Annotated in this window: 72 protein-coding genes; 44 read left to right on the forward strand and 28 right to left on the reverse strand. The window is 62.2% G+C overall.

Going from position 1 to position 82,534, the window contains the following annotated elements; all coding sequences use genetic code 11:
• The 3 genes from RDL77_RS14075 to RDL77_RS14085 all read left to right on the forward strand — a co-directional run.
• Positions 1–370 (forward strand): DUF4143 domain-containing protein (locus RDL77_RS14075; RefSeq protein ID WP_288193394.1); only part of this gene is annotated, 370 nt, incomplete at its 5' end.
• 345 nt (positions 371–715) lie between these two features.
• Positions 716–2,008 carry an NCS2 family permease gene (locus RDL77_RS14080; RefSeq protein ID WP_223615447.1) on the forward strand — a complete coding sequence of 431 codons (1,293 nt, stop codon included), beginning with the start codon at positions 716–718 and terminating at the stop codon, positions 2,006–2,008.
• Between the two features lie 67 nt (positions 2,009–2,075).
• A complete protein-coding gene (locus RDL77_RS14085; RefSeq protein WP_223615446.1) occupies positions 2,076–2,681 on the forward strand; it encodes a deaminase in 606 nt (201 codons plus the stop codon).
• Between the two features lie 60 nt (positions 2,682–2,741).
• Here RDL77_RS14085 and RDL77_RS14090 read toward each other — a convergent pair whose 3' ends face one another.
• Entirely contained in the window at positions 2,742–3,620 is an 879-nt protein-coding gene (locus tag RDL77_RS14090; protein WP_288193396.1) for an arginase family protein, read from the reverse strand.
• A gap of 152 nt (positions 3,621–3,772) precedes the next feature.
• Here RDL77_RS14090 and RDL77_RS14095 point away from each other — a divergent pair, with 152 nt between their 5' ends.
• A complete protein-coding gene (locus RDL77_RS14095) occupies positions 3,773–4,696 on the forward strand; it encodes a LysR family transcriptional regulator (protein WP_288193398.1) in 924 nt (307 codons plus the stop codon).
• Here the strand turns inward: RDL77_RS14095 and RDL77_RS14100 are convergent.
• A complete protein-coding gene (locus tag RDL77_RS14100) occupies positions 4,683–5,186 on the reverse strand; it encodes an ureidoglycolate lyase (protein ID WP_288193399.1) in 504 nt (167 codons plus the stop codon). The genes RDL77_RS14095 and RDL77_RS14100 overlap by 14 nt on opposite strands.
• A gap of 9 nt (positions 5,187–5,195) precedes the next feature.
• Positions 5,196–6,614 (reverse strand): allantoinase PuuE, encoded by a 1,419-nt coding sequence (gene puuE, locus RDL77_RS14105; RefSeq protein ID WP_288193400.1) that lies wholly within the window; start codon positions 6,612–6,614, stop codon positions 5,196–5,198.
• A gap of 181 nt (positions 6,615–6,795) precedes the next feature.
• On the opposite strand from puuE, the gene uraH reads away from it, so the two are divergent.
• From uraH to xdhC, 4 genes are read left to right on the forward strand one after another with little or no spacing between them, the layout of a single operon-like run.
• Complete coding sequence (uraH, locus tag RDL77_RS14110; RefSeq protein ID WP_223615441.1) at positions 6,796–7,164, forward strand: hydroxyisourate hydrolase; 369 nt, start codon at positions 6,796–6,798, stop codon at positions 7,162–7,164.
• 6 nt (positions 7,165–7,170) lie between these two features.
• Positions 7,171–8,649 carry a xanthine dehydrogenase small subunit gene (xdhA, locus tag RDL77_RS14115; RefSeq protein WP_288193401.1) on the forward strand — a complete coding sequence of 493 codons (1,479 nt, stop codon included), beginning with the start codon at positions 7,171–7,173 and terminating at the stop codon, positions 8,647–8,649.
• Between the two features lie 9 nt (positions 8,650–8,658).
• Positions 8,659–10,995 (forward strand): xanthine dehydrogenase molybdopterin binding subunit, encoded by a 2,337-nt coding sequence (gene xdhB, locus RDL77_RS14120; RefSeq protein ID WP_288193402.1) that lies wholly within the window; start codon positions 8,659–8,661, stop codon positions 10,993–10,995.
• Positions 10,996–11,002: 7 nt separating this feature from the next.
• Positions 11,003–11,863, forward strand: coding sequence for a xanthine dehydrogenase accessory protein XdhC (gene xdhC / locus RDL77_RS14125; RefSeq protein WP_288193403.1), 861 nt, complete (start codon positions 11,003–11,005; stop codon positions 11,861–11,863).
• Positions 11,864–11,866: 3 nt separating this feature from the next.
• Here xdhC and RDL77_RS14130 read toward each other — a convergent pair whose 3' ends face one another.
• Positions 11,867–12,781, reverse strand: a complete 915-nt coding sequence (locus RDL77_RS14130) for a LysR family transcriptional regulator (protein WP_105735167.1) — start codon at positions 12,779–12,781, stop codon at positions 11,867–11,869.
• A gap of 134 nt (positions 12,782–12,915) precedes the next feature.
• On the opposite strand from RDL77_RS14130, the gene RDL77_RS14135 reads away from it, so the two are divergent.
• Both RDL77_RS14135 and guaD read left to right on the forward strand, forming a co-directional pair.
• Complete coding sequence (locus RDL77_RS14135; protein ID WP_223615437.1) at positions 12,916–14,157, forward strand: urate hydroxylase PuuD; 1,242 nt, start codon at positions 12,916–12,918, stop codon at positions 14,155–14,157.
• Complete coding sequence (gene guaD / locus RDL77_RS14140) at positions 14,154–15,509, forward strand: guanine deaminase (protein ID WP_288193407.1); 1,356 nt, start codon at positions 14,154–14,156, stop codon at positions 15,507–15,509. The genes RDL77_RS14135 and guaD overlap by 4 nt, the downstream gene beginning before the upstream one ends.
• A 44-nt stretch (positions 15,510–15,553) precedes the next feature.
• Here guaD and RDL77_RS14145 read toward each other — a convergent pair whose 3' ends face one another.
• On the reverse strand, positions 15,554–16,384 hold the full coding sequence (locus RDL77_RS14145) for an IclR family transcriptional regulator (protein ID WP_288193408.1): 831 nt from the start codon (positions 16,382–16,384) through the stop codon (positions 15,554–15,556).
• Between the two features lie 167 nt (positions 16,385–16,551).
• Here RDL77_RS14145 and gcl point away from each other — a divergent pair, with 167 nt between their 5' ends.
• From gcl to RDL77_RS14165, 4 genes are read left to right on the forward strand one after another with little or no spacing between them, the layout of a single operon-like run.
• Positions 16,552–18,336 (forward strand): glyoxylate carboligase, encoded by a 1,785-nt coding sequence (gene gcl / locus RDL77_RS14150; protein WP_288193410.1) that lies wholly within the window; start codon positions 16,552–16,554, stop codon positions 18,334–18,336.
• A gap of 25 nt (positions 18,337–18,361) precedes the next feature.
• A complete protein-coding gene (gene hyi / locus RDL77_RS14155) occupies positions 18,362–19,177 on the forward strand; it encodes a hydroxypyruvate isomerase (RefSeq protein WP_288193412.1) in 816 nt (271 codons plus the stop codon).
• A gap of 4 nt (positions 19,178–19,181) precedes the next feature.
• Positions 19,182–20,066, forward strand: coding sequence for a 2-hydroxy-3-oxopropionate reductase (locus RDL77_RS14160; protein WP_288193414.1), 885 nt, complete (start codon positions 19,182–19,184; stop codon positions 20,064–20,066).
• Positions 20,067–20,099: 33 nt separating this feature from the next.
• A complete protein-coding gene (locus RDL77_RS14165; RefSeq protein WP_288193415.1) occupies positions 20,100–21,377 on the forward strand; it encodes a glycerate kinase in 1,278 nt (425 codons plus the stop codon).
• Here RDL77_RS14165 and RDL77_RS14170 read toward each other — a convergent pair.
• Both RDL77_RS14170 and RDL77_RS14175 read right to left on the reverse strand, forming a co-directional pair.
• Positions 21,374–21,541 carry a DUF1127 domain-containing protein gene (locus RDL77_RS14170; protein WP_288193417.1) on the reverse strand — a complete coding sequence of 56 codons (168 nt, stop codon included), beginning with the start codon at positions 21,539–21,541 and terminating at the stop codon, positions 21,374–21,376. The genes RDL77_RS14165 and RDL77_RS14170 overlap by 4 nt on opposite strands.
• A gap of 130 nt (positions 21,542–21,671) precedes the next feature.
• A complete protein-coding gene (locus RDL77_RS14175; protein ID WP_223615429.1) occupies positions 21,672–22,124 on the reverse strand; it encodes an Lrp/AsnC family transcriptional regulator in 453 nt (150 codons plus the stop codon).
• 123 nt (positions 22,125–22,247) lie between these two features.
• Here RDL77_RS14175 and RDL77_RS14180 point away from each other — a divergent pair, with 123 nt between their 5' ends.
• Positions 22,248–25,301 (forward strand): aminotransferase class III-fold pyridoxal phosphate-dependent enzyme, encoded by a 3,054-nt coding sequence (locus RDL77_RS14180; RefSeq protein WP_288193423.1) that lies wholly within the window; start codon positions 22,248–22,250, stop codon positions 25,299–25,301.
• An 85-nt stretch (positions 25,302–25,386) separates the two neighbouring features.
• On the forward strand, positions 25,387–26,403 hold the full coding sequence (locus tag RDL77_RS14185) for an amino acid ABC transporter substrate-binding protein (RefSeq protein ID WP_288193425.1): 1,017 nt from the start codon (positions 25,387–25,389) through the stop codon (positions 26,401–26,403).
• A gap of 55 nt (positions 26,404–26,458) precedes the next feature.
• On the opposite strand, the gene RDL77_RS14190 is transcribed toward RDL77_RS14185, so the two are convergent.
• From RDL77_RS14190 to RDL77_RS14210, 5 genes are all read right to left on the reverse strand, one after another.
• Entirely contained in the window at positions 26,459–28,006 is a 1,548-nt protein-coding gene (locus RDL77_RS14190; RefSeq protein WP_223615426.1) for a DHA2 family efflux MFS transporter permease subunit, read from the reverse strand.
• Positions 27,999–29,219 (reverse strand): HlyD family secretion protein, encoded by a 1,221-nt coding sequence (locus RDL77_RS14195; RefSeq protein ID WP_288193427.1) that lies wholly within the window; start codon positions 29,217–29,219, stop codon positions 27,999–28,001. The genes RDL77_RS14190 and RDL77_RS14195 overlap by 8 nt, the downstream gene beginning before the upstream one ends.
• Positions 29,212–29,676, reverse strand: a complete 465-nt coding sequence (locus RDL77_RS14200) for a MarR family winged helix-turn-helix transcriptional regulator (protein WP_105735155.1) — start codon at positions 29,674–29,676, stop codon at positions 29,212–29,214. The genes RDL77_RS14195 and RDL77_RS14200 overlap by 8 nt, the downstream gene beginning before the upstream one ends.
• Positions 29,677–29,848: 172 nt before the next feature.
• Complete coding sequence (locus RDL77_RS14205) at positions 29,849–30,703, reverse strand: ferredoxin--NADP reductase (protein WP_288193429.1); 855 nt, start codon at positions 30,701–30,703, stop codon at positions 29,849–29,851.
• A gap of 250 nt (positions 30,704–30,953) precedes the next feature.
• Complete coding sequence (locus RDL77_RS14210) at positions 30,954–31,940, reverse strand: aldo/keto reductase (RefSeq protein ID WP_288193430.1); 987 nt, start codon at positions 31,938–31,940, stop codon at positions 30,954–30,956.
• 177 nt (positions 31,941–32,117) lie between these two features.
• On the opposite strand from RDL77_RS14210, the gene RDL77_RS14215 reads away from it, so the two are divergent.
• From RDL77_RS14215 to RDL77_RS14225, 3 genes are read left to right on the forward strand one after another with little or no spacing between them, the layout of a single operon-like run.
• The gene (locus RDL77_RS14215) at positions 32,118–32,978 is read left to right on the forward strand and encodes an ABC transporter substrate-binding protein (RefSeq protein ID WP_288193431.1); all 861 of its coding nucleotides are present in this window, start codon (positions 32,118–32,120) and stop codon (positions 32,976–32,978) included.
• Positions 32,975–33,970: an iron ABC transporter permease gene (locus RDL77_RS14220; protein ID WP_288193432.1), complete on the forward strand. Its 996-nt coding sequence runs from the start codon at positions 32,975–32,977 to the stop codon at positions 33,968–33,970. Before RDL77_RS14215 ends, RDL77_RS14220 begins: the two co-directional genes overlap by 4 nt.
• The gene (locus RDL77_RS14225) at positions 33,967–34,755 is read left to right on the forward strand and encodes an ABC transporter ATP-binding protein (RefSeq protein WP_288193433.1); all 789 of its coding nucleotides are present in this window, start codon (positions 33,967–33,969) and stop codon (positions 34,753–34,755) included. The genes RDL77_RS14220 and RDL77_RS14225 overlap by 4 nt, the downstream gene beginning before the upstream one ends.
• Positions 34,756–35,017: 262 nt before the next feature.
• Here the strand turns inward: RDL77_RS14225 and RDL77_RS14230 are convergent, their stop codons facing one another.
• Complete coding sequence (locus RDL77_RS14230) at positions 35,018–37,282, reverse strand: mechanosensitive ion channel family protein (protein ID WP_288193435.1); 2,265 nt, start codon at positions 37,280–37,282, stop codon at positions 35,018–35,020.
• Between the two features lie 207 nt (positions 37,283–37,489).
• Here RDL77_RS14230 and RDL77_RS14235 point away from each other — a divergent pair, with 207 nt between their 5' ends.
• Positions 37,490–38,734 carry an efflux RND transporter periplasmic adaptor subunit gene (locus tag RDL77_RS14235; RefSeq protein WP_223615418.1) on the forward strand — a complete coding sequence of 415 codons (1,245 nt, stop codon included), beginning with the start codon at positions 37,490–37,492 and terminating at the stop codon, positions 38,732–38,734.
• Positions 38,731–41,853, forward strand: coding sequence for an efflux RND transporter permease subunit (locus RDL77_RS14240; protein WP_288193436.1), 3,123 nt, complete (start codon positions 38,731–38,733; stop codon positions 41,851–41,853). Before RDL77_RS14235 ends, RDL77_RS14240 begins: the two co-directional genes overlap by 4 nt.
• A 12-nt stretch (positions 41,854–41,865) precedes the next feature.
• Here RDL77_RS14240 and RDL77_RS14245 read toward each other — a convergent pair whose 3' ends face one another.
• Complete coding sequence (locus tag RDL77_RS14245) at positions 41,866–43,554, reverse strand: AMP-binding protein (RefSeq protein WP_288193437.1); 1,689 nt, start codon at positions 43,552–43,554, stop codon at positions 41,866–41,868.
• Positions 43,555–43,616: 62 nt separating this feature from the next.
• Positions 43,617–45,374, reverse strand: coding sequence for an ABC transporter ATP-binding protein (locus RDL77_RS14250; protein ID WP_288193438.1), 1,758 nt, complete (start codon positions 45,372–45,374; stop codon positions 43,617–43,619).
• Positions 45,375–45,821: 447 nt separating this feature from the next.
• Between RDL77_RS14250 and RDL77_RS14255 the strand changes: the two genes are divergently transcribed.
• The 6 genes from RDL77_RS14255 to RDL77_RS14280 all read left to right on the forward strand — a co-directional run bounded on the left by RDL77_RS14255 (position 45,822) and on the right by RDL77_RS14280 (position 51,611).
• Positions 45,822–46,091 carry a hypothetical protein gene (locus tag RDL77_RS14255; RefSeq protein WP_223615414.1) on the forward strand — a complete coding sequence of 90 codons (270 nt, stop codon included), beginning with the start codon at positions 45,822–45,824 and terminating at the stop codon, positions 46,089–46,091.
• A 250-nt stretch (positions 46,092–46,341) separates the two neighbouring features.
• Positions 46,342–49,056, forward strand: coding sequence for a magnesium-translocating P-type ATPase (gene mgtA, locus RDL77_RS14260; protein WP_288193440.1), 2,715 nt, complete (start codon positions 46,342–46,344; stop codon positions 49,054–49,056).
• Positions 49,057–49,128: 72 nt separating this feature from the next.
• Positions 49,129–49,431: a hypothetical protein gene (locus RDL77_RS14265; RefSeq protein WP_223615412.1), complete on the forward strand. Its 303-nt coding sequence runs from the start codon at positions 49,129–49,131 to the stop codon at positions 49,429–49,431.
• Between the two features lie 39 nt (positions 49,432–49,470).
• Positions 49,471–49,962, forward strand: a complete 492-nt coding sequence (locus RDL77_RS14270) for a DUF2493 domain-containing protein (RefSeq protein WP_223615411.1) — start codon at positions 49,471–49,473, stop codon at positions 49,960–49,962.
• A gap of 21 nt (positions 49,963–49,983) precedes the next feature.
• Positions 49,984–50,703, forward strand: a complete 720-nt coding sequence (locus RDL77_RS14275) for an MgtC/SapB family protein (RefSeq protein ID WP_223615410.1) — start codon at positions 49,984–49,986, stop codon at positions 50,701–50,703.
• A 191-nt stretch (positions 50,704–50,894) separates the two neighbouring features.
• Entirely contained in the window at positions 50,895–51,611 is a 717-nt protein-coding gene (locus RDL77_RS14280; protein ID WP_288193442.1) for a L,D-transpeptidase, read from the forward strand.
• Between the two features lie 44 nt (positions 51,612–51,655).
• Here the strand turns inward: RDL77_RS14280 and RDL77_RS14285 are convergent, their stop codons facing one another.
• Positions 51,656–52,078 carry a helix-turn-helix domain-containing protein gene (locus tag RDL77_RS14285; protein ID WP_105735390.1) on the reverse strand — a complete coding sequence of 141 codons (423 nt, stop codon included), beginning with the start codon at positions 52,076–52,078 and terminating at the stop codon, positions 51,656–51,658.
• Positions 52,079–52,148: 70 nt separating this feature from the next.
• Here RDL77_RS14285 and RDL77_RS14290 point away from each other — a divergent pair, with 70 nt between their 5' ends.
• The gene (locus RDL77_RS14290) at positions 52,149–54,413 is read left to right on the forward strand and encodes a heavy metal translocating P-type ATPase (RefSeq protein ID WP_288193443.1); all 2,265 of its coding nucleotides are present in this window, start codon (positions 52,149–52,151) and stop codon (positions 54,411–54,413) included.
• A 34-nt stretch (positions 54,414–54,447) separates the two neighbouring features.
• Here RDL77_RS14290 and RDL77_RS14295 read toward each other — a convergent pair whose 3' ends face one another.
• The 7 genes from RDL77_RS14295 to RDL77_RS14325 form a co-directional block, all read right to left on the reverse strand.
• On the reverse strand, positions 54,448–55,134 hold the full coding sequence (locus RDL77_RS14295; protein WP_288193468.1) for an ABC transporter ATP-binding protein: 687 nt from the start codon (positions 55,132–55,134) through the stop codon (positions 54,448–54,450).
• The gene (locus RDL77_RS14300) at positions 55,131–55,880 is read right to left on the reverse strand and encodes an ABC transporter ATP-binding protein (RefSeq protein ID WP_288193444.1); all 750 of its coding nucleotides are present in this window, start codon (positions 55,878–55,880) and stop codon (positions 55,131–55,133) included. Before RDL77_RS14300 ends, RDL77_RS14295 begins: the two co-directional genes overlap by 4 nt.
• Positions 55,873–56,856, reverse strand: a complete 984-nt coding sequence (locus tag RDL77_RS14305; protein ID WP_288193445.1) for a branched-chain amino acid ABC transporter permease — start codon at positions 56,854–56,856, stop codon at positions 55,873–55,875. Before RDL77_RS14305 ends, RDL77_RS14300 begins: the two co-directional genes overlap by 8 nt.
• Before the next feature lie 8 nt (positions 56,857–56,864).
• Positions 56,865–57,785, reverse strand: a complete 921-nt coding sequence (locus RDL77_RS14310) for a branched-chain amino acid ABC transporter permease (RefSeq protein ID WP_288193446.1) — start codon at positions 57,783–57,785, stop codon at positions 56,865–56,867.
• A gap of 76 nt (positions 57,786–57,861) precedes the next feature.
• The gene (locus tag RDL77_RS14315; protein WP_288193447.1) at positions 57,862–58,998 is read right to left on the reverse strand and encodes an ABC transporter substrate-binding protein; all 1,137 of its coding nucleotides are present in this window, start codon (positions 58,996–58,998) and stop codon (positions 57,862–57,864) included.
• A gap of 70 nt (positions 58,999–59,068) precedes the next feature.
• Positions 59,069–60,487: a 3-hydroxyacyl-CoA dehydrogenase NAD-binding domain-containing protein gene (locus RDL77_RS14320; RefSeq protein ID WP_288193449.1), complete on the reverse strand. Its 1,419-nt coding sequence runs from the start codon at positions 60,485–60,487 to the stop codon at positions 59,069–59,071.
• Between the two features lies 1 nt (position 60,488).
• Complete coding sequence (locus tag RDL77_RS14325; RefSeq protein ID WP_223615403.1) at positions 60,489–61,253, reverse strand: enoyl-CoA hydratase-related protein; 765 nt, start codon at positions 61,251–61,253, stop codon at positions 60,489–60,491.
• Between the two features lie 137 nt (positions 61,254–61,390).
• Here RDL77_RS14325 and RDL77_RS14330 point away from each other — a divergent pair, with 137 nt between their 5' ends.
• Genes RDL77_RS14330 through RDL77_RS14360 form a run of 7 tightly spaced genes read left to right on the forward strand, consistent with a single transcriptional unit; the run spans position 61,391 to position 68,973 of the window.
• Complete coding sequence (locus RDL77_RS14330) at positions 61,391–63,688, forward strand: bifunctional salicylyl-CoA 5-hydroxylase/oxidoreductase (RefSeq protein ID WP_288193451.1); 2,298 nt, start codon at positions 61,391–61,393, stop codon at positions 63,686–63,688.
• Positions 63,689–64,453, forward strand: coding sequence for an SDR family NAD(P)-dependent oxidoreductase (locus RDL77_RS14335; RefSeq protein ID WP_288193452.1), 765 nt, complete (start codon positions 63,689–63,691; stop codon positions 64,451–64,453).
• On the forward strand, positions 64,450–64,953 hold the full coding sequence (locus tag RDL77_RS14340; protein ID WP_223615400.1) for a MarR family winged helix-turn-helix transcriptional regulator: 504 nt from the start codon (positions 64,450–64,452) through the stop codon (positions 64,951–64,953). Before RDL77_RS14335 ends, RDL77_RS14340 begins: the two co-directional genes overlap by 4 nt.
• On the forward strand, positions 64,946–65,758 hold the full coding sequence (locus RDL77_RS14345) for an enoyl-CoA hydratase family protein (RefSeq protein ID WP_223615399.1): 813 nt from the start codon (positions 64,946–64,948) through the stop codon (positions 65,756–65,758). Before RDL77_RS14340 ends, RDL77_RS14345 begins: the two co-directional genes overlap by 8 nt.
• Position 65,759: 1 nt before the next feature.
• Positions 65,760–66,914: an acyl-CoA dehydrogenase family protein gene (locus tag RDL77_RS14350; RefSeq protein WP_288193453.1), complete on the forward strand. Its 1,155-nt coding sequence runs from the start codon at positions 65,760–65,762 to the stop codon at positions 66,912–66,914.
• Positions 66,915–66,919: 5 nt separating this feature from the next.
• The gene (locus RDL77_RS14355) at positions 66,920–68,545 is read left to right on the forward strand and encodes an AMP-binding protein (RefSeq protein WP_288193454.1); all 1,626 of its coding nucleotides are present in this window, start codon (positions 66,920–66,922) and stop codon (positions 68,543–68,545) included.
• A gap of 29 nt (positions 68,546–68,574) precedes the next feature.
• Positions 68,575–68,973 carry a RidA family protein gene (locus RDL77_RS14360; protein ID WP_288193455.1) on the forward strand — a complete coding sequence of 133 codons (399 nt, stop codon included), beginning with the start codon at positions 68,575–68,577 and terminating at the stop codon, positions 68,971–68,973.
• Positions 68,974–68,996: 23 nt separating this feature from the next.
• On the opposite strand, the gene RDL77_RS14365 is transcribed toward RDL77_RS14360, so the two are convergent.
• The 5 genes from RDL77_RS14365 to RDL77_RS14385 are packed head-to-tail and all read right to left on the reverse strand — an operon-like array spanning position 68,997 to position 73,034.
• The gene (locus tag RDL77_RS14365; RefSeq protein WP_288193456.1) at positions 68,997–69,497 is read right to left on the reverse strand and encodes a GAF domain-containing protein; all 501 of its coding nucleotides are present in this window, start codon (positions 69,495–69,497) and stop codon (positions 68,997–68,999) included.
• Between the two features lie 23 nt (positions 69,498–69,520).
• Positions 69,521–70,261 (reverse strand): ABC transporter ATP-binding protein, encoded by a 741-nt coding sequence (locus RDL77_RS14370; RefSeq protein ID WP_288193457.1) that lies wholly within the window; start codon positions 70,259–70,261, stop codon positions 69,521–69,523.
• Positions 70,258–71,094, reverse strand: a complete 837-nt coding sequence (locus RDL77_RS14375; protein ID WP_288193458.1) for an ABC transporter ATP-binding protein — start codon at positions 71,092–71,094, stop codon at positions 70,258–70,260. The genes RDL77_RS14370 and RDL77_RS14375 overlap by 4 nt, the downstream gene beginning before the upstream one ends.
• Positions 71,091–71,996: an ABC transporter permease gene (locus RDL77_RS14380; protein WP_223615392.1), complete on the reverse strand. Its 906-nt coding sequence runs from the start codon at positions 71,994–71,996 to the stop codon at positions 71,091–71,093. The genes RDL77_RS14375 and RDL77_RS14380 overlap by 4 nt, the downstream gene beginning before the upstream one ends.
• Positions 71,997–72,005: 9 nt before the next feature.
• Positions 72,006–73,034 carry an ABC transporter permease gene (locus RDL77_RS14385; protein ID WP_374042719.1) on the reverse strand — a complete coding sequence of 343 codons (1,029 nt, stop codon included), beginning with the start codon at positions 73,032–73,034 and terminating at the stop codon, positions 72,006–72,008.
• 242 nt (positions 73,035–73,276) lie between these two features.
• Between RDL77_RS14385 and RDL77_RS14390 the strand changes: the two genes are divergently transcribed.
• The 9 genes from RDL77_RS14390 to RDL77_RS14430 all read left to right on the forward strand — a co-directional run.
• Complete coding sequence (locus RDL77_RS14390) at positions 73,277–73,858, forward strand: helix-turn-helix domain-containing protein (protein WP_288193459.1); 582 nt, start codon at positions 73,277–73,279, stop codon at positions 73,856–73,858.
• A gap of 51 nt (positions 73,859–73,909) precedes the next feature.
• A complete protein-coding gene (locus RDL77_RS14395) occupies positions 73,910–75,499 on the forward strand; it encodes an ABC transporter substrate-binding protein (protein WP_288193461.1) in 1,590 nt (529 codons plus the stop codon).
• Between the two features lie 72 nt (positions 75,500–75,571).
• Positions 75,572–76,660 (forward strand): Xaa-Pro peptidase family protein, encoded by a 1,089-nt coding sequence (locus RDL77_RS14400; RefSeq protein ID WP_288193463.1) that lies wholly within the window; start codon positions 75,572–75,574, stop codon positions 76,658–76,660.
• A 112-nt stretch (positions 76,661–76,772) separates the two neighbouring features.
• Positions 76,773–77,360 (forward strand): ANTAR domain-containing response regulator, encoded by a 588-nt coding sequence (locus RDL77_RS14405; RefSeq protein ID WP_223615388.1) that lies wholly within the window; start codon positions 76,773–76,775, stop codon positions 77,358–77,360.
• A 30-nt stretch (positions 77,361–77,390) separates the two neighbouring features.
• Positions 77,391–78,665: a CmpA/NrtA family ABC transporter substrate-binding protein gene (locus RDL77_RS14410; protein WP_374042720.1), complete on the forward strand. Its 1,275-nt coding sequence runs from the start codon at positions 77,391–77,393 to the stop codon at positions 78,663–78,665.
• A 348-nt stretch (positions 78,666–79,013) separates the two neighbouring features.
• On the forward strand, positions 79,014–80,312 hold the full coding sequence (locus RDL77_RS14415) for a CmpA/NrtA family ABC transporter substrate-binding protein (RefSeq protein ID WP_288193465.1): 1,299 nt from the start codon (positions 79,014–79,016) through the stop codon (positions 80,310–80,312).
• A 10-nt stretch (positions 80,313–80,322) separates the two neighbouring features.
• Positions 80,323–81,213 carry a nitrate ABC transporter permease gene (gene ntrB, locus RDL77_RS14420; RefSeq protein ID WP_374042718.1) on the forward strand — a complete coding sequence of 297 codons (891 nt, stop codon included), beginning with the start codon at positions 80,323–80,325 and terminating at the stop codon, positions 81,211–81,213.
• Between the two features lie 10 nt (positions 81,214–81,223).
• Complete coding sequence (locus RDL77_RS14425) at positions 81,224–82,021, forward strand: ABC transporter ATP-binding protein (protein ID WP_223615386.1); 798 nt, start codon at positions 81,224–81,226, stop codon at positions 82,019–82,021.
• Between the two features lies 1 nt (position 82,022).
• Positions 82,023–82,534: NAD(P)/FAD-dependent oxidoreductase (locus RDL77_RS14430; RefSeq protein WP_288193467.1), on the forward strand; the 512-nt coding region annotated here is incomplete at its 3' end.

Below are 82,534 nucleotides of genomic sequence, written 5' to 3' on the forward strand. Positions count from 1 at the left end.
GGGCGACACCGATGCCGACGATGTGCTGAACGACCGCACGCGGTTCGGCGCCATCCTGGAAAGCTTTGTCGTGTCGGAAATCTTCAAGCTGGCGGCCTGGTCGGAGCGCCGCCTGACCTTTTCGCATTACCGCACCAAGGATCAGGACGAGGTCGATCTGGTCATCGAGGACAGGCGCGGCCGGGTCATCGGCATCGAGGTCAAGGCGGCGGCCACCGTGCGCCAGCAGGATCTGCGCGGGCTGCGCCAGCTGCAGGAGGCGGTCGGCGACCGCTTCGTCCACGGCATCGTGCTGCACGATCACGACCGGATAACGCCCTTCGGTGAAAAGCTGCATGCAATGCCGCTGTCCAGCCTGTGGTTGAGTTAAGTCAGCGCAGGATGCTTGCGGGATGCGGCAAATGTTTCTATGGATGAGCGGGATAGCCGCAGCCGCTATCTGCCTCTTTTCCCATCCGAAACTTAGCTGGCATCAATAAAATATTGAAGCTGTTTCGCTCATGTCTGCGGAAATCATGGCCTAGCATCGCCGCGCCGGAAGACGCACTATCAGCCCCGCAGTGGAAGCACTGAGGAGAGGCTGGCCGTGGAGGAGCTGCGCCAGTTTTCTCTTGATTGAAGACGTTCGAAAACTCAAAACAGGCAGCCATGCGACTCGCCGATCCAGGGGGTCACGCAGCAACCGGAGACTCGGCGAGAGCCAGGGGGAGGAATCATGCTCGAAAAGCTTTTCAAGCTACGAGAACACAACACATCCGCACGCATTGAAATGCTCGCGGGACTGACGACGTTCCTGACGATGTCGTACATCATCTTCGTCAATCCGGAGATTTTGTCGTCCACGGGAATGGACCGCAATGCCATCTTTGTCGCCACCTGTATCGCCGCGGCGGTCGGATCGCTGGTCATGGCGCTTGTCGCCAACTGGCCCATCGGCATGGCGCCGGGTATGGGCCTCAATGCCTTCTTCGCCTTCACGGTCGTGGCGGCGATGGGCTTCAGCTGGCAGCAGGCGCTGGGTGCCGTTTTCATTTCCGGATGTATTTTCATCCTGCTCACCGTTACGGGCGTGCGCAGCTGGCTTGTTGCCGGCATTCCCAAATCGCTGCGCAGTTCCATTGCGGCGGGCATCGGCCTCTTCCTTGCCTTCATAGCGCTGAAGAATTCCGGGATCATCGTCGCCAACCCCGCCACCTTCATCGGTCTGGGCCACCTCGGCAGCACGCCCGCCCTGTTCGCCATGCTGGGCTTCTTCATCATCGCGGCGCTCGATGCCCTGAAGGTGCGCGGTGCGATCCTCATCGGCATTCTTGTGGTCACCGTCCTGTCGATGGCCGTGGGCGCCAGCGAGTTCAAGGGTGTGTTTTCCGCCCCGCCGAGCCTCGCGCCGACATTCCTGCAGCTCGATATCATGGGCGCCCTGCATACGGGCCTCCTGCAGGTGATCCTGGTGTTCGTGCTGGTCGAGGTGTTCGATGCCACGGGAACGCTGATCGGCGTGAGCAAGCGTGCCGGCCTGATCGAGGAGGGGAAACCCAACCGTCTCGGACGCGCCCTGTTTGCCGACAGCACCGCCATCGTGGCCGGTTCGCTGCTGGGCACCAGCAGCACCACCGCCTATGTCGAAAGCGCATCGGGCGTTCAGGCCGGCGGTCGGACCGGATTGACGGCACTCACCATTGCCGTCCTGTTCCTGGCGGCCCTGTTCATCTCGCCGCTGGCCGGTTCCGTTCCGGGTTATGCCACGGCACCCGCCTTGCTCTACGTCGCCGGCCTGATGATGCGTGAACTCACCGACATCGAATGGGGTGATGTGACCGAGGCAACCCCGGCGGCACTGACCGCGCTGATGATCCCGTTCACCTACTCGATCGCCAACGGTCTTGCCTTCGGCTTCATCAGCTACGTCGTGATCAAGACGTTCACCGGCCGGGTCAAGGACGTGCATCTGGCAACCTGGCTCGTGGCGATCCTGTTTGTCGTCCGGTACACCTTGTTTCCTGTGTGAAAAAGCGGCCCGGATGCATGCCGTATCCGGGCCAGACTGTTTGCAGGCTTAAGCGAAGGACACGTCAATGACTGTGGAAAGACCAACGACCGCGACGATCGATGCACTGCTCGACGCGATGGAGCATCACATCATTCCGATGACGGAAAAGGGTGTGGCGGCAGGCAACAAGATTTTCGGCGCCGCCTTGCTGCGCAAGTCGGATCTGTCGCTCGTTCTGGCGGAGACGAACAACGAGACGGAAAACCCGCTCTGGCACGGCGAGGTGCATACGCTCAAGCGCTTCTACGAAGTGAACCCGGACAAGCGCCCGGACCCCAGGGATCTCATCTTCCTGTCGACTCACGAACCCTGCTCGATGTGCCTTTCGGCCATCACCTGGGCCGGCTTCGACAATTTCTACTATTTCTTCAGCCATGAGGATTCCCGCGATGCCTTCGCCATCCCGCATGACCTGAAGATTCTGAAGGAAGTCTTCACGCTGGAGCCCGGCGGTTACAACACTGAAAATGCGTTCTGGAAAAGCTATGCCATCCACGCGCTGATTGCGGCGCTGCCGGAGCCGGACCGGGGCAGGCTGCATGCCCGTGCCGCCCGGATCGCCAAGAAATATGCGGATCTGTCGAACCAGTATCAGGCGGGCAAGGATCAGAATTCGATCCCGCTGAACTAGGGGATCGACCCATCGATACATGGACGGGACGGGGTTTGCGCCCCGTCTCGTCTGTTTTGGCTAGCTGCTGCCGAGAAGTGGCAGTGTCCGCAGCGATTTTGCCAGCCGGATAGCGCTCCACGGCATGTATTCGGCGATCGCCAGCCCGACGATATCGGCTTCGGCATCCACGGCCCGCAGAATTCCGGCCACGTCCTCGAAGCGCATCCGGCCTTTCGCGACGCCGTCAAAGGCATCCGGACTGGCAGCGGGGTCCTGCGAAAGAAGGAAATCGTAGAAAGCGGGATCGAGCACATCGAGGTCGAAATGCACCGCCACCTTCCTGGCGCCGGACGCGCGTAGCCAGGCGAGGACGGGCTCTGCCGAACCCGCCAGGTCTTCCGGGCTGAGCCGCGCGAGGCCGTGCTTCGGGATGAAATCGGTTTCGAACGGGGTGGTTTCGGTCAGGCCGACATAGAGGATCTGGCTGGCCTTCACCGGCTTGGGCACGGCGGCCACGAAATCCGGATCGCCCATGCCCATCAGCATGGCAAGGACATGCGCGTGGGCGTTGCGGAACTGCTGCGGTCCCATCACGTCGGGGTGGGCATCCACCCAGAGGATAGCGAGATCGTCGCCGTATCTTGCATTGAGATAGGCAATCGGCGCGAGGTCGATGAGGCAATCGCCCCCAAGGGTGACAATGGCCTCGGGATCGTGCCGGGCGATGGATGCGCTGGTTGCGGCGACGAGATCGAGCAGCGGCTGGCGGGAGACGATGCCCCGCTCGACCGGCCGCACGGCGTCATCGGCCTCCGGCACGGCCACCGTCTCTGCCGGCCCCGGCGCCTGCGGGGCCAAGGCAGCGAGCACGCGGGCGCCGATTGCATAGTCGGGATGATCGCCGCCCTGCCATTGCGGCAGGTTCAGGCGCAGAATATTCATCGGATCGATGGTCATGGGTTCACTCTTTCCTGTGGGAGACGTGCAGCCGGATGGGCTCCGGCGGCGCTGAAAGCAGGAAATAGGTGATTGAAATCGGAAACAAAATGCCGCATTCATGGCATCACCGTCCATAAGCATGGACAATCGTTCTCACGTGGAGAAACGCGGTGAATCAGCTGCTTGCGATGCGCGCCTTCATACGGGTCGTTGAATCCGGTTCCTTCCGGGGCGCCGCCAACCAGCTGCTGCTGCCGCGCTCGACGGTGAGCAAGCTCGTGACCGATCTGGAAAAGCATCTCGGCACCCGGCTGATGCACAGGACCACCCGCCACGTCGCGGTGACACCGGAGGGCGAGGAATATTACCGGCATGCGGCCCGTCTGGTGGCGGAGATCGACGAGGCCGACGGTGCGGTGCGCGGCAGCAAGCTGACACCGCGAGGGCATCTGCGTATCGAATCCACCGCCACGTTCGCGCAGAATATCCTGATCCCGCACCTGCCGGATTTCCATGCGCAATACCCGCACATCACCATTGCCTTGGGCACCAGCAACCGAACGGCGAACATCGTCGGCGAGGGCGTGGATTGTGCGATCAGGGCCGGGGACATCGGCGACCTGTCCCTCGTGGCACGGCACCTGTTCGATGCCGGGTTCGTGACATGCGCGTCGCCCGCCTATCTCGAGCGCATGGGGACGCCTGCGGCCCCGCAGGAGCTCGCGGGCCGCCACTGCAAGGTTGGCTTCTTCTCGCATGCGGATGGCAAGGCCAAGCCGATGCTGTTCGTGAAACCCGGTGACAGGTTCACCGTCAGCGAGCTGCAATTCTCCGCCAATGAGGACAATGGCCAGATCGCCATGATGCTGGCCGGGCTGGGTATCGGACAGAATCTCAGGCCGTTCGTCCAGCCTTACCTGGAGTCCGGGCAACTCGTTGAAATCCTCGGCGAATGGAGCCATCCGCCGCTGCCGTTCCATGTGGTGTATCCGCCCGGCAGGCATCAGAGCGCCCGGCTGAAGGCCTTCATCCAGTGGCTTATCGAGCGCTTCGGGAAAGGCGGCGTGCCGCCGGCCACGCTCAGCGGACGATGAACGGTTCGGGGTAAAAATGTTCCTCGAGATTGTTGCCGTCGCCGCCGCGATCCACGACGATAAAATCCGAGATGCCGCCGAGGGGCGTGAGGATGCCATGCCAGATATTGCGATGGATGTTCACACCCTGTCCCGGTCCCGTCAGGAAGGCGATGGGATCGCCCGCCCCGCCGGGCAGATCATGGGCAACCACGACCAGCAACGGATGGGCGGACAGCGGCATGAAGGCCTGGCTGCCGAGCGGATGCCGTTCCACCATCGTCAGCGTCAGCGGCAAATCATAGGGCTTGCCGCGCAGGAGGCTGATCAGCACGCGCGGGTTTTCCCCGGTTGTCTCGACCTTCGCCAGGTCGTGATAGCGCGTGCACATGCCGTGATTGATGGGAAAGCTGGATGATCCCTCCACCTCGATCACGTCGCCAAAGGGCTGGAACGCTTCGCGGGTAAGGGGCTGTATCCGAATCGCGCGCGTGGCTGTTGAACCTGACATGGTCATCCCTCAGTTTGGCAGCATGCCCTGCAGGCGGAGAAACGCGATCCGCTCCACCTGCCGGCAGGCGGTGTTGAATTCGGTTTCCCGGTCGTTCTTGACGCGTGCCCTGAAGGCTTCAAGGATGCCATCCTTGCTGTGGTCCTTGACCGCGATGATGAAGGGGAAGCCGAAGGTTTCGACGTAGAGGCCGTTGAGCGCTTCGAACTGCGCGCGCTCCGCGTCGGTCAGGGCATCGAGACCGGCGGATGCCTGTTCCTGCGTGGAACTTTCCGTCAGCCGCTTGGCCTGCGCCAGTTTTCCGGCCAGATCCGGGTGGGCGGTAAGCACGGCAAGCCGTTCCTCCGCCGACGCGCCGCGGAAAACGGTGGTCAGCAGGGCATGCAGCCCCGCTGCCGTGTCGTGCCCATGGGAAAGCTCACAGGCAAAGGCGCGCTGCGCGATCCATTCGGAATGTTCGAACACGCCGCCAAAGCGCGCCACGAATGCTGCTTCCGCCAGTCCCGACGGGCGCGGTTCGCCGGATGGCTGCGGATGGGTTTCTGCCCAGTGCCGGGCAATGTCGATGCGCCGCGCCAGCCAGACATGGCTGTGGCTCTGCACATAGTCGATGAACCTTGCGACGGCGGCCGCGCGCCCCGGCCTGCCGGCAAGGCGGCAATGCAGGCCGATGCTCATCATCTTGGGAGAACCCGCTTCGCCTTCGGCGTAGAGCGTGTCGAAACTGTCCTTCAAATAGGAGAAGAACTGCTCGCCGGAATTGAAGCCCTGCGGCGTGGCGAAGCGCATGTCATTGGCATCCAGCGTATAGGGGATGATCAGCTGCTGCCGGCCGGCGGCCTCGTGCCAGTAGGGCAGGTCGTCGGCATAGGAATCCGACACATAGTCGAAGCCGCCTTCCTCTGTTGCAAGGTCGACCGTGTTGACCGAGCAGCGGCCGGTGTACCAGCCCTTCGGCCGCTCGCCGGTGATATCCGTGTGGATGCGGATGGCCTCGCGCATATGCTCGCGCTCCGCCTCCCTGGTGTAATCCTTGTATTCGATCCACTTCAGCCCGTGCGAGGCGATCTCCCAGTCCGCATCCAGCATGGCGCGGACCTGTGCCGGCGAGCGCTGCAGGGCGGTTGCCACGCCATAGACCGTCACCGGCACGTTCTTGCCGGTGAACAGGCGGTGCAGACGCCAGAAACCGGCCCGCGCGCCATATTCGTAGATCGATTCCATGTTCCAGTGCCGCTGGCCCGGCCAGGCCTGCGCGCCGACGATTTCCGAGAGAAAGGCTTCCGACGCGGCATCCCCGTGCAGGACGCAGTTCTCGCCGCCTTCCTCGTAGTTCACAACGAACTGGACAGCGATTTTTGCGCCGTCCGGCCAATGGGCCTGCGGCGGGGTTTCTCCATATCCATGCAAGTCTCTGGGATATCTCATGGCAGCGATCCGTCCTCCACTCTGCTGGTCCGATCCCATGAATAATCAAATAAGCCGAGATGCATTCCCCCAGAAAATTTTGAAAGTCCTGTAAGGAAGCGCTGCCTACTGCGCCGCCGCGGCGCCGGGCAAACTGGGCGATGCAAAAGTGGAAAATCCGCCTTGGGAGGGAGGAACGCTCATGAGTTCTCAGAACGAAACGACAGGCCGTCTGACGACGCATGTGCTGGATACCGCCAGCGGCAAGCCTGCCGCCAACCTGCGGGTCGATCTTCTGCGTCTTGACGGCGAGCAGTTCTCGGCACTGCGCAGCACGCGCACCAATGAGGACGGACGCTGCGATGCACCGCTTCTGGCCGGCGCGGAGATGCGTGCCGGCACCTACGAGCTGCGTTTTCATGTGGGCGCCTATCTCGGCGGGCAGACCGATGGCGCCGTGCCGTTCCTCGATGTGGTGCCGATCCGCTTCGGCATCGGGGACGAGGCCGCGCACTACCACGTGCCGCTGCTCGTCGCGCCCTATGCCTACTCGACCTATCGCGGGAGCTGACCGGCCATGGATATCCAGACCCGCACCAGCCTCCGCTTCCTGCTCAATGACCGGCTTGTCGAACTGACCGATGTGGCGGCAACCCAGACGCTGCTCGATTTCCTGCGCCTCGATCGCCGGTTGCGCGGCACGAAAGAAGGCTGCGCCGAAGGTGATTGCGGCGCCTGCACCGTCCTGGTCGGCCGCCTGACCCATGGCCAGCTGACCTATGAATCGGTCAATGCCTGCATCCGTTTTGTCGGCTCGCTCGATGCCTGCCATGTCGTCACGGTCGAGGCGCTTGCCGCAGCCGACGGTACGCTGCATCCGGTGCAGCAGGCGATGGTCGACACCCATGCTTCCCAGTGCGGCTTCTGCACACCCGGTTTCGTCATGTCGCTCTACGGCCTGTGGATGCACAATCCGAGCCCGGCGGTGCGCGACATCGAGAAGGCGCTGCAGGGCAATCTGTGCCGCTGCACCGGCTATGCCGCCATCATCCGCGCGGCGCAAAGCGTGTCGGCGCGCAATGCCGGCCATGATCCGCTTGTCGCCGAGCGCGCACGGGTCATCGAACAGCTGCAGACGCTGAGGGACGGCAGGCGCGTCGATATCGGCGAAGGGAAGCAGCGTTTTATCCTGCCCGCCGATGTGGATGATTTCGCCGCTGTTCTCGACGCCAATCCCGGCGCAACCATCGTTGCCGGTTCGACCGATGTCGGGCTGTGGGTGACGAAATTCATGCGGGAGATCGGCCCCGTCATTTTCACCTCGCATCTGGACGGGCTGCGCCGGATCACGGCGGACGAGAACGGGCTGACGCTCGGTGCCGGTGTGAGCTACACCGATGCCTATCCGGTTATCTCGGAACATTTCCCGCAATTGTCGGAGTTGTGGAACCGCATCGGCGGCGAGCAGGTGCGCAATATGGGCACGATCGGCGGCAATGTCGCCAATGGTTCGCCCATCGGCGATACGCCGCCGGCGCTGATTGCGCTCGGCGCAAGCGTGCACCTGCGCAAGGGGCCGAACCGCCGAACCGTGCCGATGGAAAAATACTTCATCGACTATGGCAAACAGGACCGCGTGCCGGGAGAATTCGTCGAGGCGATCCACATTCCCGCGCTCAAGCCGGGCGAACTGTTCGCCGTCTACAAGATATCGAAACGGCTCGATGAGGACATTTCGTCGGTGTGCGGTGCGTTCAAGGTCATGCTTCACATGGACGGCAAAGTGCAGGCGGCCACGATTGCCTTTGGCGGTATGGCAGGGACGCCAAAGCGCGCGACCGCCGTCGAGGCGGTGCTGACCGGTTCTTCGTGGGATGACGCGACCATTGAGCGGGCAATGGCGGCCTTTACAGCGGATTTCACGCCGCTGACCGACTGGCGCGCCTCGGCGGACTACCGGCTTTTGACCGCCAGGAACCTGCTGCGCCGCTTCCATCTGGAGACCACGGGCGAAGACAATATCCGGCTGAACCGTTATGCCGCGGTTGCGGGCTAGGAGGATAGCATGAATTCGATCCAGCCGATGGCCCGCATCAAGGGCGGGGTGCACGAACAGCAGCCGCATGAATCCGGCCACAAGCACGTTTCCGGTTCCGCCGAATATATCGATGACATGCCCGAACCGGCCGACACGCTGCACGCCTATCTCGGCCTGTCGCAGCGTGCCCATGCAGACATCGTGTCGATTGATTTCGAAGCGGTCAGGGCGTGTGCGGGTGTCATCGGTGTCCTGACGGTGGACGATATCCCCGGCCACAATGATGTGAGCCCGGCCGGCAAGCATGACGATCCGGTCTTTGCGGTGGGCAAGGTGGAATTCCATGGCCAGCCGATGTTTGCCGTCATTGCCGAAACGCGGCAGATTGCCCGGAATGCGGCCGCGAAGGTCAGGGTGGAATACCGCGATCTCGACCACGCCATCGACGTGCTCGACGCCGAAAAAGCCGGCTATCCGCTGGTCATCGATCCGCTCAAGCTCGAGCGCGGAGATATTGCCGAGGGGCTTGCCAAGGCAACGAACCGGCTGAGCGGTGAAATGCGCATCGGCGGCCAGGATCATTTCTATCTCGAAGGCCACATCGCCTTTGCCATGCCGGGCGAGGATGACGAGGTGACGGTGTATTCTTCGACCCAGCACCCGAGCGAGACCCAGCACATGGTCGGCCATGTTCTCGGCGTGCCCGCCAATGCGGTCACGGTCAATGTGCGGCGCATGGGCGGCGGTTTCGGCGGCAAGGAAACGCAGGCCAATCTGTTTGCCGCTGTCGCAGCGGTTGCGGCGAAGAAATACAAGCGGGCGGTTAAAATCAGGCCGGACCGCGATGACGATATGGTTGCCACGGGCAAACGCCACGATTTCCATGTGGCCTATGAACTGGGCTTTGACGATGACGGCCGCATCGAAGCGGTGGACGCGACGTTTTCGGCGCGCTGCGGTTTCTCCGCCGATCTGTCCGGACCGGTCACCGACCGCGCGCTGTTCCACGCCGACAATTGCTATTTCTATCCCAATGTCCGCCTGCGTTCGCGGCCGCTCAAGACCAATACGGTGTCCAACACGGCGTTTCGCGGTTTCGGCGGGCCGCAGGGCATGGTCGGCGGCGAGCGGATGATCGAGGATATCGCCTATGCGCTGGGGAAGGACCCGCTGGAGATCCGCAAGGCCAATTTCTACGGCGATGCCGGCAGGAACGTCACGCCGTACCATCAGACCGTCGAAGACAATATCATTCCGCAGATCGTCGCCGAACTGGAGGCATCGTCGGACTACGCGGCGCGGCGCGCGGCGGTTCTTGCCTTCAACCGCGACAGCCGCATCATCAGGCGCGGCATCGCGCTGACGCCGGTCAAGTTCGGCATCTCCTTCACCAAGACCGAATACAACCAGGCGGGTGCGCTGGTGCATGTCTACAGCGACGGTTCGATCCATCTGAACCATGGCGGCACGGAGATGGGGCAGGGGCTCTACACCAAGGTGGCGCAGGTGGTGGCCGACGAGTTCCAGGTCGATCTCGACCGCGTCAAGGTGACCGCGACGACCACGGCGAAGGTGCCGAACACATCGGCGACGGCGGCATCGTCCGGGTCGGATCTCAACGGCATGGCCGCGGCCAATGCGGCGCAGCAGATCAAGGCGCGGCTGGTGGATTTTGCCGCCGAACATTATGCGGTTGCAAAGAGCGAAGTCTTCTTCGAACCCAACGCGGTCCGGGCCGGCAATCGCCTTATCCCGTTTCCCGATTTCATCCGGACGGCCTATGGCGCGCGCGTGCAGCTGTCGGCGGCGGGTTTCTACAAGACCCCGAAAATCCACTGGAACCGCGCGGAAGGCAGAGGCCGGCCGTTCTATTACTTCGCCTATGGCGCTTCGGTCTCGGAAGTCAGCATCGATACGCTGACCGGCGAATATCAGGTGGACCGGACAGATATCCTGCACGACGTCGGAAAATCGCTCAATCCGGCGCTCGATCTCGGGCAGGTTGAAGGCGCCTTCGTGCAGGGCATGGGTTGGCTGACCACCGAGGAGCTCTGGTGGGACGCCAAGGGACGCCTGCGCACCCATGCACCCTCCACCTACAAGATCCCGCTCGCCTCGGACCGTCCGCGCCAGTTCAACGTGGAACTGGCCACATGGTCCATCAATCGCGAGGAGACGATCCGCCGTTCCAAGGCGGTCGGCGAGCCGCCGTTCATGCTGGCCATCTCCGTGCTCGAGGCAATCTCCATGGCTGTCGCCAGCGTTGCCGACTACCGGGTCGCGCCGCGCCTCGATGCCCCGGCAACGCCGGAACGCGTGCTGATGGCGGTCGAACGGCTGCGCGCTGCGCGAAACGGGAAGTGAGCGTCCCATGCCGTCGAACCGCGATGATATCAGGGATTTTCTCAACCGGCGCAAACATGTGGTGCTGGTCGAGGTGAAATCCGCCAGCGGCTCGACGCCGCGCGAAGCGGGCGCCTGGATGCTGGTTGCGGTCGATTGCATTTTTGGAACCATCGGCGGCGGCCAGCTCGAATTCATGGCCATCGACCACGCGCGGCGGCTGCTCAATGAGGGCGGGGCGGATGCGGACGATATTTCCGTTCCGCTCGGACCGGAGATCGGACAATGCTGCGGCGGGCGGGTTGCCCTCGGCTTCAAGCGGGTGGACAGGCCCCTGCGCTCGGCACTGGTGGAAAAGGTCGACCTGGAAATCGCCCAGCGCCCGCATGTCTACATCTTCGGGGCGGGGCATGTCGGCGACGCGCTGGCCATGGCCCTGTCGCTGGTGCCGCTGCGCATCGTTCTCGTCGACGCGCGCGAGATCGAACTGTCCGCCACGCGGGTCCCCGGCATCGAAACCTGCCTGACGGCGATGCCGGAAATGGTGGTGCGCGATGCCCCGGCGGGCAGCGCCTTCGTTGTCCTCACCCATGACCATGCGCTGGATTTTCTCATTACCGCCGAAGCCCTGGCGCGGGGCGATGCCGCCTATGTCGGCATGATCGGTTCGAAGACCAAGAAGGCGACCTTCCGCAGCTGGCTCGAGCGGGAAGTCGGCCGCCCGGACATTTTTGACGGGCTTGTCTGCCCGGTGGGGGGAACCGCGGTCAAGGACAAGCGCCCCACCGTCATTGCGGCGCTGGCGGCAGCCGAGATCATGACCTCAGCCCTTAACCACAGGATCGGCGAGGAGCGCCTGCCCAAGCAGAAGGCACGCCTGCACGCCTGATGCCTATTCGAGCATGGCGCTGATCAGCCGCTGGCAGCGCTCGGTCATGAAATCGATCATCAGCCGCACCTTCGGGTCCTGGAACCGCTTGTGCGGATAGATCGCCGCAAGCTGGATGCTGACCGGCGGCGTATTCTCAAGGATCGGCTGCAATGTCCCGTCATTGATGTGGTTTTTGACCTCGAACAGCGGCTTGTTGATGATGCCGCGGCCATCGAGCGCCCAGCGGGTCAAAACGTCGCCGTCATCGGAATCATAGGGGCCGCTGACCTCCAGCTTGCGCGGGCCTTCCGGCGTCTGCAGCGTCCAGTAATATTCCTTGGAGCCGGGATAGCGCAGGAGCAGGCAATCGTGATGCCCGGTTATGAGCTCGTCCGGGCTGGCCGGGATGCCGCGCTTGGCAAGATAGTCCGGCGAGGCGCAGATCACCCGCTCGCAGTTCATGATGCCGCGCATGCGCAGGTTGGAGTCCTCGAGAATGCCGAGCTTGAAGGCGACGTCGACGCCCTCGCTCATGATGTCGATATTGTGGTCCGACAGTCGCAGCCGCACCTCGATATCCGGATATTTGTCGTGGAATTCCGGCACGCCGGAGGCGATCAGCCGACGGCCGATACCGAGCGGCGCGGTGATGCGGATGGCACCCTTCGGCTTTTGCGACAGGTCGGCAATCGCCGCTTCCGCCTCGTTGATCGCCTCGATGATCTTGACCGCCCCTTCATAGAAGACGCGGCCATGCTCGGTCGGCGTCAGCTTGCGCGTGGTGCGGTTGAAAAGGCGCACGCCGAGATAGCGCTCCAGCTCCTTGATGCGGTTGCTGGCGACAGCCGGCGACGCCCGCTGGTCCCGGCCGGCGGCAGAAAGGTTTCCCAGTTCGACGACGCGAACGAAAACACGAAGATTATCGAAATATGACATGGTTCCCACCCCTGTCTTACACCGTTCCATGATGTAGCATTTTATAGTTTTTTTTGAAAGAGATGGGCGATTTATGGCGTTTTCCTGCGGCTCAGGCTTTGGCACATACTCTTTCGCATAAAAGGGAGAGCCGCATGTATGAATATGCCATAGCCTGGGAATGGCTGAATTTTGCCGTCCGCTGGTTGCACGTGATCACCGGCATTGCGTGGATCGGCTCGTCATTCTATTTCGTGGCGCTTGATCTTGGCCTGCGGCAGCGTCCGGACCTTCCGGTTGGCGCCCATGGCGAGGAATGGCAGGTGCATGGCGGCGGCTTCTATCACATCCAGAAATATCTGGTCGCTCCGGCGCAGATGCCCGAACATCTCACCTGGTTCAAATGGGAATCCTATGCGACGTGGCTGTCCGGCTTCGCCATGCTGTGCATCGTCTATTACGCCGGCGCCGACCTCTACCTGATCGATCCGCATGTGCTCGACGTGTCGCGTCCGGTGGCCATCGCGATCTCGCTGGCCTCGATCTTCGGCGGCTGGGTGGTCTATGACACGATCTGCAAGTCGCCGCTGGGCCGCAACGATACGCGGCTGATGGTGCTGCTCTATTTCATTCTGGTGGGCATGGCCTGGGGCTATACCCAGCTGTTCACCGGACGTGCCGCCTTCCTGCATCTCGGCGCCTTCACGGCGACGATCATGTCGGCAAACGTGTTCATGATCATCATTCCCAACCAGAAGAAGGTGGTTGCGGACCTCATTGCCGGCAAGACGCCGGACCCGAAGCTGGGCAAGCAGGCCAAGCAGCGCTCCACCCACAACAATTACCTGACGCTGCCGGTGCTGTTCCTGATGCTGTCGAACCATTATCCGCTGGCATTCGGCACCCAGTACAACTGGATCATCGCGTCGCTGGTCTTCCTGATGGGCGTCACCATCCGCCACTGGTTCAACACGCGCCATGCCCGCAAGGGCGATCCGACCTGGACGTGGCTGGTCACCGCCATCCTGTTCATCGTCATCATGTGGCTGTCGACGGTGCCGAAAATCCTGTCGGGAGGCCCGGCCGCCGACAAGGTATCGGCCGTGCAGCAGCCCTTCATCGCCTCGGCCGAATTTCCCAAGGTGCGCGATACGGTCCTCGGCCGCTGCTCCATGTGCCATGCGAAGGAGCCGGGCTGGGAAGGGCTTATCGCCCCGCCCAAGGGTGTCATGCTGGAAACCGATGGCCAGATCGCCGCGCATGCCCGCGAGATTTATCTGCAGGCCGGGCGCTCGCACGCCATGCCGCCGGCCAACGTGACCGCCATCTCCAACGAGGAGCGGCAATTGCTGGCCAAATGGTACGAGAACACAGTCAAGGGAGGAACAATCCAATGAGCCAACTGCTGCTGCGCGGCCGGGTGCTGACCTTCACCGATGCGCCGAAGGCCATCGATGACACCGCGTCCTATTCCTATTTCGAAGATGGTGCCGTTCTCATCGAAAACGGCAGGGTTGCCCGCGTGGGTGACCATGCAACGCTTGCGCCTCTGGCCGGGCCGCAGGCGGAGATCGTCGATCACCGCCCGCATCTGATCCTGCCGGGCTTCATCGACACGCATCTGCACTTCCCGCAGACGCAGGCCATCGCCTCCTACGGGGCGCAGCTGCTGGAATGGCTCAACACCTATATTTTCGTCGAGGAGCAGAAGTTCGCGTCCTCCGCCCATGCCGATTTCATCGCCGGGCGCTTCATGGATGAGCTCCTGTGCAACGGCACCACTTCGGCGGTTGCCTATTGCTCGGTGCATCCGGAAAGCGTCGACGCCTATTTTGCGGCTGCGGAAAAGCGCAACATGCTGATGATCGGCGGCAAGGTCATGATGGACCGCAATGCGCCGGAAGGGCTGCGCGACACGGCGCAGACCGGCTACGACGAGACCAAGGCGCTGATCGCGAAATGGCACGGCCGGGGCCGGGCGCATTATGCCATCAGCCCGCGCTTTGCCATCACCTCGACGCCCGAGCAGATGGAGATGAGCCGGGTTCTGGTGCGCGAACATCCCGAATGCTATGTGCAGACACACCTGTCGGAAAACCGCGACGAGGTTGCCTATGCCACGTCGCTGTACCCCGGCGCCAAGGATTATACCGACATCTATGCCGGCTATGACCTCCTGGGCAAAAAGATGCTGCTCGGGCATTGCATCTACCTCTCCGACCGGGAAATTGCGGTGCTGGCCGAAACTGGGTCCGTGGCGGTCTTCTGCCCGACCTCCAATCTATTCCTCGGCAGCGGCCTGTTCGACCGCGACCGGTTCCAGACGCTGGGCGCGCGGTTTTCCGTGGCGACGGATGTCGGCGGCGGCACCAGCTTCTCCATGCTGGAGACGCTGGCCGAGGCGTACAAGGTGCTGCACGTGCAGGGCCAGCGCCTCTCGCCCTTCGCGTCCTATTACATGATGACGCTCGGCAATGCGCGGGCGCTCGGCCTTGAAGACCGGATCGGATCGCTGCATGCGGGCGCCGATGCGGATATCACGGTTCTCGACAGCCGCGCCAAGCCAGCGATGGAATTGCGCATGCGCACGGCAACCACGCTGGCCGAAGAGCTGTTCATCCTGCAGACCATGGGGGATGACCGTTCGGTGGCCGAGGTCTACGTGGCGGGCAAGCCGATGAAGAGCAGGCTCGACAAACATCCGGCGGCGGGGCCGGCCCGGTCGGCGGCCGATCTGCAGATCGCCTGAGGATGACGAAAAAGGGGGCCTGGGGCCCCCTTTTGCTTTTCCCGCTAGAGTTCGTGCGGTTTGCGGCCACCCATGGCCTGCGTCAGTTCATCGGCGGTCCGGCGGATGACCGGTCCAAACACATCCAGCTTGTTCCTGGGCAGGCGCACGGCCGGGCCTGAAATCGAAATCCCGGCGATGGCCTCGCCATGTTCGTTGAAGACGGGCGCTGCGATGCAGCGCATGCCGAGCGTGTGCTCCTCATCGTCGATCGACCAGCCGCGTGCGCGGATCTGCTGAATGTCCTTCAGGAGCGCGGGCAGCGTATCGAGCGTGCGGTCGGTGAAATGCGCCAGCGTCTTGCCGCTGAGCATCTGGCCGATATCGGTGTCGGACCAGGTCGACAGGATGGCCTTGCCGATGCCGGATGCATGGATGGGGCCGCGCCGTCCCGGCCGGAAGAAGGCGCGCATCGGCGCATGGCTCTCGATCTGTGAAATGAACACCACATCGCCTTCATCCTCGATGGCGACATTGGCGGTCTCGCCGCACGCGTCCATCAGCTTTTTCAGGAATGGCCGGCTGATGCTGCCGAGCTTGCGGTAGCGCAGGAAGGCATTGCCGATTTCAAAGGCGCGCACGCCGACCGTCCATTCGCCAGATTCCGGGTCATGCGCGAGCATGCCGTGATTGGCAAGCGAAGTCAGCAGCCGGTGAACGGTCGATGGCGCCATGCCCGTGTGGTCGGCGAGGTCCGTCAGCGTCGATCCGTCATTGTCAGCGACGATGCTGAGCAGATGGAGGCTGCGGTCAAGCACCTGAACCGAGGAAGGCACGGCATTCTCCCCCGCCTTGCGTCCCCGTCTGCCTTTTGGTGCCGTCGACTGTAAGGCCATGCTGCCGTCTTTCCCCTTGCATTGCGTTGCATTGGCATAATCCGGCGCGGTTGATTTTACCAGTTTTATTGAAAATCTTTATTTCCATATGATGAGAATGATTTCCAGAAATTCATTGTGCGATTCATGAAACGGATTATGATCCCACTAAATCTGGAGGAATGATCATGACCAAAATGCGTGCTGTCGATGCTGCGGTTCTTATCCTGGAAAAGGAGGGGATCGATTGCGCTTTCGGTGTGCCGGGCGCGGCCATCAACCCGTTCTATTCGGCGCTGCGCGCCCGCGGTTCGGTCCGCCATATCCTGGCGCGCCACGTGGAAGGCGCTTCGCACATGGCGGAGGGCTATACCCGCGCCAATCACGGCAATATCGGCGTGTGCATCGGCACATCGGGCCCGGCCGGCACCGATATGATCACCGGTCTTTACTCGGCCTCGGCCGATTCCATCCCCATTCTGTGCATCACCGGGCAGGCGCCGCGCGCCCGTCTCGACAAGGAGGATTTTCAGGCCGTCGATATCGCTTCCATCGCCAAGCCGGTGACCAAATGGGCGGTGACCGTGATGGAACCCGGCCTGGTGCCCTACGTCTTCCAGAAGGCCTTTCACATCATGCGCTCGGGCCGTCCGGGTCCGGTGCTCATCGACCTGCCGCTGGATGTGCAGCTGGCGGAAATCGAGTTCGACGCCGACACCTATGAACCGCTCGAGCCGTACAAGCCCGCCGCAACGCGCGCGCAGGTGGAAAAAGCGCTGGCCATGCTCAACGCAGCGGAACGGCCGTTGATCGTGGCGGGCGGCGGTATCATCAATGCCGATGCCTCCGATCTCCTGGTTGAATTTGCCGAAATCACCGGCGTTCCCGTCATCCCGACATTGATGGGCTGGGGAACGATCCCGGACGATCACCGGCTGATGGCGGGCATGTGCGGCCTGCAGACCTCGCACCGCTACGGCAATGCCACGCTGCTGGCTTCGGACTTCGTGCTGGGGATCGGCAACCGCTGGGCCAACCGCCATACGGGCAATGTCGCGACCTATACGGAAGGGCGCACATTCGTGCATGTCGACATCGAGCCGACCCAGATCGGCCGCGTTTTCGCGCCGGATTTCGGCATTGTCTCCGATGCGGGCAAGGCGCTGAAGCTGTTCCTCGACGTGGCCACCGAATGGAAGGCCGCAGGCAAACTGCGTGACTGGTCGGTATGGGCGCGGGAATGCCAGGAGCGCAAGCGCACCCTGCTGCGCAAGACGCATTTCGACCAGACGCCGCTCAAGCCGCAGCGCGTCTACGAGGAGATGAACAAGGCGTTCGGACGCGATACCTGCTATGTCACGACCATCGGCCTCAGTCAGATCGCCGGGGCGCAGTTCCTGCATGTCTACCGCCCGCGCAACTGGATCAATTGCGGTCAGGCCGGTCCTCTCGGCTGGACCTTGCCCGCCGCCCTCGGCGTGCGTGCCGCCGATCCGCACCGGCCGATCGTGGCGCTCTCCGGCGACTATGATTTCCAGTTCATGATCGAGGAACTGGCCGTCGGCGCCCAGCACAAGCTGCCCTATCTGCATGTCGTCGTGAACAATTCCTATCTCGGGCTGATCCGGCAGGCGCAGCGCGGCTTCAACATGGATTTCGAAGTGTCGCTTGCTTTCGACAACATCAATGCGTCTGATGATGCGGAGAAAGGCTACGGCGTCGACCACGTGGCGGTGGCCGAAGGTCTCGGCTGCAAGGCCATCCGCGTGCGCAGCCCCAACCAGTTTGCCGACGCCTTTGCGCAGGCGCAGGCGCTGATGGACGAACACCAGGTGCCGGTGGTCATCGAGTTCATCCTCGAGCGGGTGACCAATATCTCCATGGGCGCCGACATCAATACGGTGGTCGAGTTCGAGGAGCTGGCCGAGCAGAAACAGGATGCGCCGACCGCCGTCGCGGCATTCCTTGACTGACATTCACTGACTTTCCGGAGGTCTTATGCCCAAATTTGCAGCCAATCTGACGATGCTCTTCAACGAGGTTCCGTTTCTCGACCGCTTTGCACTGGCCCGCCAGGCGGGTTTCGATGCGGTGGAATATCTCTTCCCCTATGAATTCGATGCCGCCGTTCTCAAACAGAAACTCGGGCAGCACCGGCTGGTGCAGGTGCTGCACAATCTTCCGGCCGGCAACTGGGCGGGCGGCGAGCGCGGCATTGCGGTGCTGCCGGACCGTATCGACGAGTTCCGGCGCGGTGTTGCCACGGCCATCGACTATGCCACCGAGCTGGGATGCAGGCAGATCAACTGCCTTGCCGGCATCGCGCCGGTCGGGCTGGCGGCGGATGTGCTGCGCACGACATTCGTGCACAATCTGCGCCTGGCGGCGCAGGAACTTGCCAGGCACCAGATCCGCCTGCTGATCGAGCCGATCAACTCATACGATATTCCCGGTTTCTACCTGAATACCGTCGAACAGGCGGCATCGATCATCGATGAGGTCGGCAGCGACAATCTCTTCATCCAGTACGATCTCTATCACCAGCAGCGCACGCGCGGCGAACTGGTGGCGACCTACCAGCGCCACAAGGACCGCATTGCCCATATCCAGCTGGCTGATAATCCCGGCCGGAATGAGCCGGGCACGGGCGAAATCAACTATCCCTTCGTGTTCGAGGCACTGGACGAGGCCGGTTACACCGGCTGGATCGGCTGCGAATACAAACCAAAGACTGAAACGCAACGCGGACTGGGCTGGCTGAAGGACTTTTCCGACGCGCAGAAATCCGCCGACATCTTGAGAATGAGGAGCTGAGCACATGGCTGACATAGGTTTCATCGGACTGGGCATCATGGGCACGCCCATGGCACGTCACCTGCAGGATGCGGGGCATGACGTCTACACCTCGAAATTCTTCATCGAGCCGCGCCCGGAACTGGTCGAGAACGGCCTGAAGATCGTTGAAAGCCCCAAGGCTCTGGCCGAAAAGACGGATATCATCATCCTGATGCTGCCGGACACACCCGAGGTCAAGGACGTGCTCTTCGGCGAGAACGGCGTGGTCTTCGGCTTGAAGCCGGGCAAGCTCGTCATCGACATGAGCTCGATCTCGCCGATTGAAACGAAGGAATTCGCCAAAAGGGTTCGCGAGACAGGCAGCGAATATATCGATGCGCCGGTATCCGGCGGCGAAGTGGGCGCCAAGAATGCCACGCTCAGCATCATGGCGGGCGGCGAGCAGAGCGCCTTCGACCGGGCCCTGCCGCTGTTCAAGCTGATGGGCAAGAACATCACGCTCGTCGGCGATTGCGGCGACGGCCAGGTGACCAAGGTTGCCAACCAGATCATCGTTGCCCTGACCATCGAAGCCATTTCGGAAGCGCTGGTGCTGGCGTCGAAGGCGGGTGCCGATCCGGCCCGGGTGCGCGAGGCCTTGATGGGCGGCTTTGCCTCCTCGCGCATTCTCGAACTGCATGGCGAGCGGATGATCAAGCGGACATTCGAACCGGGTTTCCGCATCTCGCTGCACCAGAAGGACCTCAACCTTGCCTTGCAGAGCGCCAAGTCGCTGGGTGTCTCGCTGCCCAACACGGCATCGACGCAGGAACTGTTCAACAGCTGCGCGGCGAACGGCGACAGTGATCTCGACCATTCCGGACTGGTCAAGGCGCTGGAGCGCATCGCCAACCACGCGGTCGCCTGAGTTCGACAGACAAGGCCATGGGGGCGGACAACGATGATATTGAAAACCGCCCCCAGGGCATTGCTGACATCCCTGTTTGACGCCGCCGTGGCGGCGGCGCAGGCCGAGCGCACCGTTGCCGCCAACCTGCCGGACCGCCCGAAAGGGCGCACCATCGTCATCGGCGCCGGCAAGGGCTCGGCGCAGATGGCGCGTGCTTTCGAACAGGCCTGGGATGGCCCGCTGCAAGGGGTTGTCGTCACCCGTTACGGTTTCGGCGTGCCATGCGAGCGGATCGAGATCATCGAGGCGGCGCATCCGGTGCCCGATGCGGCGGGTCTGAAGGCCACGGCAAGACTGTTTGACGCGGTTGCCAATCTGACAGAGGACGATCTTGTGGTGGCGCTGATATCGGGCGGCGGTTCCGCGCTGTTGCCGTCACCGCCGGAAGGCATGACACTCGATGACGAGATTGCGGTCAATAAGGCATTGCTGGCATCCGGGGCACCCATCGCCGCGATGAACACGGTGCGCAAGCACCTTTCAACCGTCAAGGGCGGACGGCTGGCCGCCGCCGCCTTTCCGGCGCGGGTCGTTACCCTGGTCATATCCGATATTCCCGGCGACAATCCGGCTCTGGTCGCGTCGGGGCCGACCGTTCCGGATGAAGCATCGCTCGACGATGCGCGGGCGATCGTGCGCCAGTACAATCTTGCATTGCCGTCCGCGGCCTTGCGGCATCTGTCGCTGGATGCGGCCCGCGCACCCAATCCCGGCGATCCCGGTTTTGCCCGCAACACGGTCCGCATCATCGCGTCAGCGGCGGTCTCGCTCGACGCGGCCGCAGCGGAGGCGCGGCGCCAGGGCGTCGACGCCGTCATCCTGTCCGATGCCATCGAGGGCGAGGCGCGGGAAGTAGCGCATGTGCATGCGGCGCTTGCCCGTGAAGTTTTGACCAGAAACCGGCCGTTCACGGCGCCGGTGGTTCTCCTGTCCGGGGGAGAAACCACGGTCACCGTGCGCGGGAAGGGCAAGGGCGGGCGCAACACGGAGTTTCTTCTGTCTTTTGCGCTTGGCATTGCCGGGGCGGGGGGCATCTCGGCGCTGGCCGCCGATACGGACGGCATCGATGGTTCGGAGGACAATGCCGGGGCCTTTGCCGATGGCAGCACCGCCGCGCGGCTGGCGGGTCTTGGGAGGGACGCGCGCAGCCTGTTGAATGCCAATGATGCGTGGTCGGCGTTCGATGCTCTCGGTGATCTTTTCGTGCCGGGCCCGACGGGCACCAATGTCAATGATTTCCGGGCCATTTATATCGATGGCGGCAGCTAGTTTCTTTCGCGCTGGCTGCCCGAATAGGAGCGGACGGGAATGCCAAGGACATGGCTCAAGGGATCAATACCCAGGTCTGCCAATTGATCCAGCGGCAGGCTGTTGAGTTCGGCAATGGTGCGGCGCGCATTGCGCCAGGCAATATAGTTGCGGTAAACGTTCATTTTCATACCTCGTCTTTGTTCGTTAAATAGACCTGTGAACACGACGGAGTATGCGCGGCCACGTCAAAAACCGGTATCCCGTTTGGCCGAAGAGATTGCCTGATCCTCCGAGAGTGAGGCCGGCCGGCGGTTATTCTCCCGCGTCGCCGCCCATCCGGTCGATGTCGCGGCGCAGGATGATCGATGTGGTGACGTCATCGACTTCCTCCAGCAGCGCTACCGTGTTGCGGATGGTGTTGAGATGATTCATCGACGGCACCTCGACCTCGACAATCAGATCGAGCTGCCCGCTGACCGAGGAAACACGCCGGACTTCCGGACGGGCCGCAAGCTGGTCCAGCACGCCGAGCGCCGGGGTGCGCACCAGGCTGATCAGCAGGAAGGCGCAGATCACCCCCTCGTTCAGCTGTCCGATATCGGCCCGGTAGCCGCGGATGACCCCCGACCGTTCGAGAAAAAGAATGCGCTCGCTGGTTGCGCTGCGTGACAGACCGATCTTTCCGGCGAGCGTCTTCAGCGGAATCTTGGCATCGCGCGACAGGATGCTCAGAATGTTCCGGTCCTTTTCATCGAGTTCCTTCATTGCCCTCTTCTCTTCCCCCGACCAAATGCCGGTTCAGGCCGTCCTTCTGACGGTCAAACCGGCGGATTAACGGATGCCCCATTTTGAGGCCCGTGCCAAGCTCTGGCGAAAAGGAGTTGATGCATGATCAATCTGTCCCATCCGGCACCGGCATTTTCGAATGCGGAAGCCCTCGCCATCGCCAAGGAGCATTTTGGCGTCGAGGGCCGGATCAGTTCCCTGGCCAGCGAACGCGACCAGAATTTCCGGATCGATGCATCGGACGGCTCCATCTGGATTCTCAAAGCCGTCAATTCCAGCGAGCCGAAGGACCAGAGCGATTTCCAGACGGCGCTGCTGCATCATCTGGAAGCAAACGCATCCGATCTGCCGGTGCCAAGATTGCGCCGGTCACTGGACGGGCAGGTGCTGGTGCAGATCCAATCCTCGACCGGCGAACAGCATTGCATCCGCATGGTATCCTGGCAGGATGGCGATCCCCTGGCCGAACGCGAACGCACGCCGGCGGTCCTGCAAAGCCTCGGCGGGATGCTTGGGCGGCTGGACAGGGCCATGCAGGGCTTCATGCATCCCGGCGCGCTCAGGACATTCGACTGGGACATGCGGGCGGCGGGCCTGTCGCGCCAGCGCCTGAAATATATCGACAATGCCGAGGATCGTGCGCTGCTGGGCCGCTTCCTCGACCGGTTCGAGGCGCGGGTGGCACCGCGCCTGCCTCGCTTACGCGCCGCCGTCATCCACAATGACGCCAATGACTGGAACGTGCTGGTCGACGCGGACAATCCGGGGAAAATTGCCGGCCTTATCGATTTCGGCGATGCGCTGCACAGCATCCTGATCGCCGAAGTTGCGGTGGCCTGCGCCTATTCCATTCTCGATCTCGATGATCCCATTGGCGCGGCAGTCGCCATCGTTGCGGGTTTCCATGCGGAATATCCCTTGCAGGAACAGGAGCTGGACCTGCTGTTCGACCTGATCGCCATGCGGCTCGTCACCAGCGTCACGCTGTCGGCGCAGCGCAAGGACAAGACGGATGACAATCCCTATCTCGCCATCAGCGAGGCCCCCGCATGGGCATTGCTGCGGCGCCTCGATGCGATCAATCCGGGCTTTGCCACGGCGATTTTCCGCCATGCCTGCGGATATGATGCATCGGCCGGGGCCAAGGCGGTTGCCGGCTGGATCAAGCGCAACAACCGGACCTTTGCCCCGGTTCTCGCGCAGCATCCGGCCACCGCGGCCAAGGCGCTGGTTCCCTATGGCGATCCCGAAAATGCCATGACCGTCTGGTCCGCGACGCAGCAACCGGACAAGGCAACCGCATGGTGGGATGCCTATTGCGCGGAAAACGGTATTGCGCTCGGCATCGGGCCGTGGGGCGAGGAACGCTCCGTCTATACCGGCGCGATGTTCGAATCGCGTTTCATTGCCGGGGAGCGGCGCACCCGGCATCTCGGCATCGACCTCTTCATGGCTGCAGGCACGAAGCTGTTCACGCCCATCGCGGCAACTGTCGCAGAAGTCGTCATCGAACCCGATCCGCTCGGCTATGGCTGCCTCGTCAAGCTCGAACATGCGCCGGATGGCTGCCCGCCCTTTGCAACGCTGTGGGGGCATCTTGCGCATGAGGCCCTGACGCGGCTGCGTCCGGGCGACGTGCTTCAAGCGGGCGATCTCGTCGGCCAAATGGGCGCGCCTGCGGAAAATGGCGGCTGGGCACCGCATCTGCATCTGCAATTGTCGGTGGATACATCCCTGTCGGCAACCGCCATCCTCGGCGTCGGCGAAGCGCGCTATCTCCCGGTCTGGGGCGAACTCTTCCCGGACCCGGCCAATTTCATCGGCCTGCCGCGCGAGACATTCCAGCAGACGGGGCGCAGCAGGGAGGCCATTGTTGCCGCGCGCCGTACGTCGCTCCTGCCCAATCTCTCCATTTCCTATGCGGAGCCGATCAAGTTCGTGCGCGGCGAGGGCGTCTGGCTGATCGACGATCGCGGCCGGGCCTATCTCGACTGTTTCAACAATGTCTGCCATCTCGGCCATGCCCATCCGGATGTGGTGAGGGCCCTGTCGTGGCAGGCGGGCCTGCTCAACACCAACACGCGCTATCTGCACGACAACATCGTCACCTATGCGGAGCGGCTGACCGCGACGTTGCCCGGTGACCTGACGGTCGCGACCTTTGCCTGTTCGGGCAGCGAGGCCAACAGCCTGATGTTGCGGATGATGCGGGCGCATACGGGCCGCGAGGAGGCGATTGTGCTCGATTGGGCCTATCACGGCACGACGCAGGAACTGATCGAGCTCAGCCCCTACAAATACAAGCGTCGAGGCGGCAAGGGCCGCAAGCCGCATGTCTATGAGGCCGCCATTCCCGATCCTTACCGCGCGCCGTCCGACTGGCCGCAGGCGGAGATTGCCAGCCGCTATGCCCAGAGCGTTGCCGAACAGATCGAACAGATGCGCCGGGCAGGCAAGGCGCCGGGCCTGTTCCTTGCCGAGTCCATTCCCAGCGTTGCCGGTCAGGTGTTCCTGCCGGATGGTTACCTCAAAGAGGTCTACGCGATGGCGCGTGCCGCCGGTGGTATCTGTGCGGCGGATGAAGTGCAGGTCGGTTTCGGCCGCGTCGGCAGCCATTGGTGGGCGTTCGAGACGCAAGGCGTCGTGCCCGACATCGTCACCATGGGCAAGCCCATCGGCAATGGCCACCCCATGGCGGCGGTGGTGACGACGCGCGAGATCGCCGCCTCGTTCAACAACGGCATGGAATATTTCAACACATTCGGCGGCAATCCCGTTTCCTGTGCTGTGGGCCTTGCGGTGCTCGACGTGATCGAGCGCGACAATCTCCGGCAGAATGCGCTGGACACAGGCAATTACCTGCTGCAGCGCTTCGAGGAGATGAAGGCCCGCCATGCCGTCATCGGCGATGTGCGCGGACAGGGGCTCTTTCTCGGCGTCGAACTCGTCACGGACCGCAGGAGCAAGGAGCCTGCCACGGAGATTGCCCGCGCCATCAACAACGGTGCCAGGGAGCGCGGTGTCCTGATGGGAACGGAGGGACCGCACGACAACATCCTGAAGCTGCGCCCGCCGATGATTTTCAGCCGGGCCAATGCGGATTATCTGATCGACGTGTTGGAGGACACGTTCACGGCCGTCCTGGCGAACCAGTGATCCAAACACCGAAGAAAGAACGAACCGCCGGGCAGGTGTCCGGCGGGCGGGAAAGATTTATTCAATCACAATGAGGGAGAACATCATGAAACGGACTGCACTTCTGGCCCTGCTGCTGGCATCGGCAGCCTTTACCGCCACCCCCGCCAAGGCCGACACGCTGTCGGTGATCAAGGAACGCGGCCGCGTCAATTGCGGCGTCAGCCAGGGCGTCCTCGGCTTTTCCAATGCGGACAGCACGGGCAAATGGACCGGCTTCGACGTCGATTTCTGCCATGCGGTTTCCGCGGCAATCTTCGGCGACCCGGACAAGGTCAACTTCATTCCGCTTTCCACCAAGGACCGCTTCACCGCGCTGCAGTCCGGCGAAGCCGATCTGCTGTCGCGCCAGACCACATGGACCCTGTCGCGCGATACCACCATGGGCCTCAAATTCGTCGGCACCGCCTATTATGACGGGCAGGGCTTCATGGTGAAGAAGTCGCTGGGCGTGAAGAGCGCAAAGGAGCTCTCCGGCGCCTCGCTGTGCACGGAGACCGGCACGACGACGGAACTCAACGTTGCCGATTATTTCAAGGCGAACAACATCACCTACGAGATCGTCTCGTTCGAACGCCCGGATGAAACCATTGTCGCGCTGAACAATGGCCGCTGCGATGTCTACACGACGGATGCCTCCGCACTCTACGCGCAAAGGCTGACCCTGTCCGACCCCGAGGGGTTCATGGTGCTGCCCGAGATCATTTCCAAGGAGCCGCTGGGACCGGCGGTGCGCCAGGGCGATGACCGCTGGTTCAACATTGTCCGCTGGACCCTGTTCTCGATGATCGAGGCGGAAGAGCTGGGCATTACCAGGGAGAACATCGCCAAGCAGATGGAATCCGGCAATCCGTCGATCAAGCGCTTTCTGGGCGCCGAGGGGGATACGGGTGCGCCACTGGGCCTCGACAAGGGCTGGATCTACAACATCCTGTCGACAACCGGCAATTACGGCGAGATGTTCGACCGCAATCTCGGCAAGGGCAGCCCCTTGAAGATCGACCGGGGCATCAACGCCCTGTGGAATGCCGGCGGCCTGATGTATGCGCCGCCGGCGCGCTAGGACGGGTCTGTAAAAGAACAGGGGCGGGTGGTCCGATGGACCGCCCGCCCTTGTTTCATTCCATCACCGCATGTTCCGGCGGCGCGGCGCTGGGTGCCGGCTTGCGCAGCAGGAACACCAGCGGGATGGCCGCCAGCGACATCAGCATCAGCAGCTTGAAATCATCCATATAGGCGATGATCGTGGCCTGCAGGGTGATGATGCCGTCAAGCGAAGCGCGGCCCGCCGCCTTCAGCGGGTCGAGATGCTGCATCACGGCAGGCGCATTGAAGGCGTGGTTGAACGGCGTGACATAGGCGGCGATCGAGGCATGGTTGGTCTGCACATTCTCGGTGATCAGCGCCGTGACGATGGAAATGCCGACGCTGGAACCGATATTGCGCGAGAGATTGTAAAGGCCCGTGCCTTCGCCGCGCATGCTGGCGGGCAGGGTGGCAAAGGCAATCGTCGTCAGCGGCACGAAGAGGAAGCCGAGACCGGCACCCTGGATGAAGCCCACCGAAACGATGGTCCACTGCGATACGTCAGGCGTCCAGCCGGTCATGTCGTACATGGCCCAGGCGGTCAGCCCGAGGCCGAGCACCAGGAGGAAGCGCGTATCGACCTTGCCGATGAGGCGGCCAACGATGAACATGCATACCATGGTGCCGACGCCGCGCGGGCCCATGACGATCCCCGCCGTGGTGACGGGATAGCCCATGAGGGTCTGCAGGTAGGGCGTCATCAGGGCGAGCGAGGCGAGATAGGTTACGCCGACGATGAAGATGAAGAACATGCTGACGGCAAAGTTCCGGTCGAGGAACAGCCTTGGATTGACGAAGGACCGTTCGGCCGTGAAGGTGTGGCTGAGGAACAGGTAGAAGGCGCTGACGCAGACCAGCGCTTCCAGCTGGATTTCGCCGGAGGAAAACCAGTCGAGCTGTTCGCCGCGGTCGAGAAAAAGCTGAAGCGCGGCGATGGCGAGGCTGAGCGTGCCGAAGCCGAACCAGTCCAGCTTGGCCTTCAGCTCCCGCCCGGTTTCGGTGACGAAGGCAACGATGCCGGCAAAGGCGAGAAGGCCGATGGGAACGTTGATGTAGAACACCCAGCGCCAGCTGATATTGTCGGTCAGCCAGCCGCCGATGACGGGGCCGAGCACGGGACCGACCATGACGGAAACGCCGAACAGCGCCATGGCCGAGCCGCGCTCCTCGACGGAATAGATGTCGAGAAGGATGCCTTGCGACAGCGGGACGAGCGAGGCGCCGAACAGGCCCTGCAACAGCCGGAAAGCCACGATCTGCGGCAGCGACTGGGCAATGCCGCACAGCACCGACGCCACGACGAACCCGGCGATGGCGGTGAGCAGCACGCGCTTGCGGCCGAAGCGGGCGGCCAGAAAGCCCGACGGCGGCGTCATGATGGCGGCAGCGACGATATAGGAGGTCAGGACCCAGTTGATCTGGTCGGCGCTCGCCGCAACGCTGCCCTGGATATAGGGCAGCGCCACGTTGGCGATGGTCGTATCGAGCGCCTGCATGATCACGGCGAGGATGACACAGGCCGTGATCGCGCCGCGATTGGCAACCGGTGCGGTGCCCGGCAGTGCGACGGTGCTAGACATGATCCTTGCTGCCCAGGAGCGATTGCACGAACTGCGGCAGACCGCGTGCATGGCCGGTATCGACTTCGGCCGTCACGCTCATGCCGACGCGCAGCGGCGGCTTGCCGGCCATGTCGTTTATGCTGACGAGCATGGGAATGCGCTGCACAACCTTAACCCAATTGCCGGTTGTATTCTGTGCGGGCAGCAGCGAGAAGCTCGAGCCGGATGCCGGGCTGATGCTGGCAACCGTGCCCTTCCATTCGACGCCCGGATAGGTGTCGACGGTCACGGTCACCGGCTGGCCGGGCTTGACATAGGTCAGCTCGGTTTCCTTGGGGCTGGCGGCGACCCACATATGGGTTGTCGAGACCAGGCTGAAACCGGCCTGCGACGCCTGGAGATAGGCGCCGACCTGCAGCGAACTGACATTGGTCACGATCCCATCGAAGGGCGCGCGCACCGTGGTCGCGTCAAAATCGTGCTGGGCCTTGTCGACGGTTGCCTTTGCCGCGAGATAGGACGGGTTCTGCTCGACGGGCTGGTCGGCATTGTTGCCCAATTGGGCGAGCGTGGTGGCAGCCTGTGCCCTGGCGACATCGACCTTCTGCTGGGCGGCATCCAGATCATGCTTGGCCTGATCATAGGTGGCCTTGGAGACGGCGGCGGTGTTGGTCAGGTCCGCCTGGCGCTGCAGGGTCTTCTGGTAGAAGGGAATGTCGGATTCCGCCTGGGCGATTTCCGCCAGCGTCTGCTTGTAGCTCGCCTGCAGGTTGAGAATCTGGTTGCGAACGGTGCCGAGCTGCGCCTGCGCGCCCTCAAGAGCGATGCGGTAGACGTCGGGGTTGATGCGGAACAGGATCTGTCCCTGCTTGACGACCTCGTTGTCATGCACGTCGATGGCGCTGACCAGCCCCGATATATCGGTGGAAACGCCGACCATGTCCGCCTGCACATAGGCGTTGTCGGTGGACATGACCTGCCCGCCGGTCACGTAGAAATAGCCGCCGACCACGAGGGCAAGCGGCAGCGCGGCGAAGAGCACGGGGCGCAGACGGTTGCGGCGGGTTTTCGGCGGCGTGATATCGGGCAGCGGCACCGGTTCGTTGACGCGGGCGGCTACCGGCGCCTCGCCGGGTGCGTCAGTCTTTTCCAGAACAGGCGCGGCGTGCCCCGGTGCTGCGGGGAGATCGGAATTGGCGGGAATGCGGGAGTTGAGAGATCCGTCAGCCATGGTGTGTCTTCCTGTCATCGACCGGTGTCTGACAGGCATCGATCAAATTGGACTTCATAAGGGTTAGAGTGCGGATGAGATGTTCGCGGTCTTCCGCCGGCACATTTTCGAGGGCTTCGGACCGGGTGACTTCGCCGATGACGCGCATATCCGCCAGATGCGGGCGCGCTTCATCGCGCAGGAACAGCAGCCAGATGCGGCGGTCGGTCGGGTGCCGTCGCCGCTCGATCAGGTTGCGCTCCTGCAGCTTGTCGAGGATGCGCACCAGGGTGATCGGCTCGATTTCGAGGATTTCCGCCAGGCCAGCCTGATGAATCCCCTCATTCTTGGACAGATAGGCCAGCGTCTGCCACTGTGACCGGGTCAGGCCGAGGCATTTCGCCCGCTGTTCAAACCGCTTGCGCAGCAACCGCGCAACATCGTGCAGCAGAAAGCCAAGAGTGGGTGTGTCGTCCATGATGTGGGGTTTTGAAACTCATAAGGGTGCTTATAACATTCACACATATAGCATGTGGACTCATGTTTTAGAAGAGACAAGGTGTCACAAGTCAGTGAGGCAAGGCGCATAGCAAAATGCCCGGCCTCAAGGAGACCGGGCATGATATTCCAGATGTTTCTGCAGGCAGGTTTTAGCCGACGAACGCCCGCTCGACCACATAGGTCGCCGGTTTGTTGTTGGTGCCTTCGACCAGGCCGAAGGATTCCAGAATGGCCTTGGTGTCGTGGATCATGTGCATCGAGCCGCAGATCATGCCGCGGTCGGTTTCGGGATCGAGCGGCGGCAGGCCGAGATCGCTGAACAGCTTGCCGCTCTGCATCAGGTCGGTGATGCGGCCCATATGGGTGAATGGTTCGCGCGTGGTCGTCGTGTAGAGCCGCAGGCTGTCGGCGGCGAATTCACCGATCAGCGGGTCATCCTTGATGCCCTCGACCATTTCGGTGATGTATTTCAGCTCGGCGATATCCCGGCAAGTCTGGATCAGGATGACCTCTTCGAACTTTTCATAGGTCTCGGGGTCGCGGATCAGGCTGGCGAAGGGGGCAACGCCGGTTCCGGTCGACAGCATGTAGAGCCGCTTGCCCGGAAGAAGCGCATCGAGAACCAGTGTCCCCGTCGACTTCTTGCGCAGGAGCACCGTATCGCCGCGCTTGATCTTTTGCAGATGCTCGGTCAGCGGGCCGTTGTCGACCTTGATCGAGAAGAATTCGATTTCCTCGTCCCAGGACGGGCTGGCGATGGAATAGGCGCGATAGACAGGCTTTTCCGCGTTGGGCAGGCCGATCATGACGAATTCGCCGGAACGGAAGCGGAAGCTCGTGGGCCGCGTGATACGGAAACGGAACAGGCGATCGGTATAATGGCGCACGTCGGTGACCGTTTCCGCGAACACATTGTCGGGAATCGCAAATGCAACCGGTGCCGAAAGGTCATCGGTTGCATGAATGGGTGCCGCCGTGACGGTCGCTGACGAAGATGCAGTCATCCCTGGGTCTCTCGCTCAATACTTCGTGTCAACACATGAAAGAGAGCCGGGTGTTGCTCCATTCATTGCCTGATTTCCGGCCGCCGCATACGCCAGCCGGGCGCGCTGAACGCAGTCAGCGAGCCCTTATGTAATCAGATGAGCGGAATATGCAATGGCTGATATTGCAAGGCAGATCAGCAAATTAGCGGTTGCTGCCACCCGATGAAACCCATGCCGATACTAATCCGGAGCGATCTTTTAGAAGAATTTAGCGAAGGACGAAACGTTCGCAGTCGGTGTATACAGATTCCGGGACTTTCGTGGATAAAATTTCCAGATTGCGGGTCAGGCTTGAGGGCTTCGCGGTGCCGATCAAAACATTCGCCACGACCGGTTCGCGGAACGGAAACTGGATGGCGGCGGCTGCCAGCGGCACATTTTCGGCCTCCGCGATGGCCTGCATGGCGCGGACGCGCTCGAGAATATCCGGGGATGCCGGGCCATAATCAAAATGCGCGCCGGGGACGGGACCCGTCGCCAGAATGCCGGAATTGAACACGCCGCCAATGACGAGGGAGGTGTTCTGCGCCCGGCAGACGTTGAGCAGGCCGCGTTCGGCTGCGCGGTCGAGCAGGGAATAGCGCCCGGCGAGAAGAATGCAGTCGAGCGGATGGCGGGCCAGCACATCGAGGCAGACCTCGACTTCGTTCACCCCCAGCCCATAGGCGGCAATCGCCCCGGCCGACTTGAGTTCGTCCAGCGCCTTCAGGCCGCTGCCGAGCAGCTGGTCCATATAGAGGGCGTTTTGTCCGGCACCATGGGTGTAGGCACCGATGTCGTGGATGTAGAGGATGTCGATCCGATTCAGGCCGAGGCGCGCCAGGCTGAATTCGAAGGAACGCATGATGCCATCATAGCTGTAGTCATAGTCGACGGCGAAGGGCAGGGGATTGACGTAGGAATGATCGGGGACCTGATCCTCCGGCACCGGGCGCATGAGGCGGCCGACCTTTGTCGAAAGCACGTAGCTGTCGCGCGGCTTGTCGCGCAGGAAGTCGCCGGTCCGGCGCTCCGACAGGCCGAAACCGTAAAACGGTGCCGTGTCGAAATAACGTATGCCTGCATCCCACGCGGTCTGCAGGGTTTCCATTGCGGCGTCGCGCGTGCATTCACGATACAGCCCGCCAATCGCCGCCCCGCCGAAGCCGATTTCAGTGACGGCCAGCGGCGTTTTACCAATCTTGCGAATGTCCAATTGTCTCTCCCGGAATCTGTCCCATGGTGGAAGCGGCAAAACGGGATGTCAACCGGTCAGACGATGGATATGCCGCAGGAATGACTATACGCCGGACGATATTGATGGCAGCTATAGGCAGGTCGCCGCATGCCGCCAAGGTTTCGGCTGTATGAGGGGCAAGGGGAGTTTGCGGGCGTGAGCAGGGGATACAGACGGGCTGTCGGCGCAGGCGCGGCGTGGTTGGCATCCGCCATTGCGCTGCTTGCCACGGTCGATTCCGCGTTGGCCGAAGCACCGGGGCGCGTCGTCTCCATGAACCTTTGCACCGATCAGCTGGCGATGCTGCTGGCATCGGGCGGGCAACTCGTTTCCGTGTCCTATCTCGCCGGGGACGCGACCGTGTCGGTTCTGGCCGGGGAGGCGGGGGCGTTTGCGCTCAATCATGGTCAGGCGGAAGAGATATTCCTGATGCAGCCGGATCTCGTCCTGACCAGCACCTATACCACGCGGGCCACGACCGATATTCTCAGGCGGCTGGGATTTCGCGTCGAGGAATTCCCGCCGGAATCTTCCTTCGAGGATATCCGCGCCAATGTGCGGCGGATGGGTGCCCTGCTCGGGCGCGAAGCCAGGGCGGAAGAACTTCTGGGCGCCATGGACATGGCCCTGGCAAGCGTTCCGGCACGCAGCGCCGATGCGCCCACCGTCGCGCTCTATTATGCCAATCAGATTACCTCGGGCCGCAACACCCTGGCCGGTGAGGTCGTCGACCGGGCGGGACTGATCAATATGGGCGAAAAACTGGGCCTCGACGGCACGCAAAAACTGTCACTCGAACAACTGGTCATGGCCAAGCCGGACCTGATTGCCACCCACAACGCCTATCCGGCGCCCGCGCTTGCCTATGACGCGCAGCTCCATCCGGCGTTCCGGGCAGCGCTGCAGGGGCGGCAGCCCGTCGATATCCCCGACAAGTACTGGATATGCGGCGGACCTTTCACGGCAGAGGCCGTCAAGCTGCTGTCGGATGCGGCACGGCGGGAGGGCTCCAGATGAAGGATCATTACCGTCTTCTCCTGTCCGGGCTTGCGCTGTTGACCCTTGTCCTGTTCGTGCTGTCGCTGCTCGCCGGTCCGGCCGCACTGGGCATTTCGGACAGTATGCGCGCCCTGCTGACCGGGCAGGGCGATGCCATCGTCATCGTCATGCGGGAAATACGGCTGCCGCGCGCGCTGCTCGGCCTGATGATCGGGGCGACCCTCGGGCTCTCCGGCGCGGTGCTGCAGGGCTATCTGCGCAATCCGCTGGCGGAACCGGGCCTTCTCGGGGTGAGTGCGTCGGCATCCCTCGGCGCGGTGATCGCCATCTATACCGGCCTGTCCCTGGCTTTCCCGCTTGCCCTGCCGCTGATGGCGCTGGCAGGCGCTGTTCTCGCGGTCTTCCTGGTGCAGGCGCTGGCCGGCCGCGGCGCGGGTACGCTGACCATCATTCTCGCCGGCGTCGCGGTCTCGAGCTTAGCCGGGGCGATGACCACGCTGGCGCTGAACCTGTCGCCCAACCCGTTTGCCGCGATGGAGATCGTCTACTGGATGCTGGGATCCCTCACCGACCGCTCCATGCTGCATGTGCAGCTTGCCGCCCCGTTCATCCTTGCGGGCTGGGCGCTGCTGTTCAGCCTCGGCCGCGCGCTTGACGCCCTGACACTGGGCCCCGATGCCGCCGCCAGCTTGGGCATCAACATCCGGCGGGTGCAGTTCTTCGCCATTCTGGGCACAGCCGCATCCGTCGGGGCGGCCACCGCCGTTGCCGGTGCCATCGGCTTCGTCGGCCTGATCGTACCGCACGTGCTGCGGCCGCTGGTGGGTGCCCGGCCGTCGCGCCTGCTGCCGGCCAGTGCGCTTGGCGGCGCATCGATGCTGCTGGCAGCCGATATTCTCGTGCGCCTGATCGCGCCGGGCCGGGATTTGAAGCTCGGCGTGCTGACGGCCATGATCGGCGCGCCCTTCTTCCTCTGGCTGGTGTTCCGCACGCGGAGGACGCTGATATGACGATCCTCAGCCTGTCCCATGTCCACGCGTCGCTCGGCTCCAGGGCCGTCCTGCACGATGTATCGCTTGACGTTCGCGCCGGTGAATTTGTCGGGCTGATCGGCCCGAACGGTGCGGGCAAGTCAACCCTTCTGCGGAGTATCCTCGGCCTGGTGCCGTCGAGCGGCGACATCGGCATTGCCGGAAAACCGGCGAGGCGGATGAACGTCGAGGAACGGGCAATGCACGTCGCCTATCTGCCGCAGGACCGCGAAATCGCCTGGGCCGTGTCGGTGGAACATCTCGTCTCGCTCGGCCGCACGCCCTACCGCCGCGGATTTTCCCGGCCGAGCGCGCATGACGCGGCGCTGGTCGAACAGGCGATGCAGCGGATGGATGTTCAGCAGCTGCGCCATCGTTCGGCTCTCGACCTTTCCGGCGGCGAGCGGGCGCGGGTGCTGATCGCCCGTGCCCTGGCGCAGGATGCGGCGCTCCTGCTTGCGGACGAACCGGCCGCGGGGCTCGATCCGGCGCATCAGATCGGCCTGATGCAGTCGCTTGCCGATCTGGCCGGCAAGGGCTCGGCGGTGGTTGCATCCCTGCACGACCTCAGCCTTGCCGCGCACTGGTGCAGCCGGCTGGTTCTCATTCACGCAGGCGGGATCGTCGCCGACGGCAGGCCCGCGGAGGTGCTGACGGCCGATCACATGCGCCGGATCTATGGTGTCGAGGCCTATCTCCAGGCGACGGAGCAGGGGCTGATCGTCCAGCCTGTCGCGCTTGCCGGCACGCCGGAGTGGCACTAGGTCGTACACTCATAAATCTGATTGAAATGGTATGAGGCCATTTGTTTGGATACAAGGAGCAAAGACGAGGGAAATGTGGTTCATTTTTGAGGCTTTGCGACGATGTAGCCGGGCAAATGGACCATATCCTTTGGACGCCGAAACGGCTGCATGCTGCAGTGTCGAGCCGCTCGGCCGGGGAAAAGGCCCCGCCCTTCGCATCTCTCCTTGCATCTTCTTGCCGTTTCAGGCGCCATTTCGACCAGATTTATGAGTGCACGACCTAGCCCGGCTTGGCCGCCTGCGTCGACGCGAGTTCGGCGGCCTTCTCCAGGGCGATCTGGGTTGCCGCACCGGCACCGGCCGCATCGTTGGTCCCCGAGCGCACGGTCACCGCATTGGATGCCAGCAGGAGGCCGGCTTCGCGGAAGGCCACGAGCAGCCGCTTCATCGCCTCACGCTGGATAAGCGACGGGTTGCCCGGTTTGGCGGTGAATTTGAGCCGGACAATCATCGAATTCTCGGTGATGTCCTGAATGCCCTGGAATTTCAGCGGAACCAGAAATTCCGGGCCGAATTCCGGATCCTCGAGCATGTCCTGGCCGACCTTCTTGACCGTCTTGCGGATCTTTTCCGGATCGGTGTCGCGGTCGAAACGCAGCTCGAACTTGATCGTGCTCCAGTCCCGGCTGTAATTGGTCACCGACTGGATCTGTCCGAAGGGGATGGTGTGCACCGGGCCGTTCTGATGGCGCAGCTGCAGGGAGCGCAGCGTGATGCGCTCGACGGTGCCCTTGAGCTTGCCGGTGTCGATATATTCACCCGTGCGGAATGCATCGTCGGCAATGAAGAATATGCCTGAGACCACGTCCTTCACCAGCGTTTGCGAGCCGAAGGAAATGGCCAGCCCGAGAACGCCGAAGCCGGCAAGCAGCGGCCCGATATCCATGCCGAGGGATGAAAGCACCACGAGTGCCGTGATCGCAACGATGGCGCCAAAGGCGAGATCGCGCACCAGCGGCAGGATGGTCGAGAGGCGTCCGGCGGCGGTGCGCGCTGGACCGTCCGTGTCATCCTGTCCCGGCAGCAGCGGACGCGAGGAGGGAGAGAGGGCGGTGAAATAGTGCCGCAGGAAACTCCAGATGGCCCAGCCGATGACCACGGCAACGCTGATCCGCAGCAGGCCGGTGATGAGCGACAGCGCCATGGCGTAGGCGCTGTCCATGTAGCTGGTCCACAGACGGATAATGAGGAAGAGACCGAGAAGCCAGATGCCCCCGGTCGCCAGTGTCTGGATGGCCGCGATGAAAGCCTGCGCCAGCGGCGGCAGGGGCGTGTCGTTCTTGTGCCGCTCCTGCATGGCCGCAATCAGCGCATGCATGCCAAGGGCGATGATGGGTATCAGCAGGACGATGACCTGGGTTGCGCCCGCCGCTTCCCCCCAATGGGCGCGCTGCGGAGCACTGGCTGCCATGCAGCCGACAACCCAGATCAGGATGGCTACAAAAGACAGGAATGCCGGAAGCACGCTTGCGATGACCTGCCGGGTCATGCTCGGTGCCGGTCCGGCAAACACCGCGGTGATGTCCTTGCGCCCGCCAATGAACCACCAGAGTTTCAGAACCGTAACCACGGTCGCTGCAATCAGGAACCAGCCTTCGGTGACGCCGCGGCTGACACCGCTTTCCAGGGACAGGCGGACGAGCTGGCCGACCAGGGCGCCGGTGAGGCCATAGGCAACCAGCATGCGGAAGTGCCATTGCGGATTGTTGATGGGCAGGAGCCTTGCCTGGGGATCGCCGGGCGAAAGGAACAGCCGTCCGACCGCCGCATAGACCAGGGTCAGCGCCGCGGCGTGCAGCAGCCTCAACGTTAGGGTAGAGGCCATCGGCGCGTCGGCCGTCAGGACGTTGATGACGATGTGCCCGACGGCAATGAAGGCGCAAATGCCGGCGATGTCGCGCACCGTACGGGCAAGCGAGCCGCGGGCGCGATGGACGAGATCGGCGTCCTCGCCGAGCGGGCGGACGATCAGGGCCGTGCCAAGCCGGAAGACGATCCAGCCCGCGGCGGCGGCGGCAAGCAGTGCACCCAGCGTGACGAGGGTAACCTGACCCCAGTCGCCGCCCTGGCTTTGCAGCCCCTTGTCCATCATGAAGGGCAGTTCGACGATGTGGCCGATGCCCGTGAGCCCGACGGAGAGACCGGTGCCGAATGAATCCAGCGCATTCTCGGCCAGGGCTTCGGCCTGATCGAGCGGGCTATCGGCGGCCGGCGCGGCGGGCAAGGCCTTGGCTTTTGCCGGTGCGGGGGCCGGTGCCGGATCCTCCCAACGCACGACAACGTTGCGGCCGCTGGCATAGGCGGCCCGCAGCGTGTTGTTGATGTCGGCTTCGCTCTGGCCCCGCTGCAGCACGATGGTGACGGTTTCCGGCGCCGCGGTCTGCGCGCGGGCGGTTGTGGCCGCTGCGAAAACGCCGGGAAGTGCCATGCACAGACACAAAAGGACCACGCGCATTGCCGATGGAATGTTCAGGTGTTTCAGCATCGCGGTCCCCTTCGTTCTCCTGATAGGAGTACGCGCATTGCTTGGTCGGCTTCAAGTGCTGATTGCATTGCCCGATCCGGGCGATTACCGCCCTGTGCATTGCAGCAAACATGACAAAATGGTCATTCGACAAGATGCCGGGAAGGTGAGAGAGTCCATAGCCGATACATTGTTGGCTAACGGGCGGTGCCCTGGAGGTAGCGTGCAGTGAAACGTCTGGGTCTTTTGATCGCGTTCGTTGTATTGGCCGGACTCGGCTACATCTTTCTCTCTCCCCATCTGAACGCGCCGCCTGCCGGCAAGGGGCCGACGACGGTTGCCGCGACAGCGCCGGCCGCAGGGTCCGGCAAGGGACGGTCTGCCGCCGTTCCATCGATTGTTGCCGCCACGGCCAAGACCGAAGACGTGCCCATCACCAAGACGGTTGTCGGCAATATCGAGCCGATCAACACGGTTATCATCCGGCCGCAAGCCGATGGCGTGGTGATGGCGACCAATGTCAAGGACGGGCAGATGGTCAAGGCCGGGGACGTGCTTTTTCAACTGGATGACCGGACGATCCGAGCGACGATCGAGAAGGACAAGGCGGCACTGGCCAAGGACCAGGCCAATCTCGATTCCGCCAATCAGGACCTGATCGGAGCGCAGGCCCTGTCAAGCCAGAAAATCAATACGCAGCAGCAGACCTATCAGGCGCTTGCCGTTGTCAATGCGTTGAAAGCGTCGATTGCCATGGATACGGCGCAGATCCAGGCCGACGAGGTCCTCCTGTCCTACATGACCATCAAGGCACCCATCGATGGCCGTGTCGGTGTGGTCAATACATCCGTCGGCAATTTCGTGCGCACCGCGGATACCGGCGGCGGTCTTTTGACCATCACGCGCATGGCACCGCTGCGGGTGTCGTTTACTGTGGCGGAAAGCGATCTGCCGACATTGCGCGATGCGATGAAGGAACGTCAGCTCGACGTTCTGGTCAAGGTTCCCGGCAGCAAGGAAGTGATTGCGTCCGGCCCGCTCAACTTTGTCGATTCCAGCGTCGACACGGCCTCCGGGACGATTGTCCTGAAGGCGGATGTGGCCAATGATGACGGCGCGCTGTGGCCCGGCCAGTACATCAACGCAACGGTCGAAATCGGCACGCACAAGGACGCCGTGACCGTACCGCTGATCGCCATTCAGCAGGGCAATGACGGGACATTCGCCTTTGTCGTCGGCCCCGACAAGAAGGTGATCAAGCAGGCGGTGACCGTGGTTGAAACGGTCGGCGATACCGCCGTCACCACCGCGGGCCTCAAATCCGGCGACCATGTGGTCATCGACGGGCAGCTGCATCTGCAGGACGGCTCGAGCGTCATTGAAACGGTGGCCGATGTGGACACTGCGGCGCCCGCACTGTCGGCCGCCGATGCGGTTGCACCGGATCCGATCAAGACGGACACGGTGCAATGAACATCTCCGCCATATTCATCCGCCGGCCTATCGCAACAATCCTCCTCTCCGTCGCGCTGGCCGCATCGGGCCTGTTTGCCTATCAGTTCCTCCCTGTTGCCGCCCTACCGCAGGTCGATTTCCCCGTCATATCGGTTTCCGCCCAGCTGCCGGGTGCCGCGCCCGACACCATGGCCAATGCCGTGGCAACGCCGCTGATCAAGCAGTTCGCCACGATACCCTCCGTTTCGACGATCAGCGCCACGAGCACGCAGGGACAGACCCGCGTCACCATCGAATTCGAGCTCGACAGGAACATCGATCAGGCCGCCGCCGACGTCCAAGCGGCCATCGCACGGACGCTGCGGCAGCTGCCGGCGAACATGACGACGCCGCCGAGCTACCGCAAGACCAATCCAGCCGACGCTCCCATCCTGCTGATCGCACTGCAAAGCGATATGGCGCAATTGTCGAAGCTCGACGATTATGCCGAGCAGGTCATCTCGCCGTCGCTGTCGACCGTGGATGGCGTCGGCGAGGTCCAGGTGTTCGGCGCCAAGCAGTTCGCCGTGCGCATCGAGGTCGATCCCAATGCGATGAAGGCACGCGGCATCGGCATCGATGAACTGACGAGTGCCGTGGCCGACAACAATTCGATTGCGCCGGTGGGAACGCTCACCAGCCCCACCCAGCAGATGGCAATCGAGGCCGACACGCAGTCGAAGAATGCCGACACATTCCGCCAGATTCTGATCGCGTCGCCCAATGGCAAGCCGGTGCGCCTGGGCGACGTGGCGCGGGTGGTGGATTCCGTTGCCAATACCCAGACCGAGAGCCGCTATGACGGCAAGAAGGCGCTGGTGCTGGCCGTCTTCCGCCAGCCCGGCGCCAATACGGTCGATGTGGTGGACCGCGTGCGGACCATGCTGCCGAAATTCGCCGAAGAGCTCGGTGCGTCCACCAGCCTCAACGTGCTCAACGACCGCTCGACGTCGATCCGGCAGGCCGTATCGGATGTGCAATTTACGCTCATCCTGATCATCGCGCTGGTCGTGATGGTGATCTTCGTGTTCCTGCGGCGGATCGCGGCCACGCTTATCCCGACGATTGCCGTGCCGCTGTCGCTGATCGCCACGCTGGGCGTGATGTATGTCTTCGGCTTTTCCATCGACAATATCTCGCTGCTGGGCCTGACGCTTTCCGTCGGGCTGGTGGTGGACGATGCCATCGTCATGCTGGAGAACATATCCCGGCATATCGAGGAGGGCATGCCGCCGCGCGAGGCGGCGCTCAAGGGCAGCGAGGAAATCGGTTTCACCATCGTGTCCATCACCGCATCGCTCGTGGCGGTCTTCATCCCCGTCCTGCTGATGGGCGGCGTGGTCGGGCGCATCTTCAACGAATTTGCCGTCGTGGTGACCGTGGCGATCGTGGCGTCGGCGCTGATATCGCTGACCTTGACCCCGATGCTGTGCAGCCACATGCCGGCCATTCCGCATGACGATGGAAAGGGCCGCAAACCCCTGACGGAGCGGGTTTTCGATGCGGTCCTTGGCGGTTACCGCTGGATGCTCGATGTCTGCCTGCGCTTCCGTATCGTTGTCTTCGGAATCTTTCTCCTGACGGTTGTTGCAACGCTTTATCTCTTCTCGTCCATCGACAAGGGCTTTCTGCCCACCGAGGATATCGGCCAGCTTTCCATCTCGACCGAAGCGCGGCAGGACATTTCGTTCGATGCCATGGTGGCGCTGCAGAAGCAGGTGGCCGATGTCCTGAGGAGCAAGCCCTATGTGGCGCATGTGGCATCGACCATCGGCGGCGGCTTCAATTCATCGAGCCTCAACCAGGGCAGTTTCTTCGTCGAGCTCAAACCCAAATCCCAGCGACTGGCGCTCGACCCGCTGCTGACGGACCTGCGCCAGTCGCTGGCCAAGGTGCCCGGCATCAACAGCTATCCCATCGCCATCCAGAACCTGCGCATCGGCAGCACGTCGTCGCGCGCGCAGTACCAGTTCGTGCTGCAGGGCATCAATGCCGACGATCTCTATCCATGGTCGCAGAAATTCCTGCTGGCGCTGCAGCAGGACCGGCAATATTTTGCCGATGTGACCAGCGACCTGCAGAACAATGCGCTGCAGGCCAATCTGGTGATCGATGCGGACAAGGCGCGGCTCCTCGGCATTTCATCGACGCAGCTGCGCAATTCGCTCTACTACGCCTTCGGCACCAATCAGGCCTCGACCATCTTTTCCACCGGCGACAGCTACGAGGTGATCCTCGAGCTCGATCCGTCCATCCCCTGGACGACCGACAAGCTCGACCAGATGCAGATCCGCTCGACCACCACCAACAAGCTCATTCCGCTGTCTTCCTTCGCCCATGTGGAGCGGCGCGCCGGACTGCTGGCCGTCAGCCAGTTGAGCCAGCTGCCGGCGGTGACCATCTCCTTCAACCTGCCGCAGGGGATTGCCTTGGGCAGGGCGGTGGAAGAAATCAACAAGATCAAGGCGGAACTGAATGTCCCGGATTCGATTTCCTCGACATTCACCGGCACCGCCAAAGTGTTCCAGCAGGCGCTGTCCAATCAGGGCCTGCTGATCGGCGCGGCGATCCTGACGATCTATATCGTGCTCGGCATTCTCTATGAGAGCTTCATCCATCCGCTGACCATCCTGACCGGCCTGCCGGCGGCGGCGGCCGGGGCGCTGGCGACGCTGCAACTGTTCGGCTTTGACCTCAGCGTGATCGCCATCATCGGCATGCTGATGCTGATCGGCATCGTCAAGAAGAACGCCATCATGATGGTCGACTTTGCCCTTGTCCGGCAGCGGGCGGGTGACACGCCGCATGACGCGATCCGCGAAGCCTGCCTTGTGCGGTTCCGGCCGATCATGATGACGACGCTCGCCGCGCTGATGGGAACCCTGCCGATTGCCATCGGTGCCGGCGCCAGTTCGGAATTGCGCCAGCCGCTCGGCGTGGCCGTGGTCGGCGGCCTGTTCGCCTCGCAAATCCTCACGCTGTTCATCACGCCGGTTATCTTCCTCTACATGGAAGACATGTCGCGCGGATCGACGCAGCTATGGCGCAGGGTCTTCGGCAAACGCGGCACAGTTGCGGCGCCGCACGCGGCGGAATAGGCGTCCCCCCACTCAGGCGGTTTTTGCTTCCAGCAGGCCCAGCTCGTCGATCATGGCCTGCCGCATGATGAACTTCTGGATCTTGCCCGTCACGGTCATCGGATAGTCCTCGACGAAGCGGATATGGGCCGGCACCTTGTAGTGGGCGATCCTGCCCTTGCAGAACTGCAGCACGTCATGCTCGCTGAGGCTGGCGCCGGGCCGTACCTTGATCCAGGCGCAGAGGCACTCGCCATACTTGCTGTCCGGGATGCCGAACACCTGCACGTCGGCGATGCCGGGATGGGTATAGAGAAACTCCTCGATCTCGCGCGGATAGATGTTCTCGCCGCCCCGGATCACCAGGTCCTTGATGCGCCCGACAATGTTACAATAGCCCTCCGCATCGATGGTCGCGAGATCGCCGGTATGCATCCAGCGGGCAGCGTCGATGGTGGCTGCGGTATTGGCATCATCGCCCCAATAGCCGCGCATGACACTGTAGCCGCGCGTCAAAAGCTCACCGGTAACACCCGGCGCGACAATGGCGCCATCCGCATCGATGATCTTGACCTCGACATGCGGATGAATGCGCCCGACCGTCGAAACGCGCCGTTCCAGCGGGTCGGTGGCGGAACTCTGGAAGCTGACCGGACTGGTCTCCGTCATCCCGTAGGCGATGGTGATTTCGCCCTGGTGCATGTCGTGGATGACTTTGCGCATCACTTCGATGGGGCAGGGCGAGCCCGCCATGATGCCGGTGCGCAGGCTGCTGAGGTCGAAGGTCTTGAAATCGGCATGCCCGAGGATGGCGATGAACATGGTCGGCACGCCGTGCAGTCCGGTGCACTTCTCGGCCTCCACCGTCTGCAGCACCGCCAGCGGATCGAACGCCTCGCCCGGTATGACCATGCAGGCGCCGTGGGTCAGGCAGGCGAGGTTGCCGAGAACCATGCCGAAGCAATGGTAGAACGGCACCGGGATGCACAGGCGGTCGATTTCGGTGAGGCGCATCGCCTCGCCGATGAAGAAGCCGTTGTTGAGAATATTGTGGTGACTGAGTGTCGCGCCCTTGGGGCTGCCGGTGGTGCCGCTGGTGAACTGGATATTGATCGGGTCGTCGAACTGCAGCACGGCGGCCAGCGCCTGCAGCTGTTGCCTTGCTTCCGGGGTCGCTGCCTGTTCGAGACCGGCGAAGTTGAGCATGCCGGGTGTTCGGTCTGTCCCCAGACGAATGACGGTCCGCAGCGTCGGCAGCTTCGCCGACCGGAGTTCGCCGGGCGCGCAGGTGCCAAGTTCCGGGGCGATCTGGCGCAATATGTCGAGGTAATTGCTGGTCTTCAGCGCGGGCGACAGGATCAGCGCGGCACAGCCGACCTTGTTGACGGCATATTCAAGCTCGTGCGAGCGGTAGGCCGGATTGATGTTGACGAGGATGAGCCCGGCCTTGGCGGTGGCGAACTGGGTCAGCACCCATTCCAGATTGTTGGGTGACCAGATGCCGATGCGGTCACCGGGTTTCAGGCCAAGCGCGATGAGGCCCGCTGCGACGGCGTCAACGCGCTGCTTCAGTTCGGCATAGCTCAGGCGCACATTCTGGTGGCGGACCACAAGGGCGGGACGGTCGGGAAACCGCCCGGCGATATGGTCAAAATGCCGCCCGATCGTTTCGCCGATCAGCGGCTGGCTGCTTGCACCGTGAACGTAGCTTTCCCTGATCATCGATTGCTCCTCCCAAAGCGTTCAGCAGATGGAGCATACGTTTCTGACCGGCGCTGTAAAGTTCAGGCTTTCCCGTTCACCCGGTCAAGCAGGATTTCCGCGCCCGCATCGCCGAACTGCACCTGATAGAGCCGCTTGTAGGCGCCGCCTGCGGCAAGCAGTTCGCTGTGGCTGCCCTGTTCCAGAATCCGGGCATCATCGACCACGACGATACGGCCGGCGTTGCGGATCGTCGCCAGCCGGTGCGCGATGACCAGGGTGGTGCGGCCCTGCGCCAGTTCGGCGAGGGATGCCTGGATTTCGCGCTCGGTCTGCGTGTCGAGCGCCGATGTCGCTTCATCGAGAATGAGGATGGGCGGGTTTTTCAGGAACATGCGGGCAATGGCAAGCCGCTGCTTCTGGCCGCCCGACAGCTTGACGCCGCGCTCGCCGACAATGGTCTCAAGCCCGGCAGGCAGACCGGCTATCATTTCGTCGAGGCGGGCGCGGCGGGCGGCAAGCGCAATGTCTTCATCCGACGCATCGAGGCGGCCATAGGCGATGTTCTCGCGGATGGAGCCGCCGAACAGGAAGACATCCTGCTGCACGACGCCGATCTGGCTGCGCAGCGAGGCGAGGGTCATGTCGCGGATGTCGATGCCGTCAACGGTGATCGCGCCGGAGTCGACCTCGTAGAAGCGCGGCAGCAGTGAACAGAGGGTGGTTTTCCCTGCACCGGAGGAGCCGACAAAGGCAACGGTCTCACCGGCCCTGATCTCCAGATCGATAGCGTGCAGCGCTGCCCTGCCGGCGGTGTAGCCGAAATTTACCTTGTCGTAGCGGATATTGCCCTTGAGGCCGCTGACATCGGCGGCACCGGGCCGGTCGGCGATATCGGGCTCGGTGTCGAGAAGCTCGGTGTAGCGCTTGAACCCGGCAATGCCCTTCGGATAGGTCTCGATCACCGAGTTGATCTTTTCGATCGGCCGCACGAACACCGTCACCAGAAGCAGGAAGCTGACGAAGCCGCCATTGGAAAGGCTGCCGGTGATGACGAAATAGCTGCCCGCGATCATCACGATCAGCTGGATCAGCCGCATGCTCATATAGTTCAGCGAGGTGCTTGCCGCCATGATGCGGTAGGCGCTGAGCTTGGTTTCCCGGTAGCGGGCATTGTCATGGGCAAAGAGATCGCGCTCATGATCCTCGTTGGCAAAGGCCTGCACGACGCGCATGCCGCCGACATTCTCCTCGATGCGGACATTGAAATCGCCGACACGCCGATAGAGGCTCTGCCAGTTGCGGGTCATGCGCCCGCCATAGCGGCTGGCGACCCATGCAACGAAGGGAACGATGGCCAGTGTCAGCAGCGCGAGATGCGGGTTGATGAGGAACATCAGCAGGAATGCGCCGATGAAGGTCATGATGGCGATGAACAGATCTTCCGGGCCGTGATGCGCCACTTCGCCGATCTCCTCGAGGTCCTTGGTCACGCGGGCGACGAGATGGCCGGTCTTGTGGTTGTCGTAGAAGCGGAAGGAGAGCTTTTGCAGGTGATCGAAGCTCTTGCGGCGCATCTCGGTTTCAATGTTGATGCCGAGCTTGTGCCCCCAATAGACAACGACCGCCGTGAGGCCGGAATTGAGGAGATAGACAGCAAGCAGTCCGGCCGCCGCCAGAAGAATGTAGCTCCAGTTCTCGCTCGGCAACAGCACATCGATGAAGGCACGCACGGCCATGGGAAAGCCGAGTTCCAGCAGGCCGGACAGGACGGCGCAGGAGAAGTCCAGCGCGAACAGCCCTTTGTAGGGCGCGTAATAGGCGAAAAAACGTTTGATCATGGGCACGTATGGCGAGAACCGGAAGCTCTCTGGCTTGAATGGAACTGTTGGGGAAGCGTTAGCACGCCGCTCCCCCATAAGCGAACATGTTTTGCGGGCGCTGGATGCCGGGCAGGCCGATTTGGGGCCGGAATTCAAGCCGTTGCGGCTGATGTGAGCAATTTCACGCGACAAAAATCGCGATGGCCAAGCTTTCCGGTTGACAACCCGCATCAAGCAGGCGTATCGCGGTTTTGCTTGGGTTACCCAGGTCATTTTTCAAATCACAAAGAAGACGATGGACAGCAAATCTAGCTGCGCCCTGACTGCCGTTGATGCGGGAGGCCGGGCGCTTGAAACAACTAACGAGCAGGACTCGATCCGGTACACCGGATGAGCAACGTTAGGGCCTAGGGCTCCACCGTCGCTCACCCCCGGCCGGATCGCTTCCGGTCAATGAGGTGAGCCATGAACATCACGTTCGCAACTCTTCCAGGCGTTCGCGCCTTCGCCAACCGCGCCCGCGGGCGGCTTGCCGTGCAACGGAACAGCGTTTCCGCAGCACCCCAGAAACAGCATCTTTTTTCCAATCTGCAGGCGGATTGGCGCGTCAATCCGGTCAATGGCCGGCTTGAAATGCGCTGGCATGCCGACAATGAGCCGCCCGCACCCGTTTTGGACCCGGTTGAAAAACTCGGGCTGGTGCTGGCGGTCTATCAGTCGGGCCGCATGATCTGACCGCTGTTTTGCCAAACGCCGCGCATGCGCCTTCGGGCCATCGGGTGCGGCATGAAGGAGTATCCCATGGACGACTATCCTAGTAGGCCCGCCGTGCTGCCGGTGACCGGCAAGCATGGCGGGCGATCCCAAAGAGCAAATTCCCCAAAACCGACCGTGGACGTGACGGCTCGGCACGGCTTGTTGCGCCTGAATTTCAGGTGATCCGGAGCTGGTGTCGCTGTCGCGCAAAGCGGCAGGAGACCAGAAAATGAACGTCATTCTCAAGAATTCCGCATTGAATGCGGAGAAGAAGGACAGCCGCAAGCTGTCCATGCGGGCTGTGCGCGAAGCCCAGAACGATATCGACATCACCCTCGCCAACGTCAAAAGCCACCGGGACGGCCTGACGGTCCGCGATGCGACGGAACGCCTGGCCAAGGACGGGGCAAACGAGGTCGCCCACGACCGGCGCCCGCATGCGCTGCTCCAGTTCATGTCGGCTTTCAAGAACCCCTTCATCATGGTGCTGATCGTTCTCGGCCTGATCAGTGCTTTCACCGATTGCTGGCTGCCCATGCAAAATGGCGATGCTCCGGATCCGACCAAGGTGATCATTCTCGCGGTCATGATTCTGGCCAGCGGCATCATGCGCTTCGTCCAGGAATACCGCTCCGGCAAGGCGGCCGAAGCCTTGAAGGCGATGGTCCGTACCACAGCGACGGTGCTGCGCCGGAACCGTGCGACGACCCCGCCGGAAATGCTCGAAATTCCGATGCGGGAACTTGTGGCGGGCGACGTGGTGCGCCTGTCCGCCGGTGACATGATCCCGGCCGACGTGCGCCTGATCGAATCGCGCGATCTCTATGTCAGCCAGGCGGTCCTGACCGGCGAAGCCATTCCCGTCGAAAAATACGACACGCTCGGCGCGGTTGCCGAGAAGTCGGCGCTGGGCATTGCCTCGGATCAGACCGACATGCTGGATGTTCCCAATATCTGCTTCATGGGCACCAATGTGGTCAGCGGCACGGCGACGGCTGTCGTCGTGGCAACGGGACCGCGCACCTATTTCGGTTCGCTTGCCAAATCCATCGTCGGTTCGCGGGCGCAAACCGCCTTCGACCGCGGCATCAACAGCGTCAGCTGGCTGCTCATCCGCTTCATGCTGGTGATGGTGCCCGTCGTCTTCCTGATCAACGGTTTCGTCAAGGGTGACTGGCTGGAAGCCCTGCTGTTCGCGCTTGCGGTTGCCGTTGGCCTGACGCCGGAAATGCTGCCGATGATCGTCTCGTCCAACCTGGCCAAGGGCGCCGTTGCCATGGCCCGGCGCAAGGTCGTGGTCAAGCGCCTGAACGCCATCCAGAACTTCGGTGCGATGGACATCCTGTGCACGGACAAAACAGGCACGCTGACCCAGGACAAGATCATCCTCGAGCATCATGTCGATGTCTACGGCAAGCGCGACGAGACGGTGCTGCGCCTTGCCTGGCTCAACAGCCATCACCAGAGCGGCGTGAAGAACCTGATGGATCAGGCCGTGCTGCGCTTTACCGATGCATCGGCCGACAACATGCGGACTGCCGCCTTCTATCGCAAGGTCGACGAGATGCCGTTCGATTTCATCCGCCGGCGGCTGTCGGTGGTGGTCGAAGGCGTGGCCGGCGAGCACCTGCTGGTCTGCAAGGGCGCCGTGGAGGAAATGCTTGGTATTGCGACCCGCATGCGCGACGGGAACGATGTCCGCGTGCTCGACGACACCAGCCGCAAGGCACTGGTTGCCATCGCCCGCGCCTACAATGAGGACGGATTCCGTGTTCTGGTGGTCGCCACCCGAGAAATCCCGGCCGGGGACACCAAGGCGCAATACGGCATCGCGGATGAAAGCGAGCTGATCGTCGAAGGTTTCCTGACCTTCCTCGACCCGCCCAAGGAAACCGCCGGACCGGCAATTGCGGCGCTGGCCGAACATGGCGTCGCGGTCAAGCTGCTGACCGGTGACAATGAGGTGGTCAGCCTCAAGATCTGCCGAGAGGTCGGGCTTGAAGCGGGGATACCGCTGCTGGGGCGGGACATCGAGAAGCTGGACGACAGCGCGCTGCGCCTGCTCGTGGAAGAGCGCGTCGTCTTCGCCAAGCTGACGCCGCTGCAGAAATCGCGGGTGCTCAAGGCCCTGCAGGCCAATGGCCACACGGTCGGCTTCCTCGGCGACGGGATCAACGATGCCCCGGCGCTGCGCGATGCGGATGTCGGCATTTCCGTCGACAGCGGTGCGGATATCGCCAAGGAATCGGCCGATATCATCCTCCTGGAAAAGAGCCTGATGGTGCTCGAAGAGGGTGTGATCAAGGGTCGCGAGACCTTCGGCAACATCATGAAGTACCTGAACATGACGGCCAGCTCCAACTTCGGCAACGTGTTCTCGGTGCTCGTGGCCAGCGCCTTCATCCCGTTCCTGCCGATGCTGGCGATCCATCTGCTCATCCAGAACCTGATGTACGATATCTCGCAGCTGGCATTGCCGTGGGACCGGATGGACAAGGAATTCCTCAGCAAGCCGCGCAAGTGGGATGCAAGGAACATCGGCCGTTTCATGCTGTGGATCGGACCGACCTCGTCGATCTTCGACATGACCACCTTTGCCCTGATGTGGTTCGTCTTTGCCGCCAATGCGCCCGAGCATCAGTCGCTGTTCCAGTCCGGCTGGTTCATCGAGGGGCTTCTGTCGCAGACGCTGGTCGTGCACATGCTGCGCACGCAGAAGATTCCCTTCATCCAGAGCACGGCGGCCCTGCCGGTCATGCTGATGTCGATCCTGGTGATGGGCCTCGGAATCTATGTGCCGTTCTCGCCGCTCGGCACGCTGGTCGGGTTGCAGCCTCTGCCCTGGAGCTACTTCCCCTGGCTGGTGGCTACCCTGTTCAGCTACTGCGTCGTCGCCCAGACGATGAAGGCGATCTACATCCGCCGCTTCGGCCAGTGGTTCTGAACCGTCAAACAGCGGGCGGCATCTGCCGCCCGTCATCCTCCCGTTCCGCAAGACCGCCAGAGGAGATCTGCCATGGTCATGACCAATTTCATCCTGCACTTTCAGGCAGGCACGCCACCCCATGGTTCATGGGGTGGTTTGCCCAAACGCGGCTCGCTTTCGAAACGCCCGGAACCGCGCCGTTCACGGATAGGGGATCAGTTCCTGCGATGGCTCTGCTGGCTTTTGGCCGTGACGGGGCAGGGATTGTTCTGGCTTGCCACGCGGCTGCACCGCCGGGGCGTTCTCAATCGCAGGCGCAGCTGGCGCCTCATCCAGTGGTCGTCCTCCCTGAACCAGAGCGCCATCCGCATCATGCGGCGGGCGCGCTGGTAGTGCACCTCCCATTTCAACACAGACTGCAAGGAGCACATCATGCGCCTTTTGATTTCCGGCGGCCGGCATTTCGATGTCGCCGAAGCCATTCTCGACGAACTGAACCGCATCCATGCGGCCTGCCCGGTGACGGTTCTCATCCATGGCGGTCTTCCCGCCTTGGGATCGGTGGCCGAGGACTGGGCCCGGCAGAACGATGTCCATATCGTCCGCTATCCCGCCAACTGGTCGCTGCTGGGCAAGCAGGCCGACACGAAGCGCAACCGCTTCATGCTCGAAGACAGCCGCCCCGATGCGCTGCTGGCCTTTCCCGGCGGCAGGCATCTGCAGGAACTGGTGCAGCAGGCCCATGCCAGGCATATTCCGGTGATCACGGCCCGAAGCCTGGAGCGGTCTTCCCATGGTGAGGCGGGGGCGCCTGCGGATCATTGCGCCGACAGTCCGGAGGGTGACATGCCGTGCCAAGCCGCCTGTCTCGCGATGACAGGGACTGTCATCATTGTTAACCGGAGAAATGCTAGTCTCGCATGACGAGCCAGCTGCGGTGACCCCATGAAATTCATACAGACATTCGATCTCTATCCCTTTCTCGATACGACCATCAGCTTCGTCGCCGCCTTCATCTTCGGCACACTGATTGGCGCCGAGCGCCAGTACAGGCAGCGGACGGCCGGGCTGCGCACCAATGTGCTTGTCGCCATTGGTTCGGCGGCCTTCGTCGATCTGGCGCAGCGGATTGCCGGGACGACGGAAGCCGTCCGGGTGATTTCCTACGTGGTTTCCGGCATCGGCTTTCTGGGTGCGGGCGTGATCATGAAGGAAGGAATGAACGTGCGGGGGCTGAACACTGCGGCAACGCTCTGGTGTTCGGCGGCGGTGGGTGCCTGTGCCGGCACGGACATGCTCGCCGAAGCGGCGCTGCTGACGGTGTTTGTCCTTGCCGGCAACACGCTGCTGCGCCCGCTGGTCAATGTCATCAACCGCATCCCGATCAGCGAACAGGCGGCGGAGGCCACCTATGAGGTCAAGCTGATATCGACCCGTGCGGCCATGCCGACCATGCGCGACCTCCTGGTCGAACGGCTTGAAGAGGCGGATTATCCCGTCAGCGACGTTGAAATCACCGATCAGGGCGATGACGAGACCGTGGAAATCGTGGCCACGCTGGTCAGTACGGCGATCGATCCCGACGAGATCGACGCGGTGATTGCCCATATGGAAAAGCAGCACGGCATTTCCCACGGAACATGGGAGGGCAGCACAAAGGACTAGTTAATGTTGCATTATCACGCAAGTTTACAGCCTGATATATACTGTGATCATAATGCAACAGTGCCACAGACATTACGCTCTGCCTTGTTTTTGACACACGGTTGCCGCGATCCGTTTTAAAAGGATAGAGGCAAGCGGTGACCACGACCGCCTGTCCGCCCCGCCTGTCCCATCGTTTGAAAGCATACAGAATGTCATCCCTCGTTTCGCGCCGGTCATTCCTGACCGGCCTGTCGCTCGTTGGCGTTTCAGCCGTCGCTGCCTGTGCCCAGTTGCCCAAACAGTCGCTCGATCTTGCCGGTTCGCAGGATGCCGTGCCGGCGGACAAGCCGGCACCCGTCGAGGTTGCCGCACCGGCACCGGCGAAGCCCGATTACATCAGCATGTATCAGGCGGTCGAAGAGGAGGGCTACAGGCTGCCGGCGATACCCTTTGCCAAGGTCAATGAAAAATTCCTGCGGCAGGTCGTCGACGATCCGACAGGGGAGAAGCCCGGCACGATCGTCGTCAACACCGTCGACAAGTTTCTCTATCTGGTTCTGAAGAACGGCAAGGCCATGCGCTATGGTGTCGGGCTCGGCCGGCAGGGCTATTCCTGGAAGGGCCGCGCCATTGTCCAGTGGAAGCGCAAGTGGCCGACCTGGACACCGCCATCGACCATGATTTCACGCGATCCGAAGCTGGAAAAATGGCGCCAGGGCATGCCGCCGGGTGTCAACAATCCGCTGGGTTCGCGAGCCCTCTATATCTTTCAGGGTGGTGTCGACACGCTGTACCGCATTCACGGTTCGCCGGACTGGAACTCCATCGGCAAATCCGCATCGTCGGGTTGCGTGCGCATGTTCAATCAGGACGTGATGGATCTCTATGAGCGCGTCCCCGGCAAGGCCCCGCTGCTGGTTATTTAGGACCAGGATTCATGAACACGGCCGCAGCCGGTTTTGACTGCGGCCTAGTGTTGCGCATGCGCGCATTTGCCGTGATCGGCCAGAATTTCGATGACGCGGCATTCGGCAACGCGGCCGTGCCGGCATCCCTCCACCATCAGTTCCAGCTCGGCTTTCAGCGCATTCAGGCTGCGGATGCGCTGCTCGACCTCGATGAGGCGCGCATTGGCAATGCCGTCGGCGGTTTCGCAGGGCTGGTTGGGATCATCCTGCAGGTGCAGCAGCGTGCGGATGGAGTCGATCTCGAAGCCGAGCTCGCGCGCATGGCGGATGAATGCCAGCCGGCGGATATCCGTGTCTTCATAGTGCCGCCGGTTGCCATCGGTGCGCGCCGGTGCCGCCAGCAGCCCGATCTGTTCGTAATAGCGGATGGTCGGCACTTTGACACCGCTACGCTTTGCTGCTTCGCCAATTGAAATTTCTTTCAACATTCCACTTGCTCCTCTAGTCACTAGAGCATGTAGCCTTGCCGGCAACAGAGTCAAGAGAGGTTGAATTATGACAGCAGCGCCAACGCAAACCCGCTTCCGGGTCGAGGGCATGGACTGTGCAAGCTGTGCGGCCAAGATCGATACGGCGGTGCGCCGCCTGCCTGGCGTGGCCGACATTTCCGTGTCGGTGACGGCGGGCACGATGACGGTCAACCCCGACGACACCGCCGATCTCGGTGTTCTCGAGAAAAAGGTCAACGGCCTCGGCTACAAGGTTTCGCCGCTGACAGCCAAGAGCCCGGCGCCCGTGGCGGCACCGTCATGCAGCGGGCATGACCATGCCAACCACAACCACGCGGATCATGATCACCACGACCATGACCATGCGGGCCACGATCATTCCGGGCATGACCATGCGGACACAAACGCGGCTGTGGTCGCAGCTCCAGTGCAAAGCGCCGGGCCCGCCCGCTGGTGGCAGAGCCGCAAGGGCTTTCTGACCATCATCAGCGGTGTCGCCCTTGTCGCGGCCTATGCCGTCGGCAAGCTTTATCCGGATATCGCCAACGGAGCCTTTGTCGTGGCGATGCTGGTCGGGCTGGTACCCATTGCCCGCCGTGCGCTGATGGCGGCGCGTTCCGGCACGCCATTTTCCATCGAAATGCTGATGACGGTCGCAGCCATCGGCGCGGTGATCATTGGCGCGGGTGAAGAAGCCGCCGCCGTGGTCTTCCTGTTCCTGATCGGCGAAATGCTTGAGGGCGTTGCCGCTGGCCGTGCCCGCGCCAGCATCCAGGGTCTCGCCGATCTCGTCCCGAAAACCGCGCTGGTGGAGCGTGGCGGCAACACGGTCTCGGTTCCTGCCGATGCGCTTGCCATTGGTGATATCATTCTGGTGCGGCCGGGTGACCGTATTCCTGCCGATGGTGACATCACCGAGGGAACAAGCGAGATCGACGAAGCGCCGGTCACGGGCGAAAGCACGCCCAAGCGCAAGAATGCCGGTGATCCGGTCTTTGCCGGGACCATCAATACCGACGGTGTCCTGCGCATCGCCGTCACCGCGACGGCAAGCGACAACACCATCGCCCGGGTGATCCGTCTCGTGGAAGAAGCACAGGAAAGCAAGGCGCCGACGGAACGGTTCATCGACGGTTTCTCGCGCTATTACACACCGGGCATCATGGTCGTTGCGGCGCTTGTCGCCATCGTCCCCCCCTTGTTCATGGGCGGCATCTGGAGCGAATGGGTCTATAAGGGCCTTGCCATTCTCCTGATCGGCTGCCCCTGCGCGCTTGTTATCTCGACACCGGCCGCCATTGCCGCCGGCCTCTCCGCGGGTGCGCGGCGCGGCCTGCTGATGAAGGGCGGTGCCGTGCTTGAAACCTTCCGGAAGGTGACGGCCGTCGCCTTTGACAAGACCGGCACCCTGACCGAAGGCAAGCCTGTGGTCACGGATATCGTTTCATTCGGCCTGCCGGAGCAGGACGTGCTGTCGCTGGCTGCCGCTCTCGAAACCGGTTCCAGCCACCCTCTGGCGGTGGCCATTCTCGACCGGGCCAAGGCCGATGCCGTCACGGTTCTTCCGTCCACCGCGGCAAAGGCGGTTTCCGGCAAGGGCGTCGAGGGAACCGTCGGCGGCAAGGACGTGTTCCTCGGTTCGCCGCAGGCCGTCGCCGCAATGGCGCCGCTCAGCGCGGAACAGACGGCAGGCATCGAAGCGCTCAATGATCAGGGCAAGACGGTTTCCGTTGTGCTTGTCGAGGGCAAGCTTGTGGGATTGCTTGCCATGCGCGACGAGCCGCGGGCCGATGCGGAGCGCGGTCTTGCCGTGCTGAAAGAGCAGGGCATCAAGGCCGTCATGCTGACCGGCGACAACAGCCGCACCGCAGAGGCAATCGCTTCCAAGCTGGGGATCGAGCCGAGGGCGGAACTGCTGCCGCAGGACAAGCAGCGGATCGTCGGCGAGATGCAGCGTGCCGGCCTGACCGTGGCCAAGGTCGGCGACGGCATCAATGATGCTCCGGCGCTTGCTGCTGCCGACATCGGCATTGCCATGGGCGGCGGCACGGATGTGGCGCTTGAAACCGCCGATGCGGCAATCCTGCACGGCCGGGTGATCGATGTCGCCAACATGATCGACCTGTCGAAAACGGTGATGAGCAATATCCGCCAGAACATCGGCGTTGCGCTCGGCCTGAAGGCCGTCTTCCTGGTGACGACGATCATCGGTCTGACCGGTTTGTGGCCGGCGATCCTTGCCGATACCGGCGCGACGGTACTGGTGACGGCCAATGCGATGCGGCTTCTCGGCTGGAAGGGCCGCGCGTAAGACATGATATGCGCGGCCTCCCGTCGGGGGGCCGTCAGACGCCGAGATAACGATCCTGAATCGCGCCGGTCAATTCGGCCGGCACACCACTCCAGACGGTGCGGCCCCGCTCAAGCACAAAGCAGCGGTCGGCCACCGGAAGCAGTTCCGACAGGGTCTTGTCGACGACCAGAATGGACTGGCCCTGCCGCTTCAATGCGGCGATGGCCTTCCAGATTTCCTGCCGGATAACCGGCGCAAGGCCCTCCGTTGCCTCATCGAGCACGATCAGTTTCGGGTTGGTCATCAGGGCGCGCGCCACGGCAAGCATCTGCTGCTCGCCGCCCGACAGCGAGTTGGCATATTGCCCGGACCGCTCCGCCAGGCGCGGGAAGAGGGCATTGACCTCCTTGATGGTCCAGAATCCCTTTCGCGCCGAAGCCAGCAGGTTTTCCACCACCGTCAGGTTGGGAAAGCAGCGCCGTCCTTCCGGCACCAGTCCCAGCCCAAGCCGGGCGATGCGATAGGGTTTTGCCGCCGAAATATCGGCGCCGGCGAAGCGGACCGTGCCACGGTGCAGCGGCGAGAGCCCGAAGATCGAGCGGATGGTGGTGGTCTTGCCCATGCCGTTGCGGCCCATCAGCGCAACGGCTTCGCCTTCCGCCATCGCAAGATCGACACCGAAAAGCGCCTGCGACGCGCCGTAGAAGGTCTCGACCCCGGCAAGTTCCAGCAGCATCAGACGCTCTCCCCGAGATAGGCTTCGCGCACCAGCGGATTGCGGCGGATGTCGTCGACCGTGCCGGTGGCGATGATGCGGCCATAGACCAGCACCGAAATGCGGTCGGCAAGGGCAAAGACCGCATCCATATCGTGTTCGATCAAAAGGATCGGTGCCTCGTGCCGCAGCGTGTCGAGAAAGGCGGTGAGGCGTTTCGAGCCTTCCGGTCCCATGCCCGCCATCGGCTCATCGAGCAGGAAGGCTTTCGGACCGAGCGCGAGGGCAATGGCGATTTCCAGCTGCCGCCGTTCGCCATGGGAAAGTTCGGCGCTGGGTATATCGGCCCGGTCAAGCAGTCCCACCCGGCCGAGCATGTCGCGCGCGGTGTCCTTGAGCGATGCATCGGCCATGACAGGCTTCCAGAAACGGAAACTCGACCCTTGATTGGCCTGCACGGCCAGCATGACATTGCGCAATGCCGAGAATTCCGGTGTCAGCGACGATATCTGGAAGGTACGGCCGAGCCCCAGTTGCGCGCGGTGCGAGACGCCAAGCGCCGAGACATCCCGGCCCATGAAATGGATGGAGCCGCTATTGTGCTTCAGCGTTCCGGCGATCTGGTGGATCAGTGTCGATTTTCCCGCACCGTTCGGGCCGATCAGCGCATGGATTTCGCCGGGATGAAGATCAAGGCTGACATCGTCGGTGGCCTTCAGCGCGCCGAAGGATTTGCACAGGTTCCGGATGCTGAGGACGGGTTCAGCCATGACGCACCTTCCCGGCCAGAAGCCCGATGAGACCGCCGCGCCCGAACAGGACAACGGCGAGCAGAATGAGGCCGAGGAACAGCTGCCAATGCTCGGTTAGCCCGCCGAGGGCAAATTCGAACAGCACGAACAGGATGGCGCCAGCAAGGGGGCCGAAGAGACGGCCGGTGCCCCCCAATATGATCAGCACGATGAGTTCGCCGGACATGCTCCACGACAGCATGGACGGACCGACAAAGCGGTTGAGATCGGCAAACAGCGCACCGGCAATGGCGGTGATCATGCCCGACAGGATGAACGCGACGAGGCGGATGCGCAGCGGCCGGATGCCGATGGACGCCACCCGCACCTCGTTCTGCCGCGTGGCCTGCAGCGCCGCACCGAAGCGCGAGTCCCTGAGCCGGGAGAAGGCGAACAACGCCAGCAGGAGCAGGCCATAGGCGATCAGGAAGAAGCTGAGGGGGTTGAGCGTGTTCACCCCGGGAAAGCCATTGCGCATGGTGATCGACAGGCCATCCTCGCCGCCATAGGCGGGCCAGGAGATGGCGAAGTAGTAGATCATCTGGGCGAAGGCGAGGGTGATCATGATGAAATAGACGCCGGAGGTGCGCAGGCTGATCAGGCCGATCAGCAGGGCTGCCAGACCGGCAACGACGGCGCTCACCAGCCAGATCACCGGCATCTGGTTTGTCGCCATGAGCATGACGGGCGCGGTGAGCAGCGGGGTCTGGTTGAAGGCATGGGTGGCAAAGATGCCGGCGGCATAGCCGCCGATGCCGAAAAAGGCGGCATGGCCGAAGGAGACAAGGCCGCCAAGGCCGAGCGCGAGGTTCAGCCCCACCGCGGCAAGCGCAAGAATGGCAATGCGGGTGGCAAGGGTCACGTAGAAAGGCTCGCCCATGCCATGGGCGGCGACAGCGCAAACCGGCACAATGAGGGCCAGAGCGATATTCACAAGGCGTTCGCGATCAGCCATTCCGCCCCTCACACATTGACCGCAAAGAGGCCCTTCGGCCTCACTGCCAGAATGAAGGCCATGACGATATAGATGAGCATCGAGGCGATGGCCGCGCCTGCCGTGGCCGCCTGTGACGGCTGCATGAACAGGGTGAAAAGCTGCGGCAGCAGGAACCGGCCCATGGTGTCGACCACGCCGACAAGAATGGCGCCGGCCAGCGCGCCCTTGATGGAGCCGATGCCGCCGATGACGATGACGACGAAGGCGAGGATGAGCACCGGTTCGCCCATGCCGACCTGCACCGATTGCAGCGCACCGACAAGCGCGCCGGCGAGGCCAGCCAGCGCCGCGCCAAGGGCAAAGACGATGGTGTTGAGCGAAGCGATGTCGACGCCGAGCGCACCAATCATTTCCCGGTCGGATTCACCGGCGCGGATGCGCATGCCGAGCCTTGTCTTTGCGATCAGCAGATAAAGCCCGATGGCGACGATGAGACCGGCGCCGATGATGGCAAGCCGGTAAAGCTGGTACTGCCCGCCGCCCGGCAGGCTGATCGCGCCCTGCAGCACCTTCGGGATGTCGAGATAGAGCGGAAAGGAGCCGAATACCCAGCGCGTGCCCTCGGAAAAGATCAGGATGAGCGCGAAGGTGGCGAGAACCTGATCGAGATGATCGCGGTTGTAGAGACGGCGGATCACCGTGACTTCGACGATGGCGCCTGCGGCGGCAGCGGCAATGAGGCTTGCCACCAGGCCGAGCCAGAACGAGCCGGTATAGGCGGCGACCGCCGCGCAGGCGAAGGCCCCGACCATGTAGAGCGAGCCATGGGCAAGGTTGATCACGCCCATGACGCCGAAGATCAGCGTCAATCCGGCGGCCATCAGAAACAGCATGACGCCGAACTGCAGGCCGTTCAGGGCTTGTTCGATGAGGAGAGCCGAAGACAAGGTTCAATCCAATCCGATGAGACGATCAAAGGCATAGAGGGCGCGCGGATTTTTCGTCCGCGCGCCCGTCTATCGTTCACATCTTGCAGCTGGCCGCATAGGCATCCTGGTGATCGGTGAAGCTGGTGGCGACGATCTTGTTGGTGAGAACGCCGTCTTCCTTGATCACTTCACGCACATAGATGTCCTGGATCGGGTGGTTGTTGTTGCCGAACTTGAATTTGCCGCGCACGGAATCGAACTTGGCTTCCTTGAGGGCGGCGCGGAACGCATCCTTGTCCTTGACGCTGGCCTTGGCAACGGCCGAGAGGATCAGGTTCGCCGTGTCATAACCCTGTGTCGCATAGAGCGATGGCAGGCGCTTGTACTCGGCCTTGAAAGCGGCGACGTATTTCTTGTTGGCGGCGTTATCGAGGTCCTTCGACCAATGCGACGAGTTCTTCACGCCGATGGCCGCATCGCCGATGGCGCCGAGCACGTCCTGATCGAAGGAGAAGCCGGGGCCCATGACCGGCGTGGAAATGCCGGACTGCGAATACTGCTTCATGAAGGCGATGCCCATGCCGCCAGGCAGGAAGAAGTAGACGGAATCGGCACCCGAAGCGCGGATCTGCGCGATCTCGGTGGCATAATCGGTCTGGCCGACCTTGGTGTAGAGCTCGCCTGCCAGCGCACCCTTGTAGAAGCGCTTGAAGCCGGTCAGTGCATCGGTGCCAGCGGGATAGTTCGGCGCAAGAATGAAGGTCTTCTTGTAGTTTGCCGTATTGGCATAATTGCCCATGGCCTCATGCAGGTTGTCGTTCTGGTAGGCGACGTTGAAATAGTTGGGGTTGCAGTTGGCACCGGCCAGCGCCGATGGGCCGGCATTGGTCGAGAGGTAGAAGGTGCCCTGGCCGACAACGCCCGGCACGACCGCCATGGCGAGGTTGGACCAGACGATACCGGTCAGGATGTCGACTTTTTCGCTCTGGACCATCTTGTCGGCGATCTGCACGGCAAGTTCCGGCTTCTGCGCATCGTCCTCGACGATGACCTTGATATCCTTGTTGCCGGACTCCTTGATGGCAAGAAGGAAGCCGTCGCGTATATCGATGCCAAGGCCTGCGCCGCCGCCCGACAATGTCGTGATCATGCCGATCTTGACGGGTTCGGCCATGGCTTGACCGGCAAAAGCCAAACCCGCCATCAATGCCGCTGCTGCTATTCGTTTCATTGCGTCGTTCCCCTTATTTTATGGTTCATCTCAATTCTAAATTGATTCGCGATGCAAGTGCCCGTGCCAACTAACGCCTGGTTGTTGCGTCCTCCGCAAAATCTGCCAGAGCGGGACACGCATCATACCGCCCGGAAGGATGGATCTGGCCGCAGCGCTCCAGCGTGTTCGTGATCGCCGCGATCCCCAGCGCCTCCAGCATCTCGTGCGGGCCGTGGCGGAAATTCAGGCCGAGCTTCAGCGCGGTATCGATTCCCGCCGTCGTGGCCAGTCCCTGTCCGAAGGCGAAGGCCGCTTCGTTGACCAGCATGGCCGCCACGCGCAGGAATATGAGCCCTGAAGTGTCCGTCACCTCGTGCAGTTCAACCCCCAGCGACTTGGCTTGCAGTGCTATGGACTGGATGTCCGCGTCGCGCAGATCATGCTGGGCGAAGGCGAGGGAAACGGGACCGCGCCACTGGCCGATCTGCCGGTCAAGCACGATGACCGGCTGGCGGCTGTGCATGGACAGTTCGCGGGCCGTCCGCCCGTCGCTCAGATGAACCGCCACGCCCGTCCGGGTTTCCAGTTGCCGCTTCAACTCGTCGACAGTCGATATGGAACTGTCACCGGGCAGCACATTGTCCTGACGCGGATAGGTGAAAAATCCGCTTCCGGTTTTGCGGCCGAGCCTGCCCTCGGCCTTCATATTCTCGAGGAGCGGTGACGGCTTGAAGCGTGGCGACCGGTCGAATCCCTGCCATACGGAGGCTGTTGCGGCGAGGTTGATATCCACGCCGACAAGATCGATCAGCTCGAACGGCCCGAGCGGAAAGCCGCCTGACGATGTGAGGCACATGTCGATGGTTGCTGCATCGGTAACGAGATCTTCCAGAAGTTGCAGCGCTTCGCCGTAGAAGGGCCGGGCACAGCGATTGACGAGAAAGCCGGGGCTGTCGCGCACCTCGACGGGCTGCTTGCCCAAGATCTTGACGAGACCGGACAGCCGTTCGGCCATACCCGCTTCCGTCTGCGGACCGGCGACGACCTCGACCAGCTTCATCAGCGGGGCGGGGTTGAAGAAGTGCAGCCCGGCAAAGCGCTGGGGATGCCGGATCGTGCGGGCAATCGCTTCGACGGAAAGGGAAGAGGTGTTGGTGGCAAAGAGGCAATCCGTGGCGCAGACCTTCTCCAGTGCCTGAAACAGCTCTGCCTTGGCGTCCAGCGTCTCGATGATGGCTTCGATGACAAGATGCGCCGGCGCCATGTCCTGCAAGGTCGCGGCAATGACGATGTTCCCGGCGCAGGCGTCGCGCTCGCCTTCCGTCGATTTGCCGCGGGCGATGCGCTGGCCGATATCGGCAAGGATCGCAGCCTTCGCCTTGGCGGCCATGCCGTCCTGCGTGTCATAGAGGATTGTCTTTATTCCGGATCGTGCCAGCAGATGCGCGATGCCCCGGCCCATGGTGCCTGCACCGGCAACGCCGACAATGTTGACCGGCTCGCCCACGCTAGCGCCCCCGGAATTCGGGTTGGCGCTTGGCGCGGAAGGCGGCAATGCCCTCGGCCTTGTCGTCGGTGGACAAAAGCAATTCGAACGACCGGCGCTCCAGCGCCAGGGCATTCTGATCGTCCAGTGCCGTCAGCACCGCCTGCTTGACGAACTGCTGGGCCAGCGGCGCGCCCTTGGCGAGTTTGGCGGCAATATTTTCAGCCGCCGCAAGGCTTTCCCCGGCAGGGGTGCCGTGCGACGCAATACCCCAGTCGAACGCATCGGTGCCGCTGATGGTTTCACCTGTCAGCAGCAGGCGCATTGCCCGGGATTTTCCCAGAAGCGCTGTCAGCCGCTGGATGCCGCCGGCACCGGGAATAAGGCCGAGCCGGATTTCCGGCTGCCCGAAGGTGGCGTTGCCGGCCGCCACGATCAGGTCGCAGCGCTGGGCCAGTTCAAATCCGCCGCCGAGACAATAGCCCTCGACCGCTGCGATCAGCGGCTTGCGCACCCTGGCGATGGCGTCCCATGCATGCAGGCGCAGATCGTGCACGCCATCGACGGATGTCTTGTCGGCGATCTCGCCGATGTCAGCGCCAGAAGCAAAATTGCCCTCGGCGCCGGTGAGGATGATGGTGCGGATTGCGGGGTCGCGGTCAAAGCGCGCGAGACTGTCGGCCAGCTGCTTGAGCATGCTGGTGTTCAGCGCGTTACGCGCCTCGGGGCGTGTCAATGTCAGGATGGCGTAACCATCCTTCACGTCGGTTTGGATATAGTTTTCCATATCGCATCCCCCCTGCAGTTTGCTCTGCTTGACCTGACTATCCCTATAAATCGGAAATTATTCAAGCTTGAAATTTCATGCTTGAAATTATTTTGATGCGGTGACACGATGAGCAAGGTCAAACGGGAGTGTGCCTGATGAAGATCGCCTGTCTTGGAGGAGGGCCCGCCGGTCTCTATTTCGCGATCAGCATGAAGCTGCGCGATCCCGGCCACGACATCACGGTGATCGAGCGCAACAGGGCCGATGACACCTTCGGCTGGGGCGTGGTGCTGTCAAGCGAAACCCTGTCCAACCTTGCCGCCAACGATCCCGTCAGTGCCGACGCGATCCGCGACCATTTCGCCTATTGGGACGATATTGCCGTTCATTTCAAGCAGACCGAGACAGTGTCGACCGGCCACGGCTTTTGCGGCATCGGTCGCAAGACGCTGCTGATGCTGCTGCAGGAGCGGGCGCGCGAACTCGGCGTCAAGCTGCAGTTTGAAACACCTGTCGAAGACATTGCTGCCCTTGCCAAGAATTATGATCTGGTCGTTGCCGCCGACGGGTTGAATTCCCGCGCCCGCTCGACCTTTGCCGCGCATTTCAAGCCGGAAATCGACACGCGCAAATGCAAGTTCGTCTGGCTTGGCACACACCAAAAATTCGACGATGCCTTCACGTTCATCTTTGAGGAAACCGAGCACGGCTGGGTCTGGGCGCATGCCTACCAGTTCGATGCGGATACCGCGACATTCATCGTCGAATGCAGCCAGGAAACCTGGGACAAGTTCGGCTTTGGCGGCATGAGCCAGCAGGAGTCGATTGCAGTCTGCGAGCGGATTTTCACCAGATATCTTGGCGGCCATGCGCTGATGACCAATGCCAACCATATCCGCGGTTCCGCCTGGATCAGTTTCCCGCGGGTGCTGTGCGAAAAATGGTCCCACGACAATGTGGTCCTGCTGGGGGATGCGGCAGCGACTGCGCATTTCTCCATCGGTTCCGGCACCAAGCTGGCGCTGGAAAGCGCGATTGCCCTTGCCAATTATCTCCACACGGAAAACTCCGTTCAGGACGCCTTTGCGAAATACGAGGACGAGCGGCGGCTGCAGGTGCTGCGGCTGCAATCGGCAGCGCGCAATTCGCTCGAATGGTTCGAGGAGGTCGAGCGCTATTTCGATCTCGATCCGGTCCAGTTCAACTATTCGCTTCTGACCCGTTCGCAGCGCATCAGCCATGAGAACCTGCGGCTGCGTGACAGGACGTGGCTGGGAAGCGCCGAAGCGTGGTTCCAGGAAAAGGCCGGGGCGAAGAGGGGGACGCAGCGTGCACCGATGTTTGCGCCGTTCAAACTGCGTGATCTGACCCTGAAGAACCGCATCGTGGTCTCGCCGATGGCGCAGTACAAGGCCGTTGACGGGACACCCACTGACTGGCATCTCGTCCACTACGGCGAGCGCGCCAAGGGCGGGGCGGGTCTGGTGACCATCGAGATGACCTGTGTCAGTCCGCAAGGGCGGATCACGCCCGGCTGCACCGGCATGTACACGCCGGAACACGAAGTGGCGTGGAAGCGCATTGTCGGTTTCATCCATGCGGAGACTGGTGCCAAGGTCAGCTGCCAGCTTGGCCATTCCGGTGCGAAGGGCTCGACGCGCCTTGGCTGGGAGGGAACGGATGTGCCCTTGCCTGACGGCAACTGGCCGGTTCTGTCCGCCTCCGACCTGCCGTGGTCAGCGGACAACCAGACACCTACCGCCATGACCCGCGCCGATATGGACCGGGTGCGCGATCAGTTCGTTGCCTCGGCCGAAATGGCTGACCGGGCCGGGTTCGACATGCTGGAAATCCATGCGGCGCATGGCTATCTCCTGTCGTCGTTCATCACGCCGGTCATGAACAACCGCACCGACGCCTATGGCGGCTCCCTGGAAAACCGCATGCGCTATCCGCTGGAGATATTCCGTGCGGTGCGTCTCGTCTGGCCGTCGGGAAAGCCGATCTCCATGCGCATTTCCGCCAATGACTGGGTGGGCGAGAAAGGCATAACCCCGCAGGATGCCGTCGATATCGCACGGATGCTGCAGGAGGCGGGTGTCGATATCTGCGACGTGTCGGCTGGGCAGACCTCGATAGACGCCAAGCCGGTGTATGGCCGCATGTTCCAGACACCGTTCTCCGACCGCATCCGCAACGAGACGGGCATGGCAACCATGGCCGTCGGCAATATCTACGAGCCGGATCATGCCAATTCCATCCTGCTTGCCGGTCGTGCCGATCTGGTGTGCCTTGCACGCCCGCATCTCGCCGATCCCTACTGGACCCTGCATGCGGCCGTGGCGTTGGGTGACAAGGGCGTGGACTGGCCGAAACCCTATTATCCCGGCAGGGATCAGATGTACCGGCTGGCGGAGCGTGCCGAAGTCATTGCTCCCATCGAGGGCGCGTAGATGACGCAATCACTCCAAGGCAAGGTCGCATTGGTCACCGGCGGCGGGTCCGGTGTCGGCGCCGCCATCGCGCTTGCCCTGGCGGGCGAGGGTGCAAAGGTGGTGATCGCGGGGCGCCGGATGGAGGCGCTGAATGAGATCGCGGCCCAGTCGGAACGCATTATTCCCATCGCTGCCGATGTCACGGATGAGGGCTCGTCCCGCCATCTGTTCGACCGCATCCGCAGCGACGTCGGTCCGCTCGATATCGCCATTGCCAATGCCGGGTCGGCGGCCAGCATGCCATTCCAGAAGCTCGACCTTGCGACATGGCAAAGCCAGATCGATCTCAACCTGACCGGCGTGTTCCTGACCTTCCAGCAGGGACTGCCTGATATGCTGGCGAAAAATGACGGGCGGCTGATTGCCATTGCCTCGACGGCAGGCCTGAAAGGCTATCCCTATGTCTCAGCCTATGCCGCAGCCAAGCATGGTGTGATCGGGCTGGTGCAATCGCTCGCGCTGGAACTGGCGAAGTCTGGGGTGACAGTCAATGCCGTCTGCCCTGGCTTCACCGAAACGCCGATGCTTGAACGCGCCATCGACACGATCATGCAGAAAACCGGCAAAAGCCATGCGGACGCCGTTGCAGCCCTTGTTGCATCCAATCCGCAGAAACGGCTGATCCAGCCTGCGGAGATCGCGCAGACGGTGCTCTGGCTGTGCGGCGCGCATTCCGGCTCCGTCACCGGGCAGGCCATATCCATTTCAGGAGGCGAAGTATGAGCAGCAAGACCAGCCCGTCCGCCGCCCGCAAAGCCGGGCCCGAGCAGGTGAAGCAGAGCCTGCGCGTCTGGCTGAAAATGCTCAAGGCGACCAAGCATGTCGAGGCGGTGGTGCGCGAAAACCTGCGGGTCGAGTTCGATACGACCCTGCCGCGTTTCGACGTCATGGCGGCGCTCTACCGGTTCGAGGAAGGGCTGAAGATGAGCGAACTCTCCTCGGCGCTGCGGGTTTCCAACGGCAATGTCACCGGCATCATCGAGCGGCTCGTATCGGACGGGTCGGTGCTGCGGGTGCCGGTTGCGGGTGACAAACGCGCCATGCTGGTCCGGCTGACCCAGCGGGGCCGGGATGAGTTCGCCCGGATGGCCGCCGCGCATGAGCTGTGGATCAACGAGATTTTCGGCAGCCTGCCGCTGGATGTGACAGCCGGGCTGCTCGCCACGCTGGATACGATTGAACATGCACAGGGACTGCACAGCGAGGGGGAACACGATGCGTGAGATGGCAAATTACACGGCGACCCATTTCAAATGGCATGTCACCGATGGCATCGCGGTCATCTCGCTTGACCGGCCGGAGCGCAAGAACCCGCTGACCTTCGACAGCTATGCCGAACTGCGCGACTGTTTTCGCGCGCTCGTCTATGCGGATGATATCAAGGCCGTGGTTTTCGGTTCCAATGGCGGCAATTTCTGCTCGGGCGGCGATGTGCACGACATTATCGGGCCGCTTCTGAAGATGGACATGAAGAGCCTGCTGGAATTCACCCGCATGACGGGCGATCTGGTCAAGGCCATCATGCATTGTGGCAAGCCGGTTATCGCCGCCGTTGATGGCGTGTGCGTGGGGGCAGGCGCGATCATCGCCATGGCATCCGATCTGCGTCTGGCGACACCGGCCGCCAAAACCGCCTTCCTGTTCACGCGTGTCGGACTTGCCGGCTGCGATATGGGCGCCTGCGCCATCCTGCCACGGATTATCGGTCAGGGCCGCGCGGCCGAGCTGCTCTATACCGGGCGCAGCATGTCCGCGGAAGAGGGCGAGCGCTGGGGTTTCTACAACCGCATTGTCGATGCCGAAACGCTGGACGCTGAGGCACTGAAACTGGCAAGGCGGCTCGCCGAAGGCCCGACATTCGGCCATATGATGACCAAGACCATGCTGAACCAGGAATGGTCCATGTCGATTGATCAGGCCATCGAGGCGGAGGCGCAGGCGCAGGCCCTGTGCATGCAGACGCAGGATTTCCAGCGTGCCTATGATGCCTTCGTCGCGCATCAGACCCCCGCGTTCAAGGGCGACTGAGATGATGGACCGCAGCTTCCTTTCATGGCCGTTCTTCGACGATGTGCATCGCCGGCTTGCCGAAGAGGTGGAGCAATGGGCTACCGGCAACACCGGCCATATCGATCATGAAAATGTCGATGACGCCTGCCGAGGGCTGGTTGCCAGGCTTGGAGAAGCCGGTCTTCTCAAACACACGGCGGTTGATCCGGCAGCCGGTGGCAAGCTTGATGTGCGCAGCCTTTGCATCATCCGCGAGACGCTGGCGCGGCATGACGGCCTGGCGGATTTCGCCTTTGCCATGCAGGGGCTCGGCACCGGCGCGCTTTCCCTGTTCGGGACCGATGCGCAGAAGCGGGAATGGCTGACGCGGACGCGGGCGGGCAAGGCGCTCTCCGCCTTCGCCCTCAGCGAACCGCAATCGGGATCCGACGTTGCCAATCTTGAACTGTCAGCTGTGCGCGATGGGGACGGATTTGTCCTCAACGGCGAAAAGACCTGGATTTCCAATGGCGGCATCGCCGATATCTATACGGTGTTTGCCCGCACCGGCGAGGGGGAGGGTGCCAAGGGCATTTCCGCCTTCATCGTGCCCGCGGATACGCCGGGCCTGATCATTGCCGAACGGCTTGAAGTGATCGCCCCGCATCCGCTGGCGCGGCTGGTCTTTGACGATTGCCGGATACCGGCAAACGCTCTCATCGGTTCACCGGGACAGGGCTTTCGCATTGCCATGTCGGTGCTTGACGTCTTCCGCTCGACCGTGGCGGCCGCCGCTCTGGGCTTTGCCCGCCGGGCGCTTGAGGAAGCGGTCAAGCGCGCCAATGGCCGTCACCTCTTCGGCGCACCCATGTCCGATCTGCAGATGGTGCAGGGGCATATTGCCGACATGGCACTGGATATCGATGCGGCGGCGCTGCTCGTCTACCGGGCGGCGTGGCTGAAGGACAGCGGTGCCGAGCGGGTCAGCCGGGAAGCCGCCATGGCCAAACTTTATGCCACGGACCGCGCACAGAGCGTGATCGACAAGGCGGTTCAGATTCACGGCGGGGACGGCGTGCGCAAAGGCAGTGTCGTCGAGCGCCTTTACCGGGAAATCAGGGCATTGCGCATCTATGAAGGTGCGTCGGACGTACAAAAAATAATCATCGCAAGGCATGAACTTGCAAGGGGATAAAGAGAATGTTGGGACCATCGGCGCATACGGATCACTTTACCCGGGATAATCTTCCTCCGTTCGAGGAATGGCCGGAATTGCTGATGGAGAATTTCCAGTACCCGGAATGGCTGAACGCCGCGGTGGAACTGACCGACGCGATGGTGGCCAAGGGATTCGGCGACAATACGGCGCTGATCGGCAATGGCCGCCGCCGGACCTACAAGGAACTCACCGACTGGACCAACCGCATCGCCCATGCGCTGGTCGAAAATTACGGTGTCGAGCCGGGCAACCGCATTCTGATCCGCTCGGCCAACAATCCGGCCATGGTCGCCTGCTGGCTGGCGGCAACCAAGGTGGGTGCCGTCGTCGTCAATACCATGCCGATGCTGCGGGCCGGCGAACTCACGCAGATCGTCGACAAGGCGCAGATATCCCTGGCGCTGTGCGATACGCGGCTGCTGGAAGACATGGAGACCTGCGCCAAAACCAGCCAATTCCTCAAACGCGTTGTCGGCTTTGACGGCACGGCCAATCATGAGGCGGAACTGGACCGGATCGCACTCGACAAATCCGTGCGTTTCGAGGCGGTGAAGACCGGCCGTGATGACGTCGCACTGCTCGGCTTCACGTCGGGGACCACGGGCGAGCCGAAGGCGACGATGCACTTTCATCGCGATCTTCTGATCATCGCCGACGGCTATGCGAAGGAAGTACTTGATGTGCGGCCAGACGATGTATTCGTGGGCTCGCCGCCGCTTGCCTTCACCTTTGGTCTTGGCGGGCTGGCGATCTTCCCCCTGCGGTTCGGCGCGGCGGCAACCCTTCTGGAACAGGCGACGCCGCCGAAGATGATCGACATCATCGAGACCTACAAGGCAACGATCAGCTTTACCGCGCCGACCGCCTACCGGGTCATGCTGCAGGCGATGAACGAGGGCGCGGACCTTTCTTCGCTGCGCATCGCGGTTTCGGCGGGCGAGACGCTGCCGGCGCCGATCTACGAAGCCTGGATGCAGAAGACCGGCAAGCCGCTGCTCGACGGAATCGGCGCCACGGAAATGCTGCATATCTTCATCAGCAACCGGCTGGAGGATTCAGGGCCGGGCAAGACGGGGAAACCGGTCAGCGGCTACCAGGCCATTATAGTCGATGAGGCGATGCGCGAAGTGCCGCGCGGCGAGATCGGCAGGCTGGCGGTGCGCGGGCCGATCGGCTGCCGCTATCTCGCCGACAAGCGCCAGAAGAATTATGTGCGCGACGGCTGGAATTTGACCGGCGATTCCTTCTTTCAGGACGCGGATGGCTATTTCCATTTTGCCGCGCGCTCCGACGACATGATCATCTCCGCCGGTTACAACATTGCCGGTCCCGAGGTGGAAGCGGCATTGCTCGCCCATCCCGATGTCAGCGAATGTGCGGTCATCGGTGCGCCCGACGCGGAGCGCGGCCAGATCGTGCAGGCGCATGTGGTGCTGCAGGCGGGTGTGGCGGCCAGCGAGGAAACGGTCAAGCGCTTGCAGGACCATGTCAAACAGGTCATAGCGCCGTACAAATATCCGCGTTCGATCAAATTCCTCGATGCGCTGCCCAAGACGGCGACCGGGAAAATACAGCGCTTTCAATTGCGCAAGGCCTATCAGCAATAACCCATGTAGTAATCAGGCAGGAAACTCGAATGGCAGAGATCATACACCCGCAGGGCTGGCCGGCGGCAAAGGGATACTCCAACGGCATGGCAGCCGAGGGGAAGGTCATCTTTGTCGGCGGCCAGATCGGCTGGACCAAGGACCAGACATTCGAGACCGATGATTTCGTCGAGCAGGCCGAGCAGGCGATGCGCAACATTGTCGATATCCTGGCAAGCGCCGGTGCCGAGACAACCGATCTCGTGCGGCTGACCTGGTTCATCACCGACAAGAAGGTCTATGTCGCCGAACAGAAGCGGCTGGGCGAAGCCTATCGCCGCGTTTTCGGCCGGCACTATCCGGCGATGACCCTGGTGCAGGTCGTAGCTCTCCTGGAAGACCGCGCTTTGGTTGAAATCGAGGCGACAGCCGTCATTCCTGCCCGCTGATTGCACGGGCAGGAGCGCACTGTCTAGGCGGCCTTGCTGGCCGCCAGAAACGCCAGCTTGGCCGGGATGGCCAGCAGTTTGGAGCGCTCGACCCGTTCCGGCGTGTAGTGGTGCTCGACATCGAGGCAATTGACCGTGCCGAGCAACTCGCCCGCAATCACCACGGGAATGTTGATGACCGAGCCGCAGCCAAGCGCCCAGATCGTTTCATGGTCGGAAAACACCGTCGCGATATCGGCGATGGTGTTGGTAACGAAGGACTGCCTGTCCTTGTGCACCGTGTCGAACCAGCGGTCATAGTGGATCGGCTTGGTGCCGGACACCGGATAGCTCTCGGCATCGGAGGTGTATTCACGGCGGGCCAGCTCGTTCTTCATGTCGACGGTCATGATGGTGAACAGCTTGGCGCCGATGATCTTTTGCGACAGCGTCTGCAATGCCTGCCACGGCGCTTCGGCATGGGTGCCCGCGGCAATGGCCGCGTCAAATTCGGCCAAAGCCGTTGCTACTTCATCCTGTGTCATTTTCATTTCCTTGGGGTCATTGTTCAACCGGCATGCGCGACGCTGATATCCATCAGTTCACGCGAATAGGTTTCCTGGAGCGCACCGCGCTTGAGGTCGGTCACATCGGCGATCTCGACGATCCGCCCGTGGCGCATCACGGCCAGACGATCGCAGAGAAACGACACGACGGGCAGGTTGTGGGTCACCATGAGGAAGGTGAGGTTCTGTTCGCGGCGTAGGCGCTTCAGAAGGTTGAGAATCTCGGCCTGCACCGAGACATCGAGCGCCGAGGTCGGCTCGTCCAAAAGCAGGAGCTTGGGTTCAAGCATCAGGGCGCGGGCGATGGCGACGCGCTGGCGCTGGCCGCCGGACAATTGATGGGGATAGCGGAAGCGGAATTTGCGATCGAGCCCGACCGCAACCAGCATATCCTCGACCCGGCCGTTCTGGTTGCCGATGCCGTGGATGGCCAGCGGTTCGCTCAGGATGGCATCGATGGTCTTGCGCGGATGCAGCGAACCGTAGGGGTCCTGGAACACCATCTGGCAATGCCGGGCGAAATGCTGGTCGATACCATGCGTGCGCGGTTGGCCGAAAGCGGTGATCGAGCCGGTCCATTGCGGGGCAAGACCGGCAATGGCCTTCAGGACCGTCGATTTGCCGGAGCCGCTTTCGCCGACCAGCGCAAAGCTCTCGCCCTCCGCGATGTCGAGGGTGATGCCGTGGGTGATCTGCGTTTCACCATAGGAAATATCGAGATCATTCAAGGAGAGCGCGATCATTTGGCCACCCATGCGCTGCGGTCGAGAACAGGCAGCTCCTCACGCGTTTCATCGAGCCGCGGAATGGCGGCAATCAGCCCGCGCGTATAGGGATGCACGGCGTTGCGCAGTTCGCCCGCCTGGCATTCCTCGACAATTTTTCCGGTGTTCATCACCAGTATGCGGTCGCAATAGCTGGAGACGAGGTTGAGGTCATGGCTGATGAAGATCAGCCCCATGCCTTTGCGTTTGACCTGCTCGTCGATGATATCGAGAACCTGTGCCTGCACCGAAACGTCGAGCGCCGAGGTCGGCTCGTCGGCAATCAGCAGATCGGGCTCGGGGATGAGCATCATGGCGATCATCACCCGCTGGCCCATGCCGCCGGAAATTTCGTGCGGGTAGAGGCTGGCGACACGTTCGGGGTCATCGATGCGCACCGCTTCGAGCATGGTGAGCACGCGCTGCCGGGTTTCCCGGCGGGGCAGGCGCTGGTGGGTTTGCAGCGCTTCGGCAATCTGCTCGCCCACGGTCATGACGGGGTTGAGCGAGAATTTCGGATCCTGCATCACCATGGAAATGCGGGCGCCGCGAATACGCCGCATTGCCTTTTCCGACTGGCCCAGCAGGTCGATACCATCGAAACGGAACGTGTCAGCGCGGATCGTTGCCGGTGCGCGGATGAGTTTGAGGATGGCGCGTCCGGTCATCGATTTGCCCGAACCGCTTTCGCCGACAATGCCCAGCCGTTCGCGGCCAAGGGTGAAGGAAACACCGCGCACCACATCGATCATGCCCTTCTGCGTGGGGAAGGAAACGCGCAGGTTTTCAATCTCAAGCAGGGGCGTGCTCACCGCTGTTCTCCACTCTTGGGATCAAGGACATCCCGCAGGCCATCGCCGAGGAAGCAGAAGCCGAGGCTGACAATGATGATGGCAAAGCCCGGCATGGTGGCAACCCACCACTGGTCGAGGATGAACGAGCGGCCGCGCGCAATCATGGCGCCCCATTCGGGCAAGGGAGGCTGCGCCCCGAGGCCGATGAAGCCGAGACCGGCGGCGGTCAGGATGATGCCGGCCATATCGAGCGTGACGCGCACGATCATCGAGGAGGTGCACAGCGGCAGCACGTGGCCGAGAATGACCCGCAGCGACGATGCGCCCTGCAGGCGGATGGCGGCAATGAACTCCGCATTCTTGAAGGTGAGTGTTTCCGCCCGGGCGATGCGGGCGTAGCCGGGCCATGAGGTGATGGCGATGGCGATGATGGCGTTCTCGATGCCGGGTCCGAGCGCGGCGACGAGCGCCAGCGCCAGAATGAGTTTCGGCATGGACAGGAAAATATCGGTGACACCCATGAGGACGCGGTCAATCCATCCGCCGAAATAGCCTGATATGGCGCCGATGATCAGTCCGGCAGGCGCTGCCAGCACCGCGACCAGCACGACGATGACAAGGGTGATGCGCGCGCCGTAGACGACGCGGGACCAGATATCCCGCCCCAGCTCGTCGGTGCCCATCCAGTTGCCGCTGCCGGGCGGCAGCAGGCGCTGCGCCAGATCCTGCTTCAGCGGATCATGGGTGGCGATCAGCGGCGCGAAGATCGCCGTCAGGATCAGCACCAGAATGATGATCGCACCGACGGCTGCCAGCGGATTGCGCGACAGGGCGCCGCATATCCGGTAGAGGCGGCCGAGCCGGGCCTGCAGGCGGGAGGCGGGGCTGTCGTCGATCAGCCAGCTATGAACGTTTGCCATCAGGAGCTCCTAACGCGCACGGGGATCGAGGACGCGGTAGAGCACGTCGGAAATCTTGTTGATGCCGATGAACACCGCGCCGATCACCAGCGTGGCACCGAGAACGGCGGACATGTCGGCATTGAGCAGCGCCACGGTGAGATAATTGCCGATGCCCGGCCAGGAGAAGATCGTTTCGATCATCACCGAGCCCTCCAGCAGGCCTGCATAGGAAAGGCCGATCACGGTAATCAGGGGAACCAGAATGGGACGGAAGGCATGGCGCCAGATCACCAGCCGCTCCGACACGCCCTTGACGCGCGCTGTCGTCACATATTCCTGCGACAACTGGTCGAGCATGAAGGAGCGCGTCATGCGCGCGATATAGGCAAGGCTGAAGAAGCCGAGCACGGAGGCGGGCAAGGCCAGGTGCCAGAGCGCATTGACAAAAATCTCGGTTTCACCGGCAAGCAGGCTGTCGATCAGCACGATGCCGGTGACGGGGTCGACGAGGCCATCATAGAAGATGTCGAGGCGACCGGGTCCGGCGACCCATTTCAGGCGGGCATAGAAAACGGCAAGGCCGACAAGGCCAAGCCAGAAGGCAGGCACGGCATAGCCCAAAAGCCCGATCACCCGGATGACCTGATCAACGAGGCTGCCCCGGCGGCTCGCCGCATAGACGCCCATGGGAACGCCGAGCAGGACACCGATGATGATGCCGAGCGTTGCCATTTCGAGTGTTGCGGGAAACACGCGCTTCAGGTCATCGAGAACGAGTTTGCCCGTCGACACGGATGTGCCGAGGTCGCCCGACAGGACCGAGCCGACATAGCGTATGAACTGGATGGGCGCCGGCTGGTCCAGGCCCATCTGCAGCCGTGCCGCCTCGTAGACAGCGCGCGGCGCCCGGTCACCCACGACGGCCAGAACCGGGTCGATGGGAACGATGCGGCCGATGAAGAAGGTGATTGCCAGAAGCCCGAGAAAGGTGATGAGCACCGATACGATGAACCCGGCCAGCCCAAGCAGCAGGCGGGCGCCACGGCTCCTGTGCAAGCCCGGCCGTCTGACCGGCTTGGCGGCAATATCTGCCACTGTTTCGGATTCGAATGCCAAACCCAGAGCCTTCCCCATTTTGGGCCATTGAGTTGGCCCATGTGTGTCGATTGTTCCCGTTGATCCCGGTCTGAAAGTCGGAGGTGTAATGATACTTTCCCTGACCTCGCCGAAGATTCTGCTTGGACCATACAAAAATTTTTGCTTAGATCAAAGAAATTTTACTGGGATTGGAATCGCCCATGACGTCCGAACTTCGCAACGCTGCGCCACAGCCCAAGGTCGGGGCCATGATCCGGGCACGCCGGCGGCAACTGCAGCTGACATTGCAGGAAATCTGCGACGCTGCAGGTATTTCGGTCGGCTATCTCAGCCAGGTCGAGCGCGATCATGCCACACCATCGCTGGGAACGCTTGCACAGATTGCACGCAGTCTCGACGTCGGGGTGGATTATTTCATTGCCACGCCCACGGCGGAAGATGCGCTGACGCGCCAGGGCGAGCGGCAGAAGTTTTCGGTTGATGGCTCCTCCATTGTCTACGAACAGATCGCTGCGGATTTTGCCGGGAACGTCCTCTCGTCCGTCATCATGCACATACCGGCGGGTTATCGTTCCGAAACGGTCAGCCACGAAGGCGAAGAAATCCTCTACGTGCTGGAGGGTGCCATCACCCACAGGCTCGATGACGAGGAAGTGGTGATCTCGGCTGGGGACAGTCTGCATTTTCGCGGCAACCGGCCCCATGCCTGGTGGAATGACACCGACAGAACGGCGCGGGTTCTGTGGACAGGAACATTGCCCGTGTTCCGGCCCCGGCTCTAAAACCTTCAACAAAAAACCCAACAACAAGAACAATCCAGAGGAGAATGAAGAATGAAACTGTTCAAGGCGGCATTGCTGGCCGCTTCCATGATCGTATCGGCAGCGCCGCTTGCCCATGCGGCAACGCCCGGCAATGCGCTTGTCGTGGCCCAGAATATCGACGATATCGTCAGCATCGATCCGGCCGAGGCATACGAGTTTACGTCAGGCGAATATGTGACCCAGACCTATGACCGTCTGGTGCAGTATGATGCGCCCGATGTGAAGACGCTGGCGCCAGGTCTGGCGACAGCGTGGACGGCGGATGATGCCGCCAGGACCATCACCTTCACCCTGCGGGACGGCGTGAAATTCACATCCGGCAACCCGCTGCGTGCGGAAGATGTGGTCTATTCCTGGAAGCGCGTCATCGCGCTGAACAAGGCGCCCGCCTTCATCCTGGCGCAGCTGGGCTGGACGCCGGAAAACTATGACAAGATGGTCACGGCTTCGGGCAATAAGATCGTCGTCAAATATGATGGCGATTTCTCGTCCGCCTTTGTGCTCAACGTACTTGCCGCCCGCCCGGCCTCGATCATCGATGCCGTGACGGTACAGGGCCACGAAGCCAATGGCGACATGGGCAATGCTTGGCTCAAGGCGAATTCCGCCGGGACAGGCCCCTTCGTCCTGAAGGCTTTCCGTCCGGCCGAGATCATCAACCTTGCCGGCAATCCCAACTATTTCGGCGGTGCACCGGCAATGAAGTCGGTCATCATCCGCCACGTGGCTGAAGCAGCGACCCAGCAATTGCTGCTTGAATCCGGCGATGTGGACATTGCCAAGAACCTGACGCCGGATCAGGTCGCCAGCCTTTCGACCAAGGGCACGGTCAATGTGGAGACCTATCCGCAGGCCGCCGTGCATTTCCTCAGCCTGAACCAGAAAGACGAGGCGCTGACCAATCCGGCCATCTGGGAGGCCGCGCGTTATCTCGTCAACTACAAGGGTATGACGGATTCGTTCCTCAAGGGCCAGATGCAGGTGCATCAGGCATTCTGGCCGGCGGGTTTCCCCGGATCGCTCGATGAGACGCCCTATAGCTATGATCCGGCCAAGGCGAAGAAGATCCTTGCCGATGCCGGCGTGAAAACCCCGATCAAGGTGACGCTGGATGTGATCAATTCAACGCCGTTCACCGACATGGCGCAGTCGCTGCAGGCGGGCTTTGCCGAAGCCGGGATCAACTTCAACATCATTCCGGGAACGGGCAGCCAGGTCATCACCAAATACCGTGCCCGCACCCATGAAGCCATGCTGCTCTATTGGGGCCCGGATTTCATGGACCCGGATTCGAACGCCAAGGCATTTGCCTTCAACGAGGACAATTCGGACGGCAATTACCAGTCGACCACCACGTGGCGCAATGGCTGGGCGGTGCCTGCCGAACTCAATGCAAAAACGAAGGCGGCGCGTGCAGAGGCGGACCAGTCCAAGCGCAATCAGATGTATGTCGACCTGCAGAAGCAGGTGCAGGCGAAATCACCGATCATCGTCATGTTCCAGGCGGCCACACAGGTTGCGCTCGCCAAGACTGTTTCGGGCTATGTGAACGGTGCAACATCGGACTTCGTCTTCTACCGCCTCGTGAAGAAGAACTGACCAGAAACTTTAAAGGCCGTCCGGATCGTCGGGCGGCCTTGCCACGGCATCCATAACAACGGGAATAGTAAAATGTCTGAACTTCGGATGGCGCGCCTGCGGGAGCGCATGGCTGAAACCGGAACCGATCTTGTCGTCGTCGGTCCGTCCTCGCACATGGTCTGGCTTGCCGGACTCTCGCCCCATGGCGACGAGCGGCCGGTCATGCTGTTTGTCGGCAGGGATCACGCCGGGATACTGATGCCGGCACTCAATGCCGACAGCTCGCGCCAGCATACCGACCTGCCGTTCTATCCATGGACGGATGGCGAGGGTCCCGATGCGGCGCTGGCCGCTGTTTTAAAAGACGTCGTCGGGACAAAACAGGATATCAGGATCGCGCTCGATGAAACGATGCGGGCGGATTTCGCCCTGCTGGTGATCGATGCACTGCCGGGTGCCAAGCGCACCTTCCTCAACGACACCGTCGGCTATCTGCGCGCCCGCAAGGACGAGGCGGAATATGCCGCGCTCAAGGCCAATGCGCTCATCAATGACGGCGCGATGCGTGCGGCTTTTGCCGCGTTGAAGCCCGGCGTGACCGAGCTCGAGATTGCCGGTGTTGTCCGGGACTACTACAAGGCAAACAATGCGAAGCCGGAATTCACCAGCGTCTGTTTCGGTGAAAATGGCGCATATCCGCACCATCACACCGGCGAGCGCGTGCTGAAGGCCAATGAAGCGGTGCTGATCGACATTGGCGGGCGCAGTGACGGCTATCCCAGCGACATGACCCGCGTTGCCGTCTGCGGTGAAACGCCCGCGGATTTCGACAAGGTGCACGCGGTTCTCGATGCTGCCGTCAAGGCGGCGCTGGCTGCGGCCAAACCGGGGGTTGCCGCCAAGGAAGTCGACAAGGCGGCACGCGATGTCATCACCCAGGCGGGTTACGGTGAATATTTCCTGCACCGCACCGGCCATGGCATGGGCATCGACATCCACGAGCCGCCCTATATCACCGCAACGTCCGAGGCCATTCTCGAGGATGGGCATGTGTTCTCGATCGAGCCGGGCATTTACCTCAGCGGCAAATTCGGCGTCCGCCTCGAGGAAATCGTCATTATGCGCGGCAACAGGGCGGAAGTGCTGTCCGAACTGCCGCGGGCTGCCTTCAAGGCCTGATCCATTGCGCAGAAGGCGGCCGTTTCGGGTACGAAGCGGCCGCCCGCACTACTTTTGCTGATGTGCGCTAATGTAGCATTGCACAATTTGAGGGCATGCGCAAAATTAAGGCATGTCTACACCGCTATCGATCATGGTCTTCGACGAAAACCGTATCCGCGCTTCCATTATCGAAGAGGGATTGCGGGAGGCCGGCCATGACCGCGTCGTTGTTTTGCACGACATCGTCGGTCTTGCCCGGCAGATCGAGCGGATCGCGCCCGATGTCATCGTCATCGATATCGAAACCCCCAATCGCGACATGCTGGAGCACCTGTTCCAGCTCAGCCGATCCGTGCGCAAGCCGATCGCCATGTTTGTCGACAGCTCCGATACCGCGTCGATCGAGGCGGCCGTGGATGCCGGTGTGTCCGCCTATGTGGTCGACGGCCTGAAGAAGGAGCGCGTCAAGCCCATTCTCGACATGGCGGTCAGCCGCTTCAAGGCGTTCAGCCGGCTGCAGCAGGAACTGGCGGAGGCAAAAAGCGCCCTGGAAGAGCGCAAGGTCATTGAGCGTGCCAAGGGCATCCTGATGAAATCGCGCACAATATCGGAAGACGAAGCTTATGCGCTGCTGCGGCAGGCCGCCATGAACGAGAAGAAGAAGCTTGCCGATATTGCACAGAGCGTCGTCATGGCGGCTGCCATGTTGGGAAGCTAGAAAGAGAGGTTGGCCGTGAGTTTTATCCGGATGGACAATGGCCAGGGCATGGGCGGCGGCCTCGCTGCGCCGGCAGCGGTCCGCCGTGACGGCGTCTCCGTCGTTCGCGCGGGCTTCATTCCGCTTGTCGATGCTTCGGTTCTCATCGCGGCAGCCGAATTCGGCTTCGCCGCGCGTGAAGGCATTCAACTTGAACTTGTGAAAGACGTGTCTTGGGCCAATATCCGGGATCGGCTGGCTTTCCGGCAGTTTGATATCGCGCATATGCTGGCGCCCATGCCGGTCGCCTCCGCCTTGGGGCTCGGTTCCAATCCGTCAGCGGTCATCACGCCGTTCACGCTCGGGCGGGGCGGCAATGCCATTACCCTGTCGGTGAAGCTGTATCGCCGCATGCAGGCGCTGGCGGATCTGGCCGGAGACGAGGGCGCGCTTGCCAATGCCGAGGCCCTCAAGTGCGTGATTGACGACATAAAGGTTCGCGGCGAGCCATTGCCGGTGCTTGGCACGACCTATCCGTTTTCATCGCACAATTATGAGCTGCGCTATTGGCTGGCGGCCGGCGGCATCCATCCGGACCGCGACGTCAAACTGGTGGTCGTGCCGCCACCCATGACATCCGATGCCCTGTCGGCGGGGGCCATTGACGGCTTCTGCGTCGGCGCGCCCTGGAATATGGTGGCCGTCGCCCGCGAAGTCGGACGGATCGTTGCGGTCAAGGAGGATATCTGGCCATCCAGTCCCGAGAAGGTCATCGGCGTGCGGCCGGAATGGGCGGATACCAATCCTGAAACATTGGCGAGGCTGATCGTCGCGCTGGATCGCGCCGCCGCATGGTGCGACGTACCGGACAATCGGCGCGTAATTGCCGAGGTTCTGGCCGAGCCGCGTTATATCGATGCGCCGGAGGACATCCTGCACCGGGTTCTCATGGGCAGGTTCACCACCGACCCGGATGGACACGAGCGGACGGTCTCCGACTACTTCACCTTCCATCGTGATGGCGCGAATTTTCCGTGGATCAGCCAGGCGCAATGGATATTCAGCCAGATGGTGCGGTGGGGGCAGGTTGATCACTCCAAGGAAAAGCAGGAAAAGGTCGCGACCGCCTTCCGCCCTGATCTCTACCGCCATGCGCTGGGACCCCGCGCCGACATACCATCGGCGGATGTGCGCGTGGAGGGCGGCCAGCGCCAGGACGGGTTCATCGATGGGGCTGTCTTCGATCCCCAGGACATTCCCGCCTATCTCAAGGGCTTCAATGTCCACAATCTTGAAAACCCCGTTGCAACGCGGGATGAAACCTGATGGGCAGAATTTGTGCTCTGCACAATAAATGAGCGGGTTTGATGGCCGTTCTGCCCATTTCGCCTGCGCCGCTCTTCGGCTGCCATCGGTAAAAAATCGCTGAACCATAATAATATATATCAATTACAATGGCTTATAAATATAATCTCCGGTTGGCACGCTTATTGCTTTTATAAAACCGTTCCGTCAATGAAGACAGGAACCGCGAGCATCGCCATCGGATGCTTTCAAAGACACAGACGTCGCTTGGGCGAGTTCATTCACCGGATCGGGTGAATGCACTTCATCCGGCGGCGTTTTTTTATGGCTCAAGCTGCACCAGAAGCAGCGCTGCGAAGGGGAATTGCGATGAAGGTGATTTTGCCGACAGGCTTGACAAGACGAACGCTTTTGCGGGCAGGCGGCACGCTGGCGCTGCTGGCGGCGGCAAAGGCCGCGCTTCCGGGCGGCGCCTATGCGGCCGCTGCCGGACCCGAGACCACCAAGGCGACGCTCGGTTTCATTGCGCTGACGGATGCCTCGCCGCTGATCGTTGCCAAGGAAAGGGGCCTTTTTGCCAAACACGGCATGCCCGATGTCGAGGTGGTCAAGCAGGCATCGTGGGGCACGACGCGGGACAATCTGGTGCTCGGCTCGGCGGGCAACGGCATTGACGGCGCGCATATCCTGACGCCGATGCCGTATCTCATCAGCGCCGGCAAGGTCACCCAGAACAACCAGCCCCTGCCGATGGTCATCCTTGCGCGCCTCAATCTGGATGCGCAGGGTATTTCGGTTGGTTCGGCCTATGCCGGTCTGAAAGCCGGGGCCAATTCGGGTGTCCTCAGGGAAGCCTTTGCCAGGAAGAAGGCGGAAGGCAATGCGGCAAAGGCCGCGATGACCTTCCCCGGCGGCACGCATGATCTGTGGATCCGCTATTGGCTGGCCGCCGGTGGGATCGACCCGGACAAGGACGTGGAAACCATTGTCGTTCCACCGCCCCAGATGGTTGCCAACATGAAGGTCGGCACCATGGACTGCTTCTGTGTCGGCGAACCGTGGAATGCGCAGCTCGTCAATCAGGGCATCGGCTATACCGCAGTCAACACAGCCGAAATCTGGGCCAAGCATCCGGAAAAGTCCTTCGCCATGCGGGCGGACTGGGTGGAGAAAAACCCGAATGCCACCAAGGCACTGCTCATGGCGGTGATGGAGGCGCAGCAATGGGCGGATGATCTCGCCAACAAGGATGAACTGGCGGCCATGGTCGGCAAGCGCGCGTGGTTCAATGTGCCTGCAACCGATATCGCCGGGCGTTTGAAGGGCGATTACGACTATGGCTCGGGACGTGTCGAGACGGCCAGCCCGCATCTGATGAAGTTCTGGCGCGATCACACATCCTATCCCTTCCAGAGCCACGAAAAATGGTTCCTGACCGAGAATATCCGCTGGGGCAAATTTGCCCCGGACACGGATATTGCGGCACTGGTTGGCAAGGTAAATCGCGAGGACATCTGGCGCGACGCCGCCAGGGAGCTTGGCGTTGCCGCGGCTGATATTCCGGCTTCGACATCACGCGGTTCCGAAACCTTCTTCGATGGCAAGGTGTTCGATCCGGACGCCCCGCAAACCTATCTCGCCAGCCTTGAAATCAAACGTTTTGCGTGAGGAAACCGGCATGACAGCCAGCCCCGTTCCCATCCGTCCGAATGAAAAGCCCCCGGTGGCAAAAATCATGACGCTCGCTCTTCCCCCAAAGGCAGGGCCACCCCGCCGCCTGCCGCAATGGCTCACCTCCCTGGCGGCGCATGTGGTGCCGCCGGTGATCACCCTGGTGTTCCTGCTGGTGCTGTGGGAAATCCTCTGTTCTTCGCCGACGGCAAGCGTGCCGCCGCCCTCGCGGGTGGTCTCGGAGACCTGGGAGCTGATCGTTCATCCGTTCTATGCCGGACAGGGTGTCGATCAGGGGCTGTTCTGGCACATTCTGGCCAGCCTGAAGCGGGTGGCGCTGGGCTATTGCCTCGCCGCCGTGGCGGGCATTGCGCTGGGCACCCTTGTCGGGCAGAGCGAATGGGCGATGCGCGGGCTCGACCCGATTTTTCAGGTGCTGCGCACGGTGCCGCCGCTTGCCTGGCTGCCCCTGTCACTGGCTGCGTTCAAGGATGGCAACCCCTCCGCGATCTTCGTGATTTTCATCACGGCCATCTGGCCGATCATCATCAACACGGCTGTTGGCATTCGCAATATCCCGCAGGACTATCAGAATGTTGCGCGGGTGCTGCGCCTCAACCAGTTCGAATATTTCACCAAGATCATGATCCCCGCCGCTGCGCCTTATATCTTTACCGGCCTGCGCATCGGTATCGGCCTGTCATGGCTTGCCATCGTGGCCGCCGAGATGCTGATCGGCGGCGTCGGCATCGGGTTCTTCATCTGGGACGCGTGGAACTCGTCGCGCATCAGCGACATCATTCTGGCCCTGATCTATGTCGGCATCGTCGGCTACCTGCTTGACCGCGCCATCGCCTTCGTCGCCCGGACCGTCACCCGTAACACCGCAAGCGCTTGAGGAAGCCATCATGTCGAAACCCTATCTCTCCCTCGAACAGATCGACATGGTGTTCAGCCGTGGCGGCGCCAGCACGCAGGTTCTCAATCAGGTCTCGCTGAGCGTCGAAAAAGGTGAGTTCATCTCGATCATCGGCCATTCCGGCTGCGGGAAATCCACCCTGCTCAACATAGTCGCCGGGCTGACGCAGGCGACGCGCGGCGTGGTGTTTCTCGAAGGCACTGTTGTCGACACGCCGGGGCCTGATCGCGCGGTGGTGTTCCAGAACCATTCGCTGCTGCCCTGGCTGACGGTCTATGAGAACGTCAAGCTGGCGGTCGACAAGGTCTTCTCATCCAGCAAAAGCCGGGCGGAACGGCATGAATGGACCATGCGCAATCTCGAACTGGTGCAGATGGTGCATGCGAGGGACAAGCGCCCGTCCGAGGTCTCCGGCGGCATGAAGCAGCGCGTCGGCATTGCCCGGGCGCTGGCGATGGAGCCCAAGGTGCTGCTGCTGGATGAGCCATTCGGCGCGCTGGATGCGCTCACCCGCGCGCACCTGCAGGATCAGGTCATGCAGATCCATACGGAGCTCGCCAATACGGTGTTGATGATCACCCACGATGTCGATGAAGCCGTGCTGCTTTCCGACCGCATCGTCATGATGACCAATGGACCGTCCGCCAGGATCGGCGAAATCCTCGATGTGCCGCTGGTTCGCCCGCGCCGCCGCATCGAGCTTGCCGCCGATGCCACCTATATCCGCTGCCGTTCGTCCGTGCTGAAATTTCTCTACGAGCGGCACCGTCTTGTGGAGGCCGCGTAAGATGCAAACAGCCGCGAAAAAGCAGAAACTCGTCGTCATCGGCAACGGCATGGCGCCGGGCAGGGCGCTTGAACATCTCTTCGAGATGGCGCCCGATACCTATGACGTGACCATTTTCAATGCCGAGCCGCGCGTCAATTACGACCGGATCATGCTGTCGCCCGTGCTGTCGGGTGAAAAGGAATTCGAGGAAATCATCATTCATGGTGATGGCTGGTACATCAAGCACGGCATCACGCTCTACAAGGGCCACAGGATCATCGGGATCGACCGGGAGGCCAAGACGGTCACCTCCGATGCGGGAACGACCGAAAGCTACGACAAGCTTTTGATCGCGACGGGTTCGGTTCCCTTTGTTCTGCCTGTTCCCGGCAACAACCTGCCGGGTGTTCTGACCTACCGGGATCTCGACGATGTGAATGCCATGCTGCTTGCGGCCCAGTCCCGCGCGCGCGCCGTGGTGATCGGCGGCGGGCTGCTCGGTCTGGAAGCGGCGGCCGGCCTGAAATCACG

It is taken from the genome of uncultured Phyllobacterium sp., assembly GCF_902479695.1.
GTDB lineage: Bacteria > Pseudomonadota > Alphaproteobacteria > Rhizobiales > Rhizobiaceae > Phyllobacterium > Phyllobacterium calauticae.

Bases quoted from the DNA above. Each gene is read 5' to 3' on its own strand.
- RDL77_RS14100 (WP_288193399.1), bottom strand. From the start codon at position 5,186: ATGTCAGGTTCAACAGCCACGCGCGCGATTCGGATACAGCCCCTTACC.
- RDL77_RS14330 (WP_288193451.1), top strand. From the start codon at position 61,391: ATGAAGATCGCCTGTCTTGGAGGAGGGCCCGCCGGTCTCTATTTCGCG.
- RDL77_RS14410 (WP_374042720.1), top strand. From the start codon at position 77,391: ATGGACAATGGCCAGGGCATGGGCGGCGGCCTCGCTGCGCCGGCAGCG.
- RDL77_RS14350 (WP_288193453.1), top strand. From the start codon at position 65,760: ATGATGGACCGCAGCTTCCTTTCATGGCCGTTCTTCGACGATGTGCAT.
- RDL77_RS14360 (WP_288193455.1), top strand. From the start codon at position 68,575: ATGGCAGAGATCATACACCCGCAGGGCTGGCCGGCGGCAAAGGGATAC.
- RDL77_RS14380 (WP_223615392.1), bottom strand. From the start codon at position 71,996: ATGGCAAACGTTCATAGCTGGCTGATCGACGACAGCCCCGCCTCCCGC.
- RDL77_RS14190 (WP_223615426.1), bottom strand. From the start codon at position 28,006: ATGTCTAGCACCGTCGCACTGCCGGGCACCGCACCGGTTGCCAATCGC.
- mgtA (WP_288193440.1), top strand. From the start codon at position 46,342: ATGAACGTCATTCTCAAGAATTCCGCATTGAATGCGGAGAAGAAGGAC.
- RDL77_RS14135 (WP_223615437.1), top strand. From the start codon at position 12,916: ATGTATGAATATGCCATAGCCTGGGAATGGCTGAATTTTGCCGTCCGC.
- RDL77_RS14325 (WP_223615403.1), bottom strand. From the start codon at position 61,253: ATGGAAAACTATATCCAAACCGACGTGAAGGATGGTTACGCCATCCTG.
- RDL77_RS14165 (WP_288193415.1), top strand. From the start codon at position 20,100: ATGATATTGAAAACCGCCCCCAGGGCATTGCTGACATCCCTGTTTGAC.
- RDL77_RS14195 (WP_288193427.1), bottom strand. From the start codon at position 29,219: ATGGCTGACGGATCTCTCAACTCCCGCATTCCCGCCAATTCCGATCTC.
- RDL77_RS14230 (WP_288193435.1), bottom strand. From the start codon at position 37,282: ATGCTGAAACACCTGAACATTCCATCGGCAATGCGCGTGGTCCTTTTG.
- gcl (WP_288193410.1), top strand. From the start codon at position 16,552: ATGACCAAAATGCGTGCTGTCGATGCTGCGGTTCTTATCCTGGAAAAG.
- RDL77_RS14200 (WP_105735155.1), bottom strand. From the start codon at position 29,676: ATGGACGACACACCCACTCTTGGCTTTCTGCTGCACGATGTTGCGCGG.
- RDL77_RS14225 (WP_288193433.1), top strand. From the start codon at position 33,967: ATGACGATCCTCAGCCTGTCCCATGTCCACGCGTCGCTCGGCTCCAGG.
- RDL77_RS14170 (WP_288193417.1), bottom strand. From the start codon at position 21,541: ATGAACGTTTACCGCAACTATATTGCCTGGCGCAATGCGCGCCGCACC.
- RDL77_RS14390 (WP_288193459.1), top strand. From the start codon at position 73,277: ATGACGTCCGAACTTCGCAACGCTGCGCCACAGCCCAAGGTCGGGGCC.
- RDL77_RS14365 (WP_288193456.1), bottom strand. From the start codon at position 69,497: ATGACACAGGATGAAGTAGCAACGGCTTTGGCCGAATTTGACGCGGCC.
- RDL77_RS14280 (WP_288193442.1), top strand. From the start codon at position 50,895: ATGTCATCCCTCGTTTCGCGCCGGTCATTCCTGACCGGCCTGTCGCTC.
- ntrB (WP_374042718.1), top strand. From the start codon at position 80,323: ATGACAGCCAGCCCCGTTCCCATCCGTCCGAATGAAAAGCCCCCGGTG.
- guaD (WP_288193407.1), top strand. From the start codon at position 14,154: ATGAGCCAACTGCTGCTGCGCGGCCGGGTGCTGACCTTCACCGATGCG.
- RDL77_RS14160 (WP_288193414.1), top strand. From the start codon at position 19,182: ATGGCTGACATAGGTTTCATCGGACTGGGCATCATGGGCACGCCCATG.
- RDL77_RS14255 (WP_223615414.1), top strand. From the start codon at position 45,822: ATGAACATCACGTTCGCAACTCTTCCAGGCGTTCGCGCCTTCGCCAAC.
- RDL77_RS14275 (WP_223615410.1), top strand. From the start codon at position 49,984: ATGAAATTCATACAGACATTCGATCTCTATCCCTTTCTCGATACGACC.
- uraH (WP_223615441.1), top strand. From the start codon at position 6,796: ATGAGTTCTCAGAACGAAACGACAGGCCGTCTGACGACGCATGTGCTG.
- RDL77_RS14265 (WP_223615412.1), top strand. From the start codon at position 49,129: ATGGTCATGACCAATTTCATCCTGCACTTTCAGGCAGGCACGCCACCC.
- RDL77_RS14145 (WP_288193408.1), bottom strand. From the start codon at position 16,384: ATGGCCTTACAGTCGACGGCACCAAAAGGCAGACGGGGACGCAAGGCG.
- RDL77_RS14270 (WP_223615411.1), top strand. From the start codon at position 49,471: ATGCGCCTTTTGATTTCCGGCGGCCGGCATTTCGATGTCGCCGAAGCC.
- RDL77_RS14205 (WP_288193429.1), bottom strand. From the start codon at position 30,703: ATGACTGCATCTTCGTCAGCGACCGTCACGGCGGCACCCATTCATGCA.
- RDL77_RS14130 (WP_105735167.1), bottom strand. From the start codon at position 12,781: ATGTCATATTTCGATAATCTTCGTGTTTTCGTTCGCGTCGTCGAACTG.
- RDL77_RS14355 (WP_288193454.1), top strand. From the start codon at position 66,920: ATGTTGGGACCATCGGCGCATACGGATCACTTTACCCGGGATAATCTT.
- RDL77_RS14400 (WP_288193463.1), top strand. From the start codon at position 75,572: ATGTCTGAACTTCGGATGGCGCGCCTGCGGGAGCGCATGGCTGAAACC.
- xdhC (WP_288193403.1), top strand. From the start codon at position 11,003: ATGCCGTCGAACCGCGATGATATCAGGGATTTTCTCAACCGGCGCAAA.
- RDL77_RS14180 (WP_288193423.1), top strand. From the start codon at position 22,248: ATGATCAATCTGTCCCATCCGGCACCGGCATTTTCGAATGCGGAAGCC.
- RDL77_RS14305 (WP_288193445.1), bottom strand. From the start codon at position 56,856: ATGGCTGATCGCGAACGCCTTGTGAATATCGCTCTGGCCCTCATTGTG.
- RDL77_RS14090 (WP_288193396.1), bottom strand. From the start codon at position 3,620: ATGACCATCGATCCGATGAATATTCTGCGCCTGAACCTGCCGCAATGG.
- RDL77_RS14340 (WP_223615400.1), top strand. From the start codon at position 64,450: ATGAGCAGCAAGACCAGCCCGTCCGCCGCCCGCAAAGCCGGGCCCGAG.
- RDL77_RS14300 (WP_288193444.1), bottom strand. From the start codon at position 55,880: ATGGCTGAACCCGTCCTCAGCATCCGGAACCTGTGCAAATCCTTCGGC.
- puuE (WP_288193400.1), bottom strand. From the start codon at position 6,614: ATGAGATATCCCAGAGACTTGCATGGATATGGAGAAACCCCGCCGCAG.
- hyi (WP_288193412.1), top strand. From the start codon at position 18,362: ATGCCCAAATTTGCAGCCAATCTGACGATGCTCTTCAACGAGGTTCCG.
- RDL77_RS14085 (WP_223615446.1), top strand. From the start codon at position 2,076: ATGACTGTGGAAAGACCAACGACCGCGACGATCGATGCACTGCTCGAC.
- RDL77_RS14415 (WP_288193465.1), top strand. From the start codon at position 79,014: ATGAAGGTGATTTTGCCGACAGGCTTGACAAGACGAACGCTTTTGCGG.
- RDL77_RS14185 (WP_288193425.1), top strand. From the start codon at position 25,387: ATGAAACGGACTGCACTTCTGGCCCTGCTGCTGGCATCGGCAGCCTTT.
- RDL77_RS14425 (WP_223615386.1), top strand. From the start codon at position 81,224: ATGTCGAAACCCTATCTCTCCCTCGAACAGATCGACATGGTGTTCAGC.
- RDL77_RS14240 (WP_288193436.1), top strand. From the start codon at position 38,731: ATGAACATCTCCGCCATATTCATCCGCCGGCCTATCGCAACAATCCTC.
- RDL77_RS14290 (WP_288193443.1), top strand. From the start codon at position 52,149: ATGACAGCAGCGCCAACGCAAACCCGCTTCCGGGTCGAGGGCATGGAC.
- xdhB (WP_288193402.1), top strand. From the start codon at position 8,659: ATGAATTCGATCCAGCCGATGGCCCGCATCAAGGGCGGGGTGCACGAA.
- RDL77_RS14405 (WP_223615388.1), top strand. From the start codon at position 76,773: ATGTCTACACCGCTATCGATCATGGTCTTCGACGAAAACCGTATCCGC.
- xdhA (WP_288193401.1), top strand. From the start codon at position 7,171: ATGGATATCCAGACCCGCACCAGCCTCCGCTTCCTGCTCAATGACCGG.
- RDL77_RS14335 (WP_288193452.1), top strand. From the start codon at position 63,689: ATGACGCAATCACTCCAAGGCAAGGTCGCATTGGTCACCGGCGGCGGG.
- RDL77_RS14315 (WP_288193447.1), bottom strand. From the start codon at position 58,998: ATGAAACGAATAGCAGCAGCGGCATTGATGGCGGGTTTGGCTTTTGCC.
- RDL77_RS14220 (WP_288193432.1), top strand. From the start codon at position 32,975: ATGAAGGATCATTACCGTCTTCTCCTGTCCGGGCTTGCGCTGTTGACC.
- RDL77_RS14080 (WP_223615447.1), top strand. From the start codon at position 716: ATGCTCGAAAAGCTTTTCAAGCTACGAGAACACAACACATCCGCACGC.
- RDL77_RS14245 (WP_288193437.1), bottom strand. From the start codon at position 43,554: ATGATCAGGGAAAGCTACGTTCACGGTGCAAGCAGCCAGCCGCTGATC.
- RDL77_RS14395 (WP_288193461.1), top strand. From the start codon at position 73,910: ATGAAACTGTTCAAGGCGGCATTGCTGGCCGCTTCCATGATCGTATCG.
- RDL77_RS14250 (WP_288193438.1), bottom strand. From the start codon at position 45,374: ATGATCAAACGTTTTTTCGCCTATTACGCGCCCTACAAAGGGCTGTTC.
- RDL77_RS14175 (WP_223615429.1), bottom strand. From the start codon at position 22,124: ATGAAGGAACTCGATGAAAAGGACCGGAACATTCTGAGCATCCTGTCG.
- RDL77_RS14345 (WP_223615399.1), top strand. From the start codon at position 64,946: ATGCGTGAGATGGCAAATTACACGGCGACCCATTTCAAATGGCATGTC.
- RDL77_RS14370 (WP_288193457.1), bottom strand. From the start codon at position 70,261: ATGATCGCGCTCTCCTTGAATGATCTCGATATTTCCTATGGTGAAACG.